Origin of the sequence: Rhizobium sp. 3T7 (assembly GCF_020166565.1) — a bacterium.
GTDB lineage: Bacteria > Pseudomonadota > Alphaproteobacteria > Rhizobiales > Rhizobiaceae > Rhizobium.
Map to the genome: position 1 here is coordinate 1 of NZ_JAIQXS010000018.1, position 115343 is coordinate 115343.

The 115343-nt window shown below is 59.1% G+C and carries 98 protein-coding genes (1 of these 98 running past the window's edge); 56 read left to right on the forward strand and 42 right to left on the reverse strand.

The features are described 5' to 3' along the window. Positions 1-66: 66 nt before the first annotated feature. Positions 67-1587 carry an alkaline phosphatase family protein gene (locus tag K9B32_RS21610; RefSeq protein ID WP_224566013.1) on the forward strand — a complete coding sequence of 507 codons (1521 nt, stop codon included), beginning with the start codon at positions 67-69 and terminating at the stop codon, positions 1585-1587. 6 nt (positions 1588-1593) lie between these two features. On the opposite strand, the gene K9B32_RS21615 is transcribed toward K9B32_RS21610, so the two are convergent. Continuing rightward, on the reverse strand, positions 1594-2103 hold the full coding sequence (locus K9B32_RS21615; RefSeq protein ID WP_224565856.1) for a DUF1993 family protein: 510 nt from the start codon (positions 2101-2103) through the stop codon (positions 1594-1596). Between the two features lie 327 nt (positions 2104-2430). Between K9B32_RS21615 and K9B32_RS21620 the strand changes: the two genes are divergently transcribed. From K9B32_RS21620 to K9B32_RS21700, 17 genes are all read left to right on the forward strand, one after another. Next, entirely contained in the window at positions 2431-3360 is a 930-nt protein-coding gene (locus tag K9B32_RS21620) for a sugar ABC transporter substrate-binding protein (RefSeq protein ID WP_224565858.1), read from the forward strand. Between the two features lie 71 nt (positions 3361-3431). Further along, positions 3432-4973 (forward strand): sugar ABC transporter ATP-binding protein, encoded by a 1542-nt coding sequence (locus K9B32_RS21625; RefSeq protein WP_224565860.1) that lies wholly within the window; start codon positions 3432-3434, stop codon positions 4971-4973. 34 nt (positions 4974-5007) lie between these two features. Beyond that, positions 5008-6033, forward strand: a complete 1026-nt coding sequence (locus tag K9B32_RS21630) for an ABC transporter permease (protein ID WP_224565862.1) — start codon at positions 5008-5010, stop codon at positions 6031-6033. Between the two features lie 157 nt (positions 6034-6190). Continuing rightward, positions 6191-7249 (forward strand): dipeptidase, encoded by a 1059-nt coding sequence (locus K9B32_RS21635; RefSeq protein WP_224565864.1) that lies wholly within the window; start codon positions 6191-6193, stop codon positions 7247-7249. A 44-nt stretch (positions 7250-7293) separates the two neighbouring features. After that, entirely contained in the window at positions 7294-8937 is a 1644-nt protein-coding gene (locus tag K9B32_RS21640; protein WP_224565866.1) for an ABC transporter substrate-binding protein, read from the forward strand. 18 nt (positions 8938-8955) lie between these two features. Beyond that, positions 8956-10023 (forward strand): ABC transporter permease, encoded by a 1068-nt coding sequence (locus K9B32_RS21645; protein ID WP_224565868.1) that lies wholly within the window; start codon positions 8956-8958, stop codon positions 10021-10023. After that, positions 10020-10955 carry an ABC transporter permease gene (locus tag K9B32_RS21650; RefSeq protein WP_224565870.1) on the forward strand — a complete coding sequence of 312 codons (936 nt, stop codon included), beginning with the start codon at positions 10020-10022 and terminating at the stop codon, positions 10953-10955. Before K9B32_RS21645 ends, K9B32_RS21650 begins: the two co-directional genes overlap by 4 nt. After that, entirely contained in the window at positions 10952-11785 is an 834-nt protein-coding gene (locus tag K9B32_RS21655; protein WP_224565871.1) for an ABC transporter ATP-binding protein, read from the forward strand. Before K9B32_RS21650 ends, K9B32_RS21655 begins: the two co-directional genes overlap by 4 nt. Next, positions 11782-12531 carry an ABC transporter ATP-binding protein gene (locus K9B32_RS21660; protein WP_224565873.1) on the forward strand — a complete coding sequence of 250 codons (750 nt, stop codon included), beginning with the start codon at positions 11782-11784 and terminating at the stop codon, positions 12529-12531. Before K9B32_RS21655 ends, K9B32_RS21660 begins: the two co-directional genes overlap by 4 nt. 160 nt (positions 12532-12691) lie before the next feature. After that, positions 12692-12886 (forward strand): hypothetical protein, encoded by a 195-nt coding sequence (locus K9B32_RS21665; RefSeq protein WP_224565875.1) that lies wholly within the window; start codon positions 12692-12694, stop codon positions 12884-12886. 121 nt (positions 12887-13007) lie between these two features. Then, on the forward strand, positions 13008-13172 hold the full coding sequence (locus K9B32_RS21670; protein ID WP_224565877.1) for a hypothetical protein: 165 nt from the start codon (positions 13008-13010) through the stop codon (positions 13170-13172). Between the two features lie 303 nt (positions 13173-13475). Next, entirely contained in the window at positions 13476-13640 is a 165-nt protein-coding gene (locus K9B32_RS21675; protein WP_007798213.1) for a DUF1328 domain-containing protein, read from the forward strand. Positions 13641-14001: 361 nt separating this feature from the next. Further along, a complete protein-coding gene (locus K9B32_RS21680) occupies positions 14002-22521 on the forward strand; it encodes a GH36-type glycosyl hydrolase domain-containing protein (RefSeq protein ID WP_224565879.1) in 8520 nt (2839 codons plus the stop codon). A gap of 99 nt (positions 22522-22620) precedes the next feature. Beyond that, positions 22621-23829: an OpgC family protein gene (locus K9B32_RS21685; protein ID WP_224565881.1), complete on the forward strand. Its 1209-nt coding sequence runs from the start codon at positions 22621-22623 to the stop codon at positions 23827-23829. 27 nt (positions 23830-23856) lie between these two features. Beyond that, positions 23857-24069 (forward strand): hypothetical protein, encoded by a 213-nt coding sequence (locus tag K9B32_RS21690; protein ID WP_224566015.1) that lies wholly within the window; start codon positions 23857-23859, stop codon positions 24067-24069. Positions 24070-24180: 111 nt separating this feature from the next. Beyond that, the gene (locus K9B32_RS21695) at positions 24181-25215 is read left to right on the forward strand and encodes an aspartate-semialdehyde dehydrogenase (RefSeq protein WP_224565883.1); all 1035 of its coding nucleotides are present in this window, start codon (positions 24181-24183) and stop codon (positions 25213-25215) included. Between the two features lie 175 nt (positions 25216-25390). Then, the gene (locus K9B32_RS21700) at positions 25391-26209 is read left to right on the forward strand and encodes a lytic transglycosylase domain-containing protein (protein WP_224565885.1); all 819 of its coding nucleotides are present in this window, start codon (positions 25391-25393) and stop codon (positions 26207-26209) included. A gap of 64 nt (positions 26210-26273) precedes the next feature. Here K9B32_RS21700 and K9B32_RS21705 read toward each other — a convergent pair whose 3' ends face one another. Together K9B32_RS21705 and pdxY are read right to left on the reverse strand one after the other, a co-directional pair. Next, positions 26274-26915: a carbonic anhydrase gene (locus K9B32_RS21705; RefSeq protein ID WP_224565887.1), complete on the reverse strand. Its 642-nt coding sequence runs from the start codon at positions 26913-26915 to the stop codon at positions 26274-26276. 70 nt (positions 26916-26985) lie between these two features. Beyond that, positions 26986-27861 carry a pyridoxal kinase PdxY gene (gene pdxY / locus K9B32_RS21710; protein ID WP_224565889.1) on the reverse strand — a complete coding sequence of 292 codons (876 nt, stop codon included), beginning with the start codon at positions 27859-27861 and terminating at the stop codon, positions 26986-26988. Between the two features lie 255 nt (positions 27862-28116). Here pdxY and K9B32_RS21715 point away from each other — a divergent pair, with 255 nt between their 5' ends. Together K9B32_RS21715 and K9B32_RS21720 are read left to right on the forward strand one after the other, a co-directional pair. After that, a complete protein-coding gene (locus K9B32_RS21715; RefSeq protein ID WP_224565891.1) occupies positions 28117-32892 on the forward strand; it encodes an NAD-glutamate dehydrogenase in 4776 nt (1591 codons plus the stop codon). Between the two features lie 27 nt (positions 32893-32919). Next, positions 32920-34308 (forward strand): MFS transporter, encoded by a 1389-nt coding sequence (locus tag K9B32_RS21720; protein ID WP_224566017.1) that lies wholly within the window; start codon positions 32920-32922, stop codon positions 34306-34308. Between the two features lie 15 nt (positions 34309-34323). Here the strand turns inward: K9B32_RS21720 and purH are convergent, their stop codons facing one another. From purH to htpX, 4 genes are all read right to left on the reverse strand, one after another. Then, positions 34324-35940, reverse strand: a complete 1617-nt coding sequence (gene purH / locus K9B32_RS21725; protein ID WP_224565893.1) for a bifunctional phosphoribosylaminoimidazolecarboxamide formyltransferase/IMP cyclohydrolase — start codon at positions 35938-35940, stop codon at positions 34324-34326. A gap of 95 nt (positions 35941-36035) precedes the next feature. Further along, the gene (locus tag K9B32_RS21730) at positions 36036-37700 is read right to left on the reverse strand and encodes a heparinase II/III family protein (protein WP_224565895.1); all 1665 of its coding nucleotides are present in this window, start codon (positions 37698-37700) and stop codon (positions 36036-36038) included. A 110-nt stretch (positions 37701-37810) separates the two neighbouring features. Then, positions 37811-39205 (reverse strand): RsmB/NOP family class I SAM-dependent RNA methyltransferase, encoded by a 1395-nt coding sequence (locus K9B32_RS21735; protein ID WP_224565897.1) that lies wholly within the window; start codon positions 39203-39205, stop codon positions 37811-37813. Next, on the reverse strand, positions 39196-40158 hold the full coding sequence (gene htpX / locus K9B32_RS21740; RefSeq protein WP_224565899.1) for a zinc metalloprotease HtpX: 963 nt from the start codon (positions 40156-40158) through the stop codon (positions 39196-39198). Before htpX ends, K9B32_RS21735 begins: the two co-directional genes overlap by 10 nt. A 123-nt stretch (positions 40159-40281) precedes the next feature. On the opposite strand from htpX, the gene K9B32_RS21745 reads away from it, so the two are divergent. Both K9B32_RS21745 and K9B32_RS21750 read left to right on the forward strand, forming a co-directional pair. After that, complete coding sequence (locus K9B32_RS21745; protein ID WP_224565901.1) at positions 40282-40506, forward strand: DUF1674 domain-containing protein; 225 nt, start codon at positions 40282-40284, stop codon at positions 40504-40506. Positions 40507-40553: 47 nt separating this feature from the next. After that, a complete protein-coding gene (locus K9B32_RS21750; RefSeq protein WP_224565903.1) occupies positions 40554-40781 on the forward strand; it encodes a hypothetical protein in 228 nt (75 codons plus the stop codon). A gap of 252 nt (positions 40782-41033) precedes the next feature. Here K9B32_RS21750 and acs read toward each other — a convergent pair whose 3' ends face one another. Next, the gene (gene acs / locus K9B32_RS21755; RefSeq protein WP_224565905.1) at positions 41034-42989 is read right to left on the reverse strand and encodes an acetate--CoA ligase; all 1956 of its coding nucleotides are present in this window, start codon (positions 42987-42989) and stop codon (positions 41034-41036) included. Between the two features lie 222 nt (positions 42990-43211). Here acs and K9B32_RS21760 point away from each other — a divergent pair, with 222 nt between their 5' ends. After that, complete coding sequence (locus tag K9B32_RS21760; protein ID WP_007798173.1) at positions 43212-43910, forward strand: DUF1013 domain-containing protein; 699 nt, start codon at positions 43212-43214, stop codon at positions 43908-43910. Positions 43911-43972: 62 nt separating this feature from the next. On the opposite strand, the gene K9B32_RS21765 is transcribed toward K9B32_RS21760, so the two are convergent. Together K9B32_RS21765 and K9B32_RS21770 are read right to left on the reverse strand one after the other, a co-directional pair. Beyond that, positions 43973-45883 (reverse strand): propionyl-CoA synthetase, encoded by a 1911-nt coding sequence (locus K9B32_RS21765; protein ID WP_224565907.1) that lies wholly within the window; start codon positions 45881-45883, stop codon positions 43973-43975. Between the two features lie 82 nt (positions 45884-45965). Then, positions 45966-46625 carry a YggS family pyridoxal phosphate-dependent enzyme gene (locus tag K9B32_RS21770; protein WP_224565909.1) on the reverse strand — a complete coding sequence of 220 codons (660 nt, stop codon included), beginning with the start codon at positions 46623-46625 and terminating at the stop codon, positions 45966-45968. Positions 46626-46825: 200 nt separating this feature from the next. Here K9B32_RS21770 and leuS point away from each other — a divergent pair, with 200 nt between their 5' ends. Genes leuS through holA form a run of 3 tightly spaced genes read left to right on the forward strand, consistent with a single transcriptional unit; the run spans position 46826 to position 51013 of the window. Beyond that, positions 46826-49456, forward strand: a complete 2631-nt coding sequence (leuS, locus tag K9B32_RS21775; RefSeq protein WP_224565911.1) for a leucine--tRNA ligase — start codon at positions 46826-46828, stop codon at positions 49454-49456. Continuing rightward, positions 49446-49967 (forward strand): LPS assembly lipoprotein LptE, encoded by a 522-nt coding sequence (gene lptE / locus K9B32_RS21780; protein WP_224565913.1) that lies wholly within the window; start codon positions 49446-49448, stop codon positions 49965-49967. The genes leuS and lptE overlap by 11 nt, the downstream gene beginning before the upstream one ends. A gap of 11 nt (positions 49968-49978) precedes the next feature. Further along, positions 49979-51013, forward strand: coding sequence for a DNA polymerase III subunit delta (gene holA / locus K9B32_RS21785; RefSeq protein WP_224565915.1), 1035 nt, complete (start codon positions 49979-49981; stop codon positions 51011-51013). A gap of 6 nt (positions 51014-51019) precedes the next feature. On the opposite strand, the gene K9B32_RS21790 is transcribed toward holA, so the two are convergent. The 8 genes from K9B32_RS21790 to hemE form a co-directional block, all read right to left on the reverse strand. After that, positions 51020-51904, reverse strand: a complete 885-nt coding sequence (locus K9B32_RS21790) for a ParB/RepB/Spo0J family partition protein (RefSeq protein WP_224565917.1) — start codon at positions 51902-51904, stop codon at positions 51020-51022. A gap of 27 nt (positions 51905-51931) precedes the next feature. Next, positions 51932-52726, reverse strand: coding sequence for a ParA family protein (locus K9B32_RS21795; RefSeq protein WP_224565919.1), 795 nt, complete (start codon positions 52724-52726; stop codon positions 51932-51934). A gap of 17 nt (positions 52727-52743) precedes the next feature. After that, positions 52744-53361, reverse strand: a complete 618-nt coding sequence (gene rsmG / locus K9B32_RS21800; RefSeq protein ID WP_224565921.1) for a 16S rRNA (guanine(527)-N(7))-methyltransferase RsmG — start codon at positions 53359-53361, stop codon at positions 52744-52746. Between the two features lie 34 nt (positions 53362-53395). After that, positions 53396-55270: a tRNA uridine-5-carboxymethylaminomethyl(34) synthesis enzyme MnmG gene (gene mnmG, locus K9B32_RS21805; protein WP_224565923.1), complete on the reverse strand. Its 1875-nt coding sequence runs from the start codon at positions 55268-55270 to the stop codon at positions 53396-53398. A 105-nt stretch (positions 55271-55375) separates the two neighbouring features. Then, a complete protein-coding gene (gene mnmE, locus K9B32_RS21810; RefSeq protein WP_224565925.1) occupies positions 55376-56686 on the reverse strand; it encodes a tRNA uridine-5-carboxymethylaminomethyl(34) synthesis GTPase MnmE in 1311 nt (436 codons plus the stop codon). 98 nt (positions 56687-56784) lie between these two features. After that, positions 56785-58050, reverse strand: a complete 1266-nt coding sequence (gene rho / locus K9B32_RS21815; protein WP_007528691.1) for a transcription termination factor Rho — start codon at positions 58048-58050, stop codon at positions 56785-56787. 190 nt (positions 58051-58240) lie between these two features. After that, positions 58241-58777 (reverse strand): protoporphyrinogen oxidase HemJ, encoded by a 537-nt coding sequence (gene hemJ / locus K9B32_RS21820; RefSeq protein ID WP_224565927.1) that lies wholly within the window; start codon positions 58775-58777, stop codon positions 58241-58243. A gap of 3 nt (positions 58778-58780) precedes the next feature. Further along, on the reverse strand, positions 58781-59815 hold the full coding sequence (hemE, locus tag K9B32_RS21825) for a uroporphyrinogen decarboxylase (protein WP_224565929.1): 1035 nt from the start codon (positions 59813-59815) through the stop codon (positions 58781-58783). 403 nt (positions 59816-60218) lie between these two features. Between hemE and K9B32_RS21830 the strand changes: the two genes are divergently transcribed. From K9B32_RS21830 to dnaQ, 5 genes are read left to right on the forward strand one after another with little or no spacing between them, the layout of a single operon-like run. Then, positions 60219-61040 carry a pyruvate, water dikinase regulatory protein gene (locus K9B32_RS21830; RefSeq protein ID WP_224565931.1) on the forward strand — a complete coding sequence of 274 codons (822 nt, stop codon included), beginning with the start codon at positions 60219-60221 and terminating at the stop codon, positions 61038-61040. A gap of 31 nt (positions 61041-61071) precedes the next feature. Beyond that, entirely contained in the window at positions 61072-61671 is a 600-nt protein-coding gene (locus tag K9B32_RS21835) for a Maf-like protein (RefSeq protein ID WP_224565933.1), read from the forward strand. Then, positions 61664-62521, forward strand: coding sequence for a shikimate dehydrogenase (locus K9B32_RS21840; protein ID WP_224565935.1), 858 nt, complete (start codon positions 61664-61666; stop codon positions 62519-62521). The genes K9B32_RS21835 and K9B32_RS21840 overlap by 8 nt, the downstream gene beginning before the upstream one ends. Next, entirely contained in the window at positions 62521-63132 is a 612-nt protein-coding gene (gene coaE / locus K9B32_RS21845; protein WP_224565937.1) for a dephospho-CoA kinase, read from the forward strand. Before K9B32_RS21840 ends, coaE begins: the two co-directional genes overlap by 1 nt. Continuing rightward, positions 63125-63832 carry a DNA polymerase III subunit epsilon gene (dnaQ, locus tag K9B32_RS21850; RefSeq protein WP_224565938.1) on the forward strand — a complete coding sequence of 236 codons (708 nt, stop codon included), beginning with the start codon at positions 63125-63127 and terminating at the stop codon, positions 63830-63832. Before coaE ends, dnaQ begins: the two co-directional genes overlap by 8 nt. 58 nt (positions 63833-63890) lie before the next feature. On the opposite strand, the gene secB is transcribed toward dnaQ, so the two are convergent. Together secB and K9B32_RS21860 are read right to left on the reverse strand one after the other, a co-directional pair. Beyond that, entirely contained in the window at positions 63891-64373 is a 483-nt protein-coding gene (gene secB, locus K9B32_RS21855) for a protein-export chaperone SecB (protein ID WP_016556856.1), read from the reverse strand. A 92-nt stretch (positions 64374-64465) separates the two neighbouring features. Next, a complete protein-coding gene (locus tag K9B32_RS21860; protein ID WP_007798113.1) occupies positions 64466-64954 on the reverse strand; it encodes an FxsA family protein in 489 nt (162 codons plus the stop codon). A gap of 125 nt (positions 64955-65079) precedes the next feature. On the opposite strand from K9B32_RS21860, the gene K9B32_RS21865 reads away from it, so the two are divergent. The 5 genes from K9B32_RS21865 (at position 65080) to gyrB (ending at position 70403) form a co-directional block, all read left to right on the forward strand. After that, the gene (locus K9B32_RS21865) at positions 65080-65781 is read left to right on the forward strand and encodes a Tim44/TimA family putative adaptor protein (protein WP_224565940.1); all 702 of its coding nucleotides are present in this window, start codon (positions 65080-65082) and stop codon (positions 65779-65781) included. Next, complete coding sequence (locus K9B32_RS21870; protein WP_224565942.1) at positions 65778-66896, forward strand: murein transglycosylase A; 1119 nt, start codon at positions 65778-65780, stop codon at positions 66894-66896. Before K9B32_RS21865 ends, K9B32_RS21870 begins: the two co-directional genes overlap by 4 nt. Continuing rightward, positions 66896-67459, forward strand: a complete 564-nt coding sequence (locus K9B32_RS21875) for a Smr/MutS family protein (protein WP_224565944.1) — start codon at positions 66896-66898, stop codon at positions 67457-67459. The genes K9B32_RS21870 and K9B32_RS21875 overlap by 1 nt, the downstream gene beginning before the upstream one ends. After that, on the forward strand, positions 67456-67833 hold the full coding sequence (locus K9B32_RS21880; RefSeq protein WP_007798101.1) for a helix-turn-helix domain-containing protein: 378 nt from the start codon (positions 67456-67458) through the stop codon (positions 67831-67833). Before K9B32_RS21875 ends, K9B32_RS21880 begins: the two co-directional genes overlap by 4 nt. Before the next feature lie 134 nt (positions 67834-67967). After that, positions 67968-70403: a DNA topoisomerase (ATP-hydrolyzing) subunit B gene (gene gyrB / locus K9B32_RS21885; RefSeq protein WP_224565946.1), complete on the forward strand. Its 2436-nt coding sequence runs from the start codon at positions 67968-67970 to the stop codon at positions 70401-70403. 69 nt (positions 70404-70472) lie between these two features. Here gyrB and K9B32_RS21890 read toward each other — a convergent pair whose 3' ends face one another. Then, positions 70473-71066 (reverse strand): nitroreductase family protein, encoded by a 594-nt coding sequence (locus K9B32_RS21890; RefSeq protein ID WP_007798094.1) that lies wholly within the window; start codon positions 71064-71066, stop codon positions 70473-70475. Positions 71067-71086: 20 nt separating this feature from the next. Then, positions 71087-71383 carry a DUF2218 domain-containing protein gene (locus K9B32_RS21895; protein WP_411969735.1) on the reverse strand — a complete coding sequence of 99 codons (297 nt, stop codon included), beginning with the start codon at positions 71381-71383 and terminating at the stop codon, positions 71087-71089. 145 nt (positions 71384-71528) lie between these two features. On the opposite strand from K9B32_RS21895, the gene K9B32_RS21900 reads away from it, so the two are divergent. From K9B32_RS21900 to K9B32_RS21945, 10 genes are all read left to right on the forward strand, one after another. Next, positions 71529-72482, forward strand: coding sequence for a glutathione S-transferase family protein (locus tag K9B32_RS21900; RefSeq protein ID WP_224565948.1), 954 nt, complete (start codon positions 71529-71531; stop codon positions 72480-72482). A gap of 95 nt (positions 72483-72577) precedes the next feature. Further along, positions 72578-73420, forward strand: a complete 843-nt coding sequence (locus K9B32_RS21905; RefSeq protein ID WP_224565950.1) for a fumarylacetoacetate hydrolase family protein — start codon at positions 72578-72580, stop codon at positions 73418-73420. 206 nt (positions 73421-73626) lie between these two features. Further along, positions 73627-74904, forward strand: a complete 1278-nt coding sequence (locus tag K9B32_RS21910; protein ID WP_224565952.1) for a polyhydroxyalkanoate depolymerase — start codon at positions 73627-73629, stop codon at positions 74902-74904. Positions 74905-75049: 145 nt separating this feature from the next. Then, entirely contained in the window at positions 75050-75484 is a 435-nt protein-coding gene (locus tag K9B32_RS21915; RefSeq protein ID WP_007798075.1) for a DUF2852 domain-containing protein, read from the forward strand. 96 nt (positions 75485-75580) lie between these two features. After that, positions 75581-76342, forward strand: a complete 762-nt coding sequence (locus tag K9B32_RS21920; RefSeq protein WP_224565954.1) for a M48 family metallopeptidase — start codon at positions 75581-75583, stop codon at positions 76340-76342. Positions 76343-76416: 74 nt separating this feature from the next. Next, positions 76417-77085 (forward strand): phosphoribosylanthranilate isomerase, encoded by a 669-nt coding sequence (locus tag K9B32_RS21925; RefSeq protein ID WP_224565956.1) that lies wholly within the window; start codon positions 76417-76419, stop codon positions 77083-77085. A 2-nt stretch (positions 77086-77087) separates the two neighbouring features. After that, the gene (gene trpB / locus K9B32_RS21930; RefSeq protein ID WP_224565958.1) at positions 77088-78308 is read left to right on the forward strand and encodes a tryptophan synthase subunit beta; all 1221 of its coding nucleotides are present in this window, start codon (positions 77088-77090) and stop codon (positions 78306-78308) included. A gap of 3 nt (positions 78309-78311) precedes the next feature. Continuing rightward, positions 78312-79151 carry a tryptophan synthase subunit alpha gene (gene trpA, locus K9B32_RS21935; RefSeq protein ID WP_224565960.1) on the forward strand — a complete coding sequence of 280 codons (840 nt, stop codon included), beginning with the start codon at positions 78312-78314 and terminating at the stop codon, positions 79149-79151. Between the two features lie 39 nt (positions 79152-79190). Beyond that, positions 79191-80096 (forward strand): acetyl-CoA carboxylase, carboxyltransferase subunit beta, encoded by a 906-nt coding sequence (gene accD, locus K9B32_RS21940; protein ID WP_224565962.1) that lies wholly within the window; start codon positions 79191-79193, stop codon positions 80094-80096. A 27-nt stretch (positions 80097-80123) separates the two neighbouring features. Next, positions 80124-81476, forward strand: a complete 1353-nt coding sequence (locus tag K9B32_RS21945) for a bifunctional folylpolyglutamate synthase/dihydrofolate synthase (protein WP_224565963.1) — start codon at positions 80124-80126, stop codon at positions 81474-81476. Positions 81477-81525: 49 nt separating this feature from the next. Here the strand turns inward: K9B32_RS21945 and trxA are convergent, their stop codons facing one another. From trxA to K9B32_RS22005, 12 genes are all read right to left on the reverse strand, one after another. Next, positions 81526-81846, reverse strand: coding sequence for a thioredoxin (gene trxA, locus K9B32_RS21950; RefSeq protein WP_224565965.1), 321 nt, complete (start codon positions 81844-81846; stop codon positions 81526-81528). Positions 81847-81918: 72 nt separating this feature from the next. Beyond that, positions 81919-85470 (reverse strand): double-strand break repair helicase AddA, encoded by a 3552-nt coding sequence (gene addA, locus K9B32_RS21955; protein ID WP_224565967.1) that lies wholly within the window; start codon positions 85468-85470, stop codon positions 81919-81921. Next, positions 85463-88657 carry a double-strand break repair protein AddB gene (gene addB / locus K9B32_RS21960; RefSeq protein WP_224565969.1) on the reverse strand — a complete coding sequence of 1065 codons (3195 nt, stop codon included), beginning with the start codon at positions 88655-88657 and terminating at the stop codon, positions 85463-85465. The genes addA and addB overlap by 8 nt, the downstream gene beginning before the upstream one ends. 3 nt (positions 88658-88660) lie before the next feature. Beyond that, positions 88661-89392, reverse strand: a complete 732-nt coding sequence (locus K9B32_RS21965; protein WP_224565971.1) for a nucleotidyltransferase family protein — start codon at positions 89390-89392, stop codon at positions 88661-88663. Positions 89393-89405: 13 nt separating this feature from the next. After that, positions 89406-90920: a tRNA (adenosine(37)-N6)-threonylcarbamoyltransferase complex ATPase subunit type 1 TsaE gene (tsaE, locus tag K9B32_RS21970; protein WP_224565973.1), complete on the reverse strand. Its 1515-nt coding sequence runs from the start codon at positions 90918-90920 to the stop codon at positions 89406-89408. Beyond that, positions 90920-93502: a PAS domain-containing sensor histidine kinase gene (locus tag K9B32_RS21975; RefSeq protein ID WP_224565975.1), complete on the reverse strand. Its 2583-nt coding sequence runs from the start codon at positions 93500-93502 to the stop codon at positions 90920-90922. The genes tsaE and K9B32_RS21975 overlap by 1 nt, the downstream gene beginning before the upstream one ends. A gap of 203 nt (positions 93503-93705) precedes the next feature. Further along, positions 93706-95106, reverse strand: a complete 1401-nt coding sequence (ahcY, locus tag K9B32_RS21980; protein WP_224565977.1) for an adenosylhomocysteinase — start codon at positions 95104-95106, stop codon at positions 93706-93708. Between the two features lie 167 nt (positions 95107-95273). After that, positions 95274-95549, reverse strand: coding sequence for an HPr family phosphocarrier protein (locus K9B32_RS21985; protein WP_007798031.1), 276 nt, complete (start codon positions 95547-95549; stop codon positions 95274-95276). Between the two features lie 16 nt (positions 95550-95565). Then, complete coding sequence (locus K9B32_RS21990; RefSeq protein WP_224565979.1) at positions 95566-95967, reverse strand: PTS sugar transporter subunit IIA; 402 nt, start codon at positions 95965-95967, stop codon at positions 95566-95568. Between the two features lie 153 nt (positions 95968-96120). Next, positions 96121-96573, reverse strand: coding sequence for an HPr kinase/phosphorylase (locus K9B32_RS21995; RefSeq protein WP_224565981.1), 453 nt, complete (start codon positions 96571-96573; stop codon positions 96121-96123). After that, a complete protein-coding gene (locus tag K9B32_RS22000) occupies positions 96570-98360 on the reverse strand; it encodes a stimulus-sensing domain-containing protein (RefSeq protein ID WP_411969734.1) in 1791 nt (596 codons plus the stop codon). Before K9B32_RS22000 ends, K9B32_RS21995 begins: the two co-directional genes overlap by 4 nt. A gap of 79 nt (positions 98361-98439) precedes the next feature. Then, a complete protein-coding gene (locus K9B32_RS22005; protein ID WP_193385410.1) occupies positions 98440-99171 on the reverse strand; it encodes a response regulator transcription factor in 732 nt (243 codons plus the stop codon). A 342-nt stretch (positions 99172-99513) separates the two neighbouring features. Between K9B32_RS22005 and K9B32_RS22010 the strand changes: the two genes are divergently transcribed. The 3 genes from K9B32_RS22010 (at position 99514) to K9B32_RS22020 (ending at position 102268) form a co-directional block, all read left to right on the forward strand. Continuing rightward, positions 99514-101124 (forward strand): phosphoenolpyruvate carboxykinase, encoded by a 1611-nt coding sequence (locus tag K9B32_RS22010; protein ID WP_224565983.1) that lies wholly within the window; start codon positions 99514-99516, stop codon positions 101122-101124. 96 nt (positions 101125-101220) lie between these two features. Beyond that, entirely contained in the window at positions 101221-101655 is a 435-nt protein-coding gene (gene arfB / locus K9B32_RS22015) for an alternative ribosome rescue aminoacyl-tRNA hydrolase ArfB (RefSeq protein ID WP_224565985.1), read from the forward strand. A gap of 1 nt (position 101656) precedes the next feature. Further along, positions 101657-102268 carry an alpha-ketoglutarate-dependent dioxygenase AlkB family protein gene (locus tag K9B32_RS22020; RefSeq protein ID WP_224565987.1) on the forward strand — a complete coding sequence of 204 codons (612 nt, stop codon included), beginning with the start codon at positions 101657-101659 and terminating at the stop codon, positions 102266-102268. On the opposite strand, the gene coaA is transcribed toward K9B32_RS22020, so the two are convergent. The 7 genes from coaA to hisB are packed head-to-tail and all read right to left on the reverse strand — an operon-like array spanning position 102265 to position 106915. After that, the gene (coaA, locus tag K9B32_RS22025) at positions 102265-103260 is read right to left on the reverse strand and encodes a type I pantothenate kinase (RefSeq protein ID WP_224565988.1); all 996 of its coding nucleotides are present in this window, start codon (positions 103258-103260) and stop codon (positions 102265-102267) included. The genes K9B32_RS22020 and coaA overlap by 4 nt on opposite strands. After that, positions 103257-103580 (reverse strand): phosphoribosyl-ATP diphosphatase, encoded by a 324-nt coding sequence (locus tag K9B32_RS22030; RefSeq protein ID WP_224565989.1) that lies wholly within the window; start codon positions 103578-103580, stop codon positions 103257-103259. Before K9B32_RS22030 ends, coaA begins: the two co-directional genes overlap by 4 nt. A gap of 15 nt (positions 103581-103595) precedes the next feature. Continuing rightward, on the reverse strand, positions 103596-104378 hold the full coding sequence (gene hisF, locus K9B32_RS22035) for an imidazole glycerol phosphate synthase subunit HisF (RefSeq protein WP_224565990.1): 783 nt from the start codon (positions 104376-104378) through the stop codon (positions 103596-103598). Further along, positions 104375-105124 (reverse strand): 1-(5-phosphoribosyl)-5-[(5-phosphoribosylamino)methylideneamino]imidazole-4-carboxamide isomerase, encoded by a 750-nt coding sequence (gene hisA, locus K9B32_RS22040; protein ID WP_224565991.1) that lies wholly within the window; start codon positions 105122-105124, stop codon positions 104375-104377. The genes hisF and hisA overlap by 4 nt, the downstream gene beginning before the upstream one ends. Positions 105125-105150: 26 nt before the next feature. Then, positions 105151-105801 (reverse strand): imidazole glycerol phosphate synthase subunit HisH, encoded by a 651-nt coding sequence (gene hisH, locus K9B32_RS22045; protein ID WP_224565992.1) that lies wholly within the window; start codon positions 105799-105801, stop codon positions 105151-105153. Beyond that, positions 105801-106283, reverse strand: coding sequence for a DUF2628 domain-containing protein (locus tag K9B32_RS22050; RefSeq protein ID WP_224565993.1), 483 nt, complete (start codon positions 106281-106283; stop codon positions 105801-105803). Before K9B32_RS22050 ends, hisH begins: the two co-directional genes overlap by 1 nt. 23 nt (positions 106284-106306) lie before the next feature. Next, a complete protein-coding gene (hisB, locus tag K9B32_RS22055; protein ID WP_224565994.1) occupies positions 106307-106915 on the reverse strand; it encodes an imidazoleglycerol-phosphate dehydratase HisB in 609 nt (202 codons plus the stop codon). A 178-nt stretch (positions 106916-107093) separates the two neighbouring features. Here hisB and hslV point away from each other — a divergent pair, with 178 nt between their 5' ends. The 6 genes from hslV (at position 107094) to K9B32_RS22085 (ending at position 114297) form a co-directional block, all read left to right on the forward strand. Continuing rightward, entirely contained in the window at positions 107094-107621 is a 528-nt protein-coding gene (gene hslV / locus K9B32_RS22060) for an ATP-dependent protease subunit HslV (protein ID WP_007797985.1), read from the forward strand. Beyond that, positions 107608-108129: a GNAT family N-acetyltransferase gene (locus tag K9B32_RS22065; protein ID WP_224565996.1), complete on the forward strand. Its 522-nt coding sequence runs from the start codon at positions 107608-107610 to the stop codon at positions 108127-108129. The genes hslV and K9B32_RS22065 overlap by 14 nt, the downstream gene beginning before the upstream one ends. Then, positions 108126-109433 (forward strand): ATP-dependent protease ATPase subunit HslU, encoded by a 1308-nt coding sequence (gene hslU / locus K9B32_RS22070; RefSeq protein WP_224565998.1) that lies wholly within the window; start codon positions 108126-108128, stop codon positions 109431-109433. The genes K9B32_RS22065 and hslU overlap by 4 nt, the downstream gene beginning before the upstream one ends. A 189-nt stretch (positions 109434-109622) precedes the next feature. Next, the gene (locus K9B32_RS22075; RefSeq protein WP_224566000.1) at positions 109623-110570 is read left to right on the forward strand and encodes a DUF1402 family protein; all 948 of its coding nucleotides are present in this window, start codon (positions 109623-109625) and stop codon (positions 110568-110570) included. Between the two features lie 52 nt (positions 110571-110622). Further along, a complete protein-coding gene (locus K9B32_RS22080; RefSeq protein WP_224566001.1) occupies positions 110623-112035 on the forward strand; it encodes a cytochrome P450 in 1413 nt (470 codons plus the stop codon). Between the two features lie 90 nt (positions 112036-112125). Next, on the forward strand, positions 112126-114297 hold the full coding sequence (locus K9B32_RS22085; RefSeq protein ID WP_224566003.1) for a malate synthase G: 2172 nt from the start codon (positions 112126-112128) through the stop codon (positions 114295-114297). A gap of 74 nt (positions 114298-114371) precedes the next feature. Here the strand turns inward: K9B32_RS22085 and K9B32_RS22090 are convergent, their stop codons facing one another. Next, positions 114372-115058 (reverse strand): L,D-transpeptidase, encoded by a 687-nt coding sequence (locus K9B32_RS22090; RefSeq protein WP_224566005.1) that lies wholly within the window; start codon positions 115056-115058, stop codon positions 114372-114374. A gap of 180 nt (positions 115059-115238) precedes the next feature. Between K9B32_RS22090 and K9B32_RS22095 the strand changes: the two genes are divergently transcribed. After that, positions 115239-115343: the 5' portion of an MmcB family DNA repair protein gene (locus K9B32_RS22095; protein WP_224566007.1), read on the forward strand. It continues 390 nt past the right edge of the window; only the first 105 of its 495 coding nucleotides appear in the window; it begins with the start codon at positions 115239-115241; its stop codon lies off the right edge, out of view.

Genomic DNA, 115343 nt, shown 5'->3' on the forward strand with positions numbered 1-115343 from the left:
TTTGTCTCAGATCATCCGTTCGGCGTGGAACTGGCACGCAAAATCAAACCAGCACTGAAATGCATCATGACCGGTAGACCGAACATTCTCTTGATCACCGCGGACCAGTGGCGCGGTGATTGCCTGTCGGCGACCGGCCATGCCTGCGTCAAAACGCCGAATGTGGATGCGCTGGCAGCGGAAGGCGCATTGTTTGCCCGCCACTACGCCGGCGCTGCACCTTGTTCGCCGGCACGCGCCACGCTCTACACCGGCCTCTACCAGATGAACCACCGGGTTTGCCAGAACGGCTCACCCCTCGATGCCCGATTTGACAATCTGGCGATGGCGGCGCGGCGGGCGGGCTATGATCCGACGCTCTTCGGCTACACCGACACCGCGCCCGATCCGCGTGGCATGGACGCGAACGATCCGCATTTGACGACCTATGAGGGGTTGTTGCCCGGCTTTACGGCCCGGCAGCTGCTTCCTGAGCATGAAAAACAATGGCTCTCCTGGTTGCGCGAGCGTGGACACGCTGAAGCCTTTAGCCGCGACATCCACATTCCCATCGGCGCAGACCGCGGCGAAATCTCGAACGCCGCAACAGCCTATTCGAAAAACGAGACGCAAACTGCATTTCTCGCAGGAGAGTTCATCCGCTGGCTGGGAGAGCAAGATTCGCCCTGGTTCGCACATATTTCATTCCTGCGTCCCCATCCGCCATTTTCGGCGCCGTCTCCGTATAACGATCTGTTCGGCTCGGAGAACGGTCCCCAATTCGCCCGGGCGGAAAACCACGAAACCGAGCAGAGATCACACCCTTACCTGTCCTTTGCCATGCCGAGGGTGGGAAAGGGCAGCTTCATCTACGGCGCGACCGGAAAGGTAACCGACTGGCAGGCCAACGAGTTCGCAGCGATCCGGGCCATTTATTATGGCATGATCGCGGAGGTCGACGCGCAGCTCGGGCGGATTTGGGACGCATTGAAAGATCGCGGGACATGGGACAACACCCTAATCATCGTCACCTCTGATCACGCCGAGATGGCAGGCGATCACTGGACGTTCGGCAAAGGTGGCTTCTTCGATGGCAGCTATCATATCCCGCTTGTCATCCGCGACCCGCAAGCTGTCACGCGGGGCAGGGTGGTCGACCGGTTCACGTCTGCGGCAGATATCTTCCCGACACTCTGCGATCGCCTGAATATCGAACCTGAAAATAGCCTGGATGGCCAGTCCCTGCTGCCGTTCATGGGGCAGGGGGAGGCGGGAAATTGGCGCGATGCAGCCTTCTGGGAATTTGACTTCCGCGACGTCGCCACGCGCGAGCCCGAAACTCATTTCGGCTTGGAATCAAACGAATGCAGCCTTGCCGTGGTTAGAGATGAACGCTTCAAATACGTGCATTTCACGGCGCTTCCACCGCTCCTGTTCGATCTGCAGGCCGATCCGCAGGAATTGAACAACCTCGCGTCGGACCCAGCCTATCTGTCGACCCGGCTTTCCTATGCCGAGAAGCTGCTCTCGATGCGTGCCCGCCATCTGGATCAAACGCTCGCCTTCACCGAACTTACGGAGAAAGGGCCGGTCAGGCGCCGGCCCTGATCTACATCAGGCGAGGCGTCCAAGATAATCCATCTTGCCGACTGGAACGCCCTGGTTGCGCAGGATCGCATGTGCCGTCGCAAGGTGAAAGAAGAAGTTCGGCAGCGCGAAGGTCATGACATACTCGTCGCCTCGAAACATGATCTTGTTGCCCCCTGGTGAAAGGGTGACTTCCCGCGTTTCCGTGCCGTCGAGTGCAGCCGGCGCGACGGTCCCCAGGTAGGCTTGCGTCTTGGCCACACGCTCGCGCAATTCGGCGATCGTCGCTTCATTGTCCTCGAATTTCGGCGCATCGATACCGGTCAGCCGTGCAATCGCCAATTTGGCGCTGTCGGTTGCGCGCTGAAACTGACCCGAGAACGGTAGCATGTCTGAAGATAGCCGTGCGGCGACGAGATCCGCACTATCGATACCCTTTTCCTTTGCGAAGGCCTCGGCTTTGTCGAGATAAGTCTTCAGCGTTTCAAGGCCGTGCTGAAAAACGGGAACTGTTAGTCGGTACATCGAGATGGGCATTAATTTCTCCCTGGAAGGCAGCGAAACTGCGGCCGTCAATGCATTTATATAGTCCGCAGAATCGCGCGTTTCAGCGTCTACCCGGGCGCCTTCGCGAGATTTCCGCAAAGCCGGCACGGACCTCATCAATGAAATGGACTTGACGCCCTCAATAGAAAATGGAATGAATATTCCGAGATGCAGATATTACGGTTCGTTTATTCCGTTTCTTGACGGATGGCCAGCGGGAGATGGCCTATGGCGAACAAAATATTGGCTTTTGGGCATGGCCCAGAGCTCCGGCGTGAGGAGGGTGCAGCCGGACACCGCTTTGTGGAGGAAAGAACAATGAAGAAATTTATCGTGGGCACTGCCATGGCGCTCGTCCTGTCGACGGCCGCTCATGCTGAAACCGTCGGCGTCTCGATGTCGAAATTCGACGACAACTTCCTGACCGTTCTGCGCAACGGGATGCAGAACTACTCCAAGACTTTGAGCGGCGTGACGCTGCAGGTCGAAGACGCGCAGAACGACGTGGCCAAGCAGCAGAGCCAGATCCAGAATTTCATCGCATCCAAGGTTGACGCGATCATCGTCAACCCAGTTGACACCGACGCGACGGCCGCCATGTCGAAGATCGCAGCCGAGGCTGGCGTTCCACTCGTTTACGTCAACCGCGAGCCGGTCAACGTTGACAGCCTTCCGGACAAGCAGGCTTTCGTTGCTTCGAACGAGCAGGAATCCGGCACGCTTGAGACCAAGGAAATCTGCCGGCTCCTCGGCGGCAAGGGCAAAGCTGTCGTCCTGATGGGGGAACTCTCCAATCAAGCTGCCCGTATGCGCACTAAGGATGTCCACGATGTTGTCGCAACCGACGACTGCAAGGGCATCGAGATCGTTGAGGAGCAGACGGCAAACTGGTCACGCACGGAAGGTTCGGATTTGATGACCAACTGGCTCTCCAGCGGTATTGAGTTCGACGCGGTCATTTCCAACAATGACGAAATGGCGATTGGCGCAATTCAGGCGCTCAAGGCAGCCGGCAAGGATCTCAGCAAGATCGTGATCGGCGGCGTTGACGCCACCCAGGACGCACTTGCCGCGATGCAGGCAGGCGACCTCGACGTGACGGTCTTCCAGGATGCGGCCGGACAGGGCAAGGGCGCGCTCGATGCGGCCCTGAAGCTCGCGAAGGGCGAAAAGGTGGAGAAGAAGGTTTACATTCCTTTCCAGCTCGTCACGCCTGAAAACGTCAAGGACTTCGTCGCGAAGAACTAACGTTCGGAGAAACGGGATGCGGGACCTGGTTCCGCATCCCTTGCTTCAAACCGTGTCCGGGAGGAGATGAGATGGTTGTCAGCCCGTCTACAATGGCCGCAGTGCGTCAGAGCGGCGCTGTTCCGAATGCGGAATACCTGCTGAGCGCCGAGGGCGTGCGCAAGGAATTTCCAGGCGTCGTCGCCCTCGATGACGTCCAGTTCCAACTGAAGCGCGGCACCGTGCACGCTTTGATGGGCGAAAATGGCGCCGGCAAGTCGACGCTGATGAAAATCCTGGCCGGCATCTACATCCCCGACAAAGGCGAGGTGCGCCTCAAGGGTGTGGAGATTCAGCTCAAATCACCGCTGGATGCCCTCGAAAACGGCATCGCGATGATTCATCAAGAGCTGAACCTGATGCCCTACATGACCGTCGCCGAGAATATCTGGATCCGTCGCGAGCCGAAGAACAAGTTCGGCTTTGTCGACCATGCGGCAATGTTTCGCCAGACGGACGAGCTGTTTCGCCGGCTGAACATCGACATCGACCCCGAGATCCAGGTCCGTGACCTTTCGGTCGCCAACCGGCAGATGGTCGAAATCGCCAAGGCGGTCTCCTACAATTCCGATGTCCTGATCATGGACGAGCCGACATCGGCACTGACCGAGCGCGAGGTCGAGCATCTTTTCCGGATCATTCGCGACCTCAGGGCGCAGGGCATCGGCATCGTCTACATCACGCACAAGATGAACGAGCTGTTCGAGATTGCCGACGAGTTCTCGGTGTTTCGCGACGGACGCTACATCGGCACCCATGCCTCGACGGACGTCACCCGAGACGACATCATCCGCATGATGGTCGGTCGCGAAATCACCCAGATGTTCCCGAAAGAGGAGGTGCCGATCGGCGACGTCGTTCTCTCGGTGAAGAACCTCTCGCTGAACAATGTCTTCCATGACGTATCTTTCGATGTCCGATCCGGCGAGATCCTCGGCGTTGCCGGGCTTGTGGGATCGGGCAGATCGAATGTCGCAGAAGCCCTGTTCGGCGTAACGCCGGCGACATCAGGCATGATCGAACTGTTCGGCAATAAGACGGACATCTCCTCGCCGACCGTCGCGATCCGGAACCATATGGCGTTCCTGACCGAAGATCGCAAAGATACAGGCTGTCTGCTGATCCTCAACGTTCTCGAAAACATGCAGATCGCGGTTCTCCAGGACAGGTTCGTCAAGGGGGGCTTTGTGCAGGAAAGCGCGATCGAGGCGACCTGCGAAGACATGGCCAAGAAGCTCCGCGTAAAGACGCCCAATCTTGACGAGCGCGTGGAAAACCTTTCCGGCGGCAACCAACAGAAAGTCCTGATCGGTCGCTGGCTACTAACAAATCCGAAGATTCTCATTCTCGACGAGCCAACGCGTGGCATCGATGTCGGCGCCAAGGCTGAAATCCATCGCCTGGTGACGGAGATGGCGAGAAATGGAGTGGCAGTGATCATGATCTCGTCGGAAATGCCGGAGGTACTGGGCATGAGCGACCGCATCATGGTGATGCATGAAGGACGCGTAACCGGATTTCTCAATCGTGACGAAGCAACGCAGATCAAGGTGATGGAGCTTGCCGCGCAGTGATGCGTGGCCTCCAGCAACCCGAAGGGAGGCTAACATGAACACCAACGCAGCTGAGGCGGCAGCCCCACTTGCAACGCGCGCCCGGCGGCGGCGAGTCCCGCCGGAGCTCAACATTTTCCTCGTCCTGATCGGTATTGCGCTCATCTACGAGGTGCTTGGCTGGATTTTTGTCGGCCAAAGCTTCCTGTTCAATTCGCAGCGCCTGACGATCATGATCCTGCAGGTCGCCGTCATCGGCATCATCGCGGTTGGCGTGACGCAAGTCATTATCACCGGCGGTATCGACCTCTCTTCCGGTTCCGTCGTCGGCATGACGGCGATGATTGCGGCGAGCTTCGCACAGGCGTCCACCTGGCCGAGAGCACTCTATCCCTCGTTGACCGACCTGCCGTTCTTCATTCCGATCGGGATCGGTCTTCTCATCGGCCTCGCGGCCGGCTTCATAAACGGGCAGCTGATCGCAAGGACTAAGATCCCGCCGTTCATTGCCACGCTTGGTATGATGGTCTCGGCACGCGGCATTTCGAAGTGGTACACAAAGGGCCAGCCGGTTTCGGGGCTCACCGATCAGTTCAATTTCATCGGTACCGGCATTTGGCCCGTCGTCGTCTTTCTCGTCGTCGCGCTGATCTTCCACATTGCGCTGCGCTATACCCGCTACGGCAAGTTCACCTATGCGATCGGTGCCAACGTTCAGGCTGCGCGTGTTTCCGGCATTAACATTGAAGCCCACCTGATCAAGGTTTACGCGATTGCCGGCCTCCTGGCAGGTCTTGCTGGCGTCGTCACGGCAGCGCGCGCCCAGACCGCGCAGGCTGGCATGGGTGTCATGTACGAACTCGACGCGATTGCCGCGACCGTTATCGGCGGCACCTCTCTGACAGGCGGCGTCGGTCGCATTACCGGCACGGTCATCGGCACGATCATTCTGGGTGTGATGACCTCAGGCTTCACCTTCCTCAGGGTCGATGCCTACTACCAGGAAATCGTCAAGGGGCTGATCATCGTTGCCGCTGTCGTCATCGACGTCTACCGGCAGAAGAAACGCGCCAAGCACTAACGAAAGTACCTCGGAACGGGAGCCTCGGCTCCCGTTTTCCGTTTCCGCTACCCGTTGATGCGGAACAGCAAAAATTCTGAAAAAAAGGGTAGCGTATTCCGCCAGCTTTTCTATTCTGCGCTCTTCATACCGCCCGCCCGGGCACACAGGAACGCAGATGCAATTCGTATTCGACGGCCATAACGACGTCCTCCTCCGGCTTTGGACACATGAACAGGATGGCGGCGATCCAGTCGCCGAATTTGCAAACGGGACAGATCTAGGCCACATCGATGCTCCGCGTGCCAAGGCTGGTGGGCTGGCTGGCGGCCTTTGCGCAATTTACGTGCCCTCGGGCGATCTCGTTTTTGCGGATCCCGACAAGAACGGCCACTACGTCACCCCGCTCGCCGCCCCGCTCGAACCGCTGCCCTCCCTGAGAATCGCCACGGAAATGGCCGCGATCGCCCTTCGCCTGGACAAAGCGGGCGCGTGGCGGCTTTGCCGCACGCTAAAGGACATTCGCCAAGCGATGGCCGATGGTGTTTTCGCGGCGGTGATGCATATGGAAGGTTGCGAAGCCATCGGCCCCGACCTGGCGGCGCTGGAGGTATTCTATGCCGCTGGCTTGCGATCGCTGGGACCGGTTTGGAGCCGCCACAATATCTTTGGCCACGGCGTGCCCTTCGCCTTCCCGATGTCCCCGGACACCGCTCCGGGGCTGACTGATGCGGGGTTTGCCCTCGTGCGCGAATGCAACAGGCTCGGCATCCTGATTGATCTTGCGCATATCACCGAAAAGGGCTTCTGGGATATCGCGAAGACAACAGATCAGCCGCTGGTTGCAAGCCACTCCAACGTTCATGAACTGACGCCGGTCGCTCGCAACCTCACCGACAAACAGCTCGACGCCATCAGGGAAACCCGGGGCCTCATCGGCGTGAATTATGCGACCGCGATGCTGCGCAGCGACGGTCGCTCCGATGGCGATACGCCGCTGAGCGACATGGTGCGCCATATCGACTATCTCGTCGAGCGTGTCGGCATCGACTGCGTGGCGCTCGGCTCAGACTTTGACGGCGCGACCATACCCGACGAAATAGGGGATGCTGCGGGTAACCAGAAGCTAATTGCCGCGCTCCAGCGCGCTGGCTATGGTGCAGGAGATCTCGAAAAATTAGCCAGAGGGAACTGGCTGAGAATTCTGGCCTCGGCGTGGGGAGAAGAGGACGCCTAAGCCAGCTACTTTGTATTGAAATGAAAAAACAAGGGAACAAAGCCATGATAGTCAGCAAATTTAACCGCACTTTCCGCCTGCTTTCGGCAGGCGCCGCTCTGTCGATCATGATGGCAGCTGCACCGGTAGCCTTCGCGGAAACGCCGAAGGACACGCTGGTCGAAGGCTTCGCCATCGACGACATCATCACCATGGACCCCGGCGAGGCTTTCGAACTGTCGACGGCTGAAGTCACGAGCAACACCTACAGCCTGCTCGTCCGCCTTGACATGAGCGACACGTCGAAGGTCAAGGGCGATCTCGCCGAGAGCTGGACGGTGTCGGATGATGGCCTGACCTACACCTTCAAGCTCAAGCCCGGCCTGAAGTTCGCCTCCGGCAATCCAATCACCGCCGAAGATGTCGCATGGTCTTTCGAGCGCGCCGTCAAACTCGACAAGAGCCCGGCCTTCATCATCACTCAGTTCGGCATCAATGGCGACAACGTCACCGAGAAGGCAAAGGCGACGGATGAAAACACGTTCGTCTTCACCGTCGACAAGTCCTACGCGCCGAGCTTTGTTCTGAACTGCCTGACGGCAACTGTTGCCTCGGTGGTCGACAAGAAGCTGGTCCTTGAGCACGTCAAGTCCGTGACGCCGAGCACCGACTACAAGTATGACAACGATTTCGGCAACGAATGGCTGAAGACCGGTTATGCCGGCTCAGGCGCCTTCAAGCTGCGCGAATGGCGCGCCAACGAAGTTGTCGTGATGGAGCGCAACGACAACTATTACGGCGAGAAGGCAAAGCTCAACCGCGTCATCTATCGCTTCATGAAGGAAAGCTCGGCACAGCGCCTGGCGCTGGAAGCCGGCGATATCGACATCGCGCGCAACCTGGAGCCCGGCGACCTGGATGCAGTCTCCAAGAATGCCGACCTGACAACCGTTGCCGCGCCAAAGGGCACGGTCTATTACGTCAGCCTCAACTCCAAGAACGAAAACCTGAAGAAGCCGGAAGTCCAGGAAGCCTTCAAGTACCTCGTCGACTATGATGCGATCGGTTCGACGCTGATTAAGGGCATCGGCGAAATCCACCAGACCTTCCTGCCGAAGGGTCAACTCGGCGCGCTCGATGAAAATCCCTACAAGCTCGATGTCGCCAAGGCCAAGGAACTGCTCGAGAAGGCCGGCCTGAAGGACGGCTTCTCGGTGACGATGGACGTTCGCAATACGCAGCCGGTAACGGGTATTGCCGAATCCATGCAGCAGTCGCTCGCCCAGGCCGGCATCAAGATGGAAATCATCCCGGGCGACGGCAAGCAGACCCTGACGAAGTTCCGTGCACGCACGCACGACATGTACATCGGTCAGTGGGGTTCGGACTATTTCGACCCGAACTCGAATGCCGATACCTTCACCACCAACCCCGACAACTCGGACGCTGGGACAGTCAAGACACTCGCATGGCGCAACACTTGGGAAGCACCGGAGCTCGACAAGGAAACGAAGGCTGCTTTGCTGGAGCGTGACGGTGCCAAGCGCGCCGCCATGTACGAGGACATCCAGAAGAAGTTCCTGGCAAACAGCCCCTTCGTGATCATCTTCCAGCAGATCGAGGTCGCAGGTGCTCGCAAGAGCCTGAAGGACTTCAAACTCGGCCCGAGCTTCGACACCAATTATGTCGGCCCGATCGGCAAGGAATAATCCGGCAGGATTGATCCGTTGAGCATCGTTGAGACAAAGACGGAGGCACGGCCCAAACAGGGCCGTGCTGTTCCTATCGCCAAGGCGGTCGGGCGATTTCTTGTCGCCGCCGTCACCACTTATCTCGGCCTATTGGCCGTGACTTTCTTCATCGGCCGCGTCGTACCGATTGATCCGGTCCTTGCGATTCTCGGCGACCGCGCTCCGGCCCACGTTGTCGAGCGCGTCCGTCGCGAGCTCGGTTTCGACCTGCCGCTCTACCAGCAGTTCTACATCTATCTGAAAAGCATTCTCTCAGGTGACTTCGGGACCTCGGTGCTGACCACCAATCCTGTCATGGTCGACATCAGGCGCGTTTTTCCCGCGACGATCGAACTTGCAACACTCGGGACGATCATCGGCTCGGTGATCGGTGTCCCGCTCGGCGTGCTCGCGGCCGTCAAGCGAGGCAGCATTGCCGACCAGATCGTCCGTGTCATCGGGCTGATTGGTTATTCGGTGCCTATATTCTGGCTTGCGCTGATCTCGCTCGTCATCTTCTACGCGCAGCTCCGCTGGGTCGCTTTCCCCGGCCGCATCGACATCGTTTTTGAGTACAGCTTTACGCCGGTGACCGGCTTCTATCTGCTCGACAGCGCCATGCAGGGGCAGTGGGACGTCTTCTATGACGTTTTCCGCCACATCATCCTTCCCGCCTCGCTGCTCGGCTATTTCTCACTGGCCTACATCAGCCGCATGACCCGCAGCTTCATGCTCAATGAACTGAGCCAGGAATATGTGGTAGCGGCACGCGCCAAGGGACTTTCGGAAACCCGGGTCATCTGGGGTCACGCACTGCGAAACGCCGCCGTGCCGCTCGTCACCGTCATCGCGCTTTCGTATGCCGGCTTGCTTGAGGGTTCAGTTCTCACCGAGACGGTTTTCTCCTGGCCGGGTATAGGGCTCTACATCACCAATTCCCTCCAGAACGCGGATATGAACGCCGTCCTCGGTGGCACCATCGTCATTGGCACGGTTTTTATCGGCATCAATCTCCTGTCCGACCTTCTCTATCGGACGCTTGACCCTAGGACGCGAAGCCGATGACGGTTCCCGCAAATCAATCAGCGCCGCTGAGCCGCCGCGAATGGTTGCTTTCCGATCGGCCGCAGTCGCGCACGCAAGCGCGATTGGGCCGAGCCTACGTGACCTGGCGCCAGTTCACCGCAAACCACCTTGCTGTCGTCGGTTTGCTGATCATCATCACGCTCCTGTTTGTGGCTGTCTTTGCGAACCTACTCGCCACGCATTCGCCAGTTGTCGGCGATCTGAAGAACGCACGCCTGCTGCCACCAGGCTCATCGGGCTATTGGCTTGGCACGGACGATCAGGGACGCGATATCTATTCCCGCCTCATTTACGGCTCTCGCTTGACGTTGCTCGTCGTCGTTCTCGTCGCAGCTATCTCGGCGCCGATTGGCCTCATCGTCGGGACGATGTCGGGTTACGCCGGCGGCTGGGTCGATGCGACGCTGATGCGCATCACCGATATCTTCCTGGCCTTCCCCAAGCTGGTACTGGCTCTCGCTTTCGTGGCGGCCCTCGGGCCTGGCATTCAGAACGCCATCATCGCCATTGCCATCACCTCCTGGCCGCCTTACGCCCGTATTGCCCGTGCGGAGACGCTAACCGTGCGACGCTCCGATTATATCTCTGCGGTCAAGCTGATGGGCGCGTCGCCTTTGCGGATCGTGGTCCGGCACGTCATGCCACTTTGCCTTTCTTCGCTCATCGTGCGCGTGACGCTCGACATGGCCGGGATCATCCTGACGGCGGCCGGTCTCGGCTTCCTCGGTCTCGGCGCGCAGCCGCCGCTTCCCGAATGGGGCGCGATGATCGCGTCTGGCCGGCGTTTTATTCTGGACCAATGGTGGGTGGCTGCCATGCCAGGTTTTGCCATCCTGATCGTGAGCCTCGGCTTCAACCTGCTCGGCGACGGCCTGCGCGACGCGCTCGATCCCAAGGAGAGCGGTCAATGACCGAGCTCCTCACCGTTCAAAACCTCAAGGTCAGTTATCCCACACGCACGGGCGTGATCGAAGCCGTCCGCGGCGTCTCATTTACGCTTGGCAAGGAACGCCTCGGCATCGTCGGTGAGTCCGGCTCAGGCAAGTCACAGACGGGGCGCGCCATTATGGGCTTGACCCCGAAGCACGGCATCGTTTCAGCCGACAAACTCGATTTCAACGGCATTGATCTTCTCGCCGCATCCGCCAAGCAGCGCCGGCAATTGCGCGGCAAACGCATCGCGATGGTCCTGCAGGATCCGAAATATTCGCTCGATCCCGTCATGTCGATCGGCCAACAGATCTGCGAAACGCTGAGGACCCATGAGAAAGTCGGCAAGGCGGCGGCGCGCGATCGCGCCCTCGCCATGTTGGAGGCGGTGCAGATCCGCGATCCGAAGCGGGTATTCGATCTCTATCCGCACGAGGTCTCGGGCGGCATGGGTCAGCGCGCCATGATCGCCATGATGCTGATCGCCGACCCGGAGCTGTTGATCGCCGATGAACCGACCTCCGCACTGGATGTCACGGTCCAGCTGGACGTCCTCAGGATTATGGACCGGCTCGTGTCGGAACGCGGCATGGGGCTGATCTTCGTATCCCACGACCTGCGCCTCGTATCGTCCTTCTGCGACCGTGTCATCGTGATGTATGCCGGCAAGGTCGTCGAAGAACTCAAGGCATCCGACCTCAAGAATGCGCGCCATCCCTATACACAGGGCCTGTTGAACTGCATGCCCCAAATCGGAGAAAACAGGCATCCCTTGCCGGTCCTCGATCGCAAGCCGGAGTGGGCCATATGAGCATTGCACTTTCCGTCGATAAGCTGAGTGTGATCTATGATCGCTTCCATGCGCTGAAAGACGTCAGCGTCGATATCGAGGCCGGCGAGTCATTCGGCCTGGTCGGCGAGTCCGGATCGGGAAAGTCGACCCTGCTCCGTGCCGTTGCCGGCCTGGCACCGGTGGCAGGCGGCTCCATCAAGATCCATAGCGATCCCCTCGTTGGTGCGAAACGATCCAAGGCCTTTTACAGGCAGGTGCAGATGGTCTTCCAGGATCCTTACGGATCCCTGCATCCTCGCCAGACCATAGATCGCCTCCTACTCGAGCCGCTGGCGATACACGGCATCAGCGACAGTGACACACGGATCGCCCGAGCCCTCGACGAAGTCGGGCTTGGAAATGGCTTCCGTTTTCGCTACCCGCATCAGCTTTCGGGCGGTCAGCGTCAACGCGTTGCGATTGCCCGGGCATTGATCGTCGAGCCGTCCATCCTCTTGCTTGATGAGCCGACCTCGGCCCTTGACGCTTCAGTGCAAGCGGAGGTTCTGAACCTCCTCGAACAAGTGCGGCGAGATCGCAAGCTAACCTTCGTTATGGTCAGCCATGATCTCGGCGTCGTCACCCACATGTGCGGTCGCCTAGCCGTGATGCGAAACGGGGCCGTCGTCGAGCGACTGACTTCAGCGCAGCTTGCGCAGGCAGCCGTGACCGAGGACTACACGCGAAATTTGATGGTTGCCAGCAAGGGTTTCGTCAAAGCTTGAAGGGCAATCCTTTCAACGATTTGGTTTCACTGAGGCCCGTTGGGCCTCAGCCTTAATGATCCACTAAAACACGACCATTCGACTAGACTATTGACACCTGCCTTACTTCTGTCATGATCCGGTTAACGCCCGTTAATTTTCGTGATCATGGAGATCCGGCATGTTTTTTCTCGGCGGCATGACCATGGGATATCTGCAGCCACCGGCCAAGATCGATAGAGAAGCTGCACCCTCGACATCCATTCCCGCAGAGAAAGACCGGCGACTCCTGGAAACACCGGAAGCAACGGTCAGGTCCCGCCAAGATGCCGGAGACGATCGTTCCTTGCTCTGGGCGTGGCGAATTCTCGTGTAGTCGCCGAAGGACGGATTTTTTAACGTCCCCTGGCAGGACAGAATTTTATCTCTACCTATTAGATAGAGAAAATACGAAAACACGCTCTAACAAAAGAAGCGCGGAGAAACGGAGGCAGCACATGGCAGACTTGGGTATCTCGCATGCTCATGTGAATCAATACGGCTCCATCCAGGCCAAGAAGCCGGTCACGACACGCAGCAAGATTCAGCTTGTCGTTCACGCAACGCTCGTCACGGCGGCATTTCTTTTCGTCGCGGCCCTCGTCTTTGGCATCGTAGGATAAGCCAAAGAACACGTGGTGTCGCGGCAGTCTGAAAATGCGGCGTCGGAGCCACGATTTATTCTCTCATCACATTCATTGTGAAACGGAGAATGACGATAAAAGGGATTTTGGGACATTCCGATCCCGGTGATTATTCTCCTTTATCTCTTCCATGCAGTCTAAGATTGCGGTTGGTTGCCGGTATAGAAAAGGCGCGTCGATTTCGACGCGCCTTCTCTATTGGCCGAACCCGGCCTGGGGGCTCCGAGGGAACCAATAGGGCGACCTCCCGTTATTTCGGCAGCAAAGACAAAGGAGATCGCCATGCTTTATTATGCACTTGTATTTCTCGTTGTGGCGCTGATTGCCGGCGTTTTGGGCTTTGGCGGCATTGCAGGTGCTTCCGCGTCGATCGCTCAGGTTCTTTTCTTCCTGTTCCTGATCCTGTTCGTCGTCTCGCTGGTTATGCGCCTCATGCGACGCGCTTGACAAAAAACACTGGTGTAAGATTGGAAATCGGCGCTTGCCCAAGCGCCGATTTCTTTTCGACCGCAGGTGATGGTCGTACACTGCCCCATTGCATCCTTTGAAACATCTTGACTTGAATTATCGCAATGGTGTCCAACTTTCCCGGGATGGCTCCGAAAGGGTGGAGGGCGCAACGGAGTCGTGTTCGCACATCGCCCACATAGGTCGCGTTTAAACCGTTTCGCATCGTCGGTTGATTACCGCTTCGATCTTGCTGTCTGGGACCAGGAAACCCCGGCGCTGTTCATGCGACAGTCATATTTGGCAGTGCAAAAGGCTACGCAAAATCATCATAACTTTGTTTGGATCCAGAACCGAACCCATGAACATTTCCGCCACGTCTCCGAGCCCGTCGCGCGAGTCCGAAACGAAGCAGATCGATCATAACGACTCGATCCGCTCAACCTATCTTTCCATTGAGGATATCAAGGCAATAGGCGCCTCCGTCGCCGTCCGCGGCGTCGACTCGCTGCCCGCTTTTACGCCCTTCGATTTCTTCGCGCGGCATAAGGAAAACGAGAAGGAAATCCTGCGGGTCTACCGCACCACGGCAACAGACGTGGAATCCGGTGAAACCATTACCCCGGCAGCGGAATGGCTGCTCGACAACCACTACATCGTCGAGGAAGCGATTCAGGAAATCCGTCGTGACTTCCCGCGGCGCTTCTATCGAGAACTGCCAACGATCGACATCAGCGGTGTGCAGATCCCGCGCACCCTGGTGCTCGCATGGCTTTATGTCGCCCACACCCACAGCACGATCTCGCAGGAAAGCTTGACGGCCCTCGTCGATGGCTTCCAGCAGAGCGAAACGTTGAGGATCGGTGAACTCTGGGCACTGCCGTCGCTTGTTCGCTATGTGCTCGTGGAAAATCTGCGTCGCATTTCGATCCGCGTCGAGCGCAGCCGCCGGTTGCGTCGGCGTGCCAACGAGGCTGCAGATGAGCTTGTGCGGCTGACGGACCCGGCAAGGGCGGCCGAGTATCTTAAGTCGCTTGAGTCTCTTGCCGAAGACAATACCTTCGCAACGCAATTCCTCTACCGCATGCGCGACGGGTCGCAGGCCTCCAGCGTGGCGATCGCCTGGCTCGACGAGCGCCTCGAGGCCCTCGGACGCGATACCGAAGAGACGACAATGGCGGAGCACAGCCGCCTGTCCTCCGGCAACGTCACGATGGGCAACATCATCCGGAGCTTGCGCGAGATCGACGACACCGAATGGTCCGTCTGGGTCGAACAGGTCAGCCATGTCGACAAGCTGCTGTGGGATCATTCCGACTACGGCGATCTCGATTCCGGTTCACGCAACAAGTACCGCAAGCAGATCGAAAAACTCGCCAAGCGCTCGCCGCTTTCGGAAATGGAGATCGCCCAACTAGCGCTGGATATGACCGAAGAGGCGAAGGCCTCCGGCGAGCCACAACCGCATGAACCGAATGTCGGTGGCTTTCTGACCGGTGCTCAAAGGCCCAAACTCGAAGCGCGTGCGAACTATAGCCCGACCGCAACGCAGCACTTCGTCCGAACCGTTCGCCGTTTCAACTGGCTCTCGATCGCCACACCGGTAATCCTGCTCACCATCATCGCCATGGCGATCGTCGGCAAGTTCATGGCCAATGCCGGCATGGGACCACTTGAGATCGCGATCCTGCTGATCATGTTCTCGCTCCCGGCTTCGGAAGGCGCAACCGGCCTCTTCAACACGGTACTGTCGTTCTTCGTCACACCGGCCCGATTGGTCGGCTACGAGTTCAAGGAGGGTATTCCCGAAGAAGCCCGCACGCTACTGGTCGTTCCCTGCCTTATCTCCAACCGTGACAGTGTCGATGAACTCGTCCGCAATCTCGAGGTTCACTACCTCGCCAACCCGCGTGGGGAGATCTACTTCGCGCTGCTCAGCGACTGGCCAGACAGCCAGGTCGAGGAAACGTCCGCCGACCTCGAGGTATTGGACTATGCCCGCCGCGAGGTCGCAAACCTTTCAGCACGGTATGCCTTCGATGGCAAGACGCGCTTCTACCTCCTGCATCGCCGTCGACTCTACAATCCATCCGAGGGCGCCTGGATGGGATGGGAGCGCAAGCGCGGCAAACTGCACGAACTGAACCTGCTGCTTCGCGGCGACCGCGATACCACTTACCTTCCGGGCGCAAACATCGTGCCGGCAAACGTTCAGTACGTTATGACGCTCGATGCCGACACACGCCTGATGCGCGATGCCGTCACCAAGCTCGCTGGCAAGCTCTACCACCCAATCAACCGTCCGGTCATCGATCCGGCCAGCGGTCGGGTCGAAAGCGGCTATGGCGTGCTGCAACCGCGCGTCACGCCGTCACTGACGACGGGCGAGGATGCATCGGTCTTCCAGCGTGTCTTCTCGATCAATCGCGGCCTCGACCCTTACGTATTTACCGTCTCCGACGTCTATCAGGATTTGGCGGGTGAGGGCACCTTCACCGGCAAGGGCCTTTATCACGTCGACGCCTTCGAAGCATCGCTCAAAGGGCGCATCGACGAAAACTCAGTGCTCAGCCACGACCTGCTAGAGGGTTCGATGGCCCGCTGCGCGCTCGTCACCGATCTGGAACTCGTCGAGGATTTCCCGACCCGCTACGAGGTCGAAACCTCGCGCCAGCATCGCTGGGCGCGTGGTGACTGGCAGCTACTGCCGTACATGTTCAACCCGAAGCACGGCGTCACCGGGCTCGGGCGCTGGAAGATGTTCGACAACCTCCGCCGATCGCTGACGCCAATCGCATGGTTCTTCGCCTCGGTGCTTGGCTGGTATTTTATGGCTCCGCTCGGCGCGCTCGTGTGGCAGATCCTGTTGATTTTCTGCCTGTTCGTCGCCCCGACACTCTCCCTCATCAATGGTATCATCCCGCGCACCAGCGATATCGTCGCCCGCGCGCATCTCTACACCGTCTGGTCCGATATCCGTGCTGCCAACGCGCAGGTCGCTCTCCGGATTATCTTCATCGCCGATTCCGCTTGCATGATGGCCGATGCCATCGGTCGCTCGCTCTATCGTCTGTTTGTCAGCCACAAGCTGATGCTGCAATGGCGAACCGCTGCCAGCGTCCAGGCCGGCAAGCAGGGAACCATCCTCTCTTACTACAAGGCGATGTGGCACGCCCCGGTGCTGGCCCTGCTCGCCCTAGCCTTTGCAGCGCTTTCCGGTGACAAGGCATATCTGGTGGGCGTTCCGTTCGCGTTTCTCTGGATCCTCTCGCCGATGGTCGCCTATTACGTCAGCCAGTCGGCCGAGACGGAAGACCGGCTTGAGGTTGCCGATTCTGTTTCTAGCGAACTTCGCAAGATCGCCCGCCGCACGTGGCGCTATTTCGAGACGTTCACAACCGCCGAGCAAAACTATCTGCCTCCGGACAACGTCCAGGAGACGCCTCACGTAATCGTGGCGACACGCACGTCCCCAACCAATATTGGCGTCTACCTCCTATCCGTCGTTTCGGGCCGGCATTTCGGATGGTTCTCCTTCGAGGAGACCATTGATCGGCTCGAACAGACGATCGCGACAATCGACAAGATGGAGAAATTCCGCGGGCACCTCTTCAACTGGTACCACACTGATACTCTCGATACGCTTGGGCCGCGCTATGTTTCCGCAGTCGATAGCGGCAACCTCGCCGGCCACCTCATCGCGATCTCGTCGGCCTGCCGCAACTGGGCGGAAGCGCCCTCCGCTCACATGCAGGGCAACCTCGATGGCGTCGGCGATACCGCAGGCATCCTCGCGGAGGTGCTGTCCGAGTTGCCGGACGATCGCAAGACGGTTCGCCCGCTGCGCCGTCGCTTGGAAGAGCGTATCATCGGCTTCCAGAACGCATTGGCTGCGGTCAAGCGCGAGCACGAGTTCGCATCGATCCGCATCATCAACCTCGCCGTTCTGGCGCGCGACATTCAAAAGCTCGCTGCCAACCTCGATCATGAGGTGAAGTCCGCATTGAGCGTCGAAGTCACGCGCTGGGCTGAATCTCTCGTCAAGGTCTGCGAAGCCCACATCTCGGACAGCACCTTCGATCTGTCCAACATCGACGCACTGCGTCCGCGCCTGATTGCCTTGCGCGACAAGGCCCGCGACCTCGCTTTCTCGATGGACTTCGGCTTCCTGTTCCGGCCAGAAAGACGTCTGCTCTCGATCGGCTACCGCGTCGAAAGTGGCGAACTCGATCAGGCCTGCTACGACCTGCTCGCCTCGGAATGCCGACTAACCAGCCTGTTCGGCATCGCCAAGGGCGATTTGCCGACGGAACATTGGTATCGTCTCGGCCGCCAGGTCGTCCCAGTTGGCTCGCGTGGTGCGCTTGTCTCCTGGTCCGGCTCGATGTTCGAGTACCTGATGCCGCCGCTCGTCATGCAGGAGCGCGGCGGAGGCATCCTCAACCAGACCAACAATCTGGTTGTGGTCGAGCAGATGAACCATGCCCGCAAGCTTGGGATCCCGTGGGGTATTTCGGAAGCGGCGTTCAATGCGCGCGACCATAACCTGAACTACCAATACACGAACTTCGGCGTACCCTCGCTCGGCTTGAAGCGGGGCCTTGGCCACAACGCGGTCATTGCGCCCTATGCGTCGATCCTTGCCAGCCAGTACAATCCTGACGCAGCGCTTGAAAACCTCCAGCGCCTGCGCAAGCTCGGCGCACTCGGCAAGTTCGGCTACCACGACGCCGTCGACTTTACGCCGACCCGCGTGCCAGAAGGCAAGACTTGCGCGGTCGTATATAACTACTATGCTCACCACCACGGCATGTCGATCGCCGCAGTCGCGAACGTCGCCTTCAATGGTCACCTGCGCGAACTCTTCCACTCGGATCCAGTGATCGAAGCTGCCGAGCTCCTTCTCCAAGAGAAGGCACCGCGGGATATTCCGGTCATGAGCGGCAAGCACGAATCCGATACCCCAGCCAGCATCCAGGACGATCTGTTGCGCCCTGAACTGCGCAAAATCTATGATCCGGCCTCGCGTGATCGCGAGCTGGTCTTCCTCTCGAACGGCCACTATTCGCTGATGCTGACCGCCACTGGCGCCGGCTATTCGCGATGGAACGGCCAATCGGTTGCACGTTGGAAAGCCGATCCGACTGAGGACCGCTGGGGCACCTTCATCTTCCTTCGCGATACGGCGACCAACGAATGGTGGTCGGCAACCACGGAGCCAAAGAGTGTCGAAGGCGAACAGGTAAAGGTTCTCTTCGCCGACGAAAAGGCGGAGTTCACTAAGACGGTAGGCGACCTCACGAGCGAAGTCGAATGCATTGTCGCCACTGAGCATGACGCCGAGGCACGGCGCCTGACGCTCGTTAATTCGGGGACGGAGGATCGATTTATCGAAGTAACCTCCTATCTCGAGCCCGTTCTCGCGACAGACGACGTCGACAACGCCCATCCGGCATTTGCCCGCATGTTCGTCAAGACGGAGGTCGGCAAGCGCGGCGACGTCATCCGCGTCGAGCGCAACAAGCGAGATCCGAACGAGCCGAACATGGCCGTCGCTCACCTTATCGTCGACACCTCCGGCTCTACGCGCCACACCGAGTTCGAAACGGACCGCCGCAAGTTCCTAGGCCGCGGGCGTTGCCTCGCGAACGCCGCCGCTTTTGATGCGGGAGCGACCCTTTCCGGTACCGACGGCTTCACGCTCGATCCGGTGCTCTCGCTTCGCCGTACCCTCCGCGTACCGCCGGGCAAGAAAGTCAGCGTCATCTTCTGGACCATCGCTGCCCCTAGCCGCAACGAGGTGGATCAGGCCGTTGACCGGTATCGCCATGCAGACGCTTTCAACCACGAACTCGTCCAGGCCTGGACGCGCACGCAGATCCAGATGCGCCATGTCGGCGTGACGTCACAGCAGGCGGCAGCCTTCCAGCATCTCGGCCGCCATCTGGTTTATCCGGATATGTATTTGCGCGCCGATGCGGCCGCAGTTGCCGCCGGCATGCAGTCGCAGTCGTCACTTTGGCCGCTAGCGATCTCCGGCGATTTCCCGATCTTCACGTTGCGCGTCAACGACGACATGGATCTCGATATCGTCAGGGAAGCGTTGCTTGCGCAGGAATACCTCCGCTCGCGTGGCGTCACCGCCGATCTGGTCATCATGAACGAGCGCGCCTCATCCTATGCGCAGGACATGCAGCACGCCGTCGATCAGATGGCCGAGAACGTTCGCCGCATGGGTCAGGCCGATGGTTTGCGCCAGCACATTTTCACGGTCCGCAAGGATCTGATGGAAGAATCAACATACCATGCGCTGATCTCCGCCTCGCGCGTCACGCTCCATGCCAAGAACGGTAAGATTATCGATCAGATCAATCGTGCCGTCGCGCTCTTTTCCCCGAGCAAGGAAGAGCAGCAGGAGCTGGAGCGCGCCGACCGGCTGAAGACGCCCGTCAAGCGGATCGCGCCGGCACCAGCCTCACGGCCCTCCAGGGTGGTGATCGAGGAAGAGGGGGACCTCAATTACTGGAACGGCATCGGCGGCTTTGCCGGCGACGGTCGCGAATATGTCGTGCGCCTTCCCGGAGGTCACGCAACGCCGCATCCGTGGATCAATGTAATCTCGAACGAAAAATACGGCTTCCATGTGTCTGCCGAAGGAGCCGGTTTCACGTGGAGCGCAAACTCCCGTGATTATCAGCTGACGTCGTGGTCGAATGACGCGGTCGTCAATCGCCCCGGCGAAGCGATCTACGTCGTCGATCGGGATAGCGGCGCGGTATTGACCCCGTTCGCAAACCTCTCGGAGCGGCCGGATATTCGCTTCGAAGCGCGACATGGCCTGGGCTATTCGGTATTCTCCAGCGTGCAGAACGAGATCGCGCTTGAGGTCACGCAGACCGTCGATCGCGAAAAACCGGTCAAGCTGCAACGAATCCGGCTACGCAATGCCGGCTCCAAGCCAAGGAAGCTGCGGATTTACGGTTACGTCGAGTGGGTTCTGGGCAACAATGCGCAGAAGTCTGCACCGTTCATCCTCTCCGAACACGACGAGGAGACCGGAGCACTATTCGCAAGCAACAACTACAGCATCGATTATTCCGGTCGTGTCGCTTTCTTTGTGGCCGGCGAGAAGCCATCTAGCTATACTGCCAGCCGCCGCGAATTTATCGGCAAGAAGGGCACGATCCAGGCGCCACATGCCCTGAATTCGGGAGCCAGCCTTTCCGGCACGACAGAACTCGACGGCGATCCGGCAGCGGTTCTGGCGATCGATATCGAGATCGGACCGGACGAGGAGCGGGATGTCTGCTTCTTCCTCGGCGACACCAAGACGAAGGCCGAGGCGCGGGCGTTGATCAACGATATTCGCAAGGTTGCCTTCGAGGACGTTGTCCACGCAAACCGCGCTTTTTGGCAGGGCTTCACCGGAAAACTGCAGGTTTCCACGCCCGATCAGAGCATGAACAATCTGATCAATACCTGGCTGCCGTACCAGAGCCTGGGCTGCCGCATTATGGCGCGTACGGCTTTCTACCAGGCAAGCGGTGCCTTCGGCTTCCGCGATCAATTGCAGGATACGTTGGCGTTCGTCATCCATGAGCCGTCGATTGCCCGCAAGCAGATCCTGAATGCCGCCTCGCGCCAGTTCCGCGAGGGTGATGTTCAGCATTGGTGGCTGCCCGGCACCGGCGCTGGTGTCCGGACGATGATTTCGGACGACGTGGTTTGGCTCGCTTACGCAATCCATCACTATTGCAGCGTCACGAGGGACAAGAGCGTCCTCGACGAACAACTCGCCTTCCTGGAAGGGCCGGCACTCCTTGAGGGACAGCACGACTCCTTCTATCTGCCTGAAATCTCCGAAGACAAGGCGAGCGTCTACGAACACGCGGCAATCGCGCTGGATCTCGCAATCGCTCGAACAGGCAAGAACGGTCTGCCGCTCTTCCTAGGAGGTGATTGGAACGACGGCATGAACCGTGTCGGCATTGGCGGACAAGGAACGAGCGTCTGGCTTGGCTGGTTCCTGGCGGGCGCGCTGCGTTCGTTCTCGGCATATGCGGAGGAACGTGGCGACAAGGCACGGGTTGAGCGGTGGACTCAGCATTTGACCACGCTCAAGGCCGCACTTGAAACCGTCGCCTGGGATGGCGCTTACTACCGGCGCGGTACATTCGACGATGGCAGCTTGCTTGGTTCCAAGGAAAGCCTCGAATGCCAGATCGATTCGATTGCCCAGTCTTGGAGCGTGCTGTCCGGAGAGGGCGATCCGGCGCATTCGGCGAAGGCTATGAACTCCGTGCTGGATAAGCTGGTCGATCCAGAGGCACGGATCATCCGGCTCTTCACGCCGCCCTTTGCAAACTCGGCTAAGGATCCTGGCTATATCAAGGCTTACCCGCCAGGTGTTCGAGAAAATGGTGGACAATACACTCATGCCGCGACTTGGGTTGTCTTGGCATTGGCTGAACTTGGCCGCGGCGATGATGCCCTGCGTTGCTTCGAGATGCTCAATCCGATCAGTCATGCCCGCGATCCGGTTTCGGCGGAGCGCTATCGCGTCGAACCTTATATCATTGCAGCTGACGTCTATGGTGAGGGCGCGCTCAGCGGTCGCGGCGGGTGGACCTGGTACACAGGCTCCGCCGGCTGGCTCTATCGCGCGGTGATCGAGGGCATCCTCGGCATCAAGGTAAGGGATGGCCGCTTGTACGTGCGTCCAGCACTGGCGAGCACATGGGACGGCTTCTCCGCCGAGATTGAACACACAGGTGCTAAATACCTCATTTCGGTCTCAAAATCGTCCCATCCGAGAGGCTACGATGTGACCATCAACGGACGCGAAGTCACCGATCCCGACGAGGGATATCCGGTCGGATAACAGCATTTTCCTCGCTAATCATCCGGCGATTCGTTGCGGCCAAAAGGGAAACCTTTTGGCCGCAACTGCGTTTGCAAATCGGAAAAGCAGGAGAGGTCCATGGCAATAGCGCTCGAGGGAACGATCGGCGCCACGCAAAGTTCTGTGACGGTAGCGGCGCCGACACGCGATACGAGATTGGACGTTCTGCGCGGGCTCGCGCTCATCACGATTTTCATCAATCACGTTCCCGGTCAGATTTTCGAAAACCTCACAACCAAGAATTTCGGCTTCTCAGATGCGGCCGAAGCCTTCGTTCTGATTTCGGGCATCGCGGTTGGCTTGGCCTATGGTACCGGCGCGTGGCTGCAGACGGCAGTGAAGGCCGTGAAGCGGGCGTTTACCCTTTATCTGGCTCACATGATAACGACGTTCATGACGCTCGCCCTGTTTCTGACCGGCGCGTGGATCTTCCACCGACCCGGCCTGCTTTGTGAAATCAACATCCTCGCCGTCCTCACCAATCTGAAGGCCGGCATTCCCTCGCTAGTACTGCTTGGACATCAGATCGGCTACAACAACATTCTGCCGATGTACGGCGCGTTGATGTTGATGGTGCCGATCATCCTTCTGCTCAACGCGGCAAGCCCTCTTCTTGCACTCGCCGTTTCCGGCACTGTTTGGCTATTTGCGGGCGTTTACGAGATAGCGCCACATAACATGCTGATTGAGGGTTATTGGTTCCTTAACCCACTGTCCTGGCAATTCCTCTTCACGATCGGCATCGTTGGCGTGACGCATGTGCGCCGCGGCGGCCGACTGCCTCAGCACCCAATCCTCTTTGCTTTCGCGGCCGCCTATGTCGCGCTGTCCTTTGCCTGGGTCGTGGGCCAGCTCTGGAGCTTCGGAATTGCGTTGGCATCGCTTGGGCTGCCGCCCGTGCTGACGGGCTTCGACAAGACATTCCTGTCGCTGCCGAGGCTACTGCACGTTCTGGCGCTGACGTATCTCGTCATCAATATTCCGGCAATCTCACGCCTGCTTCGCCGGTCCACGAACAATCCGCTGACCATCCTTGGACGCCACTCGCTGAACATCTTTGTCGCCGGCACTATTCTGGCGATGGTTGGTCAGGTGGTGCTCTACATCAACAACCACGACCGGATCGCCGGCCCAGTCTTCGTGGTCATCGGCATCGCCATTCAGTTCGCCTACGCCTACCATCTTGAGCGAAAGCGCAAGCTGGAGACGGGCGGCCACGGCAGGCTGCCCAGCCGAACGATGGTGCCGGTTCCTGCGCGCGTCGACCGTTCGCAAGATCGACGCTAGACGCCAGTACCATGCGGCTGTTGAGAGATCGTCGCCTTCCGCGCCGTCGCATATCATGATCGCAAAAACCTTGACTCCTGTGGAAAACCTTTTAAGAGCAACGGCGGAAAAGGAATATCCATGGTTCGCGATGAACACGCCATTGCTGCATGCAATGACCGGGCACAAGGTGCCGGGATGGGTATTGCCGTTCCGGTTTCTTCCAAAACCAAGGCCAAAACGACGACGAAAACCGTCTGACGTCTCTGGCCTGCCGCTCTCTCCCCGGCCCGGCTGGGGACAGGAAGTCGCGATGTCTTCGCGCTTCCCCCTCACCGGACAAGAGGAGAGAAGAGAAAGAGAGCTTGAGAAATGGGTTTTAAAGTTGCAGTTGCGGGAGCGACCGGAAATGTTGGCCGGGAAATGCTCAATATCCTCTCCGAACGCGGTTTCCCCGCCGATGAAGTCGTAGCGCTTGCGTCTGCGCGCTCACAGGGCACTGAGGTTTCTTACGGCGACAAGACGCTGAAGGTCGCAAACCTCGAGAATTACGATTTCTCGGACACCGACATCTGCCTGATGTCGGCCGGCGGCGAGGTCTCCAAGAAGTGGTCACCCAAGATCGGCGCGCAGGGTTGTGTCGTCATCGATAACTCGTCGGCATGGCGCTACGACGCAGACGTGCCGCTGATCGTTCCTGAGGTGAATCCGGACGCCGTTACTCAATTCAGCAAGCGCAACATCATCGCCAACCCGAACTGCTCGACTGCCCAGCTCGTCGTGGCGCTCAAGCCACTTCACGACTTCGCCAAGATCAAGCGCGTCGTCGTTTCGACCTATCAGTCCGTTTCCGGCGCCGGCAAGGATGGTATGGACGAGCTGTTCAACCAGACGCGAGCCGTCTTCGTCGCAGATCCGATCGAGACCAAGAAGTTCACGAAGCGTATCGCCTTCAACGTCATCCCGCATATCGATGTCTTCATGGAAGACGGCTACACGAAGGAAGAGTGGAAGGTTCTCGCCGAGACCAAGAAGATGCTCGACCCGAAGATCAAGGTGACCTGCACGGCAGTTCGCGTTCCTGTCTTCATCGGCCACTCTGAATCGGTCAACATCGAGTTCGAAAGCGAGATCACGGCTGATCAGGCACGCGACATCCTGCGCGAAGCTCCCGGCTGCCTCGTCATCGACAAGCACGAGAACGGCGGATACATCACGCCCTACGAGTCTGCCGGTGAAGACGCGACCTATATCTCCCGCATCCGCGAAGACGCGACGGTCGAGAACGGCCTGAACATGTGGGTGGTCTCCGACAACCTCCGCAAGGGTGCCGCTCTCAACGCGATTCAGATCGCTGAGCTGCTTATCAATCGCGGACTTGTGAAGCCGCGCAAGCAGGCGGCCTGAACCAATTGTTAACTATGGTTTGTTAAGCCCGGCTTATTGAGGTAAGGGCTTTCTGGCGCGGGTTTGCTGCTCTCGGCTTCCCGCGCTTGCCAAATCAAAGACGGTGACAATATTGCCGAAAGCGGGCTGCGGGGCCCGGTTTGAAGGCTAGTCAGATCGGGATCGGGGTATCTCCATGCGCATGACAAGATTTCTGTTGGCAGCTTCGGCGGCCTGCATTCTCCACGCAGTTCCTGCAGCAGCCAAGGCAGCCCAGTGTGGCAACAACGGCGCCGGTTTTAAGGCCTGGGTTGGCGAGTTCAAGCAAGAGGCAGTTGCAAGCGGTGTCAGCCCCTCCGTTCTTGATCGCGCCTTCGCAAACGTCTCCTACAACAGACCGACGATTGCCGCTGACCGCGGCCAGAAGAGTTTCAAGCTTTCCTTCGATGCTTTCATGCAGAAGCGTGGCGGTGCAGCGATTATTTCGCGCGGCAAGGGCATGAAGCGCGCCAATGCCGCTCTCTTTGCGTCGATCGAACGCCGTTACGGCGTGCCGGCGGGTCCGCTAATCGCGATTTGGGGCATGGAGACCGGATTCGGCAGCTATATGGGCAACCAGCATACGCTGTCGGCGGTGTCGACCCTCGCCTACGATTGCCGACGTTCCGACTACTTCACCGATCAGCTCTATGCAGCACTGCAGCTTGTCTCGGAGGGTTACCTCAACCCGCAGGCGCGCGGTGCGGCCCATGGCGAGATCGGACAGACGCAGTTCCTGCCGCGCAATGTCGTGCGCTTCGGCGCCGATGGTGATGGCGACGGCCGCGTCGATATGGTCGGCTCGCGCGCTGATGCGCTTGCCTCTACTGCTAATTTCCTGAAAGGCCATGGCTGGCAGGCTGGTGCCGGCTATCAGCCCGGAGAGCCCAACTTCGCAGCGATCGCCGGCTGGAACGCGGCGACGGTCTATCAGCAGGCCATCGCTTATATCGGCCAGCAGATCGACGGAAACTGAGAATAATTCAGCGCAAGCCGCGAGCGCCGAGCTGAGGTTCGGCGCTTTTTTGTTTGAGCCTAAATTAGACGTCGGGACGAATGAAGTCGCGGGTTTCGGCGTCCATGACCCACAGTTCTCCCGTCGAAATATCGAACCAGGCACCGTGAAGGGCGATCTTGCCAGCGTCTTCCAGGGCCTTGATGTCTGGAAACGTCCTGAGATTCTCAATCGAATTGCGGATCGAGACACGCTCGAGGGCGGTTTGGCGCTCGCCAGGCGTCATCACGTCATTGGCGCCGATCTGCTCCGCCGCAGGCCTGACGAGCGACATCCAGCGTCCGATAAAGTCGCCCGGCGAAAGGGGCTCGGCACTCGGATCGAGCGCCGCCCTGATGCCACCACAGCGCCCATGACCCATGACAACGATGTCCGTAACCTTCAGAACCTGAACCGCAAATTCCAGCGCGGCTGACGTGGCATGAAAATGACCATCCGGCTCGTAGGGCGGCACCATGTTGGCGACATTGCGGATGACGAAAAGTTCGCCGGGACCTGCATCGAAGATTAGCTCGGGAGCAGCGCGCGAGTCCGAACAGGCGACCACCAGCGTGCTTGGGTTTTGGCCGTGCTCGGCAAGCGTTTTGTAGCGATCACGGGCGTCCGCATAACGCCCGTTCATAAAGTTGCGGTAACCGTCGAGAAGGGTGTTTGGAAAACGCTGCATGATCTTCGATTACAGCCTGCGCCCACCAAGATCAATATCGCACTGCAAGATAGCAAGCGCGGGCGTGACGTCAGCCCTTGCGCCTTTGCGTCGGGTGCATCAAGCGCCGCATCTGCACCATCGCCATCGGCGTTGCCAGGCTTGACGCGTCGCTTGCCAGCGTCAATTCGTCACTCCCCCGCTTCACGGCGCGGGCAAGCACCTCGTAGACGCTTGCCGTTGCAAGCTGAAGCGCCTTCTCGTCCTCCATGCCGGAAAGAAGCCGCGACAGAAAAAGCGCGGCAAGAAGATCACCGAGGCCATTCGGCGGCTTGTCGATCAGGCGATGTTCCGCCAGCAGCGCATGGCGCCCCGAGAGATAGAGATTTCCTGTGCCTCCTGCCATCATCGGCACGGCTGAGGTCACAAGCATGCGGGACGGACCGAGCGACAGGGCAGCATCCATAATCGACGTATTGTCCTCCAGCGGGGCCCCAGCGAGCCAGGCGAGTTCAAATCGATTAGGCGTCGCAAGCGAAGCGAGGGGTATCAGATGATCCCTGATTGCCTCGGCCGTTGCCTGCGGCACGTAAAGGCCACCCAGATCGCCCATAACCGGATCGCAAACGTAAAGCAGCTCCGGCTTCCGCTCGCGCAAAGCTGTCACGAGCCGGGCAACCGAGCGCGCCTGCCCGGCATTGCCAAAATACCCTGAAAGAACAGCCTTCACTTCACCGATCCAAGGTGCGCGGATGAGATCGTCGATCGCCGCGTCAAAATCGGCTTCGGCAAACGTGAGCCGTGTCGACCGGCCATGGCCGGGGTGCCACGGCAGCACGATCGTCGGCAGCGCCCAGACTTGATGACCGAGAGTCTCTAGCGCAAAGACCGCCGCACGATTTCCGACGGACCCACGCACAACATGGCTGGAGATAACAATGACGGTTCCTGCGGCATTATCTGACATGATGCTCTACTCGGCCTTCGATGACCGTTGATCTCCTTTTTGCAGCTCCACTGTCAACTGCTCTTCACGCAGACATGGAAACTTCCGCCGCGAGAAATTCGGGCATTCATACAACGAAGCAAAATCTTTCGAAAATTTGCGTTCCGACCGCCAAAAACGCATGAAAGCTGCCTGGCAATGCACTCTTTTAGAGATTCTTTCGTCAAATCTTCTGCTAACTTGCGCCAAATCGAGGAGATGAGGGAGTATTCTGCGATGGCTGGTCTAAACAATCCGAAGCGAGAAAAACAGCTCGAGAGCGCGACCAAAATCGCGGCCGCAACCGGGGAAACCTACCTCGATCCCGAATTCTTGTTCGGGCGTGCCAGCGGCGACGACCTGGAACGCTACACGCCGGAGATGTTGGCACTTTCTGCCGTGCATTCAGCAAAGGAATTAGCAGCCTGGGCAGGCAATTCAGCGCGCATCACCATCGACACCATCGCCGACGTGGAGCCCGACGGCGTTGCCGTATCCGTTCTTTCGGTCACCGACCACAATATGCCGTTCTTGTATGAATCGGTGATGGGCGAGGTCACCAGCAGTTATCGCGACCTCTACATGGCCGTGCATCCGATCCTCGTGATGGAGGACGGCAAAGCGCCTGAACTTTACTCGGCCGACCTCTCGAGCGAACCGGCCAATCGCGTCAGCCATATCCAGCTGCACCTTGCGCCCCTGACGACGGCTCAGGCAGCCGATCTGATCAAGCGCGTGAAGACCGTGGTCGAGCAGGTGCGCGTGACGGTTTCCGACTGGAGACCGATGCTCGATAAGCTCGGAACGGTGATCGACGAACTTTCTGCCTATAATGCCAGCCGCAGGAAAGCGGAACGCGATGAAGCGCTCGCCTTCCTGACGTGGCTGCGCGATGCCAACTTTACCTTTCTCGGGATGCGCGAGTACGTCTACTCGGGCAAAGGCGCGAGCGCAAAGGTGGAGCGTGACAAGGGCGCTGGCCTCGGCATCCTTTCAAACCCCGACGTGCTCGTTCTGCGCACCGGTAAGGACGCTGTCACGACGACACCGGAAATCCTCGCATTCCTCGATGGCCCGGATTTCCTGATCGTCACCAAAGCGAACGTGAAGTCGATCGTCCATCGACGCGCCTATATGGACTATGTCGGCGTCAAGCGCTTTGACGCGAAAGGAAACGTAACCGGCGAATTGCGCATCGTCGGCCTTTTCACCTCAACCGCCTATACATCCCTCGCCAGCGAAATCCCGCTGCTTCGCTCGAAGATCGAGCGGGTGAAGGAATATTTCGGCTTCGACCCGATGAGTCACTCGGGCCGTATGCTGGACAATACGCTGGAATCCTACCCACGTGACGACCTCTTCCAGATCGACACGAACCTTCTGGCGAGCTTTGCAGAACAGATCAACGATCTCGCCGACCGGCCGCGTGTCCGCGCGCTGCCGCGCATCGATCATTTTGATCGCTTCGTTTCGGTGATCGTTTATGTGCCACGCGAGGAATATGACTCGATCGTGCGTGAAAAGATCGGAACCTATCTGAAGACCGTCTATGATGGCCGCGTGTCCGCTTATTATCCGGCTTTCCCGGAAGGCGGCGTTGCGCGCGTTCATTTCATCATCGGTCGTTCCGGCGGCAAAACTCCACGCGTGCCGCAAGCAAAACTCGAGGAGGCAATTCGAGCCATCACGGCGCGTTGGGATGACCGGTTCGAAGCCCTGGCTGGACCCAAGGCCCCTCGCTTGCACGTAAGCCACGCGTTCCAGGATCTCTTCCCGCCCGAAGAAACCTTCTATGATCTTGAGGACATCACCGCTTGCGCAGCCGGAGAGCCGATCCGCATTACGTTCTACACGCGGGAGAAAGACGGCGTTGAGCTGCTTTGCCTGAAGATTTTCCATTCCGGCGGCCAACTCGCCCTGTCCCGCCGCGTACCCTTGCTTGAGAACCTCGGCTTTAACGTCATAAGCGAGGGAACATTCGATATCGATGTAACCCTCCACGGCGGCCCGGAAACGCTGGTGGTGCTGCATGATATGGAACTTGAGCCTCGGGGAGGTATCCAAATCGATCTCCATCGTCATGGAGAGATGTTGGAGGAAGCGTTCCTCGCAGCGTTCAGCGGCGTCATCGACAATGACAACTTCAACCGCCTGATCGTCTCGGCGGGATTGACTGCGCGCGAAACCAGCGTGCTTCGTGCCTATGCCCGCTATCTGCGCCAGGCCGGCATTCCGTATTCGCTGGACTACATCGCTACCACGCTGGACAAGTATCCGGTAATCGCAGCGATGATCTTTCGGCTGTTTTACGACGCGCTCGATCCGAAAATTTCCGAGAAGACGCGGATCAAGAAGGCGGCCGAGCATCACCAAAGGATCGAGGCGGCTCTCTCCGATGTGCCGAGTCTCGACGATGATCGAATCCTGCGCCGCTACGTCAACGTCGTGGACGCGACACTGCGGACCAACTACTTCCAGCACGATCAGGATGGCTCGCCGAAAGCGATGCTGGCCTTCAAACTCGATCCGCATCTGGTCGACGGATTGCCCGAACCGCGACCATTCCGCGAGATGTTCGTCTATGGCGTCGAAGTCGAAGGCGTACACCTGCGCTTCGGCAAGGTGGCGCGTGGGGGCCTGCGTTGGTCTGACCGCGCTGAAGACTATCGAACCGAAGTGCTGGGGCTTGTGAAAGCACAACAGGTCAAGAACGCCGTCATCGTGCCAGTCGGCGCTAAAGGTGGCTTCTATCCGAAGAAGCTGCCGGTCGGCGGCAGCCGCGACGAAATCTTCAACGCTGGTCGCGAAGCCTACAAGACCTATATCCGCACTCTGCTGTCGATCACCGATAACATCAACGGCGCCGATATCGTGGCGCCAAAGGACACGGTCAGGCTTGACGGCGACGACCCTTATTTCGTCGTGGCCGCCGACAAGGGAACCGCCACCTTCTCGGACACCGCCAACGCGCTCGCGCAGGAAGCGGGCTTCTGGCTGGACGATGCTTTCGCTTCGGGTGGCTCGGCCGGTTACGACCACAAGAAGATGGGCATCACCGCCCGCGGTGCCTGGGAAACGGTGAAGCGCCACTTCCGTGAAATGGATATCGACATCCAGACCACGCCCTTCACCGTTGCCGGTGTCGGCGATATGTCCGGCGATGTGTTCGGCAACGGCATGTTGCTGTCACCAAAAATCCGGCTGGTCGCCGCTTTCGACCATCGCGACATTCTCATCGATCCGGATCCGGATATGGCAAAGACGCTCGCAGAACGGCAGCGGCTTTTCAATCTAGCGCGGTCGAGCTGGCAAGATTTCGACAAGGGTGTCCTTTCGAAGGGCGCGATGATCATTTCGCGATCGGCGAAGTCGGTCACGCTGACGCCGGAAGCAGTGGCTGCGATCGGCATCGACAAAGCCGTGGCAACGCCGTTCGAGATCATGACGGCCATTTTGAAGAGCCCGGTCGATCTGCTCTGGTTTGGCGGCATCGGCACCTATGTCAAGGCGCCGTCCGAAACAGACGCCGAGGTTGGCGACCGTGCCAACGATCCCATTCGCGTTGCGGCGGAAGACGTGCGCGCCAAGGTAATCGGCGAGGGCGCGAATCTCGGTGTGACGCAGAAGGGCCGTATTGCCTACGGCCTGAGGGGCGGGCGCTGCAATTCCGACGCGATCGACAATTCGGCTGGCGTCAATACGTCGGACGTCGAAGTCAACATCAAGATCGCGCTTGCCGCCGCGATGCACGATAATCGCCTCACGCGGGCAAAACGCGACCAGCTCCTGTCATCAATGACGGATGAGGTCGCAAAGCTGGTGCTCAGGAACAACTATTTGCAGTCTCTGGCGATTTCGCTGACGGAGCGCAAGGGCACGGCAAACGGACTGGAACTTGCCCGGCTCATGACGGTGCTCGAAAGCGCCAAGCAGTTGAACCGGAAGGTTGAGACGCTACCTGACGATACGGCCCTTGCCGAGCGCTATGCCGCGGGCAAGCCGCTGACACGACCCGAGATTGGCGTTCTGCTTTCCTATGCCAAGATCGTGTTGTTTGATGCCCTAGCCGCCAGCGATTTGCCTGATGATCCCTATTTCACCGCAACGCTTTCGAACTACTTCCCCGCAAAGATGCGCAAGACGAATGCGTCCGACATCGACGCCCATCGTCTGAAACGCGAGATCATTGCGACCGTGCTCGCCAACGAGGCCATTAACCGCGGCGGCCCTGGCTTCGCTGTCAGCATGATGGATGCCACAGCAGCATCCGCACCGGAGGTTGTTCGGGCGGCAATCATTGCCCGTGATGGCTTCGATCTGGGACGGCTCTGGACGGAGACGGATGCGCTGGACGGAAAGATCGGCGGCCAGATGCAGAACCGCATCTACGAGGAAATCAGCCACACCTTCACGGTGTTGACGCGCCTCCTTCTGAAGACGCAGATGGTCAAGGGCGATATGGCTGCCACCATCGAGGGACTTCAAGCAGCCCTGAAGAAGCTCAAGCCGATTTTCGCCAGCCAGACAGTACCCGAGCTCGAGGCACGCCGCCAAGAATATCGCGAGGCCGGCGTGCCCGACAAGCTGGCTGCCGAAATCTCGGGGCTCCTCGGCTTTGCGCTCGTGCCTGAGATCATGCAGATCGCCGAACGCACGGGCGAACCACTGGCTCGCGCAGCGGAAAGCTATTTCGCCGTCTCACAGACATTCCGGATCGGGCGGTTGCTCGCCGCCGGGTCGCGCATCATCTCGGCCGACCACTACGAGAATCTGGCGCTGGCACGCAGCATCGACCAGATCGCCAGCGCGAGACGCGATATCGTCATCTCGGCGCTCGCAAACCATGGAAAGGACAAGCTTCCGGTTCAGGCTTGGCATGCCGGCGATCGCATCAGAATCAACCGGATTGCAGAGGAACTATCCGGGTTGAGTGACAGCGGCGATCCGAATCTTGCCCGGATCACCGTGGCAGCGGGTCTGTTGACCGACCTTGCGCGCGACGGGGCGAGGTGAGACAGTTCCGCTCGGAATCAGGAGCGGATTGTGAATCGCATCGACTGGACGGGAACTCAGCCGGCTAGGGCATCGGAGAAGGGCATCTGGAGCTGGATGCTCTTCGACTGGGCAGCCCAGCCATTCTTCACGGTCGTGACGACCTTTATCTTCGGCCCGTACTTCGTGTCACGCCTGACGGCCGATCCGGTCTCCGCTCAGGCGATGTGGAGCAACATGGCGACGATCTCTTCGGTCATCATCGCCATCTTGTCGCCCGTCCTGGGTTCGATTGCAGACCAGTCCGGCGCGCGAAAACCTTGGATCGCTTTTTTCGCCGTCATGAAGATTACGAGCCTCTTCGGCCTCTGGCTTGCGTCACCGGGTTCGCCGCTGGTCTACCCAGTAACCTTCATGATCCTGGCGTCGATCGCGGCCGAGTTCTCGATCGTCTTCAACGACTCCATGATGCCGCGGCTCGTCAGCAAAGACGAGGTCGGCAAGTTGTCCAATACGGCCTGGGGTCTTGGCTATCTTGGCGGGATGATCGTCCTGATCGCCGTGGTCGTCCTGCTTGCGGGAAATCTAGAATCCGGCAAAACAATTCTTGGTCTTGATCCCTTGTTCGGTCTTGATCCGCACCAAGGGGAAGATGCCCGCATCACCGGGCCGATCTCGGCCGTCTGGTACCTGATCTTTATTCTTCCGATGTTCTTTTTCACGCCGGATATCAGCAAGGGCCTTCCATTCGGCGCAGCGGTGCGAACCGGCCTTGCCGAGCTGAAAAGCACGCTTGGCGAGCTCAAGCACCGCCGAGGCATTCTTCATTTCCTGATCGCTCGCATGATCTATCAGGATGGCGTCAACGGACTGCTGATACTTGGTGGCGCCTTTGCCGCAGGAATGTTCGGCTGGGCGACGATCGAAATCGGGATCTATGGGATCATACTCAACGTCGTCGCAATCTTCGGCTGCATCATTGCAGGCCGGGTCGATCGACGTATCGGATCCAAGTCGACAATTGTCATCAGCTTGGCGATGCTATTGCTTGCAACCGTGGGCATTGTGTCGACGGGGCCGGGATACACGCTCTTCGGTCTGCTCGAACTGGCGACCGCCGATTCCGGCGGACTCTTCGGGACGGCGGCCGAGAAAGCATACATCGCCTACGGCCTGCTGATCGGCCTTGCCTTCGGCCCGGTGCAGGCGTCGTCACGCTCCTATCTCGCACGAAGCGTAAGCCTGAACGAGGCGGGCCGCTATTTCGGCATCTATGCGCTTTCAGGGCGCGCCACAAGCTTCCTGGCGACACTGTTCTTCTCCGCCGTGACCTATCTGACGGGCTCGTCGCGGCTTGGAATGGCAACACTTGTACTCTTTTTGGCCGCAGGGCTGATCCTGCTTGTCCGTACGCCCTATCCTGCGGACAGGGCGTAACGGCGGCCTGCCCGCTTAGTGGCGGAAGTGCCGCATGCCAGTAAAGACCATTGCGACATTGTGCTCATTGGCAGCGTCGATCACTTCCTGGTCGCGCATCGATCCACCCGGCTGGATAACCGCCGTCGCACCGGCTGCGATCATCGACAGCAAGCCATCGGCAAAGGGCAGGAAGGCCTCCGACGCAACGGCCGAACCGTGCGTCAGCGGCTCTGTGAGCCCGAGAGACCTGGCAGCTTCCTCGGCCTTCAGGCCGGCGATCCGCGCAGAATCCACGCGGCTCATCTGGCCTGCACCGATGCCGGCCGTCTGCCCGTCCTTGGCATAGACCACGGCGTTCGACTTGACATGCTTGGCGACCTTGAAGGCAAATTTCATGTCCTCGAGTTCCTGCTGGGTCGGCGCACGCTTGGTAACTACCTTCAGCTCCAGATCCTCGACCATGCCGTTGTCTCGGCTCTGCACGAGCAAGCCGCCGGAGACGGTTTTCGCCGTCAAACCGGCAGACCGCGGATCCGGGAGCCCGCCTGCAGTCAGCAGACGTAGGTTTGCCTTGCGTGCGACGATGGCTTTCGCCTCCTCGGTCACATCGGGCGCGATGATGACTTCAGTGAAGAGCTTGATGATCTCTTCCGCCGTTTCCGCATCGAGCGTCTGGTTAAGGGCGATGATGCCGCCAAAGGCGGAAACGGAGTCGCAGGCAAGCGCGCGCTTGTAAGCTTCGAGCAGGCTGGAACCGGTCGCCACGCCGCAGGGATTTGCGTGCTTGATGATCGCGCAGGCTGCTGACCTTTCCGGCAGGAACTCGGCGACGAGCTCGTAGGCCGCATCGGTGTCGTTGATGTTGTTGTAGGAGAGCTGCTTGCCCTGAAGCAGTGACGCGGTAGCGACGCCGGGGCGACGCTCGCCGGTCACATAGAATGCCGCCTTCTGGTGCGGGTTCTCGCCGTACCGCATCTCCTCCTTGAGCACACCGCCCATGACGCGATGACGCGGGGTGTCTATCGAAAGCGCCTCGGCAAACCAGTTGGAGATCATCGAATCATAGGCAGCCGTGCGAGCAAACGCCTTGGCTGCCATCCGTTGGCGGAAGCCGTAGGCAGTCCGGCCGGCGTCGGAAGCGAGCTGTTCGAGTAGCTCGGCATAGTCCGCCGGATCGGTCAGGATCGTCACATAGGCGTGGTTCTTGGCCGACGCACGGATCATCGCGGGACCGCCGATATCGATATTCTCGACGGTCGTCGGATAGTCACCGCCGGCAGCACGAACGTCCTCGAACGGATAAAGATTGATGACGACGAGGTCGATACCCTCGATGCCGTGCGCCTTCATCGCAGCTTGGTGCTCCGCGTCATCGCGAATGGCAAGCAGGCCGCCGTGCACTTTCGGATGCAAGGTCTTGACCCGACCATCCATGATCTCAGGAAACCCTGTGACGTCGGAAACATCGGTCACCGCAAGTCCGGCGGCTGCAATTGCCTTGTGAGTACCACCTGTTGACAGGAGGCGAACGCCCTTATCGGCAAGTGCGCGCGCGAGCTCGACGATACCGGTCTTATCGGATACCGAAAGCAACGCTGTCTTGACGGCGACCTTGTCGGGTGCGGGGATTTTCTTGGAAACAACGGCCATGAGGCTTCTCCGTTTGGTCTTCAGGAGATATCCGGCGAGGGATAAGCGGATGATGGCGCCGCGTTAGCACAGCTTTGCCGCCGCGGAAACAGTCGCTAGCTCTTACGCGATAAAAACCAGCGTATTTCCGGTCGGTCGGGATAGGAGAAGGCGATCTCGATCTGGTCGGAACCGCAAACGCCCGACGCGTCGGCAAAGAAGACGTCCTCGCCAATCAGCACTTCGTTGCCGGGCGAGGAGAACAGCCATGTTTCTCCATCGGGCGCCGTCATCATCACCGACTCTTTGTCGAACTGCTTTAGATTGATGGAGGGGTGGGCATGGAAGCGTGCCACGGCACGCACGGCCTCATCGACCTTGCCTTCCGGCGCAACCAGTCGATCATAACCCGTAACGATCAATCCCGTGGCGTTCAGGGTCAGCTCTCGCTCATGCAGAACACCAAATGCGTTAAGGTAGCCGTCATGGCTCGCCTTGATTACGTCGCGCCCGTCATCGGCGAGCGCGCGATCGACGCTTACGGTTTTGACGCCATCAATAATCACGTTCGCAATGAAGTCCGACGGCGCAAAACGGCTGGATGAGGTGTCGTTGACAGTCACAGTGCTATGCGCAGCAGTCGTTCGAGCACTCTGCACGTAACGCTGTCCGGCAAATTTAGGCGATCCGGAATTGACAATAAAACGGTGCCGTCCGGAGGACATCTCAAACGACAGGCAACCGGCATGTGCCGTGCGGGACAGGCTGCCAGCAGGCGGCAATCCGGTATCGGCAATGACCACGGTTCTACCCGCAGCCAGCCGCTGATAGCGCGAATGGGGCATCGCCTTGAAGGGATCGCCCGCGGTCTCGTCGTATCTCAGCAACGACATCAATTCCGTCGCAAGAGTCGACGTCGCGCCATTAAAAAGCGCGAGATCGCCATCCTGGTGCCGGAAGAAGCGCAGGGCCGGATACATACGATCGATGCCCGAGATCAGTTTTTGCGGCAGGTCATGACCGAGATTGACGTAGGTTTGCCGGAGCGGAAGGAGATCGAGGAGCAGCTCCAATCCGACCCGCGGATTGCGCGAGACATGACCTCCGTCAGGTAGAATCTGGCTGTCAAACTCCCGATCCAATGCTTCGGCAGCACGTCGGAGCGCACCTGAGCGCGTTGGCATTGCAATGGAGGCCATCGCAAGGGCAATCCGCAATCGAAAGCGAACCTCGCCGGGAGGCGCGTACTTTGCCGTTCGGCGTAAAAATCGGACTTGAAAGGCGAGCGAGCGCAGGAAGCGGCGATAGAAGCCGCGATCGGCATTATGAAGAACAACGGGCGAGTGCGAGAGCCAGGAAATCACACGCTGCGCGGTGACATCGATTTCCCAGGCGATACCCTCGATACGGCCGCCATGCAGCGACAGCCAGTTGTTGACGATGGAGCGGGCGACGCTCGAGTGAAGGTCACTCTTCTTGGTCCGCATATGGCGAAGCCAGCCGAAGCTATGAAGCCGCAACGCGAAGGATCGGGACGGAAGGCTGAAATTGAAAGGCGACTTGCCGCCAGTTTCGAGAAGGCGTCCGGCAAGCGGGAAGCGGCCGTTCAAAATCTCTTCGGCCACATGCGGATCGACCGCACGTAGGTCGGTCGGGGCAACAATCAAGCGCTCCGGGGCGTGAACCGTGTGGCGGAAGAGACGCAGCCGCAGAAGTGCTCCGCGGCACAGCGTGCGCCGCCAAGCCTCTCCCAAGTAAAGAGCCGAGAACCCGGACCACATGTTTATTGTCTATTGACCCGTGTCGTTAAGAATAAGTGAATAAGCCCGGAATCCGTGACACTTACGTATCAAATTATGACGGGGGCTCAACTATGCCAGTTGCCATTCGATCAGGCAACACGGCGCATAACGACGGCGTAGAAGCCGTCAAGGCCACCCGCAAAACCGGCGGGAACCTCCAACATGTCGGGCGTCGTACGGAATTCTCCGAGGCGGCTGATGGCACACTCCAGTCCCGGCCAGCGCTTGGCATCAATGGCGACACGCTCGAGCATCGGTGTATCCGCAAGGACGCGAGCGGCTACCTCTTCTCCCTCGGTCGGATCAAGCGAGCAATTGGAAAAGACAATTGTGCCGCCCGGCTTCAGCAAGGTTATCGCGTGGCGCAGCAGGCGTTCTTGAAGCGCAGCAAGTTTCGCGATGTCGTCCGGCCCCTTGACCCAGAGAACGTCGGGATGTCGGCGCGTCGTCCCCGTCGATGAGCACGGCGCATCCAGCAGTATGGCATCGAACAGTTCCGCTGGCTGGTATTTCGTCAGGTCGCTGGCAACCGTTTCGCCACTCAACGCTAGCCGATCCAGATTGGCTCGCAAACGCTTGATACGGTTTTCGGATTGCTCGACCGCCGTAACGTCACCCCCAGCAAGGATCAACTGGGCCGTCTTTCCGCCAGGCGCTGCACACAAATCCGCAACGCGTTTTCCCGCCAAGTCACCGAAGAGCTGAGCAGGGATACTGGCGGCTGCGTCCTGAACCCACCATGCGCCCTCCGCAAATCCCTCGAGTGAGGGAATGCCGCCCTCGAAGGCGGCCAGCCGAACACCACCGGTCGGCAGCACAAGACCGCCCAAACGCTGCGCCCAGCTCCGCGCGTCCGTTTTGACGGTAAGATCAATTGCGGCCGGCTCGAGCTGCGATTCAGAGATCGATCGTGCCCTTTCCTTGCCGTAGGCCCTTTCGAGCCTTTTAAGAAACCATTCCGGCATGACCGGAATGGCGTTGATTTCAGCCAGGACATCCTCTTTCTCGCGTCCAAGACGGCGTAGGACGGCATTTACCAGCCTGGCAAAGCGGCGATTCCGCGGGTCCTGATTTGATTGCTCAACTGCGAGGTCGACTGCGGCATGATCCGGCACATCAAGGTAGAGGATCTGCGCCGCGGCAATCGCGAGAACGTGATGCAATGCTCGCGCGCCTTCGGGAAGCGGCGATTCGAGCAGGAGGGAGATCGCGGCATCTATGCGCGGCAAATGGCGCAGCGTCGCATTGAGAATGGCACGCACCAGTGCGCGGTCACCCTCGTTCAGAGCCTTGTAGGCTGGATTGCCATGCTCATTGTCCAAGGCGCCGTCAAGCGGGAGCTTCCGGTCCACGACGGCTGCAAGGATCTTGGCGGCAGCGGCACGAACCTGCAATCCGGGTTTTGCTGGCGCAAGGACAGGCCCCGAGTTGGAAGGCTTTGCTTTACGAAATGACTTTTTCTTGCCGTCTGAATTCAAGACCACGGACCTTTCGGCGGTTGTGAACCACCGCGACCAAGACCGGTATTCGGAACCGAGCGCGATTTGCGCATCGAATTATCAGCGCGAACCGGCGGCGTCGAGACATTCATGCCGCTGCGTGCCATTTCCTGCAGCGCCGCAATCCGGTTCTCCGTGTTCGGATGTGTGGAGAACAGATTGTCCATGCCGGCGCCGGTCAGCGGATTGATGATGAACATATGGGCAGTTGCCGGGTTGCGCTCGGCATCGTAGTTCGGCACATGCGACGCGCTCCGCGCGATCTTGGCAAGCGCCGAAGCAAGCCACAGCGGATTGCCACAAATCTCCGCGCCACGGCGATCGGCCGAGTATTCGCGCGTCCGGCTGATGGCCATCTGAACCATCATCGCGGCGAGCGGCGCGACGATCATCGCCAGCAACACCCCTATGAAACCGAGCGGATTGTTGTTGTTTTCCCGGTTGCCACTGAAGAAGAACGCAAAATTACCCAGCATTGAGATCGCGCCGGCGAGCGTCGCGGTGATCGTCATCGTCAAGGTGTCGCGGTTTTGCACGTGGGCGAGCTCATGCGCCATGACGCCTGCGACCTCTTCCGGCGTCAGTGCGCTCAGCAGGCCGGTGGACGCGGCAACGGCAGCGTTCTCGGGATTGCGACCCGTCGCGAAGGCATTTGGTTGCGGGCTGTCGTAGAGATAGACCTTGGGCATGGGCAGACCGGCATTGCGCGACAAATCCCTTATGATCGCGAAGAACTCCGGGGCATTGCGCTCGTCGATCTCCTGCGCGTGATAGGCCGACAGCACCATGCGGTCGGAATTCCAGTAGGAAAAGAAGTTCATCCCGGCCGCGATCACGAACGCGATCATCATGCCGCCGCGCCCGCCGATCAGAAAGCCGACGGCCATGAACAAGGCCGTCATGAAGGCGAGCAACATGGCTGTGCGGACGAGGTTCATTGTTATCTCCAAAATACGCCCAAGCGGATCCGCGCAAGGCCAAAGGGTTTCAATTGCGGCGCCGGCGCACTATGATTTGGTCATTCACCAGCCATTTTCAATATTTCTAGGCGGAATCGCGTGATGCAGGCAGCGGATAATGACAACAACGATACCCTAGCGACTGAAGCCGCCGAGGCTTCCCGCAAGTTGCTCTCGCCGGCTGCCAAGCGCGCGCTTGCCGAGGCGGAAGAGCGTCGCCGAAACGAGAAGCCGGTAGAAATGCCGCCAGAGATAGGTGGCCGCGGCGGTGCCGATCCCTCCCGCTTCGGGGACTGGGAAATCAACGGCAGAGCGATCGACTTCTAAGTAAATACTCCTATTGACTTTCTCCGCAACCGGAATTTATTCCTCCCATGAGGAAGATTGCTTCCCTTGTCGCACTGGCCTTTGTCGTAGCTCCGGTCACGTCCGAGGCACGCGACGAAATAGCGGGGCCGGTATCGGCTGAAATCCTGAGGGTAATTGATGGCGATACGCTGCTGGTCGAAGCCCGCGCCCTTGGCCACAGCGAACGATGGAAGTCTATGTTCGAATTCGCGGCATCGATGCGCCGGAGATGCACTCCAAATGCGCTGAAATAAGGCGGGCAGGGATCGGCGCGCGCCACCCCTGGAGGACCTGACATCCGGATCACCCGAGATCCGGCTGACGCAGATTGCCGGCGACAAGTATTTTGACCGCATCCTGGCAAACGTAACGCTTTCAGATGGCAGGAATCCGGCTCAAGATCTGTTGGGCGGGGGGTCGTGGGGGCCTATGATGGCGGCCGAAAGCCGCGCGTAATCTGTCCCGAAGAGAACTGAAGCCGCCCGATCGCTCGGAGCGGCTTTTGCCTAGGCTGTCGCCTTGTTCTGGCGGTTGGCGATCAGATCGTCAACAACGGCGGGATCAGCAAGCGTCGAGGTATCGCCCAAAGAGCCGAAGTCGTCCTCGGCGATCTTGCGCAGGATACGGCGCATGATCTTACCTGAACGGGTCTTCGGAAGCCCCGGTGCAAACTGTATCTTGTCGGGTGCTGCGATTGGGCCGATTTCGCTGCGAACATGCTTGACCAGTTGCTGGCGCAAATCGTCCGAGCCTTCATTGCCCGCCATTAGAGTAACGTAGCAATAGATGCCCTGGCCCTTGATCGGGTGCGGATACCCAACGACGGCTGCCTCCGACACAAGGTTGTGCGAAACGAGAGCGGATTCGACCTCGGCGGTGCCCAGGCGGTGCCCCGAGACGTTCAGCACGTCATCGACACGACCGGTGATCCAGTAGTAGCCGTCCTCATCCCGTCGGCAGCCATCGCCGGTGAAATACTTGCCCTTGTAGGTCGAGAAGTACGTCTGGATGAAGCGCTCGTGGTCGCCATAGACGGTGCGCATCTGCCCCGGCCAGCTGTCGGTGATGCAGAGGTTCCCGTCGGCGGCGCCTTCGAGCACATTGCCTTCATTGTCGACCAGCTGCGGCTTGACGCCGAAGAATGGCATCGTCGCCGAACCCGGCTTCAGGTCAGTCGCGCCCGGCAGCGGCGTGATCATGTGACCGCCGGTTTCCGTCTGCCACCACGTATCGATGACAGGGCAACGCTTGTCGCCGACGACGTTATAGTACCATTCCCACGCTTCCGGATTGATCGGCTCGCCAACCGTTCCGAGCAGACGCAGGCTGGAGCGCGACGAGCGCGTGACGAAGTGGTCGCCAGCACCCATTAGCGAGCGGATCGCCGTCGGCGCTGTGTAGAAGATATTGACCTTGTGTTTGTCGATGACCTCCCAGAACCGGCCCTGATCCGGGAAATTCGGCACGCCTTCGAACATCAGCGTCGTCGCACAGTTCGCAAGCGGACCGTAGACGATGTAGGAGTGCCCGGTCACCCAGCCCACGTCGGCGGTGCACCAGTAGATATCGCCTGGGTGATAGTCGAACACATATTCATGGGTCATCGCCGCGTAGACGAGGTAGCCGCCCGTCGTATGCAACACGCCTTTCGGCTTTCCGGTGGAGCCAGAGGTGTAGAGGATGAACAGCGGATCCTCCGCCTTCATCTTCACCGGCGGGCATTCAGGCTTAACCGTAGCGACTTCCTGATGGTACCAGATGTCGCGGCCCGGCGCCCAGCCGGTCTTGCCACCGGTACGCCGCACCACGAGGACCTTGTCGACGATGACATGCTGACGGGCGGCGATATGGATTGCCGTATCGGTATTGTCTTTCAGCGGTACCGGCTTGCCGCCGCGCACGCCTTCGTCGCAGGTGATCACAAAGGTGGACTCGCAGTCGACAATACGACCGGCCAGCGCTTCCGGCGAGAAGCCGCCGAACACGACCGAATGAACTGCGCCGATGCGGGCGCAGGCGAGCATCGCATAGGCCGCCTCGGGAATCATCGGCATATAGATGGTAACGCGATCACCCTTCTTGACGCCGTGCTTCTTCATGACGTTCGCCATACGGCAAACCTGCTCATAGAGCTCGTTGTAGGTGATCTTCTTGTCGACGTAGGGATTGTCGCCCTCGAAGATGATCGCCGTCTGATTGCCGTTGGTCTTCAGGTGCCGGTCGATACAGTTGTACGAAACGTTCGTCTGCCCGTCCTCGAACCACTTGATCTGGACCCGGCCGGTGAAAGACGTGTTCTTGACCTTCGTGTAGGGTTTGAACCAATCGATCCGTTTGCCATGCTTGCCCCAGAACTTGTCAGGGTTCTCGACGCTTTCCTCGTACCATTGCTCGTACTTGGCCTTATCGATAAGCGCATGGTTCTTCACCGGTTTTTGCACCGGGTAGATCTTTTCGGACATGGAACTCCTCCTCACTCGGACACCGGACGGAACGACGCAATCCGGACTGGCTCTAGGCATTCATAGCAGGTCGAATTTGCCCGGCAATTAGACAAAGGTCATTTCATTCGTGATCAATTGCAATTCTGCGTCACTGCGGTTATATAGCGCCATATTTCCCGGACATAGTGGTGACAATCCACGGACCGCGACACCGGCGCGGACGACAGAAGGACTATATCCATGGCTCAACAATTGCTCATGCCGAAGGCGACCGCCATCTGGCTCGTCGACAACACAGCCCTGTCATTCGACCAGATCGCACAGTTCTGCAAACTGCATCCGCTCGAAGTGAAGGCGATTGCCGATGGCGAAGCCGCGCAGGGCATCAAGGGTCTCGACCCGATTGCGACCGGCCAGCTTTCCCGCGACGAAATCGCCCGTGCCGAAAAGAACCCGGCACACAAGCTTAAACTCTCCGAGCCCAAAGTTCGCGTGCCCGAATCCAAGCGCCGTGGCCCGCGCTACACGCCGGTTTCCAAGCGCCAGGATCGCCCAAACGCCATTCTCTGGCTGGTGCGCAATCATCCGGAACTGAAGGATGCGCAGATTTCCCGCCTCGTCGGCACGACGAAGTCGACCATCGAGCAGATTCGCGAACGCACTCACTGGAACTCTGCAAATCTGGCGCCGATGGACCCGGTAACACTCGGTCTTTGCAGCCAGATCGACCTCGACATGGAAGTCGAAAAGGCGGCAAAGGGCCGTCCGCTGCCAACGGCAGCCGAGCTTGGTGCAACCTTGCAGTCTGCGCATGAGACCGAGCGTCTGACGAGCCATGAGCGCGAAGAGGAGAAGGAAATCGACGCCGATGCCGTTTTCGCGAAGCTGAAGTCGCTGAAGTCTTCTCCGAAGGATGAGGACGAAGACGATCACTACTGATTGTCTCTGGATGAGCGATAAACAAGGCCCTGCGTAAGCGGGGCCTTTCTGTTTCTGCGCTTCTATAGCGGAAGCGAACCGAATCCGCGCTTGCGCAACGCTTCCGCGATTTCCTCGAGAATTGCCGGATCGTCGATCGTCGCTGGCATTTTCCACGGCACGCCGTCGGCAATCTTTTGGATCGTGCCGCGCAGAATCTTCCCGGAGCGTGTCTTGGGAAGGCGGTCGACCGTTATGGCGGTCTTGAAAGCAGCCACCGGGCCGATCGCGTCGCGGATCAGCTTTACGACCTCCGATTCGATAGCTGATGTTTCCCGTGAAACATTCTTCTTGAGAACCAGAAACCCGCACGGCACCTGGCCCTTCAGCTGGTCGGCAATTCCGACCACAGCGCATTCGGCGACATCCGGATGCGTAGCACAAACCTCCTCCATCGCTCCCGTCGACAGGCGATGACCGGCACAGTTGATGATGTCGTCGGTGCGCGACATGATGAAGAGGTAGCCATCCTCGTCGACGTAGCCGGCATCCGCGGTTTTGTAATAACCGGGAAATTCAGCCAAATAGGCCGAACGGAAGCGCTCATCCGCGTTCCACAGCGTGGGCAGGCAACCGGGGGGCAGGGGAAGCTCGACAACAATGTTCCCGAGTGTGCCCGGAGCCACGGGGTGACCGGCGTCATCGAGGACATGGATACTATAGCCGGGCATAGGTACCGATGGGGAACCATGCTTCACCGGTAGCGCCTCAAGGCCGAGCGGGTTCGCCACCATCGGCCATCCCGTTTCGGTCTGCCACCAATGATCGATCACGGGAACATCGAGCATATGCTCAGCCCACTTCAGTGTCTCCGGATCAGCACGCTCTCCCGCCAGGAACAGGGCCCTGAAATTGGGCTTCGAATAGGCTTTGAGGTGTGCACCCTCGCTGTCTTCGCGGCGAATGGCGCGGAAGGCCGTAGGTGCGGTGAAGAGAACGCGCACATCATGCTCTGAAACAATGCGCCAGAAGACGCCGGCATCAGGCGTGCCGACCGGTTTTCCTTCGAAGATAACACTGGCAGCGCCCGCCAGCAGCGGCGCATAGACAATGTAGGAATGGCCGACAACCCAACCAATATCGGAGGCGGCCCAGAACACTTCACCCTGCTGGATGCCGAAGATGTTCGTCATCGACCAGTTGAGGGCGACCATGTGACCGCCGTTGTCGCGCACGACGCCCTTGGGCTGGCCCGTCGTGCCGGACGTATAGAGAATATAGAGTTCGTCCGTTGCCTCGACGGGGGTGCATTCGACATTCACACCACGATTTCTCGCGACGGCAGCTTCGAAATCCTCGTCACGACCATCAACCAGGTCCGCCGTAAACTGCGTCCTCTGCAGAACAAGGCAATGGGCCGGCTTTGACTTCGCGATGGCCATCGCCTGATCGACCAAGGGCTTGTAGGGCACCACCCGTCCCGGTTCGAGCCCGCAACTTGCGGTCAGAATTAGTTTCGCCCCCGAATCGTCGATACGCGCCGCAAGCTCATTTGCCGCAAAGCCACCGAACACGACGGAATGGACAGCGCCGATGCGTGCGCAGGCAAGCATAGAGAAGACCGCTTGCGGCACCATCGGCATATAGATGATGACGCGGTCGCCCTTCACGATTCCGCGCTGCCGCAGCGTCGCAGCAACGGCGTTCACTTCGGCAAGGGCTTCGCCGTAGGTAAAGACAGTCTTCGTACCGCTAACGGGGCTGTCGTAGATAAATGCGGTCTTGCCGCCGCGACCGGCTAGAACATGGCGATCGAGGCAATTGTAGCAGGTATTGGTTTCGCCTCCGGCGAACCAACGGCCATATGGACCGCTCTCCGGTGAAAACGTCCGCTCCGGCTCTTTGAACCAGTCAATTTCCGCCGCCGCCGCCCGCCAGAAGGCCTCCGGATCGCCCTTCCATCTGGCATAGGTCCGCTGATAGCCACCCTGCATCTGCTCCTCCCCAGGATATGCAAGTTACCTTAGCAATCTAGGAGAGGCTGGGCAGGAGAGGAAGCCCGACCAAAGCAGCGTATCAGCGGGCGCCGAAGATCGCGGAGCCGACACGAACGCTGGTCGCGCCAAAGGCAATGGCCGTTTCATAATCCCCGGACATCCCCATCGAAAGCTTCTCGACGCCGCACGCCTTGGCAAGCTTGGCAAGCAATGAAAAATGCGGACCGGGGTTCTCATCCGCTGGCGGGATACACATCAGTCCCTCGATGGCGAGGCCGAGTTCATCACGACAAAAAGCGACAAACACCGCGACGTCATTCGGTGCGATCCCAGCCTTCTGCGGCTCAAGCCCTGTATTTACCTGGACATAGAGACGAGGGGTCTTCGCCTGACGCTTCATTTCGTCAGCGAGTACACGGGCAATCTTCTCGCGATCAACTGTCTCGATCACGTCGAACAACGCAACCGCCTCTGCTGCCTTGTTAGACTGTAGAGGTCCAATAAGATGAAGTTCGATGTCTGACGTCTCCGATTTCAACTGCGGCCATTTTGCCTGGCTTTCCTGAACCCTGTTTTCCCCGAAAGTCCGCTGCCCGGCCTGTAGCGCCGGGCGGATGGCGTCTGCGCCGAATGTCTTTGAGACAGCGACAAGCTGAACCGAACCCGCGGATCGCCCGCCCCGCGTTTCGGCTGCAGTGATATGCGAGCGCACATCGTTCAATCGCTCTTCAAGTTCCATCACTCGCCTCGACAAGACCGCATGAGAAGATGGCAATGCACTAAACGCCCGGGCTGTGCTTGCCAAGGCCCCGCACGCCCGAAATCGTGGACGGCAGACCGAGATCGGACGCTTGCCGCACCCGTAAAACTTGACGCTACGGTGGTTTCATGGTGAAGGTCACCACCAACTTCCCCTGATTTTTCGGAAATACGAGTACCATGGCAACCGAACGTTATAACCCGCGCGATGCTGAACCTCACTGGCAGCAGAAATGGAACGAAGCGAAGGTCTTCGAGACCGACAACAGCGATCCCCGCGAGAAGTATTACGTCCTCGAAATGTTTCCGTATCCATCCGGTCGTATCCACATGGGCCATGTGCGAAACTACGCAATGGGTGACGTCGTAGCTCGCTACAAGCGCGCTCGCGGCTATAACGTGCTGCATCCCATGGGGTGGGACGCCTTTGGCATGCCGGCCGAGAATGCAGCAATGGAGCGCGGCGTCCATCCGGCTTCCTGGACCTACCAGAATATCGCGTCGATGAAGTCTCAGTTGAAGGCGATGGGCCTGTCACTGGATTGGAGGCGCGAGTTCGCAACCTGCGATGTTGCCTACTACCAGCATCAGCAGCATCTTTTCCTGGATTTTTTCGACAAAGGGCTCGTCTATCGCAAGCAGTCGAAGGTGAATTGGGATCCGGTCGACAACACTGTTCTGGCCAACGAACAGGTTATCGACGGACGCGGCTGGCGTTCGGGCGCACTCGTCGAACAACGCGAATTGACGCAGTGGTTCTTCAAGATCACCGACTTCAGCCAGGACCTGCTCGAGGCGTTGGACACGCTTGATCAATGGCCTGAAAAGGTCCGGCTGATGCAGAAGAACTGGATCGGCCGCTCCGAAGGCATGATGCTCCGCTGGGAGATCGTTCAGGAGACGGCTCCGGCCGGAGAAACCGAGATCGAGGTCTATACGACGCGCCCAGACACGCTGTTCGGCGCCTCGTTCCTGGCGATCGCGGCTGACCATCCACTGGCAAAGGATGCCGCAGCAAAGAGCCCGGCCATTGATGCTTTCTGCGAAGAATGCCGCCGCGCCGGCACCTCGCTCGCCGCGCTGGAAACTGCGGAGAAGAAGGGAATGGACACCGGCATACGGGTAAGGCATCCACTTGATCCTTCGTGGGAACTGCCTGTCTACATCGCAAACTTCGTCCTCATGGACTACGGGACTGGCGCCATTTTTGGCTGCCCGTCAGGCGATCAGCGGGACCTTGATTTCGCACGCAAGTACGATTTGCCCGTCGTTCCGGTCGTCATGCCGGCAGATGGCGATGCTGCGACGTTCAGCGTTGGTGATGTTGCCTATGACGGCGACGGCGTGATGATCAACTCGCGCTTCCTCGACGGCAAGACCACCAGCGAGGCGTTTGATCTTGTCGCTGACCGGTTGTCATCGATGACCCTTGGCAACGCTCCCCAGGGCGAGCGCAAGGTTAACTTCCGCTTGCGTGATTGGGGCATCTCGCGCCAGCGCTACTGGGGCTGCCCGATCCCGGTGATCCATTGCGATGACTGCGGCGTCGTTCCCGTTCCGAAGAAGGACCTGCCGGTAAAGCTGCCGGAGGACGTAACCTTCGACCAGCCCGGCAATCCGCTTGATCGTCATCCAACATGGCGGCATGTCGCCTGCCCGCAGTGCGGCAAGGATGCACGACGGGAAACCGACACGATGGACACATTTGTCGATTCCAGCTGGTATTTCACGCGCTTTACTGCGCCTTGGGAAGGCAAGCCGACCGACCCGAACGCCGCCAATCGGTGGCTGCCGGTCGACCAGTACATCGGTGGTATCGAGCACGCGATCTTGCACCTGCTCTATTCGCGCTTCTTCACCCGAGCAATGCGCGAGACAGGCCATGTCGATGTGAAGGAGCCTTTCAAGGGTCTCTTCACGCAGGGCATGGTCGTGCACGAGACATACAGTCGCGGTGCCGGTATGAGCCGCGAGTGGGTCGCACCGGCAGACATTCGCATCGAGGAACTGGACGGAAAACGCCGCGCCTATCACCTCTCCAACGGCGAAGAAGTCGCTATCGGATCGATCGAGAAGATGTCGAAGTCGAAGAAGAATGTCGTCGATCCGGACGATATCATCGCCTCCTACGGCGCAGACACTGCGCGCTTCTTCGTGCTTTCGGATTCGCCACCGGAGCGGGACGTTATCTGGTCGGAAGCAGGGGTCGAGGGCGCTCACCGGTTTACGCAGCGCCTGTGGCGACTAATTGCCGAGGCGTCGGACAACCTTCGCGATGTTGCTCCGACTCCGGCTAAGGATGGGGAAGCTCAGGCTATCTCCCAGGTCGCGCACAAAACCTTGAAAGCCGTGCAGAATGACTACGATCGTCTCTGGTTCAACAAGGCCGTCGCGCGGATCTACGAGCTTGTCAATGCCCTGGCGTCACCTTTGACCCGTGTAGGCGCGGGGGAGGGCGATCGGACGTATCGCGCCGCCGTACGCGACGCTGCAGAGATACTTATCCAGTTAGTAGCGCCGATGACACCGCATTTGGCGGAGGAGTGCTGGGCAGCGCTGGGCAACGGCGCATTGCTGGCACACACGGATTGGCCACGTTATGACGAGACCCTTGTCGTTGAAAACGATGTGATTTTGCCGGTTCAGATCAACGGCAAGAAGCGCGCCGAATTGACAATTTCTCGCGACGCAGATCAGAATGCCGTCACCGAGGGTGTGCTTGCATTGGATGAGGTCAAGAAGGCTCTGAACGGTCAGACGCCTAAGAAGATCATCGTGGTTCCGCAAAGGATTGTGAACATTGTCGTTTGATATCGCTTTTAAGCTGCTGCGCGGCTCAGGCATTGCCGCAATCCTTGCATCCGCGGCCTTTTTTGCATCCTGCCAGGTTCGCCCCCTCTATTCCGATAGCTCCGGCGTCGCGGGTAAGCTCGCGTCTGTCGGCTTCTCGGAAGCAACGAGCCGTGTCGGGCAGGAAGTTCGCAATCGACTGATCTTTATCGCTTCCCGCGGCGCCGGCGAGCCCGCGAACCCGGACTACAAGGTAGAGCTCAGCGTTCGGTCGAATGTCATTAGCACTCTGCTTGTCGCCTCATCAGATGAGTCGCTAGCCGGTCGTGCAACTGTCAGCGTTGACTACACACTGAAGTCGACGAAGGATGGTCATGTCATCAAGGCCGGCAATCGCTATGCCACCGCCCTGCTCGACTTCCCCGGCCAGGAATTTGCTAAACAGCGCGCTATTCGCGACGCCGAGAACCGCGCCGCGCGGCAGGCTGCCGAGTTTGTTGGTGCCGATATAGCGGCTGCGCTTGGCCGCTGAGGAGCGGATGCATGGCGGAAATCAAATCGCATGAGTTTGAAAGCTTTCTTGAGCGATCCGCCCGCAACTACCGGCTCTTCGTGATCTATGGGCCGGATCGTGGCCTTGTCTCGGAGCGCGCAACCCTCCTTGCTGCCAAGACAGGCGTTTCGCTCACCGATCCTTTTTCGCTGATCAAGCTCGACATCGCCGACTTGCAGCGGGACCAGGGACGTCTCCTGGACGAGACTGGGGCGATCGGCCTTTTCGGAGGGGACAAACTAGTCTGGATCCGCGGAGCAGCGAACGAAAAATATCTCGTCGATTCCCTGCAGACTCTTTCCGCGAGCATGCCGGAAGGCACATTCGTTATCATAGAAGCTGGCGACCTCAAGAAGGGTTCGCTGTTGCGGAAAGGCGCCGAAACAGCGCGCAATATCGTGGCAATACCCTGCTATTCCGACGATGCTCGCGCGCTTAACAGCTTGATAGACAGCGAACTTTCGAACGCAGGCATCGCCATCACGCCAGCTGCACGCCAAGCCTTACTGGTGCTTATTGGCGGGGATCGGATCGCCTCTCGCAACGAACTGCGAAAGCTTGCGCTCTATTGCCGTGGTCAATCGACGATCGAAGAGCACCACGTTACGGAAATTATAGGCGACGCCAGCGCAATCTCAGTGGACGATGCCGTCGATGCGGTGTTGAGCGGCAATCCGACCAGCTTCCTGAATGCGATGCAGAAGATCATATCGTCCAAGACTGCAGTGTTTCTCGTTATACAGGCCTGCCTGAAGCAATTTCAGTTGCTGGATGCCATGAAGACGGAAATGGAAGAGAAGCGATTGCCGGCCGCGCAGGTCGTGCAGACGCTGGGCCGTCATCTGCATTTTCGACGAAAGCCGATCATCGAACAAGCACTTCGAACTTGGTCTGCAGACGCCCTAGCACGAGAAGCCAACCGTCTGCAGGCCACTATCCTGCAGACTCGCAAGCGTGCGTCCCTAGAAGACAGCGTCGCACTCCAGACGCTGCTTTCGACCACACTGCAATCGGCACGCCGGTAATTACTCTCAGCGACGCTCCAGAAGACGGCAGATTTCCTCTAGCTGTTCCAAGGACTTATAGGATATCCTGATCTGACCACCGCTTGCTTTGTGATTGATCGTCACATCAAGGCCGAGTGCGTCGGAAAGGGTCCGTTCCAAGGCGAGCGTATCTGAGTCCTTCTGATCCTTTTGATGCGCCAGGGGTCTCGGTTCGGACTGCGCCTTGATATCGTTTTGAGCCAAACGCTCGGCGTCGCGCACCGACATGCCTTTTGATACGATCGTGCGCGCGAGCGCGGCCGGGTCAGAGGTCGGCACCAACGCGCGGGCATGACCGGCAGAGAGACTTCCGGCTGCAAGGAGGTCTCGAACAGGCTCTGGCAGCTTCAAAAGACGCAGCGAATTCGCCACATGGCTGCGGCTCTTGCCGATGATTTCGCCAAGGTCGTTCTGGGTATAGCCATATTCCGCTATAAGTTGTTCGTAGCCGAGCGCCTCTTCCAACGGATTGAGGTCGGAGCGCTGAACGTTTTCGACAATCGCAATCTCGAGAGCGGTTTTGTCATCGACATCACGCACGATGACAGGAATATCGATCAAGCCAGCAAGCTGCGCCGCGCGCCACCGTCTTTCGCCGGCTATGATCTCGAACTGGCTGCTCGCCAGAGTGCGGACTACAATCGGCTGAACGATACCATGCTGCCGGATCGAGCTCGCAAGCTCGTGCAATTCGCCGTCATCGAAGAACCGTCGAGGATTGCGTGGATTGCGACCGACGAACTCGATCGGCACCATTTGATCGGCACTCACTCCGCGATTTGGGGCATCAACCGGCATCGGCTGATCCATCTCACCGATTAATGCTGCCAGGCCACGGCCAAGTCTTCTCTTCGAGACGTCGTCGTTCATGTCTTAACTCGCTATATCTTCCTCAAATCACGCCGCGAGACGTTGGCGTTCGCGTTGAATAACCTCTGACGCCAGCTGGAGATATGCCTGACTCCCCGCGCACTTCAGATCGTACAGAATCGCCGGTTTGCCGTAGGACGGCGCCTCTGAAACGCGAACGTTCCGCGGAATCAACGTATGGTAGACTTTCTCCCCGAGATGCATGCGGACATCGTTAACAACTTGTTGCGCCAGATTGTTGCGAGAATCAAACATCGTCAGTACAATTCCCTGGATATCAAGCTGTGGGTTGACCGTGCGCCGAACTTGCTCGACGGTTTCGAGTAGCTGACTCAAACCCTCCAACGCAAAAAACTCGCATTGCAACGGCACAAGCACGGAATGCGCGGCTGCCATGGCATTCATGGTGAGCAGATTGAAAGATGGCGGGCAATCGACGAGAATATAGGAAAAGCGGAAAGCTGCTTCCCTTGCTAGGGCCTTCTTCAACTTGAAAACACGATCGCTTTGGCTTGCGATCTCCATCTCGATCCCGAGTAGGTCCATCGTCGATGGCACAATGTGGAGATTTGGAACAGCAGTTTCCTGCGAAACCTCCTCAATTCCATAATCTCCCAGCAACAAATCATAGGAAGATAGCCGGCGATGCTTGCGATCTATCCCCAAACCGGTGCTGGCGTTGCCCTGAGGATCGAGGTCTACAATCAATACCCGCTCACCGATAGCAGCAAGTGCCGTCGCCAGGTTGATCGCCGTCGTGGTCTTGCCAACGCCACCCTTCTGATTTGCAATGGTGATTATCCGATTTCGTTCGCCAGCCATAGCCAAAGCCCGATCTGTTAAGCCACGCGCTGGAGGTTGAAGATCTCCAAAATAACAGAATCCTGCTCGACAGCGCTCTTATGTTCTAGCAGATCAAATCTCCAGCTACCATGCGCTTTATCCAACTCGCGTCGGTAATCCCGGCCTTTGTGAAGATAAGCTCGAAGCGCTACGTTCCGTTTCGACCACGGTTCAATATAGCCCAGTAGCCTTTCAAGGTCGGCGAGCGCACGTGCGGAAACACAATCACAGTCCCCGACGATTGACGGAGCATCTTCGATCCGAACCGCGTGAACGGTGCCCCTGCCACCGGTTTCGCGAAGTACGGTGCGCAGGAACGCGGCCTTCTTGTGATTGCTCTCGACAAGATGAACCCAACCTCCCTCTAGCTCGGCCAGCATGATGGCTGTGACAATCCCCGGAAAGCCACCCCCGCTGCCTAGGTCAATCCAGGTAAGAGGCGCCGACTGGATCTGGAAGATCTGCGCCGAGTCGGCGACATGCCGGCTCCACGCATCATCAAGCGTCGACGGCGCTGTCAAGTTGATCGATCTCGCCCATTTTTGAAAGAGCGTCACGAAGTGTTCGAGACGCCCCTGTGTTTCACGTGAAACACGTCGACCGTTCAGCTGCATTGTAGGACTCTCGTAGATTGCAATAAGACGACCTTCAGGCGGAAGCCGCAACGTCCGCAGCGCCGCGCCGCAAGTGGACGAGCAACAACGAGATGGCAGCCGGCGTCATGCCGTCGATCTTCGCTGCCTGCGCTACATTATAGGGGCGAGCAAAACGCAGCTTCTGCTTGAGCTCGTTGGATAGGCCAGAAAGCGCGCTGAAGTCGAAGTCGCCCGGTATCACCCAATCCTCATCTCGCTTCACTTGCGCGATGTCGGCTGATTGTCGCTGCATGTAAACGGCGTAGCTTGCTTCTATCTCCAAGGCCCCTGCCACTCGACCGTCCATCTCGCCTAACTCCGGCCAAATCGGCTTGAGATCCTGAAGGGCAAAATCGGGATAGGAGAGAAGATCGTAGGCCGATCGTCGCTGACCGTCCTGGTTGAGTTTCAGGCCAAAGTCCGCAGCTTCGCGTGGCGTCACTGAGAGGACTTTCAATCTGGCGCGCCCTGCGTCTAACGCATCGCGATACGCCTGGAAACGATTCCGTCGCCCCGCCGAGGCGGCGCCAATTTGTATCGCCAAAGGAGTTAAGCGAACATCGGCATTGTCGGCTCTCAGCGACAGGCGATACTCGGCGCGAGAAGTAAACATCCGGTAGGGCTCGGCAACACCACGTGAGGTCAAGTCGTCGATCATCACGCCGATATACGAATCCGTCCTACTGAAACAAACCTCGTCCTGGTCCCCCGCAAGCCGCGCCGCGTTAATACCGGCAACAAGGCCCTGAGCCGCCGCTTCCTCGTAGCCAGTGGTTCCATTGATCTGACCGGCGAGAAAGAGTCCCGGCATCTTCTTGGCTTCGAGCGTTGGTTTCAGCTCCCGCGGGTCGACGTGATCGTACTCGATCGCATAACCAGGCTGTAGAATCACCACCCGCTCAAGCCCGGGAATCGTACGAATAAATAAGTCCTGTATCTCGGCGGGCAGGGACGTCGAGATGCCGTTGGGATAAATGGTGCTATCGTCGAGCCCCTCAGGTTCAAGAAAGACCTGATGCCCGTCGCGCTCGCCGAACTTGACCAGCTTGTCTTCGATGGATGGGCAATAGCGCGGGCCGACACCCTCAATCTGCCCGGAATACATTGCGGAGCGTCGCAAATTCTCGATGATAATGCGGTGAGTCGCTTCGGTGGTCCGCGTCACGCCGCATTCGATTTGCGGATTCACAATTCGGTCAGTCATGAACGAGAAGGGAACAGGCTCTTCGTCAGCGCCCTGACGGCCGACACTGTGCCAATCGATCGTAGCTCCATCGAGCCGCGCTGGCGTGCCGGTCTTTAGTCGTCCCAACCGAAGACCAAGGCTCAAAAGTGTTTGGGAGAGCCCAACGGATGGTTCCTCACCGACACGGCCGGCCGGAATCTTCTGATCACCGATATGAATGAGGCCTCGCAAGAACGTACCGGTCGTCAATACAACCGATCCGCAGGATAGAATCCGGCTATCTTTCATCACAACAGCCGCAACCCGCCCATTCTTGATGGATACATCGAACGCATCGCCTTCGATGATGGTCAGATTCTCAATGCTCTCAATCTCAGCGAGCATCGCCTGGCGGTAAAGCTTACGATCGGCTTGCGTGCGAGGACCTTGAACGGCCGGACCCTTCTTCCGGTTTAGCATCCGAAACTGAATACCAGCCGCATCAGCCATACGACTCATGAGCCCATCCATAGCGTCGATCTCTCGAACGAGGTGACCCTTTCCAAGCCCGCCGATTGCCGGATTGCACGACATAACTCCAATGGTGTCGCGTCGATGGGTCACCAAGGCGGTCTTAGCGCCAAGACGCGCGGCCGCGGCCGCGGCTTCGCATCCTGCGTGGCCGCCGCCGATGACGATGACATCGAACCGTGAGGTATCCATTCTTCAAGCTCCTGAGATCGTCAGGTGATGCGCGATGTCGCTTGGCGAGTCAAGGCGTTTCACGTGAAACCCGCCACTGGTCGCTATTCGGATGTTTCACGTGAATCATTTTCCGATGCAGAATTCGCCGAAGATGATATCAAGCAGGTTCTCGACATCGACACGTCCGGTAACGCGTCCCAAAGCATCGCCGGCTGCACGCAGATCCTCCGCCCGGAGATCCAAACCACGGCTTGGCGCAAGAAGAGACGCTCGCAAAGCCGCCAATGATCTTGCAAGCGCCTCCCTATGGCGTGCCCGGCTCGGTATGGCCATGGACTGAGGATGCACCTTTTGCTTCAGACGTTGCACAATCAGACCCCGAAGTTCGTCCAGTCCGGCCCCATCTTCAGTCGAGATCAGGAGATCGTATTCTCTCATACTTCGGCGAGGTAGATCAGATTTCGTACCCACCAATACGGCGCTTTCTGGCGGCTCGTCCGTCGCAGTGACTGTTGATAGGTCTTCGACAAAGATCAATAGGTCCGCTTCAGTGATGATCTTCTCAGCCCTCCGGATACCCTCACGTTCGACGATCTCGTCCGTGTCGCGAAGACCAGCAGTGTCGTAGAGTTTGACAAGGTACCCGTCCACACTCAAATCGACCTGCAGGACGTCTCTGGTCGTACCGGCGATGTCGGTGACGATCGCAACATCGCGCTTAGCCAAAGCATTCATGAGACTGGACTTGCCGGCATTCGGCCTGCCTGCAATGACGACTTTGAAACCATCACGGATAATTTCACCAGCTTCCAGCTGCTCGAGGTGGCTGGCGAGCTCCTCTGCCAAGCTCGACACATCCGCCCAGACCTGATCGGATACTGAACCTGGGACATCTTCCTCATCGGGAAAATCCAGCTCAGCCTCGATCAATGCGCGCGCGCGGGTCAGTCTTTCTGACCAGCCATAGTAAATGGAAGATAGGCCTCCGGAGCTCTGCTCGACAGCGAGACGTCGCTGCATCTCCGTTTCGGCAGCAATGAGATCTGCCAGGCCCTCGACCTCGATCAGATCCAGCTTCCCGCTTTCAAAGGCACGCCGCGAGAATTCTCCTGCTGCTGCGGGTCGCAAATTTGGGAATTCTGCGAGTTCGCGGTACAGAGCGTCGACAACCGCACGGCCACCATGAAGATGCAGTTCTGCGACATTCTCGCCAGTAAAGGAATGCGGTGCCGGGAAGAATAGGACGAGGCCCGTGTCGAGCACCAGACCATTACGAGACCGAATCGATCGTAATACTGCCTGCCGCGAGGACGGCAGTTCCCCAATGAGAGCGGCAAGCACAGCTGGCACGTCTTCTCCGCTGATTCGTACGATGGCTAGACCAGCCGGAACAGCGCCGCTCGACAGAGCGAATATCGTTTCCCTGTTGGGCATCAACTTCCTCCTCCAGTTCAAGGCTGAAGAGAACGTTCGTTCGAATAAGAAAGCCGGCCACAGCGGTGACCGGCTTTATCGAAGAATCCGGCTAAGGATTATGTATTCATGGAATCGAAGAAGTCCGGATTGTTCTTGGTCTGCTTCAGTTTGTCGATCAGGAACTCGATCGCGTCGGTCGTTCCCATCGGGGCCAGGATGCGACGCAACACGAAGATCTTCTGAAGATCCTGACGCGGCACCAACAGGTCTTCCTTACGCGTACCGGACTTCAGGATATCCATCGCCGGGAAGATACGCTTGTCGGCGACCTTGCGGTCGAGAACGATTTCGGAGTTGCCGGTCCCCTTAAACTCTTCGAAGATGACTTCATCCATGCGGCTGCCGGTATCGATAAGAGCCGTTGCGATGATCGTAAGTGATCCGCCCTCTTCTATATTGCGCGCGGCGCCGAAGAAGCGCTTAGGGCGCTGCAGGGCGTTCGCATCAACACCACCCGTAAGCACCTTGCCGGAAGACGGGACAACAGTGTTATAGGCGCGGCCCAGACGCGTGATCGAATCAAGCAGGATCACAACGTCGCGGCCGTGTTCCACGAGACGCTTCGCCTTTTCGATGACCATCTCGGCCACCTGGACGTGGCGCACAGCCGGTTCGTCAAAGGTTGAGGATATGACCTCGCCGCGAACGGAACGCTGCATGTCCGTGACTTCTTCCGGGCGTTCATCGATGAGAAGAACAATGAGATAGCACTCGGGATGATTCGCCGTGATCGAGTGTGCAATGTTCTGAAGGAGAACGGTCTTACCGGTGCGCGGCGGCGCGACGATCAGGCCGCGCTGACCCTTACCAAGCGGTGCCACAAGATCGATGACGCGCGGCGACAGGTCTTTGGAGGTGGGGACATCCAATTCCATCCTGAAGCGTTCATTCGGATACAGCGGCGTCAGGTTATCGAAATGCACCTTGTGACGAATCTTCTCGGGATCGTCGAAATTGATGGTGTTGACCTTCAGCAGCGCGAAGTAGCGCTCGCCTTCCTTGGGCCCGCGGATCGGGCCTTCGACGGTGTCGCCGGTCTTCAGCGAGAAACGGCGGATCTGCGATGGTGAGATATAGATATCGTCCGGGCCAGGAAGATAGTTCGCGTTGGCAGACCGCAGGAAACCAAAACCGTCCTGGAGAACCTCCACAACGCCTTCACCGATAATCTCTACGTCCTGGCTAGCGAGCACCTTGAGGATTGCAAACATCAATTCCTGTTTGCGCATCGTGCTCGCATTTTCGACCTCGAGCGATTCGGCGAATGCCAGCAGATCCGTCGGGGACTTACTCTTAAGTTCTTGAAGCTTCATTTCAGCCATGAAGTGACCATTACTCTTAAATTCTGGGGGGAAGGCGATGTTGAGGCTGTAACCGGTCCTGCGAAGGGATCGCAGACGATCGAACTTTACATACTGCCACAAGGATGAGGTGGACCGAAAATAGCGAGTAAGGTTCACCGCCGCAAGGGGGCTGCTTAAAATCAAGAAAATTTAACCGAATGGCCTTCCATCAGAACGGCTTGACCACTACCAGAATAACAATCGCGATCATCAATAGGGTCGGCGCCTCATTCATGAAACGCCAGTAGCGCGCCGACCGGCGGTTCTCATCGCGCTCGAACGCTCTGGCTGCGCGAGCAAAAAGGACGTGCACGGCCGTCAGAAGCACAACGAGACCAATCTTCGCATGCAGCCAGCCACCCTGAAAGCCGTAGACTGACCAAGTGAGATAGAGCCCAAAGATCCAGGTAAGCATCATTGCCGGGTTCATAATCACCTTCAGCAAGCGACGCTCCATGACCTTGAAGGTCTCGGACTGCGTCGAGCCAGGCTCGGCATCGGTATGATAAATGAAAAGTCGCGGCATGTAGAAGAGGCCGGCCATCCACGAAATTACTGCGATGATGTGGAGCGCCTTGATCCACAGATACAGATCATTTGGATTCCACAGAAATAGCCCGACGGCCAGAAGTCCAAAGAACAGGATCGCAAAGTGCGCGCGGCGGCGCGCATAAGCGCCAGGCTTCTCATCAGTTTGCTTTTCCATGTTCTATCGGCTCCAGCTGCGAACATGCTCGACGAGCAGCCGGACGTTCTGAGGGTCGGCCTGGGGTGTAATTCCATGGCCAAGATTGAATATCAGTGGACCGTCGCCGAGCTTCTCGAGGATGTCGGTGACCCCCTCCTCAAGCGCCGCGCCGCCGGCAACCACGCGCATCGGATCGAGATTGCCTTGTACGGCTCCATCCTTTTGCAGTTCTGCAGCAAAATCCAAGGGCACCGACCAATCAAGCCCGATCGCATCTGCCTTCGTTTTCTGGCGGTAGTCCTTCAGCAGGAACCCCGCTCCCTTAGCGAAGGCTATAACCCGAGCGTTCGGGCGCCGCGCCTTGATGGAGGCGATCATCCGCGCCACAGGCTTTACCGCAAATGCCTCGAACTCCCGCTCGCCGAGAACTCCAGCCCAGGAATCGAAGATCTGTACGGCATCTGCACCTGCATCGATCTGCGCAATCAGATAGTCGGCCGACACCTCGGCCAGGACCGCAAGCAAGTGTTCGAACGCTTTCGGATACTTATAGGCAAAGAGGCGAGCGGGAGCCTGATCGGGCGTGCCATGGCCAGCGATCATATAGGTCGCAACCGTCCACGGAGCACCACAGAAGCCGAGAAGTGTCGTTTCACCCGACAGCTCCTTCCGCAGGCGCGCAACTGTTTCCAAGACCGGCTGCAGATAGTCGATGATATGGTCGGTCTTGATCCGGAAGATTCCCGCTTCGTCGATGGGATCCATCTGCGGTCCATGGCCCTCCGTGAAGCGAACGTTCCGCTTCATCGCATCCGGAATCACCAAGATATCGGAGAAGAGAATGGCCGCATCAAAGCCATAGCGGCGAATAGGCTGAAGAGTGACCTCCACAGCATGTTCAGGCGAATAACAGAGATCAAGGAAGCTTCCGGCCTTCGCGCGCGTTTGCCTGTACTCAGGAAGGTATCGTCCCGCCTGTCTCATCAGCCAGATTGGAGGAGGGCTGAGCGTTTCGCCATCCAAGACCCTCATGATTTTCCGGCGGCTTTCACCCACGCGCTTCTTCCCTATAAAAAATCTAAGATATTTTAAAAGGTTTCTATTTCTTAGAGTCTGTTTCTATCAAGGATTAAAATTAATCCACTGCCGGAGCCTTTTGTCGCGCCACCGCCAGTTCGCGGTAATTGAGTGGCGGGCTCTTGGCCTGAAATCGTGGATAAATCAGAAAACGCAAATTATTCCAATCGGATAAAACATCCGGCAAGTTCGGTTGAACTGTGGAAAAGACACAGATTGTGCTCGAACTGTCAATCGCTATCCACGGAACCCACAGGTCGCGTTGTCGGCTCCCGTGAAAATTCGATTTGTGGAAAAGGTGACATGTTTTCCCTTGCCTAACCCCCTCCGGCTCTCTTAGCTCTCCGTTGTCCAGTCTTTTCAACAGGCCACGGAAAATAGCGTGGAGAACCGCACGAACTTCTTCCATCTGCATCTGATTTCTGACTCGACTGGCGAAACGCTGATTTCCGCCGGGCGCGCGGCGTCAGCACAATTCAAGTCCGCGCAGCCGATCGAGCACGTCTACCCACTCGTTCGCAATCGCAAGCAGCTTTTGCAGGTTCTCCAATCGATCGACAGTCAGCCAGGTATCGTTCTCTACACGATTGTCGACCGTGAGCTCGCGACCTTCATTGACCAACGCTGCGCGGAGATGGGTGTTGCGTCAGTGAACGTGCTCGAACCTGTCATGAACGCATTCCAGATTTATCTTGGTGCACCGTCGCGTCGGCGCGTTGGTGCGCAGCACGTGATGAACGCAGGCTACTTCGCGCGTATCGAAGCACTCAACTTCACGATGGATCATGACGACGGCCAGATGCCCGATGACTACAATGATGCTGACGTCGTCATCATTGGCATCAGTCGGACGTCGAAAACGCCGACCAGCATCTATCTTGCGAATCGTGGCATCAAGACAGCCAATATTCCGGTCGTCCATGGTGTGCCGCTCCCGGAAAGCCTGTTCGCCGCGACCAAACCTTTGATCGTCTGCCTGATTGCCACGACCGATCGGATCTCTCAGGTCCGTGAGAACCGCATTCTGGGAGCGACGCCTGGTTTTGACCGAGGGCAATACACTGACCGAGCCGCCATATCAGAGGAGCTCAAATACGCTCGATCGCTCTGTGCCCGGCACAATTGGCCACTCATCGACGTGACGCGCCGTTCCATCGAGGAGACGGCGGCAGCAATTGTTGCTCTCCGTCCGAAGCTGCGTTAAGCGCTGCCGCAGCAGACCTGTTCGAGGCTCCATGACACCCAAGCTTATTCTCGCATCCTCAAGTCCGTTCCGCCGCATGCTGATGGAAAATGCTGGCCTCGCATTCGAGGCCCATGCTGCTCACATTGATGAGCGTGCGGTCGAAGCGCCTCTCGAAAGAGAAGGTGTCACGCCAGATGCCGTCGCCCTCGTTCTTGCCAAGGCCAAGGCAAAGGAGGTTAGTGATCGCTTTCCGGCCTGCCTTGTGATCGGCTCGGATCAAACGATGTCGCTCGGCCTGCAGACCTTTCATAAGCCTAAGGACATGACCGATGCCGCGAACCACCTTCGAGTGCTGTCGGGCAAGACGCACCGGCTGAACAGCGCGATTGCGATCGCCTACGACGGCGACATCGTCTGGGAGCATGTTTCACACGCAGAGCTTACAATGCGTTCGCTCGGCGCCGATTTCATCCGGCGGCATTTGAAGCGCGTCGGAGAGAAGGCGCTTGCGAGCGTCGGTGCTTACCAACTGGAAGGAGAGGGGCTTCAATTGTTTTCGCGCATCGACGGCGACTATTTTACAATCCTGGGATTGCCGATGCTACCGTTGTTGGAGAAGCTGAGAGAATTGGGTGCCATTGATGGATGATTCACGTGAAACATTTGGGCCTCGGGCCTTCGTCACGGGGTTTCCCATCAAGCATTCCCGGTCGCCTCTGATCCATGGCCACTGGTTGAAGACACTTGGGCTCCCAGGGTCTTATCGCGCCCATGAAGTTGCGCCGGCCGATTTTCCAGCCTTTGTCGCGTCGCTGAAGAGCGGCGCCTCCGACTTCGTAGGCGGCAACGTCACCATCCCGCACAAGGAAATGGCGTTCAAACTCGCTGACGACCCGGACGCACTTTCCGAAGAGCTTGGTGCGTCCAATACACTTTGGATGGAGGAGGGTCGGCTCAAGGCGACGAACACGGATGGACGCGGCTTCACCGCAAATCTGGATGAGCGATATCCGCGCTGGGATAAGGCGCAGTCGGCCGTCGTCCTCGGTGCCGGTGGCGCGAGCCGCGCCATCATCCAGGCTCTGCGCGATCGCGGTGTCAAGGAAATTCATCTGGTCAACAGGACGGTCGAGCGCGCTCAGGAATTGGCGGATCGGTTTGGGCCGAGCGTAAATGCGCATTCGATGGCGGCTTTGTCGGAAGTCATGCGCGGTGCCGGCCTGTTCGTCAACACGACCTCATTGGGCATGGACGGCGAGGATGCCCCACGGATCGATTTTTCGCCGCTGCTCTCGGATGCTGTCGTAACCGATATCGTCTATGTCCCTCTAAAGACGCCCTTCCTTATGCAAGCCGAGCAGCAAGGATTTGCCGTTGTCGATGGACTTGGCATGCTATTGCATCAAGCCGTTCCTGGCTTCGAGAAGTGGTTCGGGCATCGCCCCAAGGTCGACGAGAAGCTACGCACGCTCATTATCGAGGACATGGACAAGCACTGATGTTACGGATCGGATTGACCGGCTCGATTGGGATGGGCAAATCAACAATGGCAAAGCTCTTCGCGGAAGAGGGAGTGCCTGTGAATGATTCCGATGCCGTCGTCCATGATCTCTATGCAGGGGAGGCAGCGCCCCTGGTCGACGCTGCCTTTCCCGGAACAATGAAGAACGGTGCTGTCGATCGCCAGGAACTCGGCCGCCAGCTGACTGGAAGTCCTGATGGGTTCAAGCGCCTTGAAGCCATCGTCCACCCGCTTGTGAGAAAGCGTGAGGCGGAGTTCATCGAACGCGAGCAGCAACGCGGCTCAAGGATGGTGCTGCTCGATATCCCGCTATTGTTCGAAACGGGAGCCGAGAGCAGGGTCGATGTTATCGTGGTCGTCAGCTGTGATCCACAGATACAGCGGGAGCGCGTACTTGCGCGACTGGGTATGACAGTAGAAAAATTCAACATGATTCTTGCCCGCCAAACGCCGGACGTCGAAAAGCGGGCAAGGGCCGACTATGTGATCGATACCGGACACAGCATCGAAACGGCCAGAAAACGGGTCGCGGAGATTGTCTCGGATTTGAGACGGCGGCTCGCCAGTGGGGAATTCCTGAATGCGTGAAATCATTTTCGATACGGAAACCACGGGGCTGGATAACCGCGTAGACCGGATTATCGAGATCGGCGGTATTGAGCTTTTCAATCATTTCCCGACCGGCAATACGATCCACATCTACATAAATCCGGGCGACCAGAAGGTGCACCCGGACGCGCTTGCCGTGCATGGCATCACCGATGAATTCCTGAAGGACAAGCCTTCATTCGCAGACGTTGCGCAGCAAATTATCGATTTCTTTGGCGACGCGAAGTGGATTGCGCATAACGCCACATTCGATATGGGCTTTATAAACGCGGAATTAGCCCGACTTGATTTGCCGCCGATCCTGCCCGACCGCGTGCTCGACACGCTGTCCATGGCGCGCCGCAAGCATCCGATGGGCCCCAATTCGCTCGACGCGCTTTGCCGTCGCTATGGCATCGACAATGCGCATCGAACGAAGCACGGCGCGCTTCTTGACTCTGAACTGCTTGCCGATGTCTACATCGAGATGATCGGCGGACGCCAGGCCGCACTTGTGCTAGGAAACGCCGCAAGCAACTCGGCCGGGCAGGAAATAGTGGTCGAAGACATCATCATCGCGCTCGAACGGCCTCGGCCCCTTGCGCCACGCCTCAGCGAAGCCGAGCAGCAAGCTCATGACGCACTGATTGCCAAACTCGGCGCGAAGGGTGTTTGGGGAAAATACGATCTCACAAACTAAAAATGCCCGGTTGTGGCCCGGGCATCTCGTTTCGTTCCAGCGTGTTGTACGCGCGCTGTCAGTTCGTGGTCGCCTGGACTTTGGCACGCGCCTGCTCTTCGGCAACCCGCTGCGCAAACATCTGAGAGAAATCGATTGGATCGATCATCAGTGGCGGGAAGCCACCATTGCGCGTGACATCGGCAATGATCTGACGTGCGAACGGGAAGAGCATGCGCGGGCACTCGATGAAGAGAACCGGTAGCATGTGCTCCTGCGGGAAACCGGCAATCCGGAAGACGCCGCCATAGACGAGTTCGGTGTGGAATACCGTCTTATCGCCATCCTTGGCTTCGGCATTCAGAGACAGAACGACGTCGAAATCCGTATCGGAGAGCGGATTGGCGTTGACGTTGACATTGATGTTGATGGCCGGAGCCTTGTCACGCGCCTGCAGCGAACGCGGCGCACCCGGATTTTCGAAGGAGAGATCCTTGGTGTATTGGGCAAGGATAGTAAGGCTCGGGCTCGTTGCACCGTTATTGCTATTTTCGTCGGCCATTGGCTTTTCCTCGAGGGCATTGGATGGTGCCGCTCTATCATTTCGGGCATGGTGTTACAACCCTGGGCCAGTCGGCCGGCTGGGACGGTTCATCACTTGCCAAGATGCTTCCCTGACCAGGGAGAGTTGTCGTTGGGTTCGCGTCGATAGTCCTCGTCGTCAAGGTCGACGATCTTGGAGTCCTTGGTGCGTCTTGACGAGTTGAAGCCACTCGTTGACCCCACGACAACGAAACGGCGGCTAACATATTGCCAGGCGAGATCGCGCACAGCAGGAATGAAGATCAGCAATGCCACGATGTCGGTGATGAAGCCGGGGATCATCAGCAACAAAGAGGCAATCACGAGCATTGCCGGGCGAAGCAGCTCACGCCCGGGCACCATGCCGTTTCGCCCTTCGGCAGACATACGGCGGAGGATCCCAATGCCTTGGCGCCTGAGCAGGGCCATACCGAGCATGAAGCTGAGAATGACAAGCGCCAGCGTCGGCCAAAGTCCAATCGCCTTTCCGACAAGAACGAAACCAGCAATCTCGGCGAGCGGAAGCAGCAGCAGAAAACCAGGCAGGATCTTCAAGGGCATCGTTATATTCCGGCGTGAGCCGGACTCCGTTGGAGGGTCGCGTTGCCGACCCTATTTGAATCATCTGTATAGGCGGACTATATGGGAGTACAAATCAGGGATGTTAACAGCGGCTGCGGCGGGATATGGGATCAAACGACTTCATCACATTGTTTTTTCTAGTGGCGGCGGTGCTGATTTTTCTGCAGCTGCGCAGCGTCCTCGGTCGCCGTACGGGAAATGAGAAACCCCCGCGCGATCTCTATACGCCGCGCGATGCTGTGGGACCTGAGTCTCCGGACGCCGGAAAAGTGGTAACACTGCCGCGTCGTGATGCATCGACCGAAGAAGACGACCGCTTTGCGGCGATTGATGCCTTTGCCCCAGCCGGCACGGCGCTCAACGAATCGCTTCGCGAAATCAATAAGGCCGACGCCTCGTTCGATCCGAAGGAATTCGTGAACGGCGCCCGCATGGCCTACGAGATGATCGTGATGGCGTTTGCCGACGGTGATCGCAAGGCGCTGAAGAACCTATTGTCGCGCGAAGTCTATGACGGTTTCGACGCTGCCATCGCTGATCGCGAATCCAAGGGTGAGAAGGTGAAATCGACCTTTGTCGGTATCGACAAGGCGGAGATCACTAGCGCCGAGATCAAGGGCACGGAAGTTCAGATTACGGTTCGCATTGTCAGTCAGCTGATCTCGGCTACTTACGACAAGGCTGACAAGCTGATGGACGGCGATGCAGAGAATGTTGCTGAGATCAATGATCTCTGGACGTTTGCGCGCGATACCCGCTCGCGCGATCCGAACTGGAAACTCGTGGCCACCGAATCGGAAGCATGAGTGAAGACGCCTCGGGCTTTGCCCTCCAAGCAATAGGCTTCGATGATCTGGAAGGCTGGAAGGATGATGATCCCTCCGGCCTTTTTGAAGCGATGGAGGCATGCCGGCGGCAGATCAATGAGATTAAGCCATATCGGACTGGCTCACTGGGGCTTGCGGTGCAGGATCTCCTGCCGTTGCTTGAGGCAGCCCAGAGTGAGAAAATTTCATCGGCAGCCGATGCCCGGGCCTTTTTCCAGACCCGCTGTCGACCGTTCAGAATTCGCCCGACGGATGGCAGTCCGGGTTTCGTCACCGCCTTCTACGAGCCTGAGATTATGGTTTCAGCCGTAGCAAATGATGAATATCGCTTTCCCTTCTATCGCCGCCCCGATGATCTGATCGATCTTGACGAGGTCAATCGTCCGAAGTGTTTGCCCGATAGCTACGCCTTCGGCAAGCTGAGCGACGGCCGGATTGAAGCCTATCCGGATCGGCGCGCGATCGATGAGGGATGCCTCGCAGGAAGGGGACTGGAGATTGCTTGGGCAAAGTCAAAGGTCGACGTCTTCTTCGTCCATGTTCAAGGCGCCGCGCGCTTGCTCTACCCTGATGGCAGCATTGGACGTATTACCTATGCCGCGAAGGCGGGCCACCCTTTCTCGGCGATCGGCAAGTTACTCATCGAGCGTGGAGAAATCGAACGATCGGAGATTTCGATGCAGGCCATTCGGCGATGGCTGGACGCCCACCCCCACCAGGCCGATGAGGTTCTTTGGCACAATCGCTCCTACATTTTTTTCCGTGAGGTTCCGACAGCAGACCTGAACGCCGGCCCTGTTGCCGCGGCAAAAGTGCCGTTGATCGCCGGACGTTCGCTCGCCGTCGATCGGCTCATTCATACTTTCGGCTTTCCGTTTTTCGTTCGCTCGGAAAATCTTGTCCATCTCGATGATGGCAAGCCGTTCGCGCGGCTAATGCTAGCTCTCGATACCGGCTCTGCGATCGTCGGTCCGGCGAGGGGTGATATCTTTACCGGATCCGGCGATCGGGCGGGAGAGCTTGCCGGAACAGTACGCCATGACGCCGACTTCGCTATCCTGCTCCCCAACGCGGCTGCGGCGAGGTTCGCCTGATGGCACGAGACCGGAAACTCAATGCCGATGAAAGGATACTTTGGGGTAAGGTGGCGCGGAGCACACGGCCAATGCCTGGCAAAAAGGATGAGTTGGCCGAACTCGATGCGTTTCTGGCAGAGGCTGAAGTCGAAAAGGAAACGGCAGCAAGCGCGAAACAGACGTCCGCAGGTGTGGGCAGGGCGGCTACACCTGCGGCTCCCAAATCGCGATCCGGTGTTCACCACCCGCTTGAAAGACCCGTCAAACGCAAGATCGCCAAGGGCCAATTGCCGCTGGAGGCCCGTATCGACCTGCATGGGCTGGTCCAGAGTGAAGCCCACATACTGCTTCTCGAGTTTCTGATGCGAGCCCATGAACGGGGAATGAGGTATGTCCTCGTGATAACCGGCAAGGGCAGTTCGCTTGGCAGCGAAGGCGCTCTGAAGCGCGCCGTCCCGATGTGGTTCTCGAAGCCCGAGTTTCGGTATTTTATCTCTTCCTATGAAACGGCGGCCCAGCATCACGGGGGCGAGGGCGCTCTTTACATCAGGCTGTCGCGTCGCCATGGAGAGAGAGCATGACGCCGTTCGGCGAGGCGGTTCGCAAGCTGCGCGAGCGCAAGGGCGTCTCCCAGAAAGAGATGGCTGCGGCTCTCAATGTTTCTCCGGCCTACCTGTCGGCCCTCGAACATGGGCGGCGCGGCTTACCAACCTTCGATCTGCTCCAGCGGATCGCCGGTTACTTTAACATCATCTGGGACGAGGCAGAGGAACTCTTCCTTTTGGCCCGTTCTTCCGACCCCCGGGTAGTTGTCGATACGTCGGGTCTATCGGCCGAACACACTGCATTTGCGAACCTTCTGGCGGGTCGCATTCGGGATCTTGATCGTGCGACGCTCGGCGAACTGACGAACATTCTTAAAAGCGGCAGAAAAGCGGACGGAAAACGGTCATAATCCCCTGATTTATGGCCAGTTTGAGCGCGCCGGCATTGGGAACTGTGATCAAAAACCCTATATTCTGGCATGTAAAAGGCAGGTGATTCGCAAGTCTCGCCTCAGCCCCGACAACAGGGAAATTCTCGAAAAGTATGACCGATATACCCACGACGGAAAACGGCGTTAGCACCGAATATGGCGCAGACTCAATCAAGGTTCTGAAGGGCCTTGATGCAGTGCGCAAGCGCCCGGGTATGTATATCGGTGATACCGATGATGGCTCGGGTCTTCATCACATGGTCTACGAAGTCGTCGACAACGCGATCGACGAAGCGCTCGCAGGCCACGCCGATATCGTGACCGTAACGCTCAATCCTGATGGTTCGGTCACCGTCACCGACAACGGCCGCGGCATCCCGACGGACATTCATACCGGCGAGGGCGTGTCGGCGGCTGAAGTCATCATGACGCAGCTTCATGCCGGGGGTAAGTTCGATCAGAATTCCTACAAGGTTTCCGGTGGTCTTCACGGCGTTGGCGTTTCCGTTGTCAATGCGCTCTCCGTCTGGCTGAGGCTGAAGATCCGCCGTCAAGGCAAGATCCATGAGATGAGCTTCACCCATGGCGTAGCCGATGCGCCGCTGAAAGTGACCGGCGACGCTCGCGATGAGACTGGCACGGAAGTCAGCTTCATGCCGAGTTCCGAAACCTTCACGATGACCGAATTCGACTACGGCACGCTGGAACATCGTCTGCGCGAGCTCGCGTTCCTGAACTCGGGCGTCCGCATCCTCCTGAGCGACAAGCGTCATTCGGATATCAAGCAGGAAGAGATGATCTATGACGGTGGCCTGGAAGCCTTCGTCTCCTATCTCGACCGCGCCAAGAAACCGCTCGTCGACAAGCCGGTGGCAATCCGAGGCGAGAAGGATGGGATTACCGTCGAAGTCGCGATGTGGTGGAACGACAGCTACCACGAGAACGTCCTTTGCTTCACCAACAACATTCCGCAGCGCGATGGCGGTACGCATATGGCAGGCTTCCGCGCTGCGCTGACGCGCCAGATCACCTCCTATGCCGATACGTCGGGCATCACAAAGAAGGAAAAGGTGACGCTGACCGGTGACGATTGCCGCGAGGGCCTAACGGCCGTTCTTTCCGTCAAGGTACCGGACCCCAAGTTTTCGTCGCAGACCAAGGACAAGCTGGTTTCTTCGGAAGTTCGCCCCGTTGTCGAGAACCTCGTCAGCGAAGCGCTAAGCACTTGGTTGGAAGAGCACCCGACGGAAGCCAAGGTTTTGGTCGGCAAGGTGGTCGAAGCTGCCGCGGCGCGCGAAGCTGCCCGCAAGGCGCGTGAACTGACCCGCCGCAAAGGCGCTCTCGACATTGCTTCTCTGCCCGGCAAGCTCGCCGATTGCTCAGAGCGCGATCCATCCAAGTCTGAAGTCTTCCTTGTCGAGGGCGATTCGGCAGGTGGTTCGGCCAAGCAGGGCCGTTCGCGTGAAAACCAGGCGATCCTGCCCCTGCGCGGCAAGATCCTCAACGTCGAGCGCGCTCGCTTCGACAAGATGCTTTCAAGCCAGGAAATCGGCACGCTGATTACCGCCCTTGGCACCGGCATCGGCAAGGACGAGTTCAACGCTGAAAAGCTGCGCTACCACAAGATCATCATCATGACGGACGCTGACGTCGACGGCGCCCACATTCGAACGCTGTTGTTGACCTTCTTCTTCCGCCAGATGCCGGAATTGATCGAGCGTGGTCATCTCTATATCGCCCAGCCGCCGCTCTATAAGGTCTCGCGCGGCAAATCGATCCAGTACGTGAAGAACGAAAAGGCGCTCGAGGACTATCTGATCGGCCAAGGCCTGGACGATGCTGCCTTGAAGCTCGGCAGCGGCGAAGTGCGGACCGGCCAGGACCTTGGAGAAGTGATCGGTGATGCATTGCGCCTCCGTGCGCTGCTCGACAATCTGCACTCGCGCTACAATCGCGCTGCCGTCGAACAGGCAGCGATTGCCGGCGCTCTCAATGCGGAAGCTGTCAGCGACCGCTCAAGGGCAGAACAGCTCGCCGGTGAGGTTGCCCGGCGCCTTGATCTGATTGCTGAAGAAACCGAGCGGGGTTGGGAAGGCGGCCTGACGAGCGAAGGCGGGCTCAAGCTTGAGCGCATGGTGCGCGGCGTGAAGGAAGTCGTCGTGCTCGACATGGCGTTGATCGGTTCGCAGGACGCGCGGCTTCTCGATCAGCTGTCGGTTCGACTGAAGGAGATCTACCAAACACCGCCGTCACTCTCTCGACGCGACGGTGAGCTGGAAATTTCCGGCCCACGGGCGCTGCTGGATGCGATTTTTGCAAGCGGCCGCAAGGGTCTGACGATGCAGCGTTACAAGGGTCTCGGCGAAATGAATGCCGAACAGCTCTGGGAAACGACGCTCGATCCGAACGTTCGGTCGCTGCTGCAGGTCAAGGTCGCCGACGCGACTGATGCCGATGGCCTGTTCGCGCGCCTTATGGGTGACGAAGTCGAGCCTCGCCGGGAATTCATCCAGGACAATGCGCTGAGCGTTGCAAACCTCGACATCTAAGCGGAACTCGTTTCCCCTGCACGTTACATCCAAAGTCCCGCGCCGAAGCGCGGGGCTTTTGTTTGAATACTAGTTCGCGATGAACTTGCCTCGGAAGGCGATATCCGAAAGGGGCTTGCGCTGGCTCGGAACTTCCCGCTCTTGGTTACGCTCCGAAAGCACACTCTTGTCGGCAAGACGTCCCACCGCCACGCCTGCTTCGACCCGATAGCCTTCGGGAATAGCAAAGGTTTCCTGGATTTGCTCGTGTTTGATGCCGCCCATTCCGTGTGCGTAGAAGCCTGAGAGCCGGGCCTGCAGGGCGAGATAGCCCCACGCGGCTCCGGCGTCGAACGAGTGCGTGTAGCTCTTCCGTCCTTCGGAAAAATCTCCGCTGAACCCCCTCGAGACGACGTAGATCAGCGCCGAAGCGTTCTTCGCCCATTCCTGATTGGATTCGACGAGGAGATTGACGAATTTGTCCCAGTCCTCGGAACCCTTGAGCGCATAGATGAAGCGCCAGGGCTGTTGGTTGGCGGATGACGGTGCCCAATGCGCGGCGTCCAGAATTGTCAGGAGATCTGATTCATCGATCACTTCGCCGGTAAAGGCACGCGGCGACCACCGTTCCAGGAACAACGGATTGATCGGGCATTGGGATTCGCGATTATTGCTCTTTGTCATGGCTCTTCCGAGTGCGTTTGTCAGGTATTCCAGGTAATGTGCAGTTCTTCGCGGAAAGCAAATCGCTTCAAATGGTCGGCGACGACAGTTTCATATCGCTCAAGCTGTGACGGCTCGGCGACCGATAGCGTCACCTGAAGTGCATTGGCATCAGCCGCAAACGTCACCTCCGCCGTGTCGCTGAAGGGCACGCGGCCATGTTCCGCCGTGAACTCCACGGCGAACTTGTGGCTCCAGTGCTTACATAGTTGCTGAAGGTACTTGCTGGCGTGTGCGGTGGCGACTGTAGATGTTGAAACAGGCATATCAAGCTCCATCCGCCCTGTCTTAGGCCCCATCCAATCGACTTGGCAAGCGAGCTTTGCTCCGCAGACGGTGACAGTCTGTTTCAACAATAGTGGCCTCCCACGCGCGTAAGGGCACGCTAAGTTTGGCCAAAATCAGCAACCAGAGGAAAGCGTCTTGCTCGTAAACGGTAAGTGGACGGAAGATTGGCAGCCGGTACAGGCGAAGGACGAGAAGGGCGGCTTTGTTCGCCAGACGTCCAGCTTCCGCAATTGGGTAACGCGGGATGGTGCTGCAGGCCCGACGGGGAAAGCTGGGTTCAAGGCGGAAGCTGGTCGCTACCATCTTTACGTGGCCTACATCTGCCCGTGGGCGTCACGGACGCTGATCGGCCGAAAGCTTAAAGGGCTGGAGTCGGCCATCTCGGTTTCCATCGTTGAACCGGCGTTGACGAAGCAGGGCTGGCGCTTTGGCGCCTATCCCGGCGCCACGCAGGATCATATCCAGGGCGCAAGGTATATACACGAGATCTATACCAGCGCTGCGCCCGACTTTACCGGCCGCGCGACAGTGCCGGTGCTCTGGGACAAGCAATTGCAGACGATCGTCAACAACGAGTCAGCTGACATCCTGCGGATGATGAATGACGGTTTCGGCGATCTTGCTCGCAATCCGATCGATCTCTATCCCGCGGCTCGCCGTCCTGAGATCGATGCTTTCAACGAGCGGATCTATTCGAGGCTCAACAACGGCGTCTACCGTGCAGGCTTTGCCACCACGCAGCTCGCCTATGAAGAAGCGTTTGCCGGCGTGTTCGAGTGCCTCGACTGGGTGGAGAAAGAGCTTGGCGATCGGCCGTTCCTGTTTGCTGACCACCCAACCGAAAGCGACATTCGCATTTTTGTGACGCTGGTGCGTTTCGACACCGCCTATCACGGCTTGTTCAAATGCAATCTGAGGCGTCTTTCCGACTACGCCAATCTTGGCCGCTTCTGCCGGCGGATGCTCGACTGGCCGGGTGTCGTCGAAACGGTCAATTTCGACCATATCAAGCGCGGCTATTACTCAATCGAAAGCCTCAACCCGACGAGGATCGTGCCGGCGGGGCCTGATCTGGCAGAAATTTTCTGAAGCGGCGTACCGCTTCGGCAAAAAGCCATAATGACACCGGTGAATATCTCGTTCATAGGTGATCAACACTTCGATCTTGCTGAGGAGGAAATGTTATGAAGCTTATGCGTGTTGGAGAAGTTGGCCGGGAGAAGCCAGCCATGCTTGATTCCGATGGCAAGATCCGCGATCTTTCAGGCCACGTTTCGGACATTGGCGGCGATGCGATTTCTCCTGAAGGCCTGTCGAAGCTCCAGGCGCTGGACCCGAAAAGCCTGCCGGAACTCCTGCCTGGCCGCATTGGTGCCTGCGTTGCCGGTACCGGAAAGTTTATCTGCATCGGGCTAAATTTCTCCGACCATGCTGCTGAAACCGGGGCTACGGTCCCGCCGGAGCCTGTCATATTCATGAAGGCAACATCGGCAATCGTTGGGCCGAACGACAATGTCTTGATCCCTCGCGGCTCGGAAAAGACCGATTGGGAAGTGGAACTCGGCGTCGTCATCGGCAAGACGGCGAAGTATGTTAACGAAGCCGATGCGCTTGATTATGTTGCCGGCTACTGCGTTTCCCACGACGTCTCGGAGCGTGCCTTCCAGACGGAGCGTGCGGGCCAGTGGACCAAGGGCAAGTCTTGCGACACATTCGGTCCGATCGGCCCCTGGCTCGTGACCAAGGACGAGATTGCCGACCCCCAAAATCTCGGCATGTGGCTGAAAGTTAATGGCGAAACCATGCAGAACGGCTCGTCGAAAACGATGGTTTATGGTGTCGCCTTTGTGGTGTCTTACCTCAGCCAGTTCATGTCACTGCATCCGGGCGACGTAATTTCCACCGGTACGCCTCCGGGTGTCGGCATGGGCATGAAGCCGCCGCGTTTCCTCAAGGCTGGCGATGTGGTGGAGCTCGGTATCGAAGGCTTGGGCACGCAAAAGCAGACCTTCCTGGCCGATCGCTGAGCCCGATTTCGGGATCGTTAAGCATTCGAGCGCACCATCATGCCGGGGGTGATTTTCCCGGCATTTCTTTTTGCGGTGCGGATAGCAATGTTGCTGCGCAACAAAAACCTGTTAATCTGCGTTGAGGTGCCAGCACGTCGTTGGAATGAATCCGATGCCTTTTCAAGCGGCGTCGTCTTCCAGATTAGAGAAAGGTGGCGCATCTCATGTTTTACCAGCTTTACGAATTGAACCATGCCGCATTGGCGCCCTATCGTGCTTTTGCCGATATTATGCGCATGGTCTATGCCAATCCGCTCAATCCTATTTCCCAGACGCCCTGGGGGCGTACGATGGCGGCAAGTCTCGAAATGTTCGAGCGCACGACCCGCCGTTACGGCAAGCCGTCGTTTGATCTGAATGACACCGTCATTGGCGACCGAAAGGTTGCCGTGCGGGAAGAGGTCGTATGGTCGCGGGCTTTCTGCAATCTGCTTCATTTCGCACGCAACGTTCCAAGCGTTCATACGACCGATCCGCGCATTCTCATCGTTGCGCCGATGTCCGGCCACTATGCGACGCTGCTGCGCGGCACGGTCGAGGCGTTGCTGCCTAGCGCCGACATCTACATCACGGACTGGATCGATGCGCGAATGGTGCCCATGACGGAAGGCACCTTCGATTTCGATGACTACGTCGACTACGTCATCGAAATGCTCCGCTTCCTCGGCCCGGATACCCACGTGATTGCCGTCTGTCAGCCCTCGGTGCCTGTGTTGGCTGCAGCTGCGGTGATGGAGGCGGAAAACGATCCATTTTCGCCTTCCTCGATGACATTGATGGGTGGACCGATCGACACGCGCATCAACCCGACAGCCGTCAACCAGCTTGCCAAGGAACGGCCGCTGGAGTGGTTTGCCGACAATGTGATTATGAACGTGCCATGGCCGCAACCGGGTTTCATGCGCCCCGTCTATCCGGGATTCCTGCAGCTGTCCGGCTTCATGTCGATGAACCTCGATCGGCACGTGATCGCCCACAAGGAGTTCTTCATGCATCTCGTGAAGAACGACGGCGAGCCGGCCGAGAAGCACCGCGACTTTTATGACGAATATCTCGCTGTCATGGACTTGACGGCGGAGTTCTACCTTCAGACGGTTGACCAGGTGTTCAAAAAACATGCGTTGCCGAAGGGCGAGCTGCTCCACCGCGGCAAACTTGTCGATCCGGCCGCGATCCGCAATGTGGCGCTCCTCACCGTGGAAGGGGAAAACGATGATATTTCCGGCGTCGGCCAGACGAAGGCCGCCCAGACGATCTGCGTCAACATTCCCGAGAACATGCGCATGCACTACCTGCAGCCTGATGTCGGCCACTATGGCGTCTTCAACGGATCGCGCTTCCGCCGCGAAATCGCGCCGCGCATCGTCAACTTCGTGAAGGAACATGCACGGACGGGAAAGCCTGTGGTAAAGAGGGTTATCAAGGGCGGAAAGTCCGGCTGATTTAGGCGCATCTGAATTAGTGATTTCATTTCAAAGTGTTGTCCGATTTGAGCGCGGACTGCCTTGAAGCTGGCTGGGGGTGTAACCACATCGATTCCAGCGTTCGGCATCTCGCCGGGCGCGGAAAATGCGAGGACACCGCACGATGAACCAGTCAGCATTGCTTCGGCCGGATTGGACTCCGGCTACCATTGCCCTGATGATCCTCGGCTTCGTGGTTTTCTGGCCTTTGGGTCTCGCCATGCTCGCCTATATCATCTTTGGGGAGCGTTTGCGCGGTTTCAAGCGTGATGCAAACAGCACCGCCGATGGATTCTTCGCCGGCTGCCGACGTTCGCATGGCCGTTATCGCCCTCATTTCTCGACGGGCAATGTCGCCTTCGACGATTGGCGGAAGGCCGAGCTCGACCGGCTGGAAGAAGAGCGTCGCAAGCTTGATGAAATGCGCGAGGAATTCGATTCCTACGTGCGCGAACTGCGCCGCGCTAAGGATCAGGAAGAGTTCGACCGCTTCATGCGCGATCGCAAGAACGCCAAGCGCGACGACAACGGTCCGGTAGCAGAATACCAGACTCCGTGATCCCCAGGACTGTTCAGCACTGAAACTTTGAACCGGCATCCTCGATGCCGGCTTTTCTTTGCCCGCAATTCCAGCGAATCATGTAAAAAAATGCCCATGTTCCCGTTCCTCGCAAAGCCACGCCGTAGCGTTCGAAAACCCGCTCCGCCCGAGACGCGAACGCTTGAAGTGGCCGGCCGCCGGATGCCGCTGACAATCAAGCAGCATGAGCAGGCAACCCGCATCACCTTGCGCATCGAGCCAGGCGGACGAGCCCTGAAGATGACGATCCCGAGCGGGTTGGCGCAACGTGAAGTGAACGCCTTCCTCGACCGCCATCAGGGCTGGCTACTCACCAAACTTGCCAAATTCTCGAGCGACTGTGGCCTGCGGGACGGTGGCACCATTCTAGTTCGTGGCGCATCTCATCGCATTCACCACACCGGCAGCCTTCGCGGCCTGACGGAAGCGATCGTTGTTGATGGCAAGCCGGTGTTGAAGGTCAGCGGCATGCCTGAGCATCTCGGCCGCCGGATTGCCACGTTCCTGAAGAAGGAAGCGCGGGCCGATCTCGAGAGGCTGGCAACACTGCATGCCCGCTCGATCAATGCGCCGATCAGGTCGATCGCCGTGAAGGACACCCGCAGTCGATGGGGTTCCTGCTCGTCGGAGGGAAACCTGAGCTTTTCCTGGCGTATCATCATGGCGCCGCCGTCCGTCGTCGACTACCTGGCGGCCCATGAAGTCGCGCATCTCAAGGAGATGAATCATGGACCGCGCTTCTGGGCGCTCTGTCTAAAGCTCTGCCCGCACATGGAAGAGGCGAAGGCCTGGTTGAAGCGCCATGGCAGCCAGCTTCATGCCATCGATTTCGAGTGACGCAAGGCTTCTAAAATTCAGCTTTTGTCGCGATTTGGCTCGACTCCAAGCGCATTTCGTGTCACTTCGCTGCCATGAAACCGGATATCAAAATCTGCGGGCTGAAGACGGCTGAAACAATCGATCGCGCCCTCGCGCGGGGTGCCACGCATATCGGCTTCATCTTCTTTGAGAAGAGCCCTCGCTACGTGGAGCCCGACATTGCCGGCAAGCTTGCGGAGCCTGCCCGCGGCAAGGCCAAGATTGTTGCTGTCGTCGTCAATCCAAGCAACGACGATCTCGATGAAATCGTAGCGCTCCTTAGACCCGATATCCTGCAACTGCATGGCGACGAAAGCCCCGAGCGCGTTTTGACCATAAAGGCGGTCTACGGGCTACCCGTCATGAAGGCGTTTTCTGTGCGGACGGCCGATGATCTGAAGCGGGTCGAGGCCTATATCGGCATTGCCGATCGCTTCCTCTTCGATGCGAAGCCGCCGAAAGGATCGGATTTGCCCGGCGGCAACGGGGTTTCCTTCGATTGGAGCCTACTCACTCGGCTTGACGACAATGTGGATTACATGCTTTCCGGTGGCTTGAACAAAGGTAACATTGCCGAGGCGCTTGCAATTACGAAGGCGCCGGGGATCGACGTGTCCTCCGGTGTCGAAAGCGCACCCGGCGTCAAGAACGTCGCAATGATCGATGAGTTTTTCGATGCGGTCGAGAGGGCCAATCAACCCGAAACGGCCTCAGGGAGTTGAGAGTGAACCAGACGCCAAAACCGAATTCCTTCCGCTCCGGCCCTGATGAAGACGGCCGTTTCGGTATCTACGGCGGCCGTTTCGTCGCCGAGACGCTGATGCCTTTGATCCTCGACCTGCAGGACGAGTGGAACAGGGCGAAGAACGATCCGGAATTTCAGGCTGAATTGAAGCATCTCGGCGCTCACTATATCGGCCGACCGAGCCCCCTCTATTTCGCCGAGCGCCTGACGGCTGAACTCGGTGGCGCGAAGATCTACTTCAAGCGCGAGGAGCTGAACCACACCGGTTCGCACAAGATCAACAACTGCATCGGCCAGATCCTGCTTGCCAAGCGCATGGGCAAGACCCGTATCATCGCTGAAACCGGCGCCGGCCAGCATGGCGTTGCATCTGCGACCGTCGCCGCCCGCTTTGGTCTCCCCTGCGTCGTTTACATGGGCGCGACCGATGTCGAGCGCCAGGCGCCGAACGTGTTCCGCATGAAACTGCTCGGTGCCGAAGTGAAGCCCGTGACTGCCGGCCACGGCACGCTCAAGGACGCCATGAACGAGGCGCTGCGCGACTGGGTCACAAACGTCAACGACACTTACTACTTGATCGGCACGGCTGCCGGCCCGCATCCCTATCCGGAAATGGTCCGCGACTTTCAGGCCGTCATCGGCACCGAAGCCCGTGAACAAATCTTGGAAGCCGAAGGCCGTCTGCCGGATCTCGTCATCGCTGCCGTCGGCGGCGGTTCGAATGCGATCGGCATTTTCCATCCGTTCCTCGATGACGAGGGCGTCAAGATGGTCGGCGTGGAAGCCGGCGGCAAGGGCCTCAATGGCGACGAGCACTGTGCCTCGATCACCGCAGGTTCGCCGGGCGTCCTGCACGGCAACCGCACCTACCTGCTGCAAGATGGCGACGGCCAGATCAAGGAAGGCCATTCGATTTCCGCGGGTCTCGACTACCCCGGCATTGGGCCTGAGCATTCCTACCTGAACGACATCGGCCGCGTCGAATACGTGCCCATCATGGACCAGGAGGCGCTTGAAGCCTTCCAGACGCTCACACGCCTTGAAGGCATCATTCCGGCGCTAGAGCCGTCGCACGCTCTGGCCGAAGTCATCAAGCGCGCCCCGAAGATGGGCAAGGACGAGATCATCCTGATGAACCTCTCCGGCCGCGGCGACAAGGACATCTTCACTGTCGGCAAGATTCTGGGAATGGGTGAGTAAGTCATGACCGCACGTATGGATAAACGCTTCGCCGATCTGAAGGCGGAAGGCCGGCCGGCACTCGTCACCTATTTCATGGGCGGTGATCCGGACTACGAAACCTCGCTCGGCATCATGAAGGCTTTGCCAGAGGCGGGTTCCGATGTCATCGAGCTCGGCATGCCGTTCTCCGATCCGATGGCCGACGGTCCGGCAATCCAGATGGCTGGCCAGCGCGCTCTTAAGGGCGGCCAGACGCTGAAGAAGACGCTGCAGCTTGCCGCCGATTTCCGCAAGACCGACGACGCCACGCCGATCGTGATGATGGGATACTACAACCCGATCTACGTCTACGGCGTTGAGAGGTTCCTGGACGACGCGCTGGCAGCCGGCATCGACGGGCTCATCGTCGTCGACCTTCCGCCGGAGATGGATGATGAACTCTGCATCCCCGCCCTCAAGAAGGGCATCAATTTCATTCGCCTGGCAACCCCGACGACGGACGAAAAGCGTCTGCCGACCGTTCTGCGAAACACCTCCGGCTTCGTCTATTACGTTTCGATGAATGGCATCACCGGTTCGGCCCTGCCGGACCCCTCTCTCGTGTCGGGTGCCGTCAAGCGCATCAAGCAGCACACCAATCTGCCCGTCTGTGTCGGTTTCGGCGTCAAGACCGCCGACCACGCAAAGATCATCGGCAGCTCGGCGGATGGTGTTGTTGTCGGCACCGCGATCGTCAATCAGGTGGCAACGAGCCTCACCAAGGACGGGAAGGCCACCGCCGATACCGTCCAGGCCGTCGCCACGCTTGTTCGTGGATTGTCAACGGGTACACGCTCGGCGCGCCTTGTTGCTGCCGAATAGTTTCCCCACATTGGCAAGAGTCAATCAGGAGTTTTCGACTTGAACTGGATCACCAACTACGTCCGCCCCCGCATCAATTCCATGCTGGGCCGCCGCGAAGTGCCGGAGAACCTCTGGATCAAGTGCCCGGAAACGGGTGAGATGGTTTTCCATAAAGATCTGGAAGACAACAAGTGGGTTATTCCGGCCTCCGGCTATCACATGAAGATGCCGGCGAAGGCTCGCCTTACCGATCTTTTCGATGAGGGCGTCTATGAAGCGCTCGTACAGCCGAAGGTCGCGCAGGACCCGCTGAAGTTTCGCGATTCCAAGAAGTACACGGATCGCCTTCGCGACAGCCGCATCAAGACCGATCAGGAAGATACGATCGTCGCCGGCGTCGGCAAGGTTCACGGTCTGAAGCTCGTCGCTGTCGTCCACGAGTTCAACTTCATGGGCGGCTCGCTCGGCATCGCCGCCGGCGAGGCAATCGTCAAGGCATTCGAACGCGCCATCGCAGAGAAGTGCCCCCTGGTCATGTTCCCGGCTTCGGGTGGCGCTCGCATGCAGGAAGGCATCCTGTCGCTCATGCAACTGCCGCGCACGACCGTTGCAGTCGACATGCTGAAGGAGGCGGGGCAGCCTTACATCGTTGTTTTGACGAACCCGACGACCGGCGGCGTCACGGCGTCTTACGCGATGCTCGGCGACCTGCACCTGGCCGAGCCCGGCGCGGAGATCTGCTTTGCCGGCAAGCGCGTCATTGAGCAGACGATTCGCGAGAAGCTTCCGGAAGGCTTCCAGACGTCCGAATACCTGCTGGAACACGGCATGGTCGATATGGTGGTCAAGCGCCACGATATTCCGGATACGCTGGCACGTGTCTTGAAGATCCTGACGAAGAAGCCGGCTGCGGCGCTTTCCAAGGAAAACAGCGGGACGCTCGCGATAGCCGCGAGCGCCTGATCAAACCAATCACAGCCGGGTTGAGCGATGATACCTAGGGGCCAAGCCGCAGTGAGTGAAGCAGCGCAGGAAATCGACAAGCTCATGGGATTGCATCCCAAGGGCTTCGATCTTTCCCTGGATCGCATCACACGGCTCCTTTCCATCCTCGGTGATCCGCAGACGAAGCTGCCGCCCGTCATCCATGTGGCAGGCACGAACGGCAAGGGCTCCGTGACAGCGTTTTGCCGGGCGTTGCTTGAGGCTGGCGGTTACAGCGCCCATGTCCATACCTCTCCGCATTTGGTCAACTGGCACGAACGCTATCGGATCGGCGTCAAGGGTGGCCGCGGGCAACTCGTGGATGATGCCGTTTTTGCAGAGGCGGTGCGGCGCGTCGCGGCCGCCAATGACGGGCAGAAGATCACCGTTTTCGAGATCCTGACGGCTGTCACCTTCATACTGTTTTCAGAGCATCCGGCCGATGCCGCCATTATCGAGGTTGGCCTCGGCGGCCGTTTCGATGCGACGAACGTCATCTCCAACCCCGCCGTCTCGGTCATCATGCCGATTTCCTTGGACCATCAGCCCTATCTCGGGGATCGGGTCGAACTGATCGCGGCCGAAAAGGCCGGCATCATGAAACGTCGTTGCCCGGTGGTCATCGGCAAGCAGGAATACGATGCCGCACTCGACGTTCTGATGTCGACCGCCGAACGGTTGAACTGCCCGACCGCCGTCTTCGGCCAGGATTATATGGCACATGAGGAATATGGGCGCCTCGTTTATCAGGACGAGTTCGGTCTCGCCGACCTGCCCTTGCCACGCCTTCCAGGCCGTCACCAATATGCCAATGCCGCTGCCGCGATGCGTGCCGTCAAGGCTGCGGGCTTCACGGTGACCGAAGCGATGATGGAAAAGGCGCTGCTATCGGTCGAGTGGCCGGGCCGCCTTCAGCGTCTGAACGAAGGACACCTGATGGCCAGTGCCCCGGCCAAGGCAGAAATCTGGGTTGACGGCGGCCACAATCCCGGTGCCGGCGAGGTCATCGCCGAAGCTATGGCAAATTTCGAGGAAAGGCAGCCGCGGCCGCTCTTCCTGATCATAGGCATGATCAACACCAAGGATCCGGTTGGCTACTTCAAGGCTTTCAAGGGATTGGCGGAGAAGGTCTATTGCGTGCCGATTCGCGGCAGCGAGGCAATGATAGACCCGGTCATCCTGGCAAACGCCGCCTACGATGCGGGTCTCGTCGCAGAACCGATGTCGACCGTCAGTGACGCATTGGAGGCAATCAAGGAAGGTGCCTTTGAACAGGCCCATCCGCCGCGCATCCTGATAGGCGGCTCTCTTTATCTTGTAGGCGATGTGCTTGCTGACAATGGCACGCCTCCGAAATAAAAAAAGCCCGGTCAAATGCCGGGCTTCTTCGTATCTGCTTATGGGCAAATTAAGCGGCGCTTGAGATCCAGCTCGAAAGAGCGGTCTTCGGGGCAGCGCCAACCTTGATGTCAGCAACTTCGCCGGCCTTGAATATGGCGAGTGTCGGAATGGAACGGACGCCAAACTGGGCGGCGAGTTCCGGGTTCTCATCGATGTTGAGCTTGGCGACTTTCACCTTACCCTCAAACTCGATGGCGAGTTCTTCGAGGCTGGGGGCGATCATCTTGCACGGGCCGCACCATTCAGCCCAGAAATCGACGACGACGGGTTCTGCGGATTCCAGAACTTCCGACTGGAAGTTGTTGATATCGACTTTTACGGTAGCCATAGGCTGCTCCTTTACGGATTCCTGTTGAAACACATGTGAGCGTGCGGTGCGGGCATTTCAATGCCCGGTATTTCACTTTGTCTCAAGTTGCGCAAGCGCCGACGCCAATGCGTCCGACGTCAGCGTGTGAACGGAGCCGTTTTCGGTATAGACGAGCACGCAATCGATACGCTTGCCAGGGTAGAGCGGCGCCAGGATTTCACGATAGATGGCAAGCTGCGCCTTGTGGGCAAAAGGGATCGCCTCTGCCGTCTGCGGCGGGACACGATTGGTCTTATAGTCGAGCACCACGACGCGCTCGTCGAAGACTGCCATTCTATCGACGCGGCCCGAAACAGCGTGGTCGACTCCGCCGATCGTCAGCGTGCCCATGACCGAGACTTCCGCCTGTGCATGGGTTGAGAATACGGATTCGAGGCTCGGGTCCCGCAATAGTTTCACCACCGAATCGACCAGTTGCTGCCGTTCTGCTTCCGGCCAGAACGACGCGGCACGCTTGGTGTAGCGCACAGCCGCATCTGCCTGTTCACCACGCGGCACATCCGGCAGCGTCTGCAGCATGCGGTGGAGGAGCCGCCCCTTCTGGAGCGAGCGATCCGGCGTGCCTTTTTCGACGAAAAGCGGGGAGGCGATGAGGAGGTCATCGGCGCCATCATCGACGATAGTTCCGACGCCAGACGGGCTAAGCGGGCGAGGCAGTTGTTTACGCGGTGGCAGCGGCCTGTCCAGGCTGGGCGGGATCGACTCTTGCCTGGCCGTCTGTTCGATGCGTCCGAGCCGTTCAAAGCTTCGCTCCACCCGCGGAACTCTCCATTTGATACCAGCCCAGCTATCGTCCGGTCCGGAAAATGTCGCAGCTGACACATGCGGATGACTGTCCGTCATCGCGACGGAAATCATCGCATGCCAGGTGTCGGTGTTGGGCCGAATTCCCCGGTAGCCGCAAACGGTCAGCCGGTCGGCGGCCCGGGTCATCGCGACATAGAGCAGCCGCCGATACTCCTGTTCCGCCAGCGATTGGATACGCGTCGCATCGGCTTGGGTCAGGGAGTTGCTGAGATCGCCGAGGGGAACCCAGGCCGGCATGGGCGGTTCGCCGTGCTCCTGCTCAAGTAGCCGAAGTTTTGGCATGTGCGAGGGCGTGAAGGCCTTGGACCCGCCGTCGACCAGGAACACGATCGGTGCCTCAAGGCCCTTTGACGCGTGCACGGTCATGATCCGGACTTCGTTGCGACCCTTGTCCTGCTCACGTTTTACCTCTGGTGCTTCGATCTCAAGCGTTGAGATGAAGGACTGCAGGCCGGGTAGGCCCGCGCTTTCGTGGTCGAGCGCGAATGTCAGGAATTCATCGAGAATATCGCTGACCTCGGTTCCGAGCCGGGCAAGGAATTGCCGTCGCCCGCCGTGGCATCCCAGAACGCGCGCATAGAAGTCATGGACCGGCAGGCTCTTGGATTCATCCAGGAAGAGCTTGAGGCGCGTGACGGCCGTTTCGAAGCGCGCGCTGCCGTCGGCGGCGAACTTCTGAACGTGAGCCCAGGCAGTCTCGCCCTCCGCGCGAAGGGCGGCGACTGCGAACACGTCGTCTTCGCTCAGATCGAGAAGCGGGCTCTTCATGAGCGCGGTCAATGAGAGGTCATCTTCGGGCAAAAGCAGAAAGCGGCCGAGCGCCACGAGGTCCTGCACTGCGATGTGGCTCGTCAGGCGTAGGCGATCGGCGCCGGCAACCGGTATGTCGCCGCGTCGCTTCAACGCGCGCGTCAATGCGTTGACGAAGGCGTCGCGCTTGCGTACCAGCACGAGGATATCGCCAGCCTCGATCAGCCGCTCCTTGCCCTTCTCGACGATGGTTTCCTTGCCGACAAGATTGCCGATCGTGTGGGCAATGCGACGCGCGAGAACGGATGCCGGGGCGCTCTCCGGCGTGGCGTCAAAAGGTGCGGTCCAGTCCTCTTCCTTTATTGTTACCTCAGGCGCAACCATCTCCCAGAGGTCGACCGCGCCGGGGTGGCCGATGCGGTTGGAACGGTGAACCACGGGCTCGCCCGTCGCGCTCAGCCCACGAGCGTTCTCGGCTGGTGTGAAGATATGATCGACGGCGGCGAGCACATCCGAGGTCGATCGGAACGAGAGCGGAAGCCGCACCGTCGAGAAGGCAAGCCCGCCCTGGGAGACGCGCCGGCGCGTCTGCTGGCTTTCCTCCGAGAAGCGTTCGGGACGGGCGCCCTGGAACGAATAGATAGATTGCTTTTCGTCGCCAACGGCAAAAAGCGTCCGCACCGCATTGCGGGCACTTTCGCCGGAAAAGAAATCCGCCGCCAGCGACTGGATGACGCTCCACTGGATCGGGCTCGTATCCTGTGCCTCGTCGACGAGAATATGGTCGATACCCTGGTCGAGCTTGTAGTGGATCCACGGCCCGACGTCGCTCTTGTTCAAGAGCTCGGCCGTTCGCGTTATCAGATCCTCGAAGTCGAGTTGGCTGCGCTGCTTCTTGAGGTCGTCGTAGTCCTTGTTGAGACGGTCGGCGAGAATCAGTGCAGCACGCGTTGCCTCGTACATGCGCGCCGTTTTCAACCGATCCCGGCACAGTACGACGTGTGCTCGCGCCGCTGTCACGGCGTCGATGAGCTCCGGCGCTTCGCTCGACATCGCCTTCACGAGAAACTGCGAATCCGTCTTCGGTTCTCCCTTGCCTGTCAGAAAGATTTTCTCCAGCAGCGAAGCGCGTCGCGCAGAGTCGCGCTCGCGCGCCAGCGACCGTAGGCCAGCCGCAATTTCGTGCGCCTTGGCACCGCCCTTTTGGTCAGCGACGTCCAAATACCGGTCGAGTACACTGCCGGTCAGACCAGGAAGCGGCCAATACTCATCGGCGATTCCAGTCGCCGTGTCGTTGGCGGAAAGGCGAAGCTTCTTGCGCAGTACTACATCGAGGCCACCCTTGCGTTCCGCATCTTGCGTAAAGGCGCGGATTGCATTGCGATTGGCGATAATCTCTTCCAGCAGATTTTCCAGGCCCGACTCATCGCCAAGGTTGAGAACATAGCCAAAGGCCTCCGCGAGCGCTGGGTCGTCCTCTGGCGTCGTCGCGGTGAGGAGGAACCGTCGTGCATCCGCGAGAAGCGTTGCGGTTGCCCGATCGTCGAGCACGGAGAAGTGCCCGGCGACATTTGCTTCCAGCGGAAACTGGTGCAGCAGCGCTTCGCAAAATGCGTGAATGGTCTGGATCTTCAGGCCGCCCGGTGTCTCCAGCGCTTTGGCAAAAAGCCGCCTCGCTTCCGCGCGCTTTCCCGCGTCCGGCGCCTTGCCCTCGATCCGCGCGATGCGTTCTTCAAGTTCTTCATCTGGTAGGACGGCCCACTCTGCAAGCCGCTCGAAGATGCGGTTCGACATCTCCGAGGCTGCCGCTTTTGTATAGGTCAAGCAGAGGATTGCTGATGGACGTGCCCCGGCAAGCAGCAGCCGAATGACACGCTGCGTGAGAACGTGGGTCTTTCCGGAGCCGGCATTCGCCGAAACCCAGGCCGAGCGTTGCGGATCGGATGCGATCGACTGCTGGATGGTCGTCCAACTCGTCCAGGCGAGAGGATCGTCGTCCTCGGGCAATGTTGGTTCGTCATTCATCGCTGGCTGCCTCATCGCTCTCTGCGGCTGACCATTCGGAAACGCGCGCCAGATGATCGTAGTCACCGCCGAAGTCGAACTGTTGTGCCGGCACGAGCCGCGAGGTGAAGCCCTTCTCGCCCGACTGCAGAAGCGCGACAAACTTTATTAATTGATCGATCGAGTCCGCGGCCAGATCCATCGCCGACTTCGCCTTATCGTTCCTGGTCGATGTCTCATTGTTAACGGTGTCGACCTTGAAGCGATCTCCCGGCCGCAGACGCACATAGAGAAGATCCTGCGGAACCAGACTACCCGCGTCCCGGAAGGCGCCGGCATGGAGCGCGGCCGCCTCCAGCGCCAACTGGGGATCGAGAAGGGCGCGCGCCTGCGCCGGAGAAGGATTGTGTCCGGTCTTGTAGTCGATGATGTCGGCGGTGCCGCTTCCTGTGATGTCGATCCGGTCGGCGACGCCGCTCAGGCGAACATTGATGGGCTCCAACTCGACACCGCCACGCACCTCTGTCAGCGTTCTTCGAATGACCGGTCGTCGCTGCGCCTCCCACTCGAGAAAGGCACGGGCAACTTCCCGGAAACGCGGACGCCACACCGCATCGATGTGCGCGGGGAGCTGCTCCGTGTCGAAGAGCTCGGTCAGAATAATCTCCATCGCCGTTTCCGCCGCCGGTGTTCCGGCAACGTGGCTTTCGCGTACGAAGCGGTCGATGATCTTGTGATAGAGCGTTCCGCGTTCCGCAGCGCCAGGGTCTCGGTTGAACGGAGCGACTGGATCGAGGCGTAAAACGCGGCGCGCATAGATCGCATACGGGTCACGACGCAGGCGTCCGACCTCGCTGAACGAGTACGACTTCGGCTGCATTTCCCGTGGTGGCGTCGGACTTGGACGCTGCGCGGTTGCCTGGCGGTCGCCTTGGTCGATCAGGTTTGCCCAATGCACGAAATTGTCGCCGCGACCCTTGAGTTCAGCTTCGAACGCCTTTCCACCGAAGGCAAGCAGTCGCTGTAACCAACGCGACGCGACCGTCGGCGTCGACCCTTGCCTGAGGGCGCGCGAATAGATGAGATGGCGCGTTCCATTGGCCATTTCGAAATCGTGCGCCAGTTGACCGATTCGCCGCTCCGGTGGTTCCAGGCCAATCTCCGTCTTCATTGTTCGGGAGACGAACGGGTTGTTGGACGTCTGTCCCGGCCACGATCCTTCGTTCAGCCCTCCCAGGATGAGAGTGTCTACACTCTGCAGGCGCGCTTCCAACGTGCCGAAGATGAATAGCCTTGGATGGCTCAGGGCGCGCGGCTTTGCCGCTTGCCCCGCCAAGAGTGCCGCGATGATATCGATCCACTGCGGACCGTCGGCGTCGATCTGCCCCTCGGTTTCGATGACTTCGCCGAGCATTGAAGCCAACGTGTTGCCGGCCTCGCCCGACCAGAGTGCCGCAAGGTCGCCACGCTCGTCGCCGACCACTGCCTCCAGCGCGCGCCCGGTACGTCTTGCCCAATCGGAGAGTGCAAAGCTTGTCGTCAGGCCGTGTTCTTCTGGCAAGCTTCGGACAAGCGCGGAAGCCAGCGGTTCGGTAACCACAGCAACCCGGCGGGCTAGCGCGCGCGCGCGATCGACGGCATCCACCGGGAGCGCTTTACGCCATTGCGGCGCATGACGATCCAAGGCGTGCTCCGACAACTGTTGTTCAAGTAGCGGCTCCAGCGCTGCGATGTCGACATCGGCGACGCCACCTCGCAGCGCCAGCAGCTCGAGTGCCGTTACCGCTTCGACAAGCGCGCTGCGCTCCATTCCGAAGTGTGCCAACGGATGCTTGAGCAAGCCGACAATGGCGACGGGATCACCCGGGCGAAGCGTCGCCTCGAGCAGCAGTTGCAGCAATGTTCCCTGCGGTGTCGCGGAAAGCGGCGTGCCTGCGGAGTCATCCGCAATGATGCCGAAGCGGGACAATTCAGTGGTCACGCGGCGCGCCAGATTCCGATCAGGGGTAATCAGTGCCGCTCGGCTCTCGCCATCCTTACCGGGCCGTTCGAGTGCCAGGCGGAGCGCGATGGCAATGGCAGTGGCCTCCTCTCGCTCATTGCCCGCTTCGATCAACGAGACGTCTGCAAATGCTGAAGAAATGGCAGTATCGGGCAGCCTTGCCTTCCAGGCGCCCCACTCACTGGTGGCTTCAGCCGGCGAGAGGGCATGCGATAGGATTTCGCTGCGCTGCCGTAACGCCTCGGCTGGCTCTGCCAGCGGCACTACGTCGTCGCGAGTAAGGCCAAGTCGTTTCAGAAGTTGAGCGAGGCCGTATTGCGAGTGGCTGCGGCTTGCTGGATCTGCGGGATGATCTTTCTGATCTTCCGGCGCCACCATTCGCCAATGTTCTTCCGGCATAGCGAGATCGAGACCTGGCAGCACGATAACGCCGTCCTGAAGATTGGCCACTGCCGCAATCAAGTCGGCCGTCGCCGGCACCGAGCCCGTCGATCCTGCAATGATAATGGGTCCCATCGGCGGGACCGTCGCAAAGCGATTTGCTTCGGCACGAAGGATGGCGTTGCGATGCCTCGCCGGAGACGATTTGCCGAGCTCGTTCAGTCTTTCCGGCCAGAAGGCGCTGGCGATCTGCAGGAATTCGGAGGTCAGCTGCCACCAGAGCGCATAGTCTTTCGCGTTCAATCGGGACAGTTCGGTCCAATCCCGATCCTCGGTCTCGATGGCGTCGATCAATTCGGCAAGATTGCGCGCAAGCCAAATGGCGTCGGCCGGGCTCGCGGGAGCGACGAGCGGCGAATCGGAGTGGATGCTGCGCACGATCTCCGGCAGCCTGTTTCGCCAGGCAAGAATGAGGCGCGCGAGCTCCAGCAGGCGCGCGGTGTTCGATAGCGGCTGCGCAAGATCCAACGTCGCCGGCAGGGCTTCATCGAAATACCCGCTGTCGTCGTCGGTTTCGCCGAGCGGGCGGATGACCGGCAAGATTGCCGATCGCCCGCCAAGAAAGTCGACGAATTCGGAGCGAAGGACGCGTGCAGCACGTCTCGTCGGCAGATAGATGGTGACCTTTGAAAGCGACAGAGGGTCGTCGGGATCATACCGAAAACGGGGTGTCAACCTGCCGTCACAGAGGCCTTCCGCAAGGGTCTTCAGGAAAGGAAGCCCTGCTGGGATGGTCAAAATCCTTGGCCGGTGCTGCTCGGCCATCCGTCATGCAAACGTCCGGTAGCGCCGGATCGTTTCCTCCGCTTCGCCGATTGCCTCGGGCGTGCCGACGGTAAGCCAGTGTCCTTGGAGCACTGTGCCGTAGAGCCGTCCCCGAGAGATCGCCTTGTCGAAATAAAGATTGAGGTTGAACGGATCGGCCGGAGCGTCATCGAGGAACGATGTGTCCATGGCGATCGCGCCGGCGTAGACGACCGGGCTCGGCCCGGAATCGGCAAAGCGCGTCAAACGGCCATCCCTGGCCATATTGAAATCGTTCTTGCCGTTGTGCCCGGTGGTATCTTCCAACTTCACACAGAGCATGGCCATGTCCATGCTTTGCGGTTGAAAGAATCCGGCTAAACGTGTCAGGTTGCTCGGAAGACCCGGACGCTCTCCGATCCAGAAAAGGTCGGCATTCGTGACGAATACCTTGCCGGGAGCAAGCAGCTTCAGGCCCTTTGCAAGCCCACCGCCGTTGTTCATCAGCTTCTCGCGCTCGTCGGAGACAATGATCTCGAGGCCTTTGTATGAAGCCAAGTGAGCCAGCATCTGGTCGACGTGGTGATGAACATTTACCACGGCCCTTTCGACGCCGGCTTCCACAAGAGAATCCAGCGCGTAATCGATCATCGCCTTACCGTCGATCTTCACGAGCGGCTTCGGGATGGTGTCGGTGATTGGCCGCATGCGGGTTCCAAGACCTGCAGCGAGAACCATGGCTTGCTTGATGCTCATCTGATCCAAGAAATTATGATTCGCCTGGCACTATTCCAGCCCTTACGAACCAGTCGCGCAAGGGGGCAAGCGTTTCGTGTTTCAACGCTACCGAAAGATAGGAGAGCGTGCGCGGCAGATGCTTCATGTAGGCGGGCTTTCCGTCCCTCTGCATCAAGCGAACCCAGAGGCCGGCAAGCTTGCAGTTGCGTTGCGTCGACATGATTGCCCAACTCTTCAGGAAGCGGGCCTCGTCGAATCGCCCCTGCGCTCTGCGCAGCGCTAGGTAGTCATCCATCAACTGCTGGAACAGATCGGGCGCGATTGTGACGCGCGCGTCTTGCGCGATCGAAGCGAGATCGTAAGCCGTGGGGCCGATCATCGCATCCTGGAAGTCGATCAATCCGACGCGCGCAACGCCCCTCTCGTTCTCTCGCCAGATTATATTCGGCGAGTGAAAATCACGAAGGAGAAGCCCCTTTTCGCAGGTCTCCAATTCGTCGATGAGCCCGTCCCAGATGGCGAGGTATTCATTGCGCTCCGCATCGCTGGCAGCAGCACCCCCGCGCCGCCAGGGGAGATGCCAGTCGAGAACGAGGCGCACTTCCATCTTCATCGCCGTTCGGTCGAAGTCCGGGATGTGGTGGACATGGCTATCCGTGACGCGGATGTCCTGCGGGATTGTCAGCGAATGGAGATGCGCTAGGCAAGCGACGCTTGCCCGGTAGCGATCGCCGATGGGCTGGCCTTGCGTATCCAGAACGCCGTCGGTGCCGAGGTCCTCCAGAAGCAGAATGCCTTGGTCATAGTCGACCCGGTAGACCTCGGGTGCGGCAAAGCCCTCCTGTCGCAGCACACTCGCAATGGCGACGAAAGGATAGGCATTTTCCGCGATATGCGCGACCTTCGGATATGGCTTGCCGTCCAAGACCGGCGGTCCTTCCGGAAGCGGTGGCCAGTCCATCAGGATACTTCGCGTCCCATCGTCGGTATAGACGGCCTCGTAGGCTCGAAGAGAGGCGTCGCCTGTCAGGAAACGACGCTTCGCGCCGGGATATCCCGCATCAACAAGGAAATCACGTATGGCAAGGATCCGCCGGATTCGCGCGGTCTGCTTTTCCGGTGCTGCAATGGTCACACGACGCCCTGGGCCCTCGTGCTCCAGCTTCAGTGCGATCCGGTCTGCTGGCAGCTCGTCGCTCGCCATCTCAGGCCACTCCACCAGACAGATGCCGTCCTGAAGTGCTTCATCGAAGCCGAGTTCTGTCAGTTCGGTCGGATCGCCGAGACGGTAGAGATCGAAATGTGCGACGGGTATGCGCAGATCATAGGCCTGCACTAGGGTGAAGGTGGGGCTTGGCACCTCAAGGTCGTCGTCAGCCGCCATCGCGCGAAGGAACGCACGGGCAAGTGAGGATTTCCCAGCGCCAAGGTCGCCCGAAAGGGCAAGGCAGTCTCCCGGCTTCAACGCCAGCGCCAGATCCTCCCCAAAGCGGATTGTCTCCGCTTCATCCTTCAGGAAGAGAGAAATGACAGGAGTACGCGCCATTATTCGGCTGCGACGGATGTCGGGAGATCGACCGAAGGAATCCGGCAGGTCACGATCGTGCCCTTGCCCGGTTGGCTGTCAATGGTGACCGTCCCATGGTGAAGACTGACGAAGCTGTCGACGATCGACAGTCCGAGCCCGGCGCCGCCTCTCTTGCCGCTCTTTGCGCCAGTCGAGAACCGGTCGAACACGTTGGCGATCATGTCCTGCGAAATGCCAGGGCCGCGATCGCGTACGGAGAAGACAAAATCCGTCCCCTCGCGTCTGCACTCGAGCGAGATCGACGAGCCTTCTGGAGAGAAGTTGGATGCGTTGGAAAGCAGCTTCACAAGGATCTGCTTCAGTCTCTGCGGATCGGCAACGAGTGATCCCAGATGTGCTGGAGCGGTAATCTCGAGCGTCACGCCGCTTTCCTGAAGCCTGTCGGCGATCTGCATCGATACGTCGTCGAGCAGGTCTCCGAGGTCGATCGGCGAGTAATTGAGCCGCATGATCCCGGCATCGACCGTGGCAAGATCGAGGATGTCGTTGACCAACGTCAGCAGGACGGAAGAGGAGGTCGAGATGTGATCGATGTATTCCGCCTGCCGGTCGTTCAGCGGTCCGAGGCCCGGCGTGCGCAGCAGATCGGTGAAGCCGATGATGTTGGTCAGTGGCGAGCGCAGCTCATAGGAAACGTGCTGGACGAAGTCGTTTTTGAGCTCGTCCGCCTTGCGCAGCGCTTCGTTCTTTTCCGTCAGGGCGCGCTCGGCTCGGACGCTGTCGGTCATGTTGACGAAGGTCAGCATCGTCTGTGCATTCGGCAACGGAATGACGGCGTAGTCGAGCACGAGACCTGAGAACAGCTCGAGCGTTCCCTGGCTGGAGCGGCGCTCGTCGTCGAAGCTGGTGATCAGCTCTGCAAAGGTCTTCCATCCGTCAGGACGGTCATAGGACTGAGAGCATGCCTCGCCAAGGGCGCGGATATGCGTGCTGGGTTTTGCCTCGGCCTCAGTGATTCCCCAGAGTGCTCGGAATGCGGGGTTTGAGAGGCGAATGCGCCCGTCCGGCCCAAAGACAGCAACACCCTCCGAGAGATGGTCGATCGTCTCGCCTTGAACCTTGAGCAGCGTATTGTAGCGTGTCTCGAGGTCGACCTGTTCGGTCAGGTTCTCGAACACCCAAGTGGCGCCGCCCTGCGGATGCGCCGTCGCAAAGACCCGCAGTGTCTGCCCGTTCGGCAAGTGCCAGAGGTCTGACTGAGTATCGAGCGCCCGGTAGACCGAAAGCGCGGCTTCCTTCCAGGATTTCCAGTTCAGTTGGTCTGGCAGCTTCTTGGCCGCACGCAGGCGCTCCAGCAGTTCCGCATTGTCGGGGCGGCTCTCGAGGAAGGCGATGTCCAGCTCCCAGAGGGAGACGAAAGCCTGGTTGTAGAACTGTAGCCGACGTTCGCCATCGAAGATCGCCACCGGCGTTGCGAGATGATCGAGTGTTTCGGCGTGGCTTTTCAGCGTCCGCTCCAATTCGGCGCGAACAGCTTCGATGCCGGAAACGTCGACCGCTATGCCGGCGGAGCCGCTTGGGACTTTCACATCGACAACGTCGAAGAAGGTGCGGTTGCCACGCACGACGGTCGAGATCTTGTCGTGGAATGGCGATTCAGTCGTCGCCGTGGCGCGGATGCGCTCGCGGGCAACCGTGGTCAGGAACTCGCGGCCTTCACTGACCGCCTGCTCTGGTGTCGGGGCCTCTACGGCTTCGCCATAGGCGTGATTGACCCAGGTCAGCCGCCCTTCGGTATCTCGCTGCCATGCCGGCAGATCGATTGCATCGAGCATGCCCTGGAACGCTGAGATCGACGACAACAGCCTGTCCCGTTCGATCTTTAGCTCGGCAAGTTCGGCACGAAGATTGTTCAGCGCGACAAACCGGACGAATGCCCGACCGCCGGAAACCCGGCCTTGCGCTTCAAGGATTTCCTCACGGTGGGTTTCAACGACCATGTCGAAGCTGTGGGCTGACCCGCGCAGGCCGTCGATCGCGTGCTCGAGCTCGGATGCAGAGCGGGACTTGAGCCACAGGCCGAAAGCAAGGAATTCGCTGTCCTGCGGTGCCCCGGTTTCGGCTGGAAGCTGACCGATAAGCTCAGGACGCTCATTGCCATCCCAGATTACAATCCGGCGATTCTTGTCGGCAATCAGCGCCTGATACTGCGAGATGCGCTGCTGCGCGTCCGAGAGGGCCGAGCGGATTTCACGGCTTTCGCTTTCGAGGTTGCCGCGCTGGCGTACAACCCAGAGAGTTGAAAGCAGCGCGGCGGAGATTACGCCGATGACGACGGAGAGGCCGACAACCTGCGACGAGGTGAAGAGATGCGCGGATGCGACAGCCTCGGCCCCGACCTGCGCGAAAACCGGTGGCGCAATCGATGCGATTGCGGTGCCAGCGGCAAAAATCCGCGCCACACGAGCCAATATTCCTGGCTTTTCGGTGACGGTCTTTGAACTGTCGACAGGTTTCCGTTCACCTGAATAGAGCGGGCAGGAACCAGCGTGAGCGCCGTCCTCCGCCTGTTCGACCAGGCTGTGCATCATTTCCGACATGCGCGGTATGTCTCCGTCCTTTAATGTGCCGCATCACGACAAGACATCCCATTTTCGAAGCAAACGGACACGTCCGTGGCCACGAATCGAGTGTTAAAACAATACTTCGGAAGGGAATCGGCGGGAAGGTGTGTGTCAAAAAATAAGGGCGCCGCATTTGTCAATGCGGCGCCCTCTAGATGTTGTGGATATTGATTTAGGGATCAATATCTGTAGTGGTCTGCCTTGTACGGACCTTGCGGCGTGACGCCGATATAGGCTGCCTGTTCTGCAGAAAGCTGAGTCAGCTTCACGCCGAGCTTGTCGAGATGCAGGCGTGCAACCTTTTCGTCGAGGTGCTTCGGCAGGATATAGACTTGGTTCTGGTACTGGCCGGGCTTGGTAAAGAGCTCGATCTGCGCCAGCGTCTGGTTGGTGAACGAAGCCGACATGACGAAGGACGGATGGCCCGTGGCATTGCCGAGGTTGAGCAGGCGGCCTTCGGAAAGAAGGATGATGCGGTTGCCCTTCGGGAATTCGATCAGGTCGACCTGCGGCTTGATGTTGGTCCACTTCAGGTTACGCAGGGCCGCAACTTCGATTTCATTGTCGAAGTGGCCGATGTTGCCGACGATCGCCATGTCCTTCATCTGACGCATGTGGTCGATGCGGATGACGTCCTTGTTGCCTGTTGTGGTGATGAAGATGTCCGCCGAAGACACGACGTCTTCAAGCGTGACGACCTCGAAACCGTCCATGGCTGCCTGGAGCGCGCAGATCGGATCGACTTCCGTGACCTTGACGCGGGCGCCGGCACCCTGAAGCGAAGCGGCCGAGCCCTTGCCAACGTCGCCATATCCGCAGACGACGGCGACCTTGCCAGCCATCATCACGTCCGTGCCACGGCGGATGCCGTCGACCAGCGATTCCTTGCACCCGTACTTGTTGTCGAACTTCGACTTGGTGACGGAATCGTTGACGTTGATCGCCGGGAAGGGCAGGAGGCCCTTCTGGCTGAGCTGGTAGAGGCGGTTGACGCCTGTCGTGGTCTCTTCAGTCACGCCCTTGATGGCATCGCGCTGCTTTGTGAACCAGCCCGGCGATGCGGCCAGACGCTTCTTGATCTGTGCGAAAAGGATTTCTTCCTCTTCGGAATGCGGGTTTGACAGCACGTCCTCGCCGGCTTCAGCGCGTGCACCGAGCAGGATGTACATCGTGGCGTCGCCGCCATCATCAAGGATCATGTTGGAAAGGCCACCGTCAGCCCACTGGAAGATCTTGTCGGTGTAAACCCAGTAGTCTTCCAGCGACTCGCCCTTGATGGCGAAAACCGGAACGCCGGCAGCAGCGATCGCGGCTGCGGCATGATCCTGCGTCGAGAAGATGTTGCACGAGGCCCAACGGACCTCGGCGCCCAGTGCAACGAGCGTTTCGATGAGAACGGCCGTCTGGATCGTCATGTGCAGCGAACCGGTGATGCGTGCGCCCTTGAGCGGCTTTGCTTCGCCGAATTCGGCGCGGCAGGACATCAGGCCCGGCATCTCGGTTTCTGCGATCGTGATTTCCTTGCGGCCGAAGTCCGCGAGGCCGATGTCGGCGACGACATAATCTTTTTCAGTGCTCATTGGGTTCTCCAGGCTGAAAAGCGGCTCAAAATTCGAAAGCGCACGTGCATGCGCCAGATGGCGTCCACGCTGCATGCGCGGCTATGGTGGCCGTTTAGCAGGCTTCTATGACGAAGGCAATAATGATATAAAGAAGTCTTTATATGTTTATATGAGCCGCGAGGGGCTCACATTTCCTCGCCGAACCGGTTCTGGATCAGCTCGTCGAGCGCGTCGAGCGCCTGTGCTGCCTGGTTACCGCTGGCGGAAACAAGGACGCTGGAACCGGGGCTTGCCGCCAGCATCATCAATCCCATGATCGACGTTCCGCCGACCGTCATTCCGTCTTTCGACACGGTGATGGCGGCATCGAAATTCTCCACCAGCTGAACGAACTTTGCCGAAGCGCGTGCGTGCAGTCCGCGCTTATTGATGATCAGAATTTCTCGGGAGAGTGCCGTCATGGGCGCGGTGTGCTCACTATTTGCCACTGAGGACGCGGCTCGCGACGTTGATGTATTTCCGTCCGGCTTCGGAGGCTTCGGCGAGTGCCTTTTCCATGTTGTTCTCGCCGCGTACGCCGGCAAGCTTGATCAGCATCGGCAAATTCATGCCGGCGATGACTTCCGTGTGGCCACTGCTCATGACGGATATTGCCAGGTTGGAGGGGGTGCCACCGAACATGTCAGTCAGGATGACGACTCCATGGCCGTCATCGGCGCGGGACACTGCTTCCAGAATATCTTGTCGCCTCTGGTCCATGTCGTCTTCGGGACCGATACAGACCGTTTCGATGAATTTCTGAGGACCGACGACGTGTTCGACCGCATGACGAAACTCTTCTGCCAGCTTGCCATGAGTGACAAGCACAAGTCCGATCATGATACTACTGCTCCTAATGGCATATGCAAACGGTGGGCCCAATATCGCAATGCAGCAATCGCGTCCACCGTGGGGGCACATCTTGGCGATGAAAAGCCGAAGCGCAAGACAAAAATACGACTTTATAGGCCGGATTTGCCGATTTCGCAGGCATTACTCTCCGATATCGGGCGCTTTTGCCATCAATACCGCCAGCGGCAAGGGAGTATTAGCCAGCAACCGAATGACTGGCAGATCTATGCCGTCGGCAATGGTCGTCCGCTCACTTTCAGGCGGCAACCGTTTTTCTCCGGACACGCTTCCCGGAAGAACAGCATAGTGCATCACCGCGCTTTCCGTGTGCGGCAGTCGGACGATGCCGGTGCCGCGCAATTCGATCAAACCGGCAATCGTGGCAGGGCACGTCGCTATCACCGTTCCATCCTGTTTTGAGATCAGCACTTGGTCGTCGGCAACGAGTATCGCCGACATGCCCATGCGCTGCGCTTCGTTGATGCAAGCAAAGGCGAGCATCGACTTTCCCCATCCCGAAGGACCCATGAAAAGAAGACCGGTGCTGCCGACGACGATAGCGGTTGCGTGGATGTTCGAAGGGGTGTCCGTCATGCGGTGGTATTGGCGGGAAGGGCGAGGATGAAGCGCGCTCCGAGCAGCTTTTCGCTCTCGGGATCGATAATGTTCTCCGCGCGCAGCGAACCGCCATGTGCCTCGGCGATCTGGCGGCTGATTGACAGGCCGAGGCCAGAATTCTGCCCGAAGCCCTCAGATTCCGGCCTATCGGTATAGAAGCGCTCGAAAATACGATCGATGTTTTCGGCCTGAACCCCCGGCCCGTTATCCTCGACGTAAACGATGCAGCGAGAGCGCGTTCTGACCAGCCGCACGGTAATCCTGCCGTCATGCTCCGGCACGAAGGAGCGCGCGTTCTCAATCAGGTTCGTAACGATCTGGCCGATGCGCAGGTCGTGGCCGTTCACCACGAAGCGCGTCTTGACGCCCGGCTTGCGCTCGATGGCGAACTCAATCTGCACTTCTTTCTTACGGCTACGGATCTGCCGCGACACGTCGATGAGGTCGCGAAGCAGGATTTCCAGATCGACCGAACCTGCATCGACCCGCGCCAACTCGGCATCGAGACGGGAGGCGTCGGAAATATCGCTAATCAGACGATCCAGCCTGCGAACGTCATGCTGGATGACATCAAGCAGCCGCTTCTTGGAATCGTCCGTTTTGGCGAGCGGGAGTGTCTCGACGGCACTGCGGAGCGACGTCAGCGGGTTTTTCAGTTCGTGGCTGACGTCGGCCGCAAAGCTTTCGATCGCGTCGATACGGTCGTAGAGAGCCGTTGTCATCTCGCGCAGCGCAATTGAGAGGTTGCCGATCTCGTCCTGACGTGCGGAAAAGTCCGGAATTTCCTCGCGCTCCTTTGCGCCGCGGCGAACACGAATGGCGGCGGCGGATAGACGCCGCAGTGGGTTGGCGATTGTCGAAGAGAGAACGAGAGACAGCAGAACGTTGACAAGCGTCGCGACCCCGAACACGCGCATGATGCCGAGGCGCTCGGCGTGGACGATGTTATCGATATCGCCTGCTTGCGTGGACAACAGCAGCACACCGAGAACAGCGCGGAAGCGCTGGATCGGAACGGCGACCGAAACGATCAGCTCGCCTTTCTCCGTGGTGCGAACCACGGCGCCGCGCACGCCGGTCAGCGCGTTCATCACCTCGGGATAGATGGAGCCATCACCGCCCGGCGCTTCCTTGTACAGCGGCAGGTTTCCAGGCTGCAGAACCTTGTTGAAGATCGTCGTGAACCACTGGCTCCAGGTCTGCTCCTCGTCATCCACCGGCGGCAGATCAAAACGCAGGACCTGGCCGCGCGAATAGAGGTGGCGAGAGTCGAGCAGCAGGTTGGCGTCGGCATCGAAGATGCGCGCACGGGTTCTCGTCGGTGAAATCAAGCGGCGCAAGACTGGCGCGACCTTTTCCGGGTCGATCGGGAACTCGAGGTCCTCGTCGTTCGGCACCGGGGTAATGCTCTGGCCAGCCTGCAGTTCGAGCAGCTTTTCCGGGTCGATCGTGATCGAGTTCGTGTCGACCGAAGCGGAAGCCGAGACGGCGCCCGCGATGATTTCGCCCTGCGTCAGAAGGCTTTCGACGCGGGCGTCGATCAGCCCTTCACGGAACTGATTGAGATAGAGAATGCCGCCGACGAGAACGACAAGCGCCGCGAGATTGAAGAAGAGGATGCGGCGTGTCAGGCTGGAAAAGACGGCATTGCCGAAGATGCGGCGGATGATCGTGAAGGGATGCGACCAGCGTCGTCCCCTGACGCGGCGACTGCTTACGCCTTCCGCCTCATCCAGATCCCTTTCCTGCACCAACTGTGCCAACGACAGGCCCTTTCGGAGAGCGGGCCGCTTTCGCGATCACCAGCTCTCGACAAATCTCAGATGCCGCGCCGCTTTGGCGTCAGGCTGCTTCGCGGAAGCGGTACCCCACTCCGTAGAGCGTTTCAATCATATCAAAGTCGGTATCGACCATCTTGAATTTCTTGCGGAGCCGCTTGATGTGGCTGTCGATGGTGCGATCGTCGACATAGACCTGCTCGTCATAAGCCGCATCCATCAATGCGTCACGGCTTTTGACGACGCCCGGACGCTGGGCCAGCGAATGCAGAATGAGGAATTCGGTCACCGTCAGCGTCACCGGCTCACCTTTCCAGGTGCAGGTGTGGCGTTCCTGGTCCATGACCAGTTGGCCGCGCTCCAACGAGCGAGCAAGCTGCTGTGCTGTGCCCGGTTTTGGAGCAGCACCGCCGGCCGCGGCGGCAGCCTCGCGGCTCGATGCGCGGCGCAGGACGGCGCGCACACGCTCGACTAGCAGACGTTGCGAGAACGGCTTGGTAATGAAGTCGTCGGCGCCCATCTTCAGGCCAAACAGCTCATCGATTTCCTCATCCTTGGAGGTGAGGAAGATAACCGGCATGTCGGATTTCTGTCGCAGGCGGCGCAGGAGTTCCATGCCGTCCATGCGAGGCATCTTGATGTCGAAGATGGCAAGATGCGGCGGGCGGGCGAGGAGACCGTCGAGGGCGGAGGCGCCATCGGTGTAGGTCTCGACCTTATATCCTTCGGCCTCGAGTGCGATCGATACCGAGGTGAGGATATTGCGGTCGTCGTCAACGAGCGCGATTGTCGGCATGGTATTCGTCTCCGTCATCCTATGCGCGTCTCCAGGTATTTGGAAGGTCCCCAGGCGGCCTTTGTGAACCGGATGCGCTTATGGGGATAAAGGTGGAACAAATTGTGGCAAAGATAAAGGGTGAGATTGTTGTAAAGTTTTGATGGCAACCAAAAGTGGTGCCTGCATATGATCCGGCCACTTCTGATTCAAACGATTTAAAATATAGCGGGAAAATTTAAATCGATTAATAGTTTGATATTACTACGTTTTATTGATTTTTTGCTATTGCGTTTTAAAAAAACCGCCCGTACGGTCAGCCTCAGTTCTTAACTGCACGAGCCTCAAGGGAAGGGAAAGACCATGGAGCTGTTCGGAGTCCACAACCCGGCAATAGAGCTGGCGACGATCGGTTTGGGGGGTGCAAATAGCGCTCGCTATAACTTTACGGCCGCCTCCCTCTATGAAGAATCGATTCGCCGGGGTGAGGCTGAACTCACCGCCCATGGTGCGTTGCGCGCCTTGACGGGTCAGCACACCGGCCGCTCGCCGAGGGACAAGTTCGTCGTTCGTGATGCCAACACCGACGGTCAGATCTGGTGGGACAACAACAAGCCGATGTCGCCGGAGAACTTCGCGCTCCTGAAGCAGGACATGCTCGCGCACGCCGCCGGCAAGGATCTGTTCGTTCAGGATCTCATCGGCGGTGCCGATGAGAAGAATGCGCTACCGACGCGTATCGTCACCGAGTTGGCCTGGCATTCGCTGTTCATTCGTAACCTGCTGATCCGCCCGGAGCGCTCGACCCTCAAATCTTTCGCTCCGAAGCTTACGATCATCAACTTGCCGACCTTCAAGGCCGACCCCGAGCGCTATGGCTGCCGCACGGAAACCGTCATCGCTTGCGACCTGACGAATGGCGAAGTGCTGATCGCCGGCACCTTCTATGCCGGCGAGATGAAGAAGTCGGTTTTCACCGTGCTGAACTATCTGCTCCCGGCAAGGGGGGTGATGCCGATGCACTGCTCGGCCAATGTTGGCCCGGCTGGCGATGCCGCGGTCTTCTTCGGCCTCTCGGGCACCGGCAAGACGACGCTCTCGGCCGATCCAGCTCGCACGCTGATCGGTGACGACGAGCATGGCTGGGGCGAGGACGGCATCTTCAATTTCGAGGGTGGCTGCTACGCCAAGACCATCCGTCTGTCGGCGGAAGCGGAACCGGAAATCTATGCAACGACGCAGCGGTTCGGCACCGTTCTCGAAAACGTCGTTCTGAACGATCAGCGCGAACCTGATTTCAACGATGGCTCGCTGACGGAAAACACGCGCTGTGCCTACCCGCTGGATTTCATTCCGAACGCCTCGAAGACCGGTCTTGCCGGTCACCCGAAGACGATCATCATGCTGACTGCCGATGCCTTCGGCGTCATGCCGCCGATCGCCAAATTGACGCCGGATCAGGCCATGTACCACTTCCTGTCGGGCTACACTGCCAAGGTGGCCGGCACCGAGCGGGGCGTGACCGAGCCGGAAGCGACCTTCTCGACCTGCTTCGGTGCGCCGTTCATGCCACGCCATCCGTCGGAATACGGCAATCTCCTGAAGGATCTCATCGGCCGCCACGGGGTCGAATGCTGGCTGGTCAACACCGGCTGGACCGGCGGCGCTTACGGCACCGGAAAGCGCATGCCGATCAAGGCAACGCGCACGCTGCTTGCCGCAGCGCTCTCGGGCCAACTCGGCAAGGCGGACTTCCGCGTTGATCCGAATTTCGGCTTCGCGGTTCCCGTCGCGGTGCCGGGCGTCGAGACGGCTATCCTCGATCCGCGTTCCACGTGGCAGGATCCGGTCGCCTATGACGCACAGGCCGGCAAGCTCGTGACGATGTTCATCGAGAACTTCGCCAAGTTCGAAGGCCACGTCGATGGCGGGGTGCGCGATGCGGCCCCGGGGTTTCGCGCCGCGGCTGAATGACGCGCCAAAACATTGATGATTCACGTGAAACCCGGCGGCGTTCGCCGGGTTTCTTTGTCTGTTCCCAAGCGCCGGCCGATGTGAGATAGAAATCGCATGGCCAGCGACCCGCTTTACATCAACGATCGAATCACCATCGCCGGATGGGAGCTGACGGAGCAGTTCGTCCTGGCAGGTGGCCCCGGCGGACAGAACGTCAACAAGGTCTCGACATCAGTCCAGCTGTTCTTCAACATTCCCAACTCACCCTCCCTGAATGAGCGCGTGAAGGTGAATGCCGTGAAGCTTGCTGGCAAGCGCCTGTCGAAAGAAGGTGTGCTGATGATCGAGGCAAACCGCTTCCGCAGCCAGGATCGCAACCGCGAAGACGCGCGGGAGCGGCTGAAGGAGCTGATTCTCGAGGCGGCAAAGCCGCCGCCGCCGCCCCGTAAGAAAACCAAGCCGACAAAAGGATCGATCGAACGCCGGCTGAAGGAGAAGTCGGGCCGCGCCGAGGTGAAGAAGATGCGTGGGCGCCCGCCCGGAGATTGATATGCTGAAGCTGCCGAACGGCGTCAGTCACCTTCCGGCCTATCTGGACCGAGCGCGGCAGCAGGCATTGGTCGATATCATCCGGTCGATCGTGGCGGATGCACCGCTTTTCGTGCCCGTCATGCCAGGCACCGGCAAGCCGATGTCGGTGCGTATGACGAATTGTGGGCCGCTCGGCTGGGTCACGGACAAGGAGCGCGGCTATCGCTACCAGCCAACTCATCCCGTTACGGGCAAGCCATGGCCGGATATGCCCGCGGACTTGCTGGAAATCTGGAACGACGTCTCCGGCTACGACAAGCCTCCGCAGGCCTGCCTCATCAACTTCTACTCCGACGAGGCGCGCATGGGCCTGCATCAGGACAAGGACGAACAGGATCTCGCAGCACCGGTGGTGTCGATATCGCTCGGTAATAGCTGCCTCTTTCGCGTCGGTGGTCTAGCGCGCAACGACCGTACGCTTTCCTTCAAGCTTTCAAGCGGCGATGTCGTGGTCTTGGGCGCGGAAGGGCGCCTTTGTTTCCACGGCGTCGACAAGGTCCATCCATCGACATCGACACTGCTGAAAAACGGTGGCCGGATTAATCTCACGCTTCGCCGGGTAACGCCTTAGAGTTTCCTCAGGGCCACCTGTTCGATCAGGTGATTGTTGCCCTTGCGCAGGATCAGGTCGGCGCGCGGACGCGTCGGCAGGATGTTTTCCCGCAGGTTCTTCAGGTTGATGTTTTCCCAGAGGCCTTCGGCGATCGTCAGCGCCTCTCCCTCGCTGATCGAAGCATAGCGATGGAAGAAGGAGTGGGGATCGCGAAACGCCGTTTCGCGCAGCCGCATGAAGCGCGTGACGTACCAGTCGTGAATCCGGCTTTCGTCCGCATCGATGTAGATGGAAAAGTCGAAGAAGTCAGAGACCATGGGCACGATCTTGCCACCGGCCGGCAGGTCGCGCGATTGCAGGACGTTGATGCCCTCGAAGATCAGGATGTCCGGCCTGTCGACAATCTTGTATTCGTTCGGCAGGACGTCATAGACCAGATGCGAATAGGATGGCGCTTTGACGTTCGGCTGCCCGGCCTTGATCGCGGCCAGGAAGCGCAAGATCGCGCCGGTATCGTAGCTCTCGGGAAAGCCCTTGCGCTGCATCAGGTTTTCACGCTGCAGTACGGCGTTCGGGTGCAGGAAGCCGTCGGTGGTCACGAGATCCACCTTCGGGCTGGATGGCCAGCGCGTCAGCAGTTCCTTCAGGATACGGGCAGTTGTCGATTTGCCGACGGCCACCGAACCCGCGATGCCGATCACGAACGGCGTCTTCGCGACGTCCGAGAGACTGAGGAAGCGGTTGCGCTGCTCGAAAAGCAACTGCGACGATTCCACATGGGCAGAGAGAAGGCGCGAAAGCGACAGATAGATCCGCCGCACTTCATCAAGGTCGATCGGGTCGCCCATGGAGCGCAGCCGCTTGACCTCGTCCCCTTTTAGGGTCAGCGGTGTATCCGCACGGAAGCGCGCCCATTCCTCGGAGGAAAAGAAGTGGTAGGGCGAATAGGCATTCGCCTGAAAATGATCGAGCGTCTCGGGCGCTCCGATGAGCTGTCTAGCGATACTCATGTACTTTGCCGGCTCGCCTTTTCCTTCAGGCCTGATTGAGCGGTACGGCGCTCAAGCTCCGCCATGACAGTTTGCAACGGAATGCCCGCCACCTTCAATACGACCAATAGGTGATAGAGCAGGTCGGCGGCTTCATAGGTGAGGTTCTCGCGGTCATCGGCGATCGCCGCCATCACGGCCTCGATTGCCTCCTCGCCGAGTTTCTTGGCAGCTTTCGGCTGACCGGCGGAAACAAGCTTTGCCGTCCAGGATTCCTCCGGCGAGGCCTTGGATCGTGCATCGACAATCTTTTCCAGGTCGGCGAGGGTAAATTCACTCATGATTCCGCTTTCCACTCAGTCCAGACGCATGTCGATGCCGCAGGACGACATATAGCGCTTCGCTTCGCCGACGGAATAGGTGCCGAAGTGGAAGATCGATGCGGCCAGAACGGCGTTGGCATGTCCTTGCTTGACGCCCGCCACGAGATCGTCGAGGTCGCCGACGCCGCCCGAGGCGATAACCGGCACCCGGACCGAATCCGCAATGGCCCGCGTCAGCTCGAGATCGTAGCCGACCTTCGTTCCGTCGCGGTCCATCGAGGTAACAAGCAGTTCACCGGCCCCACGCTCGACCATTTTGCGAGCGAAATCCACAGCGTCGATGCCGGTCGCATTGCGCCCGCCATGCGTATAGATCTCCCAGGCGCTGACAACGCCTTGCGCCGGCGTAGTGCGTCGCTTTGCGTCGATCGAAACGACGATGCACTGGTCGCCGAACTTGTCCGCCGCTTCCGCAACGAAATCCGGATTGTTGACAGCGGCCGAATTGATCGAAACCTTGTCCGCGCCGCAAAGCAGCAGCTTGCGAATGTCAGCGATGGTGCGAACGCCGCCGCCGACCGTGACAGGCATGAAGCACTGCTCGGCGGTACGAGCCACGACGTCGAAGATCGTTTCGCGATTGTCCGAAGAAGCGGTGATGTCGAGGAAGCAGAGCTCGTCGGCGCCGGCAGCATCATAAGCCTTGGCGGCCTCGACCGGATCTCCGGCATCTACCAGATTGACGAAGTTGACACCCTTGACGACGCGGCCGTCCTTGACGTCGAGGCAGGGAATGACACGGGCCTTCAGGGTCATTGCGCAATCTCCTTTGCGCGTGCGGCCGAAATCAGCGCTAGCGCCTCTTTCGGATCGATACGTCCATCATACAGCGCGCGGCCGGAGATCGCACCTTCGAGCTTGCGTGCGTCGGGCTCGAGCATCCGCTTCACGTCCTCGATCGAAGCGAGGCCGCCGGACGCGATCACCGGGATCGATACGGCTTCGGCAAGTTCGAGCGTCGACGCCCAATTGATGCCGGCGAGGATGCCATCGCGATCGATGTCGGTATAAATGATCGCGGCAACGCCGGCACCTTCGAATTTCTTCGCCAGCTCGATGACGCCGAGCTCGGATGCTTCGGCCCAACCCTCAACGGCAACTTTGCCGCGCTTGGCATCGATGCCGACGGCAACGCGGTCGGGAAACTTCTTGCAGGCTTCGATCACCAGTGCCGGATCGCGAACGGCAATGGTGCCGAGAATGACGCGGGCGAGGCCACGCGACAGCCAGTTCTCGATATGGTCGAGCGTGCGGATGCCACCGCCGAGCTGGACGGGGTTCTTCGTCGCCTTCAGGATCGCATCGACCGCCGCGCCATTGACGCTTTCACCGGCAAAAGCGCCATTCAAATCAACGACATGCAGCCACTCGAATCCCTGATCTTCAAACGCCTTCGCCTGGGCGCCAGGGTCGGGATTGTAGACGGTCGCTTGGTCCATATCGCCGAGTTTGAGGCGAACACACTGACCGTCTTTGAGGTCGATCGCAGGAAATAGGATCATTCTGTCTGTCCTTGCAGTGCGCGAGCCTAAGGCTTCCAGCGCAGGAAATTGGCAATCAGGGCGAGGCCGAGCTTCTGGCTCTTTTCGGGATGGAACTGGGCTCCCGCTAGGTTGTCGCGGCCGACGAAAGCAGTGATCGGCCCGCCGTAATCGGCCGTCGCAACTACGTCGCCGGGGTTCTTCGCCGCCAGATGATACGAATGCACAAAATAGGCATGCAGCCCATTCGGCCCGGTCGGAATGCTGTCGAACAGCGGGTGAGGGGATTTCAGATCCAGCGTATTCCAGCCGATTTGCGGAATCTTCAGATTGGCGTCCGCAGGCGTCATTTCAACGACATCACCGGGAATCCAGTCGAAACCATCAGTGACAGTCTTCTCGAGACCGCGCGACGACATCAGCTGCATGCCGACACAAATGCCAAGAAACGGCCGGGCCTTCTTCTCGACCGCATCGATCAGTGCTTCCGACATACCGGAAACGGCATCGAGCCCGCGCCGGCAGTCGGCATAGGCGCCGACACCCGGCAGCACCACGCGATCGGCGGCCGCTACGGCCTCGGCCCTGTCAGTCAGATCGATCACAGCATCGATGCCGGCTTCCCGCGCGGCTCGTTCGAAGGCCTTTGTCGCCGAACGCAGATTGCCGGAACCGTAATCTATAATTGCGACGCGCATCAGCGTCCTCCATCAAAACCAAAGAGACCGAGCGAGGTGGCGCTGCCGTGCCGCGGGGCATGGGATGTGGGATCCCATTGCGGCGAGGGCGCCGCGCGGCTGTCGGCGTCGGTCGGAACATTCGAAAAGTAGATCTCTTCCGCGGTCCGCAGCGAGTCGACCGAAACCAGGTCGGCTTCGTCCCAGCCCTTCGCGACCAGATTGCGTACACGAAGATTCTGGCCCTCGAGCGCGACCAGCAGACTGGTGCCGAAGGTGATGGCGACGCCGACTGGCCAGAGGTCTGCGCGGTCTGCCAGAGCACCGCCGAGGCTCTGCAGGAGAAATGCCGCGATGGCGTAATACCAGAGCCGGTGGAAGGCCAGCCATATCCAAGGGAAGAGAAACCCGAGCACGGTGAACCCGTCGCGGATGAAGCGCGTCTTCTCGTGGTTGGTGTCCGTTCCGCCGGGCGCGGTCAGGACCAGGTAGCTGGAAGTCATATCGTCAAGCTCCCTCGGGGGGCTCAGACGAGCGTGCCCTTCGTCGAGGGAACACGGCCCGCCTGCCTCGGATCTATCTCTGTCGCCGTACGCAGCGCGCGGGCAACGGCCTTGAAGCATGTCTCTGCAATATGGTGGTTGTTGGCCCCATAATGGTTGAGAATGTGCAAGGTGATGCCGGCGTTCTGGGCAAGCGCCTGGAAGAATTCGCGAACGAGCTCGGTGTCGAATGTGCCGATCTTCGGCGCGCTAAAGGCGACGTTCCAGACGAGGAAGGGACGACCGGAAAGGTCTACGGCTGCCTTCGTCATCGTCTCGTCCATGGCGAGATCGATCGATGCGTAGCGCGTGATGCCGCGGCGGTCGCCGAGTGCCTTGGCAATCGCCTGGCCGATCGCGATGCCGGTGTCTTCGACCGTGTGATGATCGTCGATGTGCAGATCACCCTCGGTCTCGATCTCCATGTCGATGAGCGAATGTCGTGACAACTGGTCGAGCATATGGTCGAAAAAGCCGACGCCGGTCGAAATCTTCGACTTTCCGGTGCCGTCGAGATTGACGGAAACGGAAACCGAAGTCTCGTTCGTCTTGCGGGACACGGTGCCCGTGCGGCTTGTTGTGGTCTCGGCCATATGGCTGCTCCATCGGAAATACGGGCGTTCCTTATCAGGCAAGCCGCCAAATATCCAGAACTGCGGAGCCAGAAAACGACACCATTTGCAATCGGCATTCACGCACTTACATAGGGCTCCACAGGGCCGGTGTTCGGCCCGACGTAACGAGCCCGGGCAGACGGGCAAAGGTGTATTGATGACAACGATTATTACAGTCCGAAAGGGCGGCAAGGTCATCATGGCCGGCGACGGCCAGGTGAGCCTCGGCCAGACCGTGATGAAAGGCAATGCCCGCAAGGTGCGGCGCATCGGCAAGGGCGAAGTCATTGCCGGTTTCGCGGGCGCCACCGCGGACGCCTTCACGCTTCTCGAGCGGCTTGAAAAGAAGCTCGAGCAATATCCGGGCCAGCTGATGCGCGCGGCCGTCGAGCTCGCCAAGGATTGGCGCACGGACAAGTATCTCCGCAATCTCGAAGCCATGATGCTCGTCGCCGACAAGCAGGTGACGCTGGCGATCACGGGCAACGGTGACGTTCTTGAGCCGGAGCATGGTGCCATGGCGATCGGTTCGGGCGGCAATTTTGCGCTCGCTGCAGCTCGCGCCCTGATGGACACGGACAAATCAGCGGAAGAGGTGGCGCGTCGCGCCCTCGATATTGCCGCCGATATTTGCGTCTACACGAACCATAGTGTGGTGGTGGAAACCCTGGATGCTGAAAGCTGAGCACGCCCCGAATTGCCGTTTCCGCGACATCAGCCATGAGGATTTTGGCCTCGTGGCAAAATGGCTGGCAGAGCCGCATGTTGCGAAATGGTGGGGCGCGCCCGAGACAGAGCTTGCGTCGATCGAAGAGGCGATGGAGAGCGTCGAGACAAGGCCGATGATCGTGGAAATGGATGGGCAGCCGATAGGCTACCTGCAAAGCTATGATCCTCATCTGGAAGACGGTCATCCCTATCAGGATCAGCCGAAGGGGACGCTGGGCGTCGATATCTCGATCGGAGTTCCCGAGCTGACGGGCAAGGGTCATGGCACGGCCATCATCCGCCAGTTGGCGGCTGAGCTCTTTGCGAGCGGCGCCAGGCGCATCGTGATCGATCCGGATCCCGAAAACCGTCAGGCGATCAGGGCCTACGAAAAAGCAGGCTTCCACTACGTCGATACAAGAACTTCCATTTACGGTCCGGCGCATTTCATGGCGTTGGACGCACCCGGAGTAACGGACACATGACCACTTTTTCCCCTCGCGAGATCGTTTCCGAGCTCGATCGCTATATTATCGGCCAGCATGAGGCCAAGCGCGCGGTGGCAATCGCGTTGCGCAATCGCTGGCGCCGCCATCAGCTCGATCCAGATCTGCGCGACGAAGTCATGCCCAAGAACATCCTGATGATCGGTCCGACCGGTGTCGGCAAGACGGAAATCTCCCGCCGTCTCGCCAAACTGGCGGGTGCGCCCTTCATCAAGGTCGAAGCGACTAAGTTCACCGAAGTCGGCTATGTCGGCCGCGACGTCGAGCAGATCATCCGCGACCTCGTCGAGGTCGGCATCGGGCTCGCCCGCGAGAAGAAGCGGAGCGAAGTTCAGGCCAAGGCGCATATGAGTGCGGAAGAGCGCGTTCTCGATGCGCTCGTCGGCGCCACCGCCTCGCCGGCGACGCGCGACAGCTTCCGCAAGAAGTTGCGCAGCGGCGAACTTGACGACAAGGAGATCGATATCGAAATCGCCGATACCGCCACCGGCATGGGTGGCTTTGACATTCCGGGCATGCCTGGCGCCAACATTGGCGTGCTCAACCTTTCCGAAATGTTCGGTAGGGCGATGGGCGGCCGCACCAAGAAGGTCCGCACGACGGTCAAGGCGTCCTATACGGATCTGATCCGTGACGAGTCCGACAAGTTGATCGACAACGAAGTCATCCAGCGCGACGCGGTCCGTGCGGTCGAGAATGACGGCATCGTCTTCCTCGACGAGATCGACAAGATCGCTGCTCGCGACGGCGGGATGGGTGCTGGCGTTTCGCGAGAAGGCGTGCAGCGCGACCTTCTTCCGCTGGTCGAAGGTACGACGGTGTCGACGAAGTACGGCCCAGTGAAGACGGACCACGTCCTTTTCATCGCCTCCGGCGCATTCCATGTCTCCAAGCCGTCCGATCTGTTGCCGGAATTGCAAGGTCGTCTGCCGATCCGCGTCGAGCTGCGCGCGCTCACCAAGGAAGACTTCCGCCGTATCCTGACGGAAACCGAGGCGAGCCTTATCCGCCAGTACAAGGCGCTGATGGAGACCGAGGGCCTCAGCCTCGAGTTCACGGATAACGGCATCGATGCCTTGGCCGATGTCGCTGTCCACCTGAACTCCTCGGTCGAAAACATCGGCGCACGCCGCCTTCAGACCGTCATGGAACGTGTTTTGGATGAAATCTCCTTCAACGCTCCGGATCGCGGCGGCTCGACCGTGACGATCGATGCCGACTATGTCCGCGAGCACGTCGGCGACCTAGCGCAGAACACTGATCTGTCCCGCTTCATCCTGTGATGAACAAGCATCGGGTCATGTCTTTGCTGATGTGATGCCGCGATTTTGACAGTTTGAACTCTCGACAGCGGGCCCTTTACTTTTTAGTGAAGGGCCCGTTTAGTTGGGGGCGCCAGCATCATTCGGCCAAGATTGTGGTCCAGTCAGCGCGTTTAACGACAATGCCATGAACCGATGGGAACGCTGATAGTGCGACGTCTTCTGACAAGCCTCCTGATTGCCGCTGCCGTGCTGGCCACGGCGCCCGCTTTTGCCATGCAAGTGGTACCGCCAGGCAATCGTCATGCAGAGCAACCGGATGTTCCAGGCGCCTCGGTTCGCCGCACCAAAGGCACAAAGACCTCGTTCGATCGCAAATACGAGAAGGTCCGTGACCTTCTGGCGTCGGATCACGAGCTGATGGGGAAGATCAAGAAGATTTCGGCCGCTTACGGCATCGACCCAATCCACGTGATCGGCGCGATTGTTGGCGAGCACACCTATAATGTCGACGCCTACGACCGCTTGCAGTCTTATTATGTGAAGGCCGCATCCTATGCCGGCGAGAACTTCCGCTTTGCCTATAATGGCGAGGACGTGGACGACTTCATCAAGCGACCGCAGTTCGCCGAATGCAACGGCAAGGGCGATTCCTACACGCTTTGGAGCTGCCGCGAGGATATCTGGGAGAGCGATTTCCGCGGCAAGACGGTCGACGGCAAGAGCTTCCCGAACAACCGCTTCAGCGCCGTTTTCTTCCAGCCCTTCTACGCCGGTCAGACCTTCGGGCTTGGCCAGATCAACCCGCTGACCGCCCTCATGCTCTCGGACCTCGTCTCCAAGGTGTCGGGCTATGGGAAGCTGAACGAGAAAGATGCCGGTTCCGTCTACAAGGCGATCATGGAGCCTGATGTGTCGCTCGCTTTCGTTGCCGCCTCCATCCGTCGGTCGATCGACGACTACAAGCAGATCGCCGACATGGATATCTCCAGAAATCCAGGCCTGACCGCCACGCTCTACAATGTCGGCAATTCGCGCCAGCGCGCGGCCGCTCTTGCCGCCAAGAACCACGCTTCGGGCGAAACGGTCTGGCCTGAAGAGAACTATTACGGCTGGTTGGTCAATGATAAACTGGACGAGTTGGAGCGCCTGCTCTAGCTTTTGCCTTGCCGGAAGAGCTTAAAAATCTTCCGCGAAAGGCTGAATTCTCATGGACATGCGTCCGGATCCCTTTGAGCCACCAGCGCCGCTGCCGCGAACAGTGCCGCCGGGCCGTCTTGAGATCATCCGCACGATCCTGCGCAACCCACTGGAGCTCTGGGGTGAGCCTTCCTATACGCTCCCGTGGATCCAGACGCGGTTCTTTCGTGAAAGAACCCTGATCGTCAACGATCCCGGCCTGATCCGCCATGTTCTCGTCGACAATGCCGCGAACTACCGTATGTCGGACATTCGCCAGCTAATTCTGCGCCCCATCCTGCGCGACGGATTGCTGACGGCGGAGGGGGATGTTTGGAAGCGCTCGCGCAAGGCGGTCGCACCAGTTTTCACGCCGCGCCATGCAAACGGCTTTGCCGGGCAGATGCTGCGTCAGTCCGAGGACTATGCGAGGAAATACGAGGCGGCCGGCAGCGAGGGCAAGGTCTTCGAGATTGCCGCCGACATGACGGAGCTGACCTTCGCCATTCTCGCCGATACGCTGTTCTCGGGTGAGATCGTCACCTCCTCCGACAGTTTTGCCGATGACGTCAACGCCCTCTTGCACCGAATGGGGCGCGTCGATCCGATGGACTTGCTGCGCGCGCCGTCCTGGGTTCCGCGCGTCACCCGCATCGGTGGCCAGAAGGTGCTCGACAAGTTCCGCAACATTGTGCGCCAGGCCATGGACGCCCGGCTCGCGCGCATGCGGGCCGATCGAACTGCCGCGCCGGACGACTTCCTGACCCTCCTCCTTGAGCAGGCCGAAAGCGGCGGACTGACGAACGACGAAATCGAAGACAATATTCTCACTTTCATCGGTGCCGGCCACGAGACGACGGCACGCGCGCTCGCCTGGACCCTTTACTGCGTAGCGAATACGCCGCATTTCCGCGACGCGATGGAGGAAGAGATCGATCGCGTGCGGGCGCAGGACGTCGAGCCGGTGAAGTGGCTCGATCTGATGCCTTACACCCGCGCGGCGTTCGAAGAAGCGCTGCGGCTCTATCCGCCGGCACCGTCGATCAATCGCGCCGCCATTGCCGCCGATCGCTGGACCGACGCGAAAGGTGAAACGGTCGAGATCGAGTCCGGCGTCACTGTCCTCATCATGCCGTGGACACTACATCGCCACGAACTCTATTGGGACAAGCCGCGCGCCTACATGCCGGAGCGGTTCCTACCCGAGAATCGCGGCAAGATCGGTCGTTTCCAGTTCCTGCCGTTCGGCGCCGGCCCGCGCGTCTGCATCGGTGCAACCTTTGCCCTGCAGGAAGCCGTCATCGCTCTGGCGGTGCTCATGCATCGTTTCCGCTTCGATCTGACTGATCAGACGAAGCCCTGGCCGGTGCAAAAGCTGACAACGCAGCCGCAAAACGGCCTGCCGACGCTCGTCACGCTGCGGTCTTTGCATAAATTGGCATAAATCTTTCGAACTATTGCATAATTGACTATGAATGAAAGCCGGGCAAAGTGGCAGCATGCGAAAAACTGCGCGCGTTCTAGGAGACATTGAATGAGCCGCATCGATAAAAACGGTCTTGCTGTTGAAGCTGTCCTTCATGAGTTTCTGGTCAAGGAAGCGCTGCCCGGGCTGAAGATCGATGCCGATAAGTTCTTTGCCGATTTTTCGGCTATCGTCCACGATCTGGCGCCGCGCAATCGCGAGCTGCTCGCCAAGCGCGATGCGCTCCAGCTTCGCATCGATGATTGGTACCGCCAACACGGCGCGCTCACTGATATCGAAGCATATCAGGCGTTTCTTCGCGACATCGGCTATATCTTGCCGGAGGGCTCCGATTTTCAGGTCACGACGACGAATGTCGATCCGGAGATCGCATCGATCGCCGGTCCTCAGCTCGTCGTTCCCGTCATGAATGCGCGATACGCGCTGAACGCTGCCAACGCCCGCTGGGGCTCACTCTACGATGCGCTCTACGGGACGGATGCGATACCCGAAAGCGACGGTGCCGAAAAAGGTAAAGGCTACAATCCGAAGCGCGGCGAAAAGGTCATAGCCTGGGTTCGCGACTTCCTTGACACGGCCGCGCCGCTGGACGGCTGGAGTTGGAAGGATGTTGCGACGTTTGCCGTCAAAAGCGGCGCGCTCGCTATCGGCTTGACCGATGGCGAGCATGTCTCGCTGACCGATGCGACGCACTTTGCCGGCTATCAGGGCGATGCCGCGGCACCGACTCACATCCTCCTGAAGAACAACGGCATCCATATCGACATCGTCATCGATACCTCAACCGCGATCGGCAAGAGCGATCCGGCTCATATCTCCGACGTCTGGCTCGAATCGGCGATGACGACGATCATGGACTGCGAAGACTCGGTTGCAGCCGTCGACGCCGAAGACAAGGTTGTCGTGTATCGCAATTGGCTCGGCCTGATGAAGGGTGACCTTCAGGAAGAGGTATCGAAGGGCGGCTCGAGTTTCATTCGCAAACTCAATCCTGATCTACAGTACAGCGATCCGGCCGGCACGCCTTTCGAGGTGCATCGCCGCTCGCTGATGCTGGTGCGTAACGTCGGCCATCTCATGACAAATCCGGCTATCCTTGATCGCGACGGTAATGAAGTGCCGGAGGGCATCATGGACGCGATGGTCACCGGCATGATTGCGCTCTACGACGTCGGCCCGAACGGCCGCCGCAAGAATTCCCGCACCGGCTCGGTCTATGTCGTCAAGCCGAAGATGCATGGTCCCGAGGAAGTCGCCTTCGCCGCCGAGATCTTCTCGCGTGTCGAGGACGCCCTCGGCATGGCGCGCAATACGATCAAGATGGGCATCATGGACGAGGAGCGCCGGACGACGGTCAATCTCAAGGAATGCATCCGTGCCGCCCGCGAACGTGTGGTCTTCATCAACACCGGTTTCCTGGATCGCACCGGCGATGAAATCCACACCTCAATGGAAGCCGGCCCGATGATCCGCAAGGGTGACATGAAGCAGGCCGCCTGGATCGCTGCCTACGAAAACTGGAACGTCGATATCGGCCTCGAATGCGGCCTCTCTGGCCATGCGCAGATCGGCAAGGGCATGTGGGCCATGCCGGATCTGATGGCGGCGATGCTGGAGCAGAAAATCGCGCACCCGAAGGCAGGCGCCAACACCGCCTGGGTTCCGTCGCCGACGGCCGCGACGCTGCACGCGACGCACTATCACCGCGTCAATGTCGCCCGTGTCCAGCATGGTCTCAAGGATCGTGCGCGCGCCAAGCTCTCCGATATTCTTTCGGTCCCCGTCGCGGTCCGTCCAAATTGGACGCCGGAGGAAATCCAGCGCGAACTCGACAACAATGCCCAAGGCATATTGGGTTACGTTGTCCGCTGGGTCGATCAGGGCGTCGGCTGCTCCAAGGTGCCTGACATCAACAATGTCGGCCTCATGGAGGACCGTGCGACGCTGCGTATTTCCGCCCAGCATATGGCCAACTGGCTGCACCACAAAGTCACGACCGAAGCGCAGATCGTCGAGACGATGAAGCGCATGGCCGCCGTCGTCGACCAGCAGAATGCCTCCGATCCAGCCTACGCGCCGATGGCTGCCGATTTCGACGGTTCGGTCGCCTTCCAGGCGGCACTTGACCTTGTTTTAAAGGGCAGGGCGCAGCCGAACGGTTACACTGAGCCTGTCCTGCATCGCCGCCGCCTCGAGCTGAAGGCCAAGCAGGCGGCCTGACGAGGTAAATCAATGTATAAGGCCGCCGAAACGATGTTCCGGCGGCTTTTTTGATACCCCATTTCAGCGACAGCTTACTGGATAACGATGACCTTCGAGGTCGTCTTGCCGGGGCGTACGCGGCTGTAGAGGTCGATGACGTCCTGATTCATCAGGCGAATGCAGCCGGAGGAAGCAGCGGTGCCGATCGAAGCCCACTCCGGTGTACCGTGCAGGCGGAAGAGGGTATCCTGGCCCTTCTCATTGAAGAGGTACATGGCGCGCGCGCCAAGCGGGTTGCTGAGGCCGGGGCCCATGCCCTCCTCGACATACTTCGCGACTTCGGGCTTGCGCTCGGCCATTTCCTTCGGTGGGTGCCAGGTCGGCCATTCCTGCTTCCAGGCGACGTAGGCCGTGCCTTCCCATGCAAAGCCCTGCTTTCCGACACCGATGCCGTAACGCATCGCCTTGCCCCCGGGCAGGATGTAGTAGAGGAAGCGCTCGCGCGTGTTGACGATGATCGTGCCCGGGCGTTCGGTCGTTTCGTAAGAGACGATCTGCCGACGGAACTGCGGCTTAACCTTCTGGATCGGGATCGCCGGAAGCGAATATCCCGCATCCGTCGTCAGGCCGTAAGCGTCGTCGAAGATCTGCGCGGTCTGGACGGTCGGCCCCGGGGTGCCCGTGTCTTCAACGGAGGCGCTCTCGGTAGTCGAGGAGCAACCGGCCAGAGCGAGCGTCGCCATCAGGCCGAATACAGAAAATGCATTGCGGATGCGCATGGATGTCTCTTAGGAAATAGGCTGGGAGGAACGGTCTTTTGAACCATCTTTGATTATGGTTTATTTTCGATTAACTTTGCCTTTGCAAGCTGTTGCAGTGCGGCAAAACCAATACGCAGCGGCAAATTAGAAGCGCATGGTTTTTTTGCAACAACGCGCGCGCCTGACCGATGGTTATCCATGACGATTTTGAGTGTTTACAATAACAATCCGTTAATAGACGGCCGGCAGTCGGACAGAGCTATGCTCGTGCGCCGCGGGACTCAGATTTTACTTCATGAGATG

Bases quoted from the DNA above. Each gene is read 5' to 3' on its own strand.
- K9B32_RS21610 (WP_224566013.1), top strand. From the start codon at position 67: ATGACCGGTAGACCGAACATTCTCTTGATCACCGCGGACCAGTGGCGC.
- K9B32_RS21615 (WP_224565856.1), bottom strand. From the start codon at position 2,103: ATGCCCATCTCGATGTACCGACTAACAGTTCCCGTTTTTCAGCACGGC.
- K9B32_RS21620 (WP_224565858.1), top strand. From the start codon at position 2,431: ATGAAGAAATTTATCGTGGGCACTGCCATGGCGCTCGTCCTGTCGACG.
- K9B32_RS21625 (WP_224565860.1), top strand. From the start codon at position 3,432: ATGGTTGTCAGCCCGTCTACAATGGCCGCAGTGCGTCAGAGCGGCGCT.
- K9B32_RS21630 (WP_224565862.1), top strand. From the start codon at position 5,008: ATGAACACCAACGCAGCTGAGGCGGCAGCCCCACTTGCAACGCGCGCC.
- K9B32_RS21635 (WP_224565864.1), top strand. From the start codon at position 6,191: ATGCAATTCGTATTCGACGGCCATAACGACGTCCTCCTCCGGCTTTGG.
- K9B32_RS21640 (WP_224565866.1), top strand. From the start codon at position 7,294: ATGATAGTCAGCAAATTTAACCGCACTTTCCGCCTGCTTTCGGCAGGC.
- K9B32_RS21650 (WP_224565870.1), top strand. From the start codon at position 10,020: ATGACGGTTCCCGCAAATCAATCAGCGCCGCTGAGCCGCCGCGAATGG.
- K9B32_RS21655 (WP_224565871.1), top strand. From the start codon at position 10,952: ATGACCGAGCTCCTCACCGTTCAAAACCTCAAGGTCAGTTATCCCACA.
- K9B32_RS21660 (WP_224565873.1), top strand. From the start codon at position 11,782: ATGAGCATTGCACTTTCCGTCGATAAGCTGAGTGTGATCTATGATCGC.
- K9B32_RS21665 (WP_224565875.1), top strand. From the start codon at position 12,692: ATGTTTTTTCTCGGCGGCATGACCATGGGATATCTGCAGCCACCGGCC.
- K9B32_RS21670 (WP_224565877.1), top strand. From the start codon at position 13,008: ATGGCAGACTTGGGTATCTCGCATGCTCATGTGAATCAATACGGCTCC.
- K9B32_RS21675 (WP_007798213.1), top strand. From the start codon at position 13,476: ATGCTTTATTATGCACTTGTATTTCTCGTTGTGGCGCTGATTGCCGGC.
- K9B32_RS21680 (WP_224565879.1), top strand. From the start codon at position 14,002: ATGAACATTTCCGCCACGTCTCCGAGCCCGTCGCGCGAGTCCGAAACG.
- K9B32_RS21685 (WP_224565881.1), top strand. From the start codon at position 22,621: ATGGCAATAGCGCTCGAGGGAACGATCGGCGCCACGCAAAGTTCTGTG.
- K9B32_RS21695 (WP_224565883.1), top strand. From the start codon at position 24,181: ATGGGTTTTAAAGTTGCAGTTGCGGGAGCGACCGGAAATGTTGGCCGG.
- K9B32_RS21700 (WP_224565885.1), top strand. From the start codon at position 25,391: ATGCGCATGACAAGATTTCTGTTGGCAGCTTCGGCGGCCTGCATTCTC.
- K9B32_RS21705 (WP_224565887.1), bottom strand. From the start codon at position 26,915: ATGCAGCGTTTTCCAAACACCCTTCTCGACGGTTACCGCAACTTTATG.
- pdxY (WP_224565889.1), bottom strand. From the start codon at position 27,861: ATGTCAGATAATGCCGCAGGAACCGTCATTGTTATCTCCAGCCATGTT.
- K9B32_RS21715 (WP_224565891.1), top strand. From the start codon at position 28,117: ATGGCTGGTCTAAACAATCCGAAGCGAGAAAAACAGCTCGAGAGCGCG.
- purH (WP_224565893.1), bottom strand. From the start codon at position 35,940: ATGGCCGTTGTTTCCAAGAAAATCCCCGCACCCGACAAGGTCGCCGTC.
- K9B32_RS21730 (WP_224565895.1), bottom strand. From the start codon at position 37,700: ATGTGGTCCGGGTTCTCGGCTCTTTACTTGGGAGAGGCTTGGCGGCGC.
- htpX (WP_224565899.1), bottom strand. From the start codon at position 40,158: ATGAACCTCGTCCGCACAGCCATGTTGCTCGCCTTCATGACGGCCTTG.
- K9B32_RS21745 (WP_224565901.1), top strand. From the start codon at position 40,282: ATGCAGGCAGCGGATAATGACAACAACGATACCCTAGCGACTGAAGCC.
- K9B32_RS21750 (WP_224565903.1), top strand. From the start codon at position 40,554: ATGAGGAAGATTGCTTCCCTTGTCGCACTGGCCTTTGTCGTAGCTCCG.
- acs (WP_224565905.1), bottom strand. From the start codon at position 42,989: ATGTCCGAAAAGATCTACCCGGTGCAAAAACCGGTGAAGAACCATGCG.
- K9B32_RS21760 (WP_007798173.1), top strand. From the start codon at position 43,212: ATGGCTCAACAATTGCTCATGCCGAAGGCGACCGCCATCTGGCTCGTC.
- K9B32_RS21765 (WP_224565907.1), bottom strand. From the start codon at position 45,883: ATGCAGGGTGGCTATCAGCGGACCTATGCCAGATGGAAGGGCGATCCG.
- K9B32_RS21770 (WP_224565909.1), bottom strand. From the start codon at position 46,625: ATGGAACTTGAAGAGCGATTGAACGATGTGCGCTCGCATATCACTGCA.
- leuS (WP_224565911.1), top strand. From the start codon at position 46,826: ATGGCAACCGAACGTTATAACCCGCGCGATGCTGAACCTCACTGGCAG.
- holA (WP_224565915.1), top strand. From the start codon at position 49,979: ATGGCGGAAATCAAATCGCATGAGTTTGAAAGCTTTCTTGAGCGATCC.
- K9B32_RS21790 (WP_224565917.1), bottom strand. From the start codon at position 51,904: ATGAACGACGACGTCTCGAAGAGAAGACTTGGCCGTGGCCTGGCAGCA.
- K9B32_RS21795 (WP_224565919.1), bottom strand. From the start codon at position 52,726: ATGGCTGGCGAACGAAATCGGATAATCACCATTGCAAATCAGAAGGGT.
- rsmG (WP_224565921.1), bottom strand. From the start codon at position 53,361: ATGCAGCTGAACGGTCGACGTGTTTCACGTGAAACACAGGGGCGTCTC.
- mnmG (WP_224565923.1), bottom strand. From the start codon at position 55,270: ATGGATACCTCACGGTTCGATGTCATCGTCATCGGCGGCGGCCACGCA.
- mnmE (WP_224565925.1), bottom strand. From the start codon at position 56,686: ATGCCCAACAGGGAAACGATATTCGCTCTGTCGAGCGGCGCTGTTCCG.
- rho (WP_007528691.1), bottom strand. From the start codon at position 58,050: ATGGCTGAAATGAAGCTTCAAGAACTTAAGAGTAAGTCCCCGACGGAT.
- hemJ (WP_224565927.1), bottom strand. From the start codon at position 58,777: ATGGAAAAGCAAACTGATGAGAAGCCTGGCGCTTATGCGCGCCGCCGC.
- K9B32_RS21835 (WP_224565933.1), top strand. From the start codon at position 61,072: ATGACACCCAAGCTTATTCTCGCATCCTCAAGTCCGTTCCGCCGCATG.
- K9B32_RS21840 (WP_224565935.1), top strand. From the start codon at position 61,664: ATGGATGATTCACGTGAAACATTTGGGCCTCGGGCCTTCGTCACGGGG.
- coaE (WP_224565937.1), top strand. From the start codon at position 62,521: ATGTTACGGATCGGATTGACCGGCTCGATTGGGATGGGCAAATCAACA.
- dnaQ (WP_224565938.1), top strand. From the start codon at position 63,125: ATGCGTGAAATCATTTTCGATACGGAAACCACGGGGCTGGATAACCGC.
- secB (WP_016556856.1), bottom strand. From the start codon at position 64,373: ATGGCCGACGAAAATAGCAATAACGGTGCAACGAGCCCGAGCCTTACT.
- K9B32_RS21860 (WP_007798113.1), bottom strand. From the start codon at position 64,954: ATGCCCTTGAAGATCCTGCCTGGTTTTCTGCTGCTGCTTCCGCTCGCC.
- K9B32_RS21865 (WP_224565940.1), top strand. From the start codon at position 65,080: ATGGGATCAAACGACTTCATCACATTGTTTTTTCTAGTGGCGGCGGTG.
- K9B32_RS21870 (WP_224565942.1), top strand. From the start codon at position 65,778: ATGAGTGAAGACGCCTCGGGCTTTGCCCTCCAAGCAATAGGCTTCGAT.
- K9B32_RS21875 (WP_224565944.1), top strand. From the start codon at position 66,896: ATGGCACGAGACCGGAAACTCAATGCCGATGAAAGGATACTTTGGGGT.
- K9B32_RS21880 (WP_007798101.1), top strand. From the start codon at position 67,456: ATGACGCCGTTCGGCGAGGCGGTTCGCAAGCTGCGCGAGCGCAAGGGC.
- gyrB (WP_224565946.1), top strand. From the start codon at position 67,968: ATGACCGATATACCCACGACGGAAAACGGCGTTAGCACCGAATATGGC.
- K9B32_RS21890 (WP_007798094.1), bottom strand. From the start codon at position 71,066: ATGACAAAGAGCAATAATCGCGAATCCCAATGCCCGATCAATCCGTTG.
- K9B32_RS21895 (WP_411969735.1), bottom strand. From the start codon at position 71,383: ATGGAGCTTGATATGCCTGTTTCAACATCTACAGTCGCCACCGCACAC.
- K9B32_RS21905 (WP_224565950.1), top strand. From the start codon at position 72,578: ATGAAGCTTATGCGTGTTGGAGAAGTTGGCCGGGAGAAGCCAGCCATG.
- K9B32_RS21910 (WP_224565952.1), top strand. From the start codon at position 73,627: ATGTTTTACCAGCTTTACGAATTGAACCATGCCGCATTGGCGCCCTAT.
- K9B32_RS21915 (WP_007798075.1), top strand. From the start codon at position 75,050: ATGAACCAGTCAGCATTGCTTCGGCCGGATTGGACTCCGGCTACCATT.
- K9B32_RS21920 (WP_224565954.1), top strand. From the start codon at position 75,581: ATGTTCCCGTTCCTCGCAAAGCCACGCCGTAGCGTTCGAAAACCCGCT.
- K9B32_RS21925 (WP_224565956.1), top strand. From the start codon at position 76,417: ATGAAACCGGATATCAAAATCTGCGGGCTGAAGACGGCTGAAACAATC.
- trpA (WP_224565960.1), top strand. From the start codon at position 78,312: ATGACCGCACGTATGGATAAACGCTTCGCCGATCTGAAGGCGGAAGGC.
- K9B32_RS21945 (WP_224565963.1), top strand. From the start codon at position 80,124: ATGATACCTAGGGGCCAAGCCGCAGTGAGTGAAGCAGCGCAGGAAATC.
- trxA (WP_224565965.1), bottom strand. From the start codon at position 81,846: ATGGCTACCGTAAAAGTCGATATCAACAACTTCCAGTCGGAAGTTCTG.
- addA (WP_224565967.1), bottom strand. From the start codon at position 85,470: ATGAATGACGAACCAACATTGCCCGAGGACGACGATCCTCTCGCCTGG.
- addB (WP_224565969.1), bottom strand. From the start codon at position 88,657: ATGGCCGAGCAGCACCGGCCAAGGATTTTGACCATCCCAGCAGGGCTT.
- K9B32_RS21965 (WP_224565971.1), bottom strand. From the start codon at position 89,392: ATGAGCATCAAGCAAGCCATGGTTCTCGCTGCAGGTCTTGGAACCCGC.
- tsaE (WP_224565973.1), bottom strand. From the start codon at position 90,920: ATGGCGCGTACTCCTGTCATTTCTCTCTTCCTGAAGGATGAAGCGGAG.
- K9B32_RS21975 (WP_224565975.1), bottom strand. From the start codon at position 93,502: ATGTCGGAAATGATGCACAGCCTGGTCGAACAGGCGGAGGACGGCGCT.
- ahcY (WP_224565977.1), bottom strand. From the start codon at position 95,106: ATGAGCACTGAAAAAGATTATGTCGTCGCCGACATCGGCCTCGCGGAC.
- K9B32_RS21985 (WP_007798031.1), bottom strand. From the start codon at position 95,549: ATGACGGCACTCTCCCGAGAAATTCTGATCATCAATAAGCGCGGACTG.
- K9B32_RS21990 (WP_224565979.1), bottom strand. From the start codon at position 95,967: ATGATCGGACTTGTGCTTGTCACTCATGGCAAGCTGGCAGAAGAGTTT.
- K9B32_RS21995 (WP_224565981.1), bottom strand. From the start codon at position 96,573: ATGACGGACACCCCTTCGAACATCCACGCAACCGCTATCGTCGTCGGC.
- K9B32_RS22005 (WP_193385410.1), bottom strand. From the start codon at position 99,171: ATGCCGACAATCGCGCTCGTTGACGACGACCGCAATATCCTCACCTCG.
- K9B32_RS22010 (WP_224565983.1), top strand. From the start codon at position 99,514: ATGGAGCTGTTCGGAGTCCACAACCCGGCAATAGAGCTGGCGACGATC.
- arfB (WP_224565985.1), top strand. From the start codon at position 101,221: ATGGCCAGCGACCCGCTTTACATCAACGATCGAATCACCATCGCCGGA.
- K9B32_RS22020 (WP_224565987.1), top strand. From the start codon at position 101,657: ATGCTGAAGCTGCCGAACGGCGTCAGTCACCTTCCGGCCTATCTGGAC.
- coaA (WP_224565988.1), bottom strand. From the start codon at position 103,260: ATGAGTATCGCTAGACAGCTCATCGGAGCGCCCGAGACGCTCGATCAT.
- K9B32_RS22030 (WP_224565989.1), bottom strand. From the start codon at position 103,580: ATGAGTGAATTTACCCTCGCCGACCTGGAAAAGATTGTCGATGCACGA.
- hisF (WP_224565990.1), bottom strand. From the start codon at position 104,378: ATGACCCTGAAGGCCCGTGTCATTCCCTGCCTCGACGTCAAGGACGGC.
- hisA (WP_224565991.1), bottom strand. From the start codon at position 105,124: ATGATCCTATTTCCTGCGATCGACCTCAAAGACGGTCAGTGTGTTCGC.
- hisH (WP_224565992.1), bottom strand. From the start codon at position 105,801: ATGCGCGTCGCAATTATAGATTACGGTTCCGGCAATCTGCGTTCGGCG.
- K9B32_RS22050 (WP_224565993.1), bottom strand. From the start codon at position 106,283: ATGACTTCCAGCTACCTGGTCCTGACCGCGCCCGGCGGAACGGACACC.
- hisB (WP_224565994.1), bottom strand. From the start codon at position 106,915: ATGGCCGAGACCACAACAAGCCGCACGGGCACCGTGTCCCGCAAGACG.
- hslV (WP_007797985.1), top strand. From the start codon at position 107,094: ATGACAACGATTATTACAGTCCGAAAGGGCGGCAAGGTCATCATGGCC.
- K9B32_RS22065 (WP_224565996.1), top strand. From the start codon at position 107,608: ATGCTGAAAGCTGAGCACGCCCCGAATTGCCGTTTCCGCGACATCAGC.
- hslU (WP_224565998.1), top strand. From the start codon at position 108,126: ATGACCACTTTTTCCCCTCGCGAGATCGTTTCCGAGCTCGATCGCTAT.
- K9B32_RS22080 (WP_224566001.1), top strand. From the start codon at position 110,623: ATGGACATGCGTCCGGATCCCTTTGAGCCACCAGCGCCGCTGCCGCGA.
- K9B32_RS22085 (WP_224566003.1), top strand. From the start codon at position 112,126: ATGAGCCGCATCGATAAAAACGGTCTTGCTGTTGAAGCTGTCCTTCAT.
- K9B32_RS22090 (WP_224566005.1), bottom strand. From the start codon at position 115,058: ATGCGCATCCGCAATGCATTTTCTGTATTCGGCCTGATGGCGACGCTC.